85 protein-coding genes and 2 tRNA genes (1 of these 87 only partly in view) are annotated in these 84,404 nt (G+C 65.3%); 54 read left to right on the top strand and 33 right to left on the bottom strand.

Features of this window, described 5'->3' with window-relative positions; genetic code table 11:
• Positions 1-58: 58 nt before the first annotated feature.
• Together C8J47_RS16055 and C8J47_RS16050 are read right to left on the bottom strand one after the other, a co-directional pair.
• A complete protein-coding gene (locus tag C8J47_RS16055) occupies positions 59-571 on the bottom strand; it encodes a recombinase family protein (protein WP_121886506.1) in 513 nt (170 codons plus the stop codon).
• A complete protein-coding gene (locus tag C8J47_RS16050) occupies positions 568-1,248 on the bottom strand; it encodes a hypothetical protein (protein ID WP_121886505.1) in 681 nt (226 codons plus the stop codon). Before C8J47_RS16050 ends, C8J47_RS16055 begins: the two co-directional genes overlap by 4 nt.
• Before the next feature lie 344 nt (positions 1,249-1,592).
• Here C8J47_RS16050 and C8J47_RS16045 point away from each other — a divergent pair, with 344 nt between their 5' ends.
• The 3 genes from C8J47_RS16045 to C8J47_RS16035 all read left to right on the top strand — a co-directional run bounded on the left by C8J47_RS16045 (position 1,593) and on the right by C8J47_RS16035 (position 3,930).
• Entirely contained in the window at positions 1,593-2,390 is a 798-nt protein-coding gene (locus C8J47_RS16045) for an abortive infection family protein (protein ID WP_121886504.1), read from the top strand.
• A 152-nt stretch (positions 2,391-2,542) separates the two neighbouring features.
• On the top strand, positions 2,543-3,403 hold the full coding sequence (locus C8J47_RS16040) for a hypothetical protein (RefSeq protein ID WP_121886503.1): 861 nt from the start codon (positions 2,543-2,545) through the stop codon (positions 3,401-3,403).
• Positions 3,400-3,930, top strand: a complete 531-nt coding sequence (locus C8J47_RS16035; RefSeq protein WP_121886502.1) for a hypothetical protein — start codon at positions 3,400-3,402, stop codon at positions 3,928-3,930. The genes C8J47_RS16040 and C8J47_RS16035 overlap by 4 nt, the downstream gene beginning before the upstream one ends.
• 686 nt (positions 3,931-4,616) lie before the next feature.
• Here the strand turns inward: C8J47_RS16035 and C8J47_RS16030 are convergent.
• The gene (locus C8J47_RS16030) at positions 4,617-4,958 is read right to left on the bottom strand and encodes a GrlR family regulatory protein (RefSeq protein WP_147454350.1); all 342 of its coding nucleotides are present in this window, start codon (positions 4,956-4,958) and stop codon (positions 4,617-4,619) included.
• Positions 4,959-5,106: 148 nt separating this feature from the next.
• On the opposite strand from C8J47_RS16030, the gene C8J47_RS16025 reads away from it, so the two are divergent.
• From C8J47_RS16025 to C8J47_RS18995, 3 genes are all read left to right on the top strand, one after another.
• Complete coding sequence (locus tag C8J47_RS16025; RefSeq protein WP_121886500.1) at positions 5,107-6,360, top strand: hypothetical protein; 1,254 nt, start codon at positions 5,107-5,109, stop codon at positions 6,358-6,360.
• A 5-nt stretch (positions 6,361-6,365) separates the two neighbouring features.
• On the top strand, positions 6,366-7,034 hold the full coding sequence (locus C8J47_RS16020; protein WP_121886499.1) for a DUF6946 family protein: 669 nt from the start codon (positions 6,366-6,368) through the stop codon (positions 7,032-7,034).
• A 64-nt stretch (positions 7,035-7,098) separates the two neighbouring features.
• Positions 7,099-7,929 (top strand): hypothetical protein, encoded by an 831-nt coding sequence (locus C8J47_RS18995; RefSeq protein WP_147454349.1) that lies wholly within the window; start codon positions 7,099-7,101, stop codon positions 7,927-7,929.
• 433 nt (positions 7,930-8,362) lie between these two features.
• On the opposite strand, the gene C8J47_RS19840 is transcribed toward C8J47_RS18995, so the two are convergent.
• The 3 genes from C8J47_RS19840 to C8J47_RS16005 form a co-directional block, all read right to left on the bottom strand.
• A complete protein-coding gene (locus tag C8J47_RS19840) occupies positions 8,363-8,875 on the bottom strand; it encodes an HNH endonuclease (RefSeq protein ID WP_404969288.1) in 513 nt (170 codons plus the stop codon).
• 328 nt (positions 8,876-9,203) lie between these two features.
• Positions 9,204-9,278 (bottom strand) — tRNA-Gly (locus C8J47_RS16010).
• Between the two features lie 191 nt (positions 9,279-9,469).
• A complete protein-coding gene (locus C8J47_RS16005; RefSeq protein ID WP_121886497.1) occupies positions 9,470-12,493 on the bottom strand; it encodes a TonB-dependent siderophore receptor in 3,024 nt (1,007 codons plus the stop codon).
• A gap of 358 nt (positions 12,494-12,851) precedes the next feature.
• Here C8J47_RS16005 and C8J47_RS16000 point away from each other — a divergent pair, with 358 nt between their 5' ends.
• The 7 genes from C8J47_RS16000 to C8J47_RS15970 all read left to right on the top strand — a co-directional run bounded on the left by C8J47_RS16000 (position 12,852) and on the right by C8J47_RS15970 (position 21,383).
• On the top strand, positions 12,852-13,649 hold the full coding sequence (locus tag C8J47_RS16000) for an ImuA family protein (RefSeq protein ID WP_121886496.1): 798 nt from the start codon (positions 12,852-12,854) through the stop codon (positions 13,647-13,649).
• On the top strand, positions 13,618-15,087 hold the full coding sequence (locus C8J47_RS15995; RefSeq protein ID WP_259467604.1) for a DNA polymerase Y family protein: 1,470 nt from the start codon (positions 13,618-13,620) through the stop codon (positions 15,085-15,087). The genes C8J47_RS16000 and C8J47_RS15995 overlap by 32 nt, the downstream gene beginning before the upstream one ends.
• Positions 15,088-15,100: 13 nt before the next feature.
• A complete protein-coding gene (locus C8J47_RS15990) occupies positions 15,101-18,598 on the top strand; it encodes an error-prone DNA polymerase (RefSeq protein ID WP_121886495.1) in 3,498 nt (1,165 codons plus the stop codon).
• 436 nt (positions 18,599-19,034) lie between these two features.
• On the top strand, positions 19,035-19,931 hold the full coding sequence (locus C8J47_RS15985; RefSeq protein WP_121886494.1) for a tetratricopeptide repeat protein: 897 nt from the start codon (positions 19,035-19,037) through the stop codon (positions 19,929-19,931).
• Positions 19,928-20,584, top strand: coding sequence for an LON peptidase substrate-binding domain-containing protein (locus C8J47_RS15980; protein ID WP_121886493.1), 657 nt, complete (start codon positions 19,928-19,930; stop codon positions 20,582-20,584). Before C8J47_RS15985 ends, C8J47_RS15980 begins: the two co-directional genes overlap by 4 nt.
• Positions 20,581-20,772, top strand: coding sequence for a Trm112 family protein (locus C8J47_RS15975; RefSeq protein WP_259467603.1), 192 nt, complete (start codon positions 20,581-20,583; stop codon positions 20,770-20,772). Before C8J47_RS15980 ends, C8J47_RS15975 begins: the two co-directional genes overlap by 4 nt.
• Positions 20,773-20,867: 95 nt before the next feature.
• Complete coding sequence (locus C8J47_RS15970) at positions 20,868-21,383, top strand: DUF2238 domain-containing protein (RefSeq protein ID WP_259467602.1); 516 nt, start codon at positions 20,868-20,870, stop codon at positions 21,381-21,383.
• Here C8J47_RS15970 and C8J47_RS15965 read toward each other — a convergent pair.
• The gene (locus C8J47_RS15965; RefSeq protein ID WP_121886490.1) at positions 21,373-22,587 is read right to left on the bottom strand and encodes a UbiH/UbiF/VisC/COQ6 family ubiquinone biosynthesis hydroxylase; all 1,215 of its coding nucleotides are present in this window, start codon (positions 22,585-22,587) and stop codon (positions 21,373-21,375) included. The two genes, C8J47_RS15970 and C8J47_RS15965, sit on opposite strands and share 11 nt — an antisense overlap.
• 162 nt (positions 22,588-22,749) lie before the next feature.
• Between C8J47_RS15965 and C8J47_RS15960 the strand changes: the two genes are divergently transcribed.
• The 6 genes from C8J47_RS15960 (at position 22,750) to C8J47_RS15935 (ending at position 30,222) form a co-directional block, all read left to right on the top strand.
• A complete protein-coding gene (locus tag C8J47_RS15960) occupies positions 22,750-25,062 on the top strand; it encodes a DNA translocase FtsK (protein WP_121886489.1) in 2,313 nt (770 codons plus the stop codon).
• Positions 25,063-25,283: 221 nt separating this feature from the next.
• Positions 25,284-26,669, top strand: a complete 1,386-nt coding sequence (locus tag C8J47_RS15955; protein WP_121886488.1) for a carbohydrate porin — start codon at positions 25,284-25,286, stop codon at positions 26,667-26,669.
• Between the two features lie 208 nt (positions 26,670-26,877).
• Positions 26,878-27,507 carry an outer membrane lipoprotein carrier protein LolA gene (locus C8J47_RS15950; RefSeq protein ID WP_056053857.1) on the top strand — a complete coding sequence of 210 codons (630 nt, stop codon included), beginning with the start codon at positions 26,878-26,880 and terminating at the stop codon, positions 27,505-27,507.
• A 356-nt stretch (positions 27,508-27,863) separates the two neighbouring features.
• A complete protein-coding gene (locus C8J47_RS15945) occupies positions 27,864-28,646 on the top strand; it encodes an exodeoxyribonuclease III (protein ID WP_121886487.1) in 783 nt (260 codons plus the stop codon).
• Positions 28,643-29,689 carry a GTP cyclohydrolase II gene (ribA, locus tag C8J47_RS15940; protein ID WP_121886486.1) on the top strand — a complete coding sequence of 349 codons (1,047 nt, stop codon included), beginning with the start codon at positions 28,643-28,645 and terminating at the stop codon, positions 29,687-29,689. The genes C8J47_RS15945 and ribA overlap by 4 nt, the downstream gene beginning before the upstream one ends.
• A gap of 56 nt (positions 29,690-29,745) precedes the next feature.
• On the top strand, positions 29,746-30,222 hold the full coding sequence (locus C8J47_RS15935) for a YdcF family protein (RefSeq protein ID WP_259467601.1): 477 nt from the start codon (positions 29,746-29,748) through the stop codon (positions 30,220-30,222).
• 208 nt (positions 30,223-30,430) lie between these two features.
• Here C8J47_RS15935 and C8J47_RS15930 read toward each other — a convergent pair whose 3' ends face one another.
• A complete protein-coding gene (locus C8J47_RS15930; RefSeq protein ID WP_183129139.1) occupies positions 30,431-31,105 on the bottom strand; it encodes an HAD family phosphatase in 675 nt (224 codons plus the stop codon).
• Positions 31,102-31,776, bottom strand: coding sequence for a YggS family pyridoxal phosphate-dependent enzyme (locus tag C8J47_RS15925; RefSeq protein ID WP_121886484.1), 675 nt, complete (start codon positions 31,774-31,776; stop codon positions 31,102-31,104). Before C8J47_RS15925 ends, C8J47_RS15930 begins: the two co-directional genes overlap by 4 nt.
• Between C8J47_RS15925 and C8J47_RS15920 the strand changes: the two genes are divergently transcribed.
• On the top strand, positions 31,742-32,359 hold the full coding sequence (locus C8J47_RS15920) for a thiamine phosphate synthase (RefSeq protein WP_310886138.1): 618 nt from the start codon (positions 31,742-31,744) through the stop codon (positions 32,357-32,359). The two genes, C8J47_RS15925 and C8J47_RS15920, sit on opposite strands and share 35 nt — an antisense overlap.
• Before the next feature lie 128 nt (positions 32,360-32,487).
• Here C8J47_RS15920 and C8J47_RS15915 read toward each other — a convergent pair whose 3' ends face one another.
• Positions 32,488-33,195 (bottom strand): hypothetical protein, encoded by a 708-nt coding sequence (locus C8J47_RS15915; RefSeq protein ID WP_183129138.1) that lies wholly within the window; start codon positions 33,193-33,195, stop codon positions 32,488-32,490.
• Between the two features lie 313 nt (positions 33,196-33,508).
• Here C8J47_RS15915 and C8J47_RS15910 point away from each other — a divergent pair, with 313 nt between their 5' ends.
• The 4 genes from C8J47_RS15910 to holA are packed head-to-tail and all read left to right on the top strand — an operon-like array spanning position 33,509 to position 38,187.
• Positions 33,509-33,940, top strand: a complete 432-nt coding sequence (locus tag C8J47_RS15910; RefSeq protein WP_121886534.1) for a DUF3576 domain-containing protein — start codon at positions 33,509-33,511, stop codon at positions 33,938-33,940.
• A 10-nt stretch (positions 33,941-33,950) separates the two neighbouring features.
• Positions 33,951-36,644: a leucine--tRNA ligase gene (gene leuS / locus C8J47_RS15905; RefSeq protein WP_121886482.1), complete on the top strand. Its 2,694-nt coding sequence runs from the start codon at positions 33,951-33,953 to the stop codon at positions 36,642-36,644.
• The gene (lptE, locus tag C8J47_RS15900; RefSeq protein WP_121886481.1) at positions 36,641-37,171 is read left to right on the top strand and encodes an LPS assembly lipoprotein LptE; all 531 of its coding nucleotides are present in this window, start codon (positions 36,641-36,643) and stop codon (positions 37,169-37,171) included. The genes leuS and lptE overlap by 4 nt, the downstream gene beginning before the upstream one ends.
• Positions 37,168-38,187, top strand: a complete 1,020-nt coding sequence (holA, locus tag C8J47_RS15895; RefSeq protein ID WP_121886480.1) for a DNA polymerase III subunit delta — start codon at positions 37,168-37,170, stop codon at positions 38,185-38,187. The genes lptE and holA overlap by 4 nt, the downstream gene beginning before the upstream one ends.
• A 297-nt stretch (positions 38,188-38,484) precedes the next feature.
• Here the strand turns inward: holA and C8J47_RS15890 are convergent, their stop codons facing one another.
• From C8J47_RS15890 to C8J47_RS15865, 6 genes are read right to left on the bottom strand one after another with little or no spacing between them, the layout of a single operon-like run.
• On the bottom strand, positions 38,485-39,384 hold the full coding sequence (locus C8J47_RS15890; RefSeq protein ID WP_121886479.1) for a ParB/RepB/Spo0J family partition protein: 900 nt from the start codon (positions 39,382-39,384) through the stop codon (positions 38,485-38,487).
• Positions 39,381-40,163 carry a ParA family protein gene (locus C8J47_RS15885; protein ID WP_055874932.1) on the bottom strand — a complete coding sequence of 261 codons (783 nt, stop codon included), beginning with the start codon at positions 40,161-40,163 and terminating at the stop codon, positions 39,381-39,383. The genes C8J47_RS15890 and C8J47_RS15885 overlap by 4 nt, the downstream gene beginning before the upstream one ends.
• Positions 40,160-40,780, bottom strand: coding sequence for a 16S rRNA (guanine(527)-N(7))-methyltransferase RsmG (gene rsmG / locus C8J47_RS15880; protein WP_121886478.1), 621 nt, complete (start codon positions 40,778-40,780; stop codon positions 40,160-40,162). Before rsmG ends, C8J47_RS15885 begins: the two co-directional genes overlap by 4 nt.
• Positions 40,777-42,612: a tRNA uridine-5-carboxymethylaminomethyl(34) synthesis enzyme MnmG gene (gene mnmG / locus C8J47_RS15875; protein ID WP_121886477.1), complete on the bottom strand. Its 1,836-nt coding sequence runs from the start codon at positions 42,610-42,612 to the stop codon at positions 40,777-40,779. The genes rsmG and mnmG overlap by 4 nt, the downstream gene beginning before the upstream one ends.
• A gap of 54 nt (positions 42,613-42,666) precedes the next feature.
• The gene (gene mnmE / locus C8J47_RS15870) at positions 42,667-43,944 is read right to left on the bottom strand and encodes a tRNA uridine-5-carboxymethylaminomethyl(34) synthesis GTPase MnmE (protein ID WP_121886476.1); all 1,278 of its coding nucleotides are present in this window, start codon (positions 43,942-43,944) and stop codon (positions 42,667-42,669) included.
• A 7-nt stretch (positions 43,945-43,951) separates the two neighbouring features.
• Positions 43,952-44,185, bottom strand: coding sequence for a DUF6489 family protein (locus tag C8J47_RS15865; protein ID WP_056053820.1), 234 nt, complete (start codon positions 44,183-44,185; stop codon positions 43,952-43,954).
• 14 nt (positions 44,186-44,199) lie between these two features.
• Between C8J47_RS15865 and C8J47_RS15860 the strand changes: the two genes are divergently transcribed.
• Both C8J47_RS15860 and C8J47_RS15855 read left to right on the top strand, forming a co-directional pair.
• Positions 44,200-44,712, top strand: coding sequence for a methylated-DNA--[protein]-cysteine S-methyltransferase (locus C8J47_RS15860; protein WP_259467600.1), 513 nt, complete (start codon positions 44,200-44,202; stop codon positions 44,710-44,712).
• Positions 44,709-45,410: a dienelactone hydrolase family protein gene (locus tag C8J47_RS15855; RefSeq protein ID WP_121886475.1), complete on the top strand. Its 702-nt coding sequence runs from the start codon at positions 44,709-44,711 to the stop codon at positions 45,408-45,410. Before C8J47_RS15860 ends, C8J47_RS15855 begins: the two co-directional genes overlap by 4 nt.
• Positions 45,411-45,524: 114 nt before the next feature.
• Here the strand turns inward: C8J47_RS15855 and C8J47_RS15850 are convergent, their stop codons facing one another.
• The 4 genes from C8J47_RS15850 to hemE form a co-directional block, all read right to left on the bottom strand.
• On the bottom strand, positions 45,525-46,244 hold the full coding sequence (locus tag C8J47_RS15850; RefSeq protein ID WP_183129146.1) for a TerC family protein: 720 nt from the start codon (positions 46,242-46,244) through the stop codon (positions 45,525-45,527).
• Between the two features lie 236 nt (positions 46,245-46,480).
• Positions 46,481-47,737 carry a transcription termination factor Rho gene (gene rho, locus C8J47_RS15845; RefSeq protein ID WP_031395107.1) on the bottom strand — a complete coding sequence of 419 codons (1,257 nt, stop codon included), beginning with the start codon at positions 47,735-47,737 and terminating at the stop codon, positions 46,481-46,483.
• 266 nt (positions 47,738-48,003) lie between these two features.
• Positions 48,004-48,465, bottom strand: a complete 462-nt coding sequence (locus C8J47_RS15840; protein WP_121886474.1) for a CopD family protein — start codon at positions 48,463-48,465, stop codon at positions 48,004-48,006.
• A complete protein-coding gene (gene hemE / locus C8J47_RS15835; RefSeq protein WP_121886473.1) occupies positions 48,462-49,511 on the bottom strand; it encodes a uroporphyrinogen decarboxylase in 1,050 nt (349 codons plus the stop codon). The genes C8J47_RS15840 and hemE overlap by 4 nt, the downstream gene beginning before the upstream one ends.
• A gap of 328 nt (positions 49,512-49,839) precedes the next feature.
• On the opposite strand from hemE, the gene C8J47_RS15830 reads away from it, so the two are divergent.
• The 11 genes from C8J47_RS15830 (at position 49,840) to C8J47_RS15780 (ending at position 57,312) form a co-directional block, all read left to right on the top strand.
• Complete coding sequence (locus tag C8J47_RS15830; protein WP_121886472.1) at positions 49,840-50,673, top strand: pyruvate, water dikinase regulatory protein; 834 nt, start codon at positions 49,840-49,842, stop codon at positions 50,671-50,673.
• Positions 50,670-51,260, top strand: coding sequence for a nucleoside triphosphate pyrophosphatase (locus tag C8J47_RS15825; protein ID WP_121886471.1), 591 nt, complete (start codon positions 50,670-50,672; stop codon positions 51,258-51,260). Before C8J47_RS15830 ends, C8J47_RS15825 begins: the two co-directional genes overlap by 4 nt.
• A 245-nt stretch (positions 51,261-51,505) precedes the next feature.
• A complete protein-coding gene (locus C8J47_RS15820; protein ID WP_121886470.1) occupies positions 51,506-52,318 on the top strand; it encodes a shikimate dehydrogenase in 813 nt (270 codons plus the stop codon).
• Positions 52,315-52,890, top strand: a complete 576-nt coding sequence (coaE, locus tag C8J47_RS15815; RefSeq protein WP_121886469.1) for a dephospho-CoA kinase — start codon at positions 52,315-52,317, stop codon at positions 52,888-52,890. The genes C8J47_RS15820 and coaE overlap by 4 nt, the downstream gene beginning before the upstream one ends.
• A 15-nt stretch (positions 52,891-52,905) precedes the next feature.
• A complete protein-coding gene (gene dnaQ, locus C8J47_RS15810; protein WP_121886468.1) occupies positions 52,906-53,598 on the top strand; it encodes a DNA polymerase III subunit epsilon in 693 nt (230 codons plus the stop codon).
• Positions 53,599-53,658: 60 nt separating this feature from the next.
• Positions 53,659-54,258, top strand: a complete 600-nt coding sequence (hpf, locus tag C8J47_RS15805; protein WP_121886467.1) for a ribosome hibernation-promoting factor, HPF/YfiA family — start codon at positions 53,659-53,661, stop codon at positions 54,256-54,258.
• Positions 54,259-54,359: 101 nt separating this feature from the next.
• Positions 54,360-54,827: a PTS sugar transporter subunit IIA gene (locus C8J47_RS15800; RefSeq protein ID WP_121886466.1), complete on the top strand. Its 468-nt coding sequence runs from the start codon at positions 54,360-54,362 to the stop codon at positions 54,825-54,827.
• 137 nt (positions 54,828-54,964) lie between these two features.
• Positions 54,965-55,432 carry a PaaI family thioesterase gene (locus C8J47_RS15795; protein ID WP_120300964.1) on the top strand — a complete coding sequence of 156 codons (468 nt, stop codon included), beginning with the start codon at positions 54,965-54,967 and terminating at the stop codon, positions 55,430-55,432.
• The gene (locus tag C8J47_RS15790) at positions 55,429-55,755 is read left to right on the top strand and encodes a DUF1491 family protein (RefSeq protein WP_121886465.1); all 327 of its coding nucleotides are present in this window, start codon (positions 55,429-55,431) and stop codon (positions 55,753-55,755) included. Before C8J47_RS15795 ends, C8J47_RS15790 begins: the two co-directional genes overlap by 4 nt.
• Before the next feature lie 189 nt (positions 55,756-55,944).
• Positions 55,945-56,568: a cell wall hydrolase gene (locus tag C8J47_RS15785; protein WP_259467599.1), complete on the top strand. Its 624-nt coding sequence runs from the start codon at positions 55,945-55,947 to the stop codon at positions 56,566-56,568.
• 234 nt (positions 56,569-56,802) lie between these two features.
• Positions 56,803-57,312, top strand: a complete 510-nt coding sequence (locus tag C8J47_RS15780) for an MmcB family DNA repair protein (RefSeq protein WP_121886531.1) — start codon at positions 56,803-56,805, stop codon at positions 57,310-57,312.
• Positions 57,313-57,475: 163 nt separating this feature from the next.
• On the opposite strand, the gene C8J47_RS15775 is transcribed toward C8J47_RS15780, so the two are convergent.
• Positions 57,476-58,084, bottom strand: coding sequence for an ankyrin repeat domain-containing protein (locus C8J47_RS15775; RefSeq protein ID WP_121886463.1), 609 nt, complete (start codon positions 58,082-58,084; stop codon positions 57,476-57,478).
• Between the two features lie 79 nt (positions 58,085-58,163).
• Between C8J47_RS15775 and C8J47_RS15770 the strand changes: the two genes are divergently transcribed.
• The 3 genes from C8J47_RS15770 to C8J47_RS15760 are packed head-to-tail and all read left to right on the top strand — an operon-like array spanning position 58,164 to position 59,878.
• Positions 58,164-58,757 (top strand): SCO family protein, encoded by a 594-nt coding sequence (locus C8J47_RS15770; RefSeq protein ID WP_121886530.1) that lies wholly within the window; start codon positions 58,164-58,166, stop codon positions 58,755-58,757.
• Positions 58,754-59,188, top strand: a complete 435-nt coding sequence (locus C8J47_RS15765) for a YcgN family cysteine cluster protein (protein ID WP_055874881.1) — start codon at positions 58,754-58,756, stop codon at positions 59,186-59,188. Before C8J47_RS15770 ends, C8J47_RS15765 begins: the two co-directional genes overlap by 4 nt.
• 15 nt (positions 59,189-59,203) lie before the next feature.
• Positions 59,204-59,878 (top strand): M48 family metallopeptidase, encoded by a 675-nt coding sequence (locus tag C8J47_RS15760; RefSeq protein WP_121886462.1) that lies wholly within the window; start codon positions 59,204-59,206, stop codon positions 59,876-59,878.
• On the opposite strand, the gene C8J47_RS15755 is transcribed toward C8J47_RS15760, so the two are convergent.
• The 6 genes from C8J47_RS15755 to C8J47_RS19250 form a co-directional block, all read right to left on the bottom strand.
• The gene (locus tag C8J47_RS15755) at positions 59,854-62,019 is read right to left on the bottom strand and encodes a transglycosylase domain-containing protein (protein WP_121886461.1); all 2,166 of its coding nucleotides are present in this window, start codon (positions 62,017-62,019) and stop codon (positions 59,854-59,856) included. The genes C8J47_RS15760 and C8J47_RS15755 overlap by 25 nt on opposite strands.
• Before the next feature lie 45 nt (positions 62,020-62,064).
• Positions 62,065-62,475: a peptide-methionine (R)-S-oxide reductase MsrB gene (msrB, locus tag C8J47_RS15750; RefSeq protein WP_056053779.1), complete on the bottom strand. Its 411-nt coding sequence runs from the start codon at positions 62,473-62,475 to the stop codon at positions 62,065-62,067.
• A 54-nt stretch (positions 62,476-62,529) separates the two neighbouring features.
• The gene (locus C8J47_RS15745; RefSeq protein WP_121886460.1) at positions 62,530-63,618 is read right to left on the bottom strand and encodes an NAD(P)/FAD-dependent oxidoreductase; all 1,089 of its coding nucleotides are present in this window, start codon (positions 63,616-63,618) and stop codon (positions 62,530-62,532) included.
• Positions 63,597-64,289: a methyltransferase domain-containing protein gene (locus C8J47_RS15740; RefSeq protein WP_121886459.1), complete on the bottom strand. Its 693-nt coding sequence runs from the start codon at positions 64,287-64,289 to the stop codon at positions 63,597-63,599. Before C8J47_RS15740 ends, C8J47_RS15745 begins: the two co-directional genes overlap by 22 nt.
• The gene (locus tag C8J47_RS15735; protein WP_121886458.1) at positions 64,286-65,374 is read right to left on the bottom strand and encodes a type III polyketide synthase; all 1,089 of its coding nucleotides are present in this window, start codon (positions 65,372-65,374) and stop codon (positions 64,286-64,288) included. The genes C8J47_RS15740 and C8J47_RS15735 overlap by 4 nt, the downstream gene beginning before the upstream one ends.
• Before the next feature lie 191 nt (positions 65,375-65,565).
• Positions 65,566-65,739: a hypothetical protein gene (locus C8J47_RS19250; protein ID WP_183129137.1), complete on the bottom strand. Its 174-nt coding sequence runs from the start codon at positions 65,737-65,739 to the stop codon at positions 65,566-65,568.
• Positions 65,740-66,122: 383 nt separating this feature from the next.
• Between C8J47_RS19250 and C8J47_RS15730 the strand changes: the two genes are divergently transcribed.
• The 6 genes from C8J47_RS15730 (at position 66,123) to C8J47_RS15705 (ending at position 74,977) form a co-directional block, all read left to right on the top strand.
• Positions 66,123-66,584, top strand: coding sequence for a hypothetical protein (locus C8J47_RS15730; protein ID WP_056053772.1), 462 nt, complete (start codon positions 66,123-66,125; stop codon positions 66,582-66,584).
• 355 nt (positions 66,585-66,939) lie between these two features.
• Positions 66,940-67,944: a hypothetical protein gene (locus C8J47_RS15725; RefSeq protein WP_121886457.1), complete on the top strand. Its 1,005-nt coding sequence runs from the start codon at positions 66,940-66,942 to the stop codon at positions 67,942-67,944.
• Positions 67,945-67,955: 11 nt separating this feature from the next.
• Positions 67,956-68,429: a DUF11 domain-containing protein gene (locus tag C8J47_RS15720; RefSeq protein WP_121886456.1), complete on the top strand. Its 474-nt coding sequence runs from the start codon at positions 67,956-67,958 to the stop codon at positions 68,427-68,429.
• Positions 68,430-68,479: 50 nt separating this feature from the next.
• Positions 68,480-69,625, top strand: coding sequence for a DUF11 domain-containing protein (locus C8J47_RS15715; protein WP_121886455.1), 1,146 nt, complete (start codon positions 68,480-68,482; stop codon positions 69,623-69,625).
• 69 nt (positions 69,626-69,694) lie between these two features.
• Entirely contained in the window at positions 69,695-74,710 is a 5,016-nt protein-coding gene (locus C8J47_RS15710) for a DUF11 domain-containing protein (RefSeq protein ID WP_259467598.1), read from the top strand.
• An 18-nt stretch (positions 74,711-74,728) separates the two neighbouring features.
• Positions 74,729-74,977 carry a hypothetical protein gene (locus C8J47_RS15705; protein ID WP_056053760.1) on the top strand — a complete coding sequence of 83 codons (249 nt, stop codon included), beginning with the start codon at positions 74,729-74,731 and terminating at the stop codon, positions 74,975-74,977.
• A 178-nt stretch (positions 74,978-75,155) separates the two neighbouring features.
• On the opposite strand, the gene C8J47_RS19245 is transcribed toward C8J47_RS15705, so the two are convergent.
• The 4 genes from C8J47_RS19245 to C8J47_RS19240 all read right to left on the bottom strand — a co-directional run bounded on the left by C8J47_RS19245 (position 75,156) and on the right by C8J47_RS19240 (position 76,597).
• Positions 75,156-75,308 carry a hypothetical protein gene (locus C8J47_RS19245; protein WP_165886441.1) on the bottom strand — a complete coding sequence of 51 codons (153 nt, stop codon included), beginning with the start codon at positions 75,306-75,308 and terminating at the stop codon, positions 75,156-75,158.
• A gap of 94 nt (positions 75,309-75,402) precedes the next feature.
• Positions 75,403-75,489: transfer RNA gene (locus C8J47_RS15700), tRNA-Leu, on the bottom strand.
• Positions 75,490-75,650: 161 nt separating this feature from the next.
• Entirely contained in the window at positions 75,651-76,427 is a 777-nt protein-coding gene (locus C8J47_RS15695) for an MJ0042-type zinc finger domain-containing protein (RefSeq protein WP_121886454.1), read from the bottom strand.
• Positions 76,424-76,597, bottom strand: a complete 174-nt coding sequence (locus C8J47_RS19240) for a hypothetical protein (protein WP_183129136.1) — start codon at positions 76,595-76,597, stop codon at positions 76,424-76,426. The genes C8J47_RS15695 and C8J47_RS19240 overlap by 4 nt, the downstream gene beginning before the upstream one ends.
• Here C8J47_RS19240 and ftsE point away from each other — a divergent pair.
• From ftsE to C8J47_RS15675, 4 genes are read left to right on the top strand one after another with little or no spacing between them, the layout of a single operon-like run.
• Positions 76,580-77,308: a cell division ATP-binding protein FtsE gene (ftsE, locus tag C8J47_RS15690; protein WP_056054749.1), complete on the top strand. Its 729-nt coding sequence runs from the start codon at positions 76,580-76,582 to the stop codon at positions 77,306-77,308. The genes C8J47_RS19240 and ftsE overlap by 18 nt on opposite strands.
• Entirely contained in the window at positions 77,308-78,201 is an 894-nt protein-coding gene (locus C8J47_RS15685; RefSeq protein WP_121886528.1) for a permease, read from the top strand. Before ftsE ends, C8J47_RS15685 begins: the two co-directional genes overlap by 1 nt.
• Positions 78,198-78,734 carry a YdcF family protein gene (locus C8J47_RS15680; RefSeq protein WP_121886453.1) on the top strand — a complete coding sequence of 179 codons (537 nt, stop codon included), beginning with the start codon at positions 78,198-78,200 and terminating at the stop codon, positions 78,732-78,734. The genes C8J47_RS15685 and C8J47_RS15680 overlap by 4 nt, the downstream gene beginning before the upstream one ends.
• Positions 78,731-79,411 (top strand): 1-acyl-sn-glycerol-3-phosphate acyltransferase, encoded by a 681-nt coding sequence (locus C8J47_RS15675; RefSeq protein ID WP_121886452.1) that lies wholly within the window; start codon positions 78,731-78,733, stop codon positions 79,409-79,411. Before C8J47_RS15680 ends, C8J47_RS15675 begins: the two co-directional genes overlap by 4 nt.
• Positions 79,412-79,568: 157 nt before the next feature.
• On the opposite strand, the gene C8J47_RS15670 is transcribed toward C8J47_RS15675, so the two are convergent.
• Positions 79,569-80,477: a prephenate/arogenate dehydrogenase family protein gene (locus tag C8J47_RS15670; RefSeq protein WP_121886451.1), complete on the bottom strand. Its 909-nt coding sequence runs from the start codon at positions 80,475-80,477 to the stop codon at positions 79,569-79,571.
• Positions 80,477-81,574 (bottom strand): histidinol-phosphate transaminase, encoded by a 1,098-nt coding sequence (gene hisC / locus C8J47_RS15665; protein WP_121886450.1) that lies wholly within the window; start codon positions 81,572-81,574, stop codon positions 80,477-80,479. The genes C8J47_RS15670 and hisC overlap by 1 nt, the downstream gene beginning before the upstream one ends.
• A gap of 373 nt (positions 81,575-81,947) precedes the next feature.
• Between hisC and C8J47_RS15655 the strand changes: the two genes are divergently transcribed.
• From C8J47_RS15655 to C8J47_RS15640, 4 genes are all read left to right on the top strand, one after another.
• The gene (locus tag C8J47_RS15655) at positions 81,948-83,099 is read left to right on the top strand and encodes a homoserine O-acetyltransferase (protein WP_107963528.1); all 1,152 of its coding nucleotides are present in this window, start codon (positions 81,948-81,950) and stop codon (positions 83,097-83,099) included.
• The gene (locus tag C8J47_RS15650; RefSeq protein WP_121886448.1) at positions 83,096-83,530 is read left to right on the top strand and encodes a GNAT family N-acetyltransferase; all 435 of its coding nucleotides are present in this window, start codon (positions 83,096-83,098) and stop codon (positions 83,528-83,530) included. Before C8J47_RS15655 ends, C8J47_RS15650 begins: the two co-directional genes overlap by 4 nt.
• Positions 83,527-84,132: a methionine biosynthesis protein MetW gene (metW, locus tag C8J47_RS15645; protein ID WP_259467596.1), complete on the top strand. Its 606-nt coding sequence runs from the start codon at positions 83,527-83,529 to the stop codon at positions 84,130-84,132. The genes C8J47_RS15650 and metW overlap by 4 nt, the downstream gene beginning before the upstream one ends.
• Positions 84,133-84,219: 87 nt before the next feature.
• A protein-coding gene (locus C8J47_RS15640; protein ID WP_060526092.1) for a response regulator crosses the window boundary here: on the top strand, positions 84,220-84,404 show its start. It continues 202 nt past the right edge of the window; the window shows 185 of its 387 coding nt (coding positions 1-185); the start codon lies at positions 84,220-84,222; its stop codon lies beyond the right edge, outside the window.

Genomic DNA, 84,404 nt, shown 5'->3' with positions numbered 1-84,404 from the left:
TCTGCTCTTCCGAAAACTGCTTCCGCTTCATCTGTCCGTCCCTTTCCGGGGTCGGACTCTAACTCCAACTGGAGGAAAAAACGGGGGTCACGTCACAACCCGCTAGCAGATGCTTCGCGCCGTTTGGGTTTCCCAGCCTTACGCCCCTTACCTTGGCTGCTGCCAAAGCCGCCTTGGTTCGTTCCGATATGGCCGCGGCCTCGTGTTCGGCCATGGCAGCCATAAGGTGTAGAGTCAGGGGGTTCGCGTGGGGCATGTCTACTGCCACGAATTCGCATCTGCTTTCCATGAGCCCACTGATGAAGTGAACGTTGCGAGCTAACCGGTCGAGCTTGGCGATGACAAGTGTTGCCCTGTGCAGCATGCAGGCTGCTAGCGCCGCCGTAAGCTGTGGACGGTCCGCTCGTTTGCCTGACTCAACCTCTACAAACTCGGCGATGATGCTAAGGCCAACGCCAGACGCATAAGATTGAACGGCGGAGCGTTGCGCATCAAGGCCCAACCCGGAGGCTCCTTGTCGCGCAGTTGATACGCGAACGTATGTAACCGCGCGGCGCGATTGAACACTCACAGCGTCACCGCGGGTGAGGTTTCAACCGCATTCTGCTCAGCGACGACCTCTAAAAATCCATCGCGAACGGCTCCCGCTACATATCCGTTGGACCATGACTTATCCTGCGGCCGGGCTTTAGTGCTGCCAAACTCCGCAACCGCCATGGCGTCAAGCAACTCAGCGCGCGTAACAGTGCCTCGGTTGGCGACCAACGCTACGATGGTTGCCACGACCGTACCACTATTCGGGGCGACGCCGCCGGAGCGAAGGAGTTGGCCCCCAACGTTCTTCCCGCGACGCTGGAAGCCAGATGCTTTCCGTCTAGCAGCCATAGCTGCGAACACGCGCTCATCATCGTCGGACCATGCCGGCAGCTCGGCTTGCGTCTGCAACGGTTCGGCAGCGGCCTGCGGTGGTGACGTGCTCTCGGCGGCCGGCGCTGCGGCGAGGGCGGGCTCGCCCGTCGTATCGGTCGGCGCGGCGCCGTCCGCTAAGCCAGTAACGTTCGCCGACGATGACGACACCGCCGGCTCGTCGTCCGCAGTTTGTCGTGCAGCAGGAAACGCGTCCTCCAGCGCCTCGCCCGGCGCCGCCACAGCCTTGCCGCCCGGCTTACGGCTGAGCAGCTTACGGCTTGCGCCGCTGCGGTGGGGTTGCATGTGCTGCGGCTCGGGCACGGCATCGTTCTGCGTCATAGTATCGGTCGCTCCACAGTATAGGTGGTGATAGTTCTCAATAACTGAGAGCGACTCGATGCCATGATGTTCGTAGATTGAAAGTGACAATGATCAGCGTCTTGATAATTCCTATGTAGAATACGCAATGGTACCTGCCGACGGTATAGGGTGGCGGGTGGCGCCGCGGTTCAGTGAGCGCGGTCTGATCTTCTCGAATATTTTTTAAAACCCTGCCTTCCGGTTCGCCAATGCAATTATCTGGAGCTAAAAGCAGGATTTGTTGCTGCCTTCCTACGTAATGGCCCCATATACGCCCGCAGCCAGTGCGTTCCTTGAATTTCGATTATGCGCTATGTGGCGGCATGACTTTGCGTTTCGATGATGATGAACCTAGCAATCTGGTTGCTAATCTCCCCACGGATGTGTTCGAACGCGCGATGGTGTTGCGGGACGGACTGGTTTCGCACTGCGCGGACGGCGGCATCGACACGGACGTGTATCGGGTGCTGCGACGCGAGTTGATGAACGATCCCGTCACTTCTAAGTTACTTCCGCGGTTCATTCGAACGCACCAGACGGCTGACGGAGCCCTTTGGTCGTTTTTTAAAAGCGTAAGCCCTCATTGGGAACCCCGTCGCAAATTCGTGCGGGAGGAATTTGCGCCGCTTTTAGAGATGCTTGAGCGCGGTGCGGCATTCGCCGACACGGTTATTTCGGAAGGCATAGCGTCGTTCGATGCAGCGGGCGTGATGGGCGCTTGGAACAAGGCGCTTGCCCGCCGCGATACCGATCCGGCCGGCGCGATTACGGCGGCGCGAACGTTGCTCGAAACCGTTTGTAAGCACTTGCTCGAAGATGCGGACGGCAACTCTGAATATGGCCAAAACGACGATTTGCCGAAGCTGTATCGCATGACGTCCGAACGACTGAACATCGCACCGTCACAGCACTCCGAGGACGCCTTCAAGCGCATCTTAGGGAGTGCTGCGAGCGTCGTAGAAGGCTTGGGCACCTTGCGGAACAAGATCGGCGATGCCCACGCCTCAGGGGGCCGCAAACCGGTTAAGGTAGCTCCGCGTCACGCCGCGCTCGCCGTCAACCTAGCGGGCAGTATGGCCCTATTTTTGATCGAAACCGCCGTCGCAAAGGGCGTCGGCTAGATCAATTCATTCCCGCGCAATCGGCGACGTTGCGCAGTTCACCGATTTCGGTGAGAACGTTGCGGTAACAGCGGGATCGGAGTGGAATGCCTAGTGCGATCGGAATTCGAGGGTACTTGATAACAGTGCATCGCAAAGGCGATCCGGCTGCGATGGTTTCGTTTGGCGATGTCGGGCTGAACAACGGTCCGCGCGAGTTTATAACGAAGTTCGTGACCGAGAAGATAGCCGCCGTTCAGGACGATGAACGCGAGCGGAGTTGGTACTTCGAGGAACGTGAGGCAGACGGGCCGGGCAACAGTAAGGGCTATGTAAAATACGGCACATTCGGCTTCGAAAGCGACTTTGTGAACACAAAGACGAAGAAGCGTAATTATCGACGCCGAACTGATGACGTTGAAGAAATCCCCCTCTATTATGAATTCTGGTCTCCAGAGACGTCGGACCTAGCGTTTGCTGCTTTCCAGTCCTTCCAGGGCCGTTCATGCATCACGATGGTGATGGCGTATGTCAAGGATGCCTTCGAAGCCGCTAATCCGGGCTTCTATTTTCGGTATCGAAAATTGTTGCCTAATGACGCGGGTGGTTCGCTTTATAGCGGAGGGCCGGTCAAAAGGTTGCGACTGATCAAGCGTAATGCATCTGGCGACGTAACGGATCGCTACTTCAACGACGAAGCGCCTACGAACGTTGATTTTGAAGTTCGAATGACGGCCCGGCGCAACAAGACGCTCGGTGACCTTGCGAGCGTCGCAAAGTCGCTTACCCATGGCGCTGCCGGGGTGGTAATGCATGACGGTATCGAGTTCACCCAAGCTATCGCGGACGTGAAGATCGGCGGCAAATATCGCCCTGTGGGCATCTTTGGTGGTAACACCGATGCTGGTGTGATCGACATAACCGGCGACGTGGTGCGGGGCATGGACGGACATCCCACTTTTGAGTCATTAAAAAAACAGTGTGACGATATTTTAAAGGATTTCTACGAAGTATTAGCGAATAAGTCATCGTGAAAATAAACATTTCCTCCATAATACGAGATCATTGGAAAACACTGCGCCGCGCTGACTCGAAGTCTCTGTCGTATTATGATCTTTTGCTGTTTTACGGAGCTCCTACTCTGTTAGCCGGCTTTTTCTATTGGGAGGCGATGGCCTTAACAAGGGATGCCTATAATGTTTCGATTACATTCTTCGGTATCTTCATTGCACTAATGCTGAATATTCAAGTTGCAATCTTCGGGATATTCCAGCGGAGATGGGAAAGCCCGACGGATAAAAGACTCGCCGAGATACAGAGCCGTCAAGCTGCCGCCCGGCGGACGCTTTTGACAGAGTTGAATGCCAACGTCTCCTATGTCGTGCTCGTGTGCGTCATATCATTGTTCTCTGTCCTTCTGTTCTACGTTCAAGACTGGAAAAATGGTGTACCCCCCGCCGTAACGGTGTTTTTTTACGGGCACTTCCTCTTGACGCTGTTGATGGTCGTGAAGCGCGCCCACGCTCTGTTCCAGAAAGAATATCGGGATACCCCAGCGTAAGCTGGCAGATCAGCCTTCCGACTGTTGCGCTCCCGCATGGACAACCATTTCGCCGACTCGCAGCAAGTGTCATCAACTCGCTTCCGGCCAGACCAGCTTGGCTAGCGCCGCCCGTGCGGAACTCGACGTCCGTGAGGCTGCCGGCCCTGCGAACAATCCCATCGTTCTAGGCTGGGCCAAGCGGCTGGGCACCAAAGTGCTGGGTATGATCTACAACGCGGACAACGTGCCTCGGTTCGATGTATCCGTGGCATTGTCTTTGGACGAGGTCGGCATAGCGTCTGCACCGTTCGCGGTGCGCGCCAAGGCCCGGCAGACTGGAGAGCCAACCTGCGCTCCGAGCCTTTGGTATCCGGGGCCGTGCGGTGTTCGAGCGCCTTAGGGCGGTCATGTCGGGTTGTACGTGACAGAGGACGCCGATGCGTATCACGGGTTGGGCGGCAACCAGGGACAGTGTGTCTGTCGCCCGGCTATCTAAGGGACGTTGCATGGCACGGAGGTGGTCGCACGGCCGGCCCATAATCGGCAGACCTGTGCGTGTGGTCGGCGGCGCTGGAAAGCCGACGTCGTGCAACGAGGCTTAGCCTAACTAGCCTTGCTGGATGTCGGCCGGCGCCGCCCCGGGGTTAGTGGGGTGCGCCCTAAGGCCATCTGCGGGTCGCTGGATCAGAGCGACCGCTTCAATCTTAATCGGCAATCAACGACAGCCGTGCCGTAAACCGGACCAGGCTGGTTTCCGGCGAAGTGCCGCGAACCGTCACCACGCTGCTGTTGTCCACAAGCCCGTGGAGTTCCACTACCATGTCGTTGAAGCCTAGCGCGGACACCGCGCCCGGCACGTGGCGGTGCTGGGTAACGGACATTTCGGCGGAAAACAGCTTCCCTTCTTGCTTGTACGTACCGAGGTAAGCCATGCCGCTGTCGCCGCCACGCAGCTTGCCATCGTGCAGGTAGGCAACGCCGTAGTCCATGCCGGTCGGCGTCTCGAAGGCCATCTTGTAGAGCCCGTTTGGCATCGCAGTCAGCATACTTAAGTCCTTCACTTTTTCGCTGCCGCTCCCGGCCGCTGTGGTGTCCTGCCGCGCAAACAGTACTGCCGCGGCGAGGAGTGGACCAGGGACGGTGCAGTGGGAAATGCGGTGTTGCGCCACTGGATTGGGCCGCTACGCTAGCTCTATGCCGTTGCTTTCCATCTTTGAATCCGCGCCCGACAGTGTCGGCAAGTTCAGCATCGAACAGATCGTATCAGCGGCGGGTGATGGCGCTCTAAAAGACGATTCTACCTGTTCTTCCGAGTTGCGTGAATACTTGGGAAAAATCGGGACCGAAAAAATCTCACAGTACATTGATCATTGCCTCACGGTCCCCTTTCCGAAGAACGGCATGGTTCTGCAGGACTTGGTAAACGAGCTTGGACGACGGCTAGATTATGAGGCGATTAACGGTCGATACCAGGGTGTGCAGGGCAAGATAGGGTTCGACGGTCTTTGGCTTTCTCCGGAAGAGCATACTTTGGTCGTTGAGGTGAAAACGACCGACGCATACCGCCTTTCGCTAGACACCCTGGCGAAGTATCGCCGCAAGTTGGCAGACGCCGACAAGCTAGCAGCTAACTCGTCCATATTAATCGTTGTCGGTCGGCAAGACACCGGCGAACTGGAGGCGCAAATTAGGGGGTCAAGGCACGCCTGGGACATACGGGTCATTAGTGCCGAGGCTTTGATAAAGCTGGTTTTGCTTAAGGAAAACACTGAGGCGGTAGAGACCGGACTGAAGATGCGCAGCCTGCTTACGCCAATCGAGTATACTCGGTTAGATCGTATGGTCGACGTGATGTTTGCAACCGCGACCGACGTAGAGGAAGAACCTGAGCCAGACGAGCAGGTAGAGGTAACCGGGGGCGAGAATCCTGGCGCGGCGCCAGTCGCACCTTCGGCAGCAGCGCTGGTTAGTCACTTGGCTACCGGGAGCAAAGGGACGTGGCACTTCACTGACGCGCAGCTACTTCAAGCGAAGCGAGAAGACGTGGTGGCGGCACTCGGCCAACGTGAGGGGGCCAGTTTGGTGAAGAAAAGCCGGGCGCTCTACTGGAATGCCAAACGAGACGTCCGGGCCGCGTGCGCCATGTCAAAGCGGTATACGGGGAAGAATCAGGCGCCTTACTGGTACGCCTATCATCCCCAATGGGACACATTCCTGGAAGACGCAGATACGGCGTTATTCGTGCTTGGTTGCATGGACCTCGACGTCGCATTCGCGATCCCTCACGGCGTAATGAAGTCCTTACTCCCGTTGCTCCATACGACAACCACAAAGCCCGCCGGCGCATACTGGCACGTACATATAATCCAGCAGCCCAGCGGCTTCGCCATGTCCGTGCCGAAGGGGCAGCCGCTCGCCTTGCAACCCTTCCAGTTTGCGATTGGCTAACACCTGTGGCGCGCATTCTTGTGCCATCCGCCGGTCCAGACAGCTGGCGCCAGTTCCTCGCTAAGCCCGACCTGCACTGGGCCGTCGGCTACAGTGCCCGCACCGTCGCGCACGCATGGGAAGCCGCTGACGGACTTCCCCCAGAGGTCCAGGCTATCCTCTCCCATGTTCTGGGCCCGGTGGAGTTGCTGTTAGCCCTGCCGGAGCATAAAACTCCGCTGCCCGGCGGGCGGCGCGAAAGCCAGTCTGATGTGTTCGCGCTTGGCCGCCACCGCGGCGGGCTCGTCGCGTGCACGGTTGAAGGCAAGGTAGACGAACCGTTTGGCCCGACCGTTGGTGATTGGATGCGAGACGCCTCCCCAGGCAAGGTCGAGCGTCTAGCATACGTTTGCGGCCTGCTCGGCATCGCCGATTGCCCGCCCGACGTTCACTACCAGCTGCTGCACCGGACGGCGGCAGCGCTGATCGAGGCGGAGCGGTTCTGCGCGACTGACGCTGCCATGGTGGTGCATTCATTCTCGCCCGAGCGACGCTGGTTCGAAGCATACGAACGATTCGTGGAGCTGCTTAAGCCGGGTTGCCGCGCCGACGAGCCTGTCGTGACAACTACGCCCGCAGAACGGCGGTTGGTGCTCGGCTGGGCAAGTGGGGATCAGGCATTCCGTCAAGTCTGACCACGCCAGCCGCTTGATACACCGGCTGAAATGCAATCAGACCACGTGAAACAGGGGAAAGTAAATGACAGACGTAATTAAGATCGGAAGCGCTGCGAAGAAGCCTGGGCCATCCGGAGTCGAGCAAGCGCGAATATATGCGCAATCTCAAAGGGAGCGCTTTAAATTCGATGCAAGTAAAGTCGTACAAGCTAAAAACGTCTATGTGGCGTGGTTGGACTTGATGGGCGCCGGACATATAATGTCCGTTTCAATGGAGAAAAGCGCTAACTTCCTGGTCCGTTTGCACATGGCCGTCGATCAGGCGGTTAGTGATGCGAAGGGAGCTGTACTCGCGCTACCAATCAATGATGGAGTTTTCCTTACAAGCGAAGATCAAGCAACAATCAAGATTGCAGTACGAAAGATCATGATGGACCTATCATGCTTCTTCATATCGACGCCTGATGTCCAAAACCGCTTTCTACTACGCGGGGCGATTGCATACGGTCCTGTGTACCGTGGCTCCGATATGCTCGCAGGACTATCGCTTAAAAAGAAGGCACTACACGCAAACACTCTGGATCGAGTAGCGTTCGGCCCTGCGATCATACAGGCATACGGGGCCGAGACCCTTGCACCTCCCTACGGAATTGCTGTGCATGAATCCGCCCGATCGTTCGCTCCCGCCGGCTCCAAACCTTTTCGTCTAACGCATTGGTTGTGGTGGGCTACGGAGGAACGACTGCCTCAGCCCAGCGGCGCGGCACCTTTGAAGCAAATTAAAGAAGCTCTCAAAGTGGAGCTGCACTCATATTTTGCGTGGATGGATAGAACTTCGCTTCTGCAAGGCTTGAAACCTGAGAAGATCGCATCTTGGAAGCAGGCTGTAGATCAATACTTTGAATTAGGTTGAATTCTTATTGATTCACGATCTGGGATAACCCAACCATAACCGCACCATGCCGCTCTTGGACTGGTGCTCTGCACCCGCACCACGCTGCCGGCATCCACCAGCCCGTGAAGCTTCAGCGCAGGTAGCGCGCCCGGCACGTGCCGGTGCTGCGTGAGTGCTAACTCGGACGGGAATGCCTGCCCCTCCTGCTGGTAGGCGCCCGAGTAAGCTATGCCGCTGTGCCGCCGCAGAGCTTACCGTCATGCATGTAAGCGATGCCGTAATCGGCGCCGGCGGGATTTCAAACGCGATCCTGTGAGGGCGTTGGGAATTGGGGTCGGTTATCGTTCCCTGGTGCCGCGCCAGTGAACGGGCAGCAGGCTCAGTTTCGCGGGCGCGTGTAGAAGTCGAGATAGCGCTCACCAATTACGTGGACCAGACTGTAATTGCGCAACTAGGCATTATGAGCCTTCCTGAAGCTCTTCCAGTGAAAAGCAAAAGCGCTTGAAGGTGGCCCACCCTTAGGGATTCTTATTTCCCTGCCTTCGTATGCCGAGAAATGCCCAGTACATTCGATGGAGAAGTGTACAGTCATGCTACGAGGGTCTATTGCCATCTGAGGAGGCTCAGCATCGAACAAGCGGTGAAGATCTGCACGTAAGACAATACCATTTTCCGCTTTGTCTTCTCCATGTTGGCCGACACCAAGGACGTGTGCGGCGTCGATTGCGTCAAGAACCGTGCATCCGCTTACAGCGCATGTTGAGCTGTAAATATCAAGCACGTCAGCTCGATATCGAGGATTACGCTCCCATCTCTCAGAGCTCTTACGCTGTCTGTCGAGGCGCTTCTTCTCTGAGTTTTTAGTTATGTGCAGTATATCAAAGTCGGATCGCAATTCCCGAGCAGCTTTAGCTGATTGAGGTCCATCCCACTTTATATTCTCACGCCGATAAGCCAGCCGCATAATCGTTTTGAGCGGGAAGACTCTACCGTTGAACCTGACATAGTACGAGCGCGACAAACCGCTTCCAGCCGCCCTACGAAGGTCATCATCGCTACGGAATTGCGAGGCGGCTGATAAAGCACTGCCAAACTGCTCTGAATCGATTCGCATCCGCTGCCCCCGGCCTTCAAGCCTGATTGACCAACACGATAGTCAAACCTGCCCTGGCACTACGTCAAACGCAGCTAGCAATCCATTGAGAGTTACCCCAGCGCTACCCCAAAGCTATAACATGGTACCCTCGGCCTCGGCGGCCAGCCTCTAAGTGGTTGTGTTCACTGTAGAAAACTGGAGCGGGCGAAGGGATTCGAACCCTCGACCCCAACCTTGGCAAGGTTGTGCTCTACCCCTGAGCTACGCCCGCTCTGGCGCCGTAGTCTCCGGTCTGAAGCGACACGGTGACTGGGTGAGGCGCGCTGTTAGCCCGGTGTTTGCGGAACGGCAAGCGCCTTTCGCACTATCGTCGTGATATTTCGTCGAACCGCTGTGTGCAGCGCACAAAAAAGGGGCGGACGTTGCCGTCCGCCCCTTCTTGGCCATGCGTCGGGAAAGCGATCAGAACTGGAAGTTCGCCCCCACGCGCATCGTCCGGCCGACCGCACCGATCTGCGTGTAGGTCGGGTTGTAGTTGGTCGCGGCATAGTTGCCGGCGTTCAGCGGTGCCTTCTGGTCGAGCAGGTTGACCACGTTGAAGTACAGCTTGAACTTGTCGTTCACCGCCACGCTGCCGGTCAGGTCGACATCGACGAAGTGCTTCACGTGGCAGTTGAACTCTGGATCGGTGCCGCCGTACGTGCTGCCGCCGTTGCAGTCGGTGGTGCCGAACTGGTCGTACGCGACCGCCTTGTAGCCCGACGTGTAATAGGCCGTCGCGGTCAGCGTGTACGCCTTGTAGTCGACGCTGTTCTGCCAGTTGCCGCGCCATGCCGGCGTGCCTGCGCCTGACGAGGTGACGTAGGGCGCCTGCGTGCCCACATAGTCTACGAACGGATCGGCATCGCTCGACTTGAAGTCGTAATGGAGGATGTAGGTCGCCTCCGCGCGGCTCGAGAAGTGGAAGTCGTCGCTCGGCTTGAGCTGGACCAGCGCCGAGAAATCGAGCCCGGAGGTCTTGAGCGCCGCCGCATTGGCAAAGGGCGAGTTGACGAACAGTGCGCGCGGTTGTGCGTTCGGGAACGACGGATCGATCGCGTCGGGCGTCACGCTGTAGCCGGTCGGCAGCGCGGTGCCCGCGTAATAGGCGGCGAGCGCCTGGTTCGAGAGCGGGCCGCCCGTAATCACGCGGGTCTTCTTGATGTTGTAGTAATCCGCGGTGAAGCTCAGCCACGTGGTCGGCTGGACGACCACGCCGCCGGTGAAGCTGCGCGACAGTTCGGGCTTGATGTCCGGGTTGCCGGCGGTGTTGAAGCCGATCGAATAGGACTGGTTATACGCACTGCCACCCGAGCAGGTCGTGCCGGTGAGCGTGGCGCCATGCTGCGCCTGCAGCGAGCAGGGCGGCACGGCGGCGGTGAAGCCGACCACCGAACCCGACGTCTCGGCGAAGCTCGGGGCCCGGAAGCCCTTCGAGAAGGTGCCGCGCAGCGCGACCTGACGGATCGGCGTGAACTTCACCCCGATCTTCGGCGAGAAGTGGCTGAACCCTTCCGAATAATGATCGAAGCGGCCCGACCCGTCGATCTCGAGGCTTGTCAGGATCGGCGCATTGACCTCGAAATAGGCCGATTCGACGGTGCGATTGCCGACTGCCGAGAACTGGTTGAGATTGATCGTCGTGAAATCCGGGTTCTGGCTCGGATCGTTCTGCGCCTCGTAGCGGACCGAGCCGCCGACGCCGACCTGGAGCGGACCGCCGGGAAGCTGGAACAGGTCCTTGGTGATGACGCCCTGGACCATATCGAGGTCGCTGGTGGCCTGCGAACGGACCGTCGGCGAGATCGCGCCGCGGACGGCTGCGGTGTTCAGATCGGGATTGGCGAAGTTGTAGCTGCCGGTGGTGATCGCGGTCTGCAGTCCGGCGAGGTTGAGATAGCCGTTCTGCGTGATGTCGAGCCACGCATGCGCTGCGGTGATCGAGGCCGAATAGCCCCAGCCCTCGCCAAACTGGCCGTCGATGCCCGCCGCCGCGCGGATCACGTGGTTCTTGTACTCGGACGAAGCGGGGATGTCGCCGAACCGATAGCGGATCGCCGCCGCCAGCCCCTGGGTCGCGAACGGATTGTTGGTGGTGTTGAGCGTGCCGTTCGCCAGCACCGCCGGCAGGACGATGTTCTGCGTGTTGACCGGATTGGCCGAGCGGATCAGCGCAGGACTGCCCTCCGACTTTACGTCGTTCTGGAAATACGACGCGATCAGATAGGCCTGCGTCTTGTCGTTGATCTGCGCGGTACCGTGGGCGGTGACGCCAAAACGAGTCTGCTCGGGCTGGATCTGGCCGTAGTCGGAGACGAGGTTCTGTTCGCAACCCTGGTCGATGAAGGTCGAGCCCGACCGCGGCGTGGTGACGAGCGTCTGCCCCGCGGCGCACCCATTGGGGTTGAGCACCTGGAAGGCGCCGGTCGCGAGGCCGGTACCCGACAGGATGTTCCCGGGTGTGGTCTGCGTGGTGGGCGCGACGACCGCGCTGGTGGTCTGGCTTGGCGCGACCGAGCCGGGGTTGTTGTTGTCGCCGCCGATCGAGGTCAGATCCTGCGTGTTGTACGGGAAGCCGCGGTTGCGATTGTAGATCGGGTCGTCATGCTGGTATTCGCCGCTGACGTAGAAGTTGAAGCCCTTCTCCTTCAGACGACCCGTGCCGAGCGTCAGCGTCGCGCGCTGTTCGCCGCCGTCGCCGCGCTGGGACACGCCGCCTTCGACCGTGCCGTACGCACCGACGATCTCCTTCTTCATGATGATGTTGACCACGCCGCCGATCGCGTCCGCGCCATAGCTCGACGAGGCGCCGTCCTTGAGCACTTCGACGCGGTCGACGATCGCGTTCGGGATGGTGTTGAGGTCGACGAACGAGCGCTGGCCGTCATCCGAAAGCGGATAGTTGGCGGTGCGGACACCGTCGATCAGCGTCAGCGTCGAGCTCACGGTCAGGCCGCGCAACGACACGCCCGACGAGCCGGCGCCGAAGCCGTTGGTGAACGAGGTCGGGACCGAGCCGCTGCTGTCCGCGGAGATCGAGCGCACCGCGTCGGACACGGTGGTGATGCCGGCCTTCGCGAGTGAATCCGAGGTCAGCACGGTGACCGGCGACGGCGTCTCGGTATCGGTGCGGCGGAACAGCGTGCCGGTGACGACGATGTCCTGCGGCTGGCCGGCATCGGTACCGGGCTGGGCGGTGCCGGGCTGGGCGGTGCCAGGCTGGGCGGTGCCAGGCTGGGCGGCGGTGGTCTGGGCGGCAGGGGCGGCAGTGGCCTGCGCTGCCGGTGCGGGCGAGACGTCACCCTGCGGCGGGGTCGATACCGACGTGCCCGGCTGGACCTGCGCATCCTGCGCGAACGCCGGCGCGGTGCCGATCAGCCCGACCAGGGCGAGCGCCGAAAGCGCAGAGCTCCGCAGCAAAGTTGGCCGGAAAGCGATTTTGGTCATGATGAAGCGATCTCTTGCAAGGCTCCTCCCTCCCCCTTGGGAAGACAGCGAGCGCGTTCCGGAACGGCCGCGTCATCCGGGGAGGAATACGGCACGGCGGAAGGCTGCAACGCTGTCGTAAAACTGTAAATAACCGCGAAGATCGGGGGAATCTTCGGTACGGAGCTGTCACGGAATAGACACTGTTCCTGACGCATTTTTCATGTGGGAGCGTGGCCGAGCGACGAAGCGTGCCCGCGCCGCGAGCAAATGCATGATCGTGTCATTAAGACTGAAAGACGCAATTTCCGGCACTTGGACGCGCTCGAAAAAAGATTCCGCTTGGCGACTCACCCGTCGGAACATTACAAGAACAGTTGTGAACGAGTCGTCCGCCCTGATTGCCCGCCTGAAGCGGATCGCCACGACCGGGATGCCGACCCAGGGGGATGGCCGTGCCGATGATGCGTGGCTGACGCAGGGCATGGCCAGGGCGCAGCTGCACGAGATTTTTACCGCCATCGACGATTCGGCGAGCGGCGCGGGGTTTGCGGTCGCCTCGGTTCTGGCAGCGCGTGCGGCCCCGGTGATGTGGTTGCGCACCGAGGCGAGCGAGCGCCAGGGCGGGCGACTGCATGCGACCGGGCTGGTCGAGATGGGGCTCGACGTGACGTCGCTGGTGCTGGGGCTGGTCGAGGACGAGGCGGACTTGTTGCGCGCCGCCGCCGATGCCGCGCGCTGCCATGGGCTCGGCACGTTGGTGATGGAATCCTGGGGCAGGACGCCAGGACTCGACCTTACCGCGACGCGGCGACTGATGCTGGCGGCCGAAGCCTCGGGCGTCACCATTCTCAGCCTGCGCATCGGCGCCGAACCGGTGCCGAGTGCGGCTGCATCGCGCTGGCAGGTCGCGGCGTGTCGGTCGCGGCCGCTGGAGGCCGACGCACCGGGCAAACCTGCCTTCGACATCGAATTGCTGCGTCGACGCGGAGGCCAGGCCGGGCTTCGCTGGCGTGTGGAGTGGGACCGTGACGCGTACATCTTCGACAATACCGCCTTCGACCAGATCGCCTTCGCCTCTGGTGATTCCCCGACGCTACCTGGCGCTGGTGTTTCCGTGGCTGCCGATCGAGCGACTGCAGACGATGCGGCCGCATCTGTTCGTCGGACGGGCTGAGACGCCGATCGCGTTCGTCGAGACGGTCTCGGGCGGGATCCGGCTCAAGGCGCTCGACCGTGAAGCCATGCGAGCAGGTCTCCGGCCCGGCCTGACGCTGGCGGATGCGCGGGCGCAGGTACCGGAACTCGAGGTCTACGAGCATGACGCGCATGCCGATCACGAATGGCTCGAGCGGCTCGCGGACGGGTGCCAGCGTTATACGCCGTCGGTCGCGCTCGACGAACCCGATGGCCTGATCCTCGATATCGCCGGATGCGTGCACGAGTTCGAGGGCGAACGGCGTCTGGCTGCCGATCTGGAGGAGCGGCTTGCGCGCCGGGGTGTGCTGGTACGCCACGCGTTCGGCGACACGCCCGACACCGCGCGCGCGCTGGCGCGGTATGCGGGGGCGCCGGCGCCGGATGAAAAGCGTGCGGTCAAGCGATTGCCGGTGGCCGCGCTCGGTCTGGACGAGGATGCGACGACGGCACTGTCACGCGCGGGGCTGAAGACGGTCGGCGACGTGATGGCACGACCGCTCGCGACGATCGCGGCACGGTTCGGCGAGCAGGCGGCGATGATGATCCGCCGGCTCGACGGCTCGGTGAAGGGGCCGATCGTCGCGCGCCGCACGGTGCCGAAGATCGGCGTCGAACGCCGCTTCGCCGAACCCATCGCACGCACCGAATACGCACTGGAGATGCTGGCCGAACTCGCCACCGAAGCCGCGATTCAGCTTGCCGACCGTCACGAGGGCGGCCGCCGCTGGGAAGCGCGCCTGTTCCGCGCCGACGGCCTCGTCCAGCGGCTGCGAATAGAGACCGGTCAGCCGACACGTGACGTAGCGTTATTGATGCGATTGTTCCGCGAGCGGATCGACAGCCTTGCCGATCCGCTCGATCCGGGGTTCGGCTATGATCTGGTCCGGCTCGACGTGGCATTGGCCGAGAAGCTCGACGCGTCGCAGCTGAAGCTGGAGGGCGGCGAGGCGCAGAAGGGGGAGGTCGCGCAGCTCGTCGACCAGCTCGGTACGCGACTGGGTCGGACGCGCGTCCGCCGGTTCTCCGCGCGCGACAATCATATTCCCGAACAGGCCGAGCTGATGCTGCCCGCCGCCGAAGCGCCTGCCCCAACGCCGTGGATCGCGCCCGAAACCGACGAACCGCCGCTGCGGCCGATCTACCTGTTCGATCCGCCGCAGCCGATCGAATCGATGATGGCCGAGGTCCCCGACGGCCCGCCACACCGCTTTCGCTGGCGCCGTACCGTTCACGACGTGGCGCATAGCGAGGGCCCCGAGCGGATCGCCGGCGAATGGTGGCGACGCCAGGACATCCCGACGCGCGATTACTACCGCATCGAAGACCGCCGCGGCCGCCGCTTCTGGATCTTCCGCCACGGCCTGTATTCCGAGATGGAGGCACCCCGCTGGTACCTCCACGGCGTCTTCGCGTGAGCGGCGCGGCGCCATGACCAGGTTCGCCGAGCTTGTTACCGCGACCAATTATTCTTTTCTCGATGGCGCCAGCCACCCCAGTGACATCGTCGGTCGCGCGATCGAATTGAAACTGGCGGGTATCGGCATCGCCGATCGCAATACGGTTGCCGGCGTGGTCCGGGCTTATGATGCACTGGAACGCGCAAAACGAGGCCAGCTCGGTGCGAAGCTGCCGCCGTTCGATTTCAAGCTGGTGGTCGGCGCGCGTCTCGTATTCGCCGACGGTACGCCGGATATCGTCGCTTATCCCGCGACCCGGGCCGGATGGGGACGGCTGACGCGGTTGCTGACGCTGGGCAACCGGCGGGCCGAGAAAGGCGGCTGCATCCTCGGCTTCGACGATCTGATCGAGCATCTCGGCGAAATCCTGTTGATCGTCATGCCCGAGTGCACCGCGCGGCCGGTGGTCGCGCACAAGGACTTCGTGCTTCCAGTCCGCAACGATGCCAGTCTCGAGGCTACGCTTGCCGCGCTCCGTCCGCTTGCGCGGCGATCGGTGTGGCTTGGGGTTACGATGCCGCATGGCGGTCGCGATCGGCGACGTCAGACCCGGCTTGCCCGGATTGCCGCCAAGGCGCGCGTGCCGATCCTGGCGACCAACGACGTGCGTTATGCGGTCGCCGACGATCGCTCGCTTCACGACATCGTCACCTGCATCCGTGAGGGCACGACGATCCAGCGCGCCGGCAAACGGCTCGGTGCCAATGGCGAACGCCATTTGAAGGATGCGGACGAGATCGCACACCTTTACCGCGACCGGCCGCACGCGATCGACGAGACGGCAAAGCTGCTCGCGCGGATCGACTTCACGCTCGACGAACTCAAATACGAATATCCGCATGAGCCCGTCCCCGCAGGCTGGGATCCGCAGGACTGGCTGGAGCATCTCGCCTGGCAATCGGCGATCGACCATTATGAAGGCTATGTGCCGGACAAGCTGGTGGCGTCGTTACGCGACGAGTTTGCGCTGATCCGGCAACAGAACTATGCCTATTACTTCCTGACCGTCCACGACGTCGTCCGGTTCGCGCGCAGCGCCGATCCGCCAATTCTATGCCAGGGACGCGGATCGGCCGCCAACTCGGTGGTCTGCTATGTGCTCGGCGTTACTTCGGTAGACCCTATGAAGCACGACCTACTGTTTTCGCGATTCGTATCTGCGGAAAGGAGCGAGCCGCCCGATATCGACGTCGATTTCGAGCATGAGCGGCGCGAAGAGGTGATGCAGTATATCTACGGGCGCTACGGTCGGGAGCGCGCGGCGATCGCCGCGACCGTCATCCATTTCCGATCGCGCAGCACCGTGCGCGAGGTCGGCAAAGCACTCGGCTTTACCGAAGACGTCACGCAACGCCTGACCAGCACGGTTTGGGGCAGCTTTTCGAACCGTTTCCCGGAACGTCGCTTTGCCGAAACGGGGTTCGATGTCGCCAATCCCGAGATCGCTCGACTGCAGGACATGGTGCAGCGCCTGCTCGAATTTCCACGTCATCTGTCGCAGCATGTTGGCGGCTTCGTACTCACGCAGGGCCGGCTCGACGAGATCGTGCCGATCCATAACGGTGCGATGGAAGACCGGACCTTCATCGAATGGGACAAGGACGATATCGATTGCCTCGGCCTGATGAAAGTCGACATCCTCGCGCTCGGCATGCTGACCTGCATCCGCAAGAGCTTCGACCTGATGCGACAGCACGGGCTCGGCGATCATGAACTGAAGACGATCGCAAACGACGAGAATCCGGACGTCTATAATATGCTGTGCAAGGGTGACAGCATCGGCGTTTTCCAAGTCGAGAGTCGTGCGCAGATCAACATGCTGCCCCGTCTGAGACCGCGGAAACTGTACGATCTTGTGGTTCAGGTGGCGATCGTTCGGCCCGGGCCGATCGAAGGCGACATGGTGCATCCGTATTTGCGGCGGCGGGCGAAGAAGGAGGTGGTGGTCTATCCCTCGCCGTCGCCCGAGCATGGCCGAAGCGACGAACTCGAAGTGCTGCTTGGCGAGACATACGGCGTGCCGTTGTTCCAGGAACAGGCGATGAAGCTGGCGATCGTCGCGGCGAAGTTCACACCCGATGAGGCCAACGAACTTCGGAAATCGATGGCGACGTTTCGCAAGGTCGGAGGAATGAACAATTTCCAGGCCAAGCTGATCGGTGGGATGGTCGCGCGGGGGTATGAGGCAGAGTTCGCGGAGCGCTGTTTCAAGCAGATCGAGGGGTTTGGATCGTACGGATTTCCAGAGAGCCATGCGCTGTCGTTTGCGCGATTGGTGTATGTATCGTCCTGGATCAAATGCTTTCACCCAGCGGTGTTCTGCTGCGCGCTGCTCAATTCGCAGCCGATGGGGTTTTATGCGCCGGCGCAACTGGTGCGCGATGCCGTGGAGCACGGGGTTACCGTGCTGCCGGTCGATGCGAATGCTAGTGGGTGGGATAACTCGCTCGAGTCCTCCCCGGTACGGGGAGGGGGACCGCGCGAAGCGGGGTGGAGGGGGGCTTCCGCCAACGTATCGCTTGCGGATGTTCCTGTTACGGGCGGCGCGGATGAGGCTGCCATCCCTCCACGCGGGACGTTCGCGGCGGCCCCCCTCCACCATCCTGCGGATGGTCCCCCTCCCCGTTCCGGGGAGGATGTGCGGCTCGGATTCCGGCAGGTCGATGGGTTTCGGAAGGATTGGGCCGACGAGATCGTTCGCGTTCGGACCACGCCGTTCGCTAGCATCGAGGACCTCGCGCGGCGCGCGAACCTGCCGCAGCGGGCGATGAACCTGCTGGCCGATGCGGATGCGTTTCGATCGGTGGCGAAGGAACGGCGCGAGGCGTTGTGGGATGTGCGCCGGACGCCGCCCAAGCAGCTTGCTCTGTTCGCCGCGGCAGAGGTGCCCGAGCTTGGCGCGGAGCCCGATGCGCAGCTGCCGGCGATGCCGCTGTCCGAACAGGTCGCAGCGGATTACCAGACGACGCGGCTGTCGTTGAAGGCGCATCCGATGCAGTTCCTCCGCGAACGCTTTGCCGCCGAGGGAATCCTGTCGAGCGCGCAGGCCAACGCGACCAAGGACGGGCGCCGCGCGAAGGTGGCGGGTGTCGTCCTGGTCCGCCAGCGCCCCGGCAAGGGCAATGCGATCTTCGTGACGATCGAGGACGAGACCGGGATCACCAACGCACTGATGTGGGCGCGCGACTTCGAGGCGAACCGCCGCGCGGTGATGGCGTCGCGGCTGATGGTGCTGGAGGGCGTGATCCAGCGTAGCGAGGAGGGCGTGACGCACCTGATGACGTCGCGCGTGCAGGACCGCACCGAGATGCTGCGGCTGTTGTCGGAGGATCACGCGCTGGAACCGCCGCTCGCGCGCGTCGACGAAGTGATCCGGCCGGTCCTCCCCCGTGGCCCTGACGGACGGACACCCCGTGCCCAGCATCCGCGCGACGTCCGCGTCCTGCCCAAATCGCGCGACTTTCATTAATATGGCCGGCGCTCGATCGTGTCGTCCGCAAGATCGCCGAACGCTCTTTTATCCAGACCGGGTGGCGCCTCCGAACAGATGCACCTCCCCGGCGGAGGCCGGGGTCCAGTTGGGTAACGCTGCTAATGAAGACTGCGCTCCGTAACTACGACCTCTCCAACTGGACCCCGGCCTCCGCCGGGGAGGCGGCTTGTCCGAAGGCGGAGATGAAATGCCAACCAGTTCCGGAGGCCACCGCTTCGCAACCCTGTCTCTCTTGATTACGCGGTCCCTTGGATGCTGGAACCCGTATGCATGACAAGGATCAACGGCTCGCGCCGAATGCCAAGGCACGTTTGTCGTGCATGCCTATCCATCCTAGAGGTGGCATTCGTCGTCAGCGCCCCCCAGATAGCGCGCTAGAATTACACGGGAGTTGAACTTGGCCACGCTTGGAATGTCCCCCGCGGAGAAGGACGCCGTCGAGGCGTTCCGTCGCGACGTCGTCGAACCGTCGATGACCAGCCTCGTGATCATCGATTTCTGGGCCGAATGGTGCGGGCCGTGCAAGGCGCTGACGCCGACGCTGGAGAAGGTCGCCGCGGATTATGCCGACAAGGGCGTCGTGCTGGCGAAGGTCGATACCGACAAGAACCAGTTCATCGCCGCGCAATTCCAGATCAAGTCGATCCCGACCGTCTATGCGATGTTCCAGGGCCAGCTGGTCGCCGACATGACCAGCGCACGCACCGAATCGCAGCTGCGCGTGATCCTCGACCAGTTGCTCAAGCAGTTGCCGATCGAGGCCGGGCCGGCCGACGCGGCGCCCGATATCGAGCCGCTGATCGCGGTGGGCGAAGAGGCGCTTGCGGCGGGTGACGGCGAGCGTGCGCTCGGGGTTTTCCGCGAGATCGCCGAGATCGCGCCCGAGCATCCGCAGGTCCATGCCGGCTTCGTCCGTGCGCTGGTCGCGACCGGGCAGCTCGACGAGGCGACCGACTGGCTGGCGAACCTCGATCCCGCGATCGCCAAGGACCCGGCGATTACCCGCGCGCAGGCTGCACTCGCGCTCGCGCAGTCGGCCCCGCCGGTCGAGGATTTGTCGCCATTGCTCGCAGCAGTCGAAGCGAATCCCGACGACCTGCACGCCCGGTTCGCGCTCGCCAACGGCCAGATGGCAGCGAACGATCGTGATGCGGCGGCCGACACGTTCCTCGGCATCATCGCCACCGAGCGCGACTGGAACGAGGGCGCGGCGCGGACGCAGTTGCTCAAATTGTTCGAAGTCGTCGGGCTCGAAGACCCGTGGGTGTCTGGACAGCGACGTCGCCTGTCTGCGATCCTGTTCGGATGACCACCGAGTCCGCCCCCCCGCGCGCCACCCCCCCGCGCACGACCACGCGACTGTCGATCTTCCCGTTGCCGGGGGCGCTCCTTTTCCCCGGCATGCACCTGCCGCTGCACATGTTCGAGCCGCGCTATCGGGCGATGATCAGCGATGCGATGGCGCGCGACCGGCGGATCGGGATGATCCAGCCGCGGGGTGGACCGCATGACGACGCGGATGCGCTGTACGACATCGGCTGCGTCGGCAAGATCGCCGAAGTCGAGGCGCTCGACGACGGGCGCTACAACGTCGTGCTGGAGGGCATCGCGCTGTTCCGGATCGTCCGCGAGTTGGACGTCACGACCGCATTCCGCCAGGTCGAGGCGGAGTTGCTGCCGTTGATCGAGGACGATGCACTGTCGCTCGGGCGGCGCTCGTCGCTGGAACTGGAGTCACGCCGGTTCGCCGACATGCAGGGCTATGCGGTCGACTGGGATGCGGTCGGCCGGCTCGACGACGAGAGCTTGGTCAACGGCATCGCCCAGATCGCACCGTTCGATGCCGCCGCAAAGCAGGCGCTGCTAGAGGCGCCGGATGTTGAGCAGCGTGCCGAACTGATCATCCAGTTGATGCAGTTTTTCGGGCGGCACGATGGCGACGAATCGGTGACGCTGCAGTGAGCGGGCTTGATCCCTGGCTGCTCGAACGCCTGGTCTGCCCGATGACGCGCACGCCGCTCCGCTATGATGAAGCAGCGGGAGAATTGATCTCCGATGCGGCCGGCCTGGCGTATCCGATCCGCGATGGCGTGCCGGTCATGCTGGTCGAGGAGGCCCGACGGATCGACGCAACCGCGCCCAACGTATGACGTCGACCGACCGCCGCCTTCCAATACTGGGCGCGGTCTGGGCGATAGGGCTCCTGGCCTCGGGATGGTCGCCGACGGACCGCGCAACATGGTGGATGGAAGTCGCGCCTGTCCTGATTGCATTTCCCGTACTGGTCGCCCTGCGCCACCGGTTTCGCTTCTCACATCTCGCGCTGGCGTTGATCACGCTGCACGGCTTGGTGCTGATGCTCGGCGGTGCCTTTACCTATGCGCGCGTACCGATAGGTTTCGCGGTGCAGGATTGGCTGCATCTCGCGCGCAATCCCTATGATCGGTTCGGCCATCTGATGCAGGGGTTCGTGCCCGCGATCGTCCTGCGCGAGATCCTTATCCGGACCGGCAGCATCGCGTCGCGCCGACTGCTGACGATCACCGTCCTCGCCTACTGCCTGTCCGTCAGCGCCTTGTACGAACTGATCGAGTTCGGCGCTGCCGTCGCAGTCGGCCAAGGTGCGGACGCGTTTCTCGGAACGCAGGGCGATCCGTGGGATACGCAGTGGGACATGCTGATGTGCCTGGTTGGCGCCATACTCGCGTTGCTTCTGCTATCCCGCGTTCACGACAGGCAGATCGCCCGGCTCAGATCTTAAGACCCTGCAACAGCTTGGGCAGGTCACCCGATTCACCGCGTGCTTCCGCCATGAAGCGGTCCTTGAGCGGGGGGATCGCGTTGACCGCGCTGATGCCGAACCGACGCACGGCGCTGGCGGTCTTGCCGGGGAGGCCGAACAGGCGGGTGAGCGTGTCGGTGGCGGCGGCGGTCATGAACGTGTCGAGCCCGCGCCAGCGCTGGTAGCGTGCGAGCAGCGCCGCGTCGCCGAGATCGAGCCCGAGACGCTTGCCCTCGACCAGCACTTCGGCGAGCGTCGCGACGTCGCGAAAACCCAGGTTGAGCCCCTGCCCGGCGATCGGATGGATGCCGTGGCCGGCGTCGCCGACCAGTGCGAGCCGCGTGTCGGTGATCCGTGCGGCGTGGTGGAAGCCGAGCGGATAGGACGAGCGCGGCGTTGCCATCGACAGCGTGCCGAGGAAGCCGCCCATGCTCTTTTCCGCTTCCGCCAGGAACGCTCGGTCGCCGAGCTTCAGCATGCCGGGCGCGTTTTTCGCGTCGACGGTCCAGACGATCGCCGAGCGGTGACCGTCCGCATCATCCGGCAGCGGGAGCAGCGCGAACGGGCCGCTCGCGTAGAAGATCTCGTACGCGACGTCCTCGTGCGAGCGTTCGTGGTGGAACGCGGCGATGATCGCGGTGTGCTCGTATGACCAGCGTGCGATCGTGATCCCGGCGGCCTCGCGCGCCGGAGAGTTGCGACCCTCCGCGGCGATCAACAGCGGCGCGCGAATGACGCCGCCCGAGTCCAGCGTGGCGGTGACGCCCGATTCGGCGCGGTCGACCGTCGTCGCACGTGTCTGCATGCGGAGATCGACATGCGGCGCGGCGGTCGCAGCGTCGAACAGCGTGCGGCGGAGCAGCTTGTTTTCGTACATCGTGCCGAGCGCGCCGTCGTCCGCGGCGGGGACGAAATCGAGCGCGCCGGGTTCGAGGCCATCGCTGACGCGAATCTGGCGGATCGCACAGCCCTGCCCCGCCAGCGTCGCGCCGATGCCGATCGCGTCGAGCATCCGGTGGCTCGCGCTCGCCACCGCCGACGCACGGCCATCGAAGCGGGGCGCCAGCGTCACCGCGGGGTCGGCGGGGTCGATCACGATCGTCGAGATACCGTGCACGTCGAGCGCCACGGCGAGCGTCGCGCCGACCAGCCCGCCACCGAGGATGATTACATCTGTGTCCATGGCGCCGCTTTATCCCGGTAGCCGGTCGCTGCCAACGACGATCCGGGCGCAGCTTAACCCGTGTTGTCGCGTGGTTACCTTGACGTTGAGGCCGCCTGGCGCGATGCATTCTCTATTGTAGAGAATCTCTACATATCATGTTGAATCTGGAGAATACGGGTCATGGCCAGCCGCGCGCAGCCAGCCTTGTGGCGTGAGACGGTGAAGGCGGGCGCCGTCCGCAGCGGTGCGCTGATCGCGGCGATCGCGTTGTTCGTCGGCACGCTGCTGATGGCGCTGGCGCTGGCGAGCTATCACCCGAGCGACGCGGCGCTCAACACCGCGTCGGGTGCCTATCCGGACAATCTGGTCGGCCCGCCGGGCGCGTGGTTCGCCGACATCGCGCTCACGCTGTTCGGGCCGGCGGTGGCGCTGTTGCTGCCGATCGGACCGATCCTCGGCATGCGGCTGTGGCGCGATCTGCCGCTCGGCCACTGGCTGCGGATGGTGCGCGGCGCGGCGATCGGCGTCGCGCTGATGGCGAGCGCGCTGGCGTTCGTCTCGGGCACCTCGGTATTGGCATTGCCTGCCGGATGGGGTGGGATCATTGGCTTGTCCGTTGCGAGCGCCGTGCATTGGGGGCTGAGCTTCATCGGCCAGCCGGTCGCCGAGCTCTGGTCCGCCCGCGCGATTGGGCTGGTCGCGGCGATCTCCGGCGCGATCGTCTGGGGCAAGAGCATCGAGATCGATCTCGGCGAGCGCAAATGGCGCCTTCCCCGCCGCAATCGCACCGAAGCGCTCGGCTATGACGGCTTTGCGGAGATCGACGAGGACGACGACGAACCGCTGACGTTGACGCGCAAGCCGGTCGAGCCGCGTGCCGTCGCAGAGCCGGACCCGCGCCCTGCCCCGGTGATCGCGGATCGCCAGAACGCGCCGTCGCAGGCGAAACCCAAGGAGCGCCAGTCGTCGCTCGATCTGCGCGACAATTTCACGCTGCCGAGCCTCGACCTGCTGACCCCCTCCCCGCCGAGCCAGGGCAACGTGATCGACAAGGCCGGGCTGGAGCGCAACGCACGGCTGCTCGAGAATGTGCTCGACGATTTCCACGTCAAGGGGTCGATCATCGAGGTGCGGCCGGGCCCGGTCGTGACGATGTACGAGTTGGAGCCCGCGCCCGGCATCAAGGCGAGCCGCGTGATCGCGCTGGCGGACGATATCGCGCGCAACATGTCCGCGATCTCGGCGCGCGTCGCGGTGATCCCGGGGCGCAACGTGATCGGGATCGAGCTGCCGAATGCGCGGCGCGAGGCGGTCAGCTTGCACGAACTCGTCGGCAGCCAGACGTTCGAGGACCAGTCGGCGCAGCTGCCGATCATCCTGGGTAAGAACATCGCGGGCGATTCGGTGATCGCCGATCTCGCGCCGATGCCGCATCTGCTGGTCGCAGGCACCACCGGCTCGGGCAAGTCGGTCGGCCTGAACAGCATGATCCTGTCGCTGCTGTACAAGCTGACGCCGAACCAGTGCCGGATGATCATGATCGATCCGAAGATGCTCGAACTGAGCATGTACGACGACATTCCGCATCTGTTGTCGCCGGTCGTGACCGATCCCGCCAAGGCGGTGCGCGCGCTGAAATGGGCGGTCGAGACGATGGAGGATCGCTATCGCCAGATGTCCTCCGTCGGCGTGCGCAGCCTCGCCGGCTTCAACGACAAGGTGCGCGGTGCGAAGGCCAAGGGGCAGCCGCTCGGGCGGAAGGTGCAGACGGGGTATCATCCGGATACCGGCGCGCCGATGTACGAGGAGGAGAAGCTCGAATACGACGTCCTGCCGCAGATCGTGGTGATCGTCGACGAGCTCGCCGACCTGATGATGACCGCGGGCAAGGAGGTCGAGTTCCTCATCCAGCGGCTTGCGCAGAAGGCACGCGCCGCGGGTATCCACCTGATCATGGCAACGCAGCGGCCATCGGTCGACGTCATCACCGGCGTCATCAAGGCCAATCTGCCGACCCGGATCAGCTTCCACGTCACGTCGAAGATCGATTCGCGGACCATCCTCGGCGAACAGGGCGCGGAGCAGCTGCTGGGCAAGGGCGACATGCTCTACATGCCGGGCGGCAAGGGCATCGTGCGTGTGCATGGGCCGTTCGTGACCGACGACGAAGTGCGGCTGGTGGCGGATCACTGGCGCTCGCAGGGGCTGCCGGATTACATCTCGTCCGTGACCGAGGAGCCCGAGGAGAGCTTCGCGCTCGAGGGCTCGCCGACCGGGGAGGACTCCGCCGAAGACCAGCAATACCGCCAGGCGATCCAGCTGGTCTGCGAGTCGCAGAAGGCGTCGACCTCGTGGCTGCAGCGGCAGTTGCGGATCGGCTACAATTCGGCTGCGCGGTTGATCGAGCGGATGGAGAAGGACGGCATCGTCGGTCGCCCGGATCATGTCGGCCGCCGCGAAGTGCTCCGCGATACCGAGGGGCATGCGATCTAGCGTCGCGGTGCTGCGCCGCTCCGTCCTTTTGCCTCGCTGTTCCCTCGCGAACGCGGGGGTCCAGGAACCAAGAACGATGTCGTCTGGAACCCTAAGCTCCTGCCTTCGCGGGAGAACTGGGAGGGGCGCTCGTCACCAAGTGACGCACGCAGACCGGGGTTTCGATCAGCCGAGACCCGGTATACGGGGTTGATACAAGTTACGAAAAACAGGTGGGCGTAATGCAGTATCGGCGGTTGTTTGCGGCGGCGTTTGCGCTCGCCCTACCCAGTCAGGTCTCCGCGCAGGACACCGCCAAGCAGACCCCCGGCAGCACCGCCACCGACACGCAGCATCGCCCGCGCGCCGGCGTGCGTCGCGACAGCGATCTCTCCCCGTCGGCGCTGACTGCCGATACGCGGCGCACCCCGCCCCCCGGACTGTTCGCCGACTGGTTCGACATCCGCAAGCGCCTCGCGGATCGCGGTATTGGTGTCAGCGCCCGCTATGCCTCGGAAAGCGGCTATAATTTCTCGGGCGGCGACCGGAAGCTGTTGCGCGAGACAGGTCAGTTCGACGTCGGCGTACTGCTCGATCTCGACAAGGTGGTTGGGCTGAAGGGCGGCGCGTTCCAGGCGACCGTCACCTATCGCCGCGGCCGCGATCTCGGCGCGGACGCCAATCTCGGCGTGCTGCAACAGGTCCAGGAAGTATACGGCCGCGGCCAGACCGTCCGCCTCACGCAATTCTGGTACGAGCAGAAGATCGGTGAGAAATTCGAGATCAAGGCAGGCCGGACCAATCCCGGCGAGGATTTCGCGGTCTTCTCCTGCTATTTCCAGAACCTCAGCTTCTGCGGCGCGCAGCCGGGCAATCTGGTCGGCGATTACTGGCAGAACTGGCCGGTCGGCCAATGGGGCGCACGGCTGCGCTACGACGTCAACGACCATCTGACACTAAAGACCGCCGCCTACGAGGTGAACCCGCGCAATCTCGAAAAGGCCTTCGTGATCGGCCGGTTCCACGGCGCGACCGGCGCGCTGATCCCGGTCGAGGCGGAATGGCGTCGCGGCGATAACGATGGCCGGGTCGGCGCATACAAGCTCGGCGGCTGGGTCAACACCTCGAACGGCGACGACGTGTTCTACGATGTGAACCGCCAGCCGATCGCGATCACCGGGCTCGAACCCCTCCGCCGCAGCGCACGCTACGGGGTGTATTTAAATCTCCAGCAACAGGTCACCGGCACGTCGAAGGACGGCAAGTCGGTCACCGGACTCAGCGTGTTCCTCAACGCGACTCAGGCCGACCGCGCGACCTCGACCACCGACAATCAGGTTGCAGCCGGGCTGTTCTACAAGGGACTGGTGCCGTGGCGGCCGGGCGACATCCTCGGCTTCGGCGTCGCGCGAACCAACGTGAACGGGCGCGTCGCGAAGGGCGAGGCGCTCGATCCGACGCGGCCCGCCGTGCAGGACGCCGAATACGCGTCGGAGATTTATTACAGCGTCCATCCGACCCGGTGGCTCGAATTGCGGCCGAATGTGCAGTTCATCCACAACCCCGGAGGTGTGCATGACGCGAACGACGTCGGCGTACTGGGTATGAAGGCTGCGATCACGCTGTAGCGGGGGTATCGACTTTACACGTTGCCGACGTCCGCCTCCCCCGTCATCCTGACGAAAGTCAGGATCCAGAGTAACACTCGCTGACCTGCTTGATCCTGGGTCCTGACTTTCGTCAGGATGACGGATGCGGGTTGTGCGGTGGCCGCACATCGAATTCAGTGGCGGTTCAAGCGCGGGCGGGCAACGGTCGCCCCTTGAGGAGAATTCGATGTTCAATACCCGCCCCGCGGTGATCGCGACGATCGCCGCTTTGTCCGTCGCCGCCGTGCCCTCGCCAATCGCCGCGCAGGCGACCGGTGATCTGGCCGCCGTGCAGAAATCCCTCCAGGCAATGGAGACGATGACTGCCGATTTTTCGCAGGCGGATCGCAACGGCAAGGTGCTGACCGGCGTGCTGACGCTGAAGAAGCCCGGCAAGATCCGTTTTCAGTACCAGAAAGGCGTGCCGATCCTGATCGTCGCGGAGGGCGGCGCGCTGACCTTCATCGATTATTCGGTGAAGCAGGTGCAACGCTGGCCGATCAAAAACTCGCCACTGGTCGTATTCCTCGATCCGTCGCGCGATATCACGCGTTATGCCAAGCTCGTACCCGGCTATGATCCACGGATCATATCGGTCGAGGTGAATGATCCAAAACATCCTGAAACTGGCAAGATCACCCTGGTATTCGTGCGGAGCGCGAGCGCACCCGGTGGACTGATGCTGCAAGGTTGGGTTGCGCTCGACAGCCAGAACAACCGCACGACCGTCCGGCTGACCAACCAGAAATTCGGCGTTCCGGTCAGCGACAATACCTTCCGCTGGAACGATCCGCGCCGCACGGGTGTAAGAAAGTAACGTAAAATCGGTGTCATTCATGCAAGCGACAGGTTCGGCCCCCTAGAGAGTGGCCTGCGGATGTGGGGCATTCGGGATTTTTCCCCCTGTTGCCCGGATGGTTTCCCCATTTCTTGCCTGCGTGACGAACGCTGAGTTGGCCCTCGCTCCATGCCCCCGGAGCGAGGGTCTTTCGCGTAGAGCGGCAAGAAGACTGCGTCTTCATGACTCGCTCAAGCGCGGCCGGCGGGCCCCTGTCTTCCCAGGGCCCGTCCGACGACAACGGCTTTGCCGATGGCGCCTTCTGACTTCTCCCTTCTTCCGCACCCCCAGCAGCGTTCCTTGTCCCCACCCCCACGCGACGCTACATCGCGCTCGTGAAGATCGTCTCCTGGAACATCAACTCGGTCCGCTTTCGGATCGCCATCGTCGAACAGTTTCTGCGCGACGAGCAGCCCGACATCCTGTGCCTGCAGGAGACCAAGGTGATCGACGGCGACTTCCCGCTGGAGGCGTTCCGGGCGCTCGGCTACGAGCACATCGTCCTGCACGGCCAGCGCATGCACCACGGCGTCGCGATCCTGAGCCGAGTGCCGATCGTCGAGGACGACCGCTTCGACTGGCAGGCAAACAGCGAGGCGCGCCACATCGGCGTCCGCCTGGAGAACGGCGTACGGCTCGAGAACGTCTACGTCCCCGCCGGCGGCGACGTCCCCGACCGCGAGGTGAACCCCAAGTTCGGTCAGAAGCTCGATTTCATCGAGCGCATGACGACATGGTCGGAAACGTTGCCAGGCCCCACCATCCTGGTCGGCGACTTCAACATCGCCCCGCTCGAATCGGACGTCTGGAGCCACAAGCAGTTGCTCGACGTCGTCAGCCACACCCCGGTTGAGGTCGAGGCACTCGGCAAGTTGCAGGCGGCCGGCGACTGGGTCGATCTCGGCCGCCGCTTCCACCCTGCCCCCGCCCGCCTGTTCACATGGTGGAGCTACCGCGCCAAGGACTGGGCCGCCTCGGACCGCGGGCGTCGGCTCGATCACATGTGGGCGACCGGTGCCGCCGCCGAAGCCGCGGTGTCGCACCACGTCTACGAACGCTGCCGAAGCTGGCTCAAGCCATCCGACCACGTCCCGATCATGACCGAGTTCGCGTTTTGAGTAATCCTCGCGCAGCGGCACGCGCGGTGGACGCTTTACGACGTGGCTGGCCGATCGCGATCGAAGGACTGGTGCTGCTCGCGGTCGAGACGGCGGATGCGGAGCGGTTGGCGGCGTTCGATCCCGACGCGAATGGCGGCGTCCTGATCTCGTCGGGTCGCGCGGCGACGTTGAAGCTCGCGAACCAGCTCGCGGCGGCGGATCCGACCGAGCCCGTGCTCGTCGATCGCGCCCCCTGGATCGACTTCGCCGCCGCGACCGCGCTGGCCGATCCGCAATTCGACTTGGCCACCCCCCTCAAGGGTCCGTTCCAGACGCTCCCGCTCGCCGATCCGGACGCGGCGGCAGCTGCCTTGCGCCTTGCCCGGATCGCGGGATTGCTGCCGGCGTTCTTCCTCGGCACGGGCGAACCCGAGGTCCACATCGCCCGCGCGGACATCGACGCACATGAGGACGCGAACCGACTGACACTCGCGGCACGCGCACGGCTTCCGGTCGAAGGCGCGGAGGATGCGGAAATCGTCGCTTTCCGCAGCCCCGAAAGCGCGGACGAGCACATCGCGCTGCTGATCGGCCAGCCCAACGGCCAGCCGCCGCTCGTCCGTCTCCACAGCGAGTGCCTGACGGGCGACGTGCTCGGCAGCCTCAAATGCGATTGCGGGCCGCAGTTGCACGCCGCGATCCACGCGATCCAGCATGGCGGCTGGGGTATCCTGCTGTATCTGCGGCAGGAAGGTCGCGGGATCGGGCTGGTCAACAAACTGCGGGCGTATGCGTTGCAGGACCAGGGCTTCGATACGGTCGACGCGAACACGCGGCTCGGCTTTGCGGTCGATGCGCGCGATTTCGGCGTGGCGGCTCGGATGCTCACTCTGCTTGGCCAGCGTGAGGTACGGTTGCTGACCAACAACCCCGCCAAGGTCGCCGGGCTCGAAGCGGCAGGCGTGACGGTGATCGAACGCGTGCCGCATTTCCTGCCGTCGAACCCGCACAACGCGCAGTATCTCGCGACCAAGCGCGACCGCACGGGGCACCAGTTCTGAGCGAGAGCCCGCCTTCCCCGCCGCCGCCGCCGCCGCCCTCACGCCGCCTGATCGTCGTGTTCGGTGCAGCGGTGCGTCCTGACGGGAGCCCGAGTCCAACGCTCGCGCGGCGGATCGCGTTCGCGGCGGCTGCGGCGGCGCGCTATGTCGATGCGGACCTGTTCTGCTCGGGGGCGAAGGGTGCGCATGGGCCGTCCGAGGCGTCGGTGATGGCGGATGTACTGGCAGAGACGGTCGATCGGTCGCGAATCCAACTCGACGAGGCGAGCGTCGATACGTTGCAGAGCGTCGTGGCTGCGACCGCGTTCGCGCGCGCGGGGCATTATGCGCAGTGCATGATCTGCACCGACGGGTATCATCAGCCGCGTATCCGGATGCTGTTCGCGATGCTCGGCATGCCCGCAAGCGCGATCCACGTGCCGCATGGCGGGAGCCGGCGGTACCAGCTCAAGATGCGGTCGCGGGAAGCGGCGGCTATCCCGTATGATCTGGTCGCGGGGATCGGCGCGATCTGGCGACGTAAGCGGGGCTAGCGGTCGCCGCGGACGCGTTGAGTTTGCGCATTCCTCGAACGTCCCCCCCGGCGAAGGCCGGGGTCCAGTCGGGAAAGCCGATGTAACGAAGGTCCGTCAGCCGTCATCGCCGTTTCCCAACTGGACCCCGGCCTTCGCCGGGGAGGATGTGGCTATCGGGGCGGAATACTGGCTGGCTTGTCCCTGACTTTCAGGACCGGGGTCTAGGTTACCCGATCAACCGCGCCACATCGTCGAAACTCTCCGCCAGCGCGTCAACACCGATCGCCTTCAACCGCGCGCCATGCTCGGCGTTGCAATGCGACCCCGCCGACAAGCCGATGACGTAGCCCCCCGAAGCCACAGCCCCAGTCGCCCCCACCGGCGAGTCTTCAAGGATCACCGTCCGCGCGATATCGACCCCGAGTTGCCGCGCACCGAACAGATACAGATCCGGCGCCGGCTTGCCGTTCCTCACGTGTTCGCGCCCGCTATAAAGATGGTCACCAAACGCATCGCGCAGGCCGATATGCTCCAGATGACGCGCGATCCATGAGACCGGGCTAGACGATACGATCGCCTTGGGCAGGTCGGCAGGGAGCGAGCGGACGAACGCCACCGCGCCCTCGATCGCGTCGACGCCTGCGGCCATCACGCGCTCGTCCTCGGCCTCCCGCGCGGCGTAGAAATCATCGGTGAGCGGCCTCCCGATCCAGCGCTCGATCGCATCGATGAACTGCGGCCCGGCGAGCCCCATGAAGTTCGCCATCGACTCATCTGCCGTGGTCGGATGCCCCGCGGCGGTCAACCATTCCGCGATATGGCGATTGCCGACGGCTTCGCTGTCGATCAGCACGCCGTCGAAGTCGAACAGCAGCGCGTCGAATCGGACCGCAATGCTCAAGCGCCCGTCCCCCGCGCGCCGAACAACCCGCTGCCGATCCGGACATGAGTCGCGCCGATCGTCACCGCGGTCTCGAAGTCGTCGGACATGCCCATGCTGAGGCCGGTCAACCCATGATCGCGCGCCAGCTTTGCCAGCAGCGCGAAATACGGCGCCGGCTCGATGTCCGCGGGTGGCAGACACATCAGGCCCGCGATCGACAGGCCGGCAGCGCGCGCCTGGTCCACCAGCGCGGGCAGGTCGGCGATCGCGCAGCCACCCTTTTGCGGTTCGCCGCCGATGTTGACCTGGAGGAAACAGTTCGGCCGACGATCGCTCGCCTCCATCGCCTTCCCCAGCGCGGTGACCAGCGACGGGCGATCGACCGCATGGATGCAGTCGAACAGCGCCACTGCCTCGGCCGCCTTGTTCGACTGGAGCTGGCCGATCAGGTGCAGTTCGACGTCGGGATACGCCACACGCAACCCCGGCCATTTTTCCGACGCTTCCTGCACACGATTCTCGCCGAACACGCGCTGGCCCTCGGCGAGCAGCGGTTCGATCGCCTCGACGGGGTGCGTCTTGGAGACCGCGATCAGCGTCACATCGTCCGCGCGGCGATCGGCGATCTCTGCGGCCTTGGCGATCCGGCTGCGGATGGCCTGCAATTTGGTGGTGTCGTCAGCAATCATGCCGCGCGCTATAGGCAGCGGCGTGGCCCGTCGTAACCCCATTCCCACACGCTGGTTGATGACGGACGAGCGTATGGGCGATGCACTGTGGCGCGCGCTCACGCGATTGCCGCCGGGATCCGGCGTGGTGTTTCGGCATTATGCCACGCCCGAGCGAGAACGGCGGGCATTGCTGCGGCGAGTTATCCGCGTCGCACGGCTGCGCAGGTTGGTCGTAGTGGTGGCTGGAAACTCTGCGATCTCGGCCGACGGTGTGCATGGTCGGGCACAGACCCGCGGGATCAGAACCTGGCCTGCCCATTCACGCATCGAGGCGTTGGCCGGAATACGCGCTGGGGCTCATGCCCTGTTCGCGTCGCCAATCCATCCCACCCGGTCGCACGACGACGCGGCGGGGATCGGTCCGGCGCGGGCCATACGAATCGGACGAGGGCTTGGGATACCGGTGATCGCGCTGGGCGGGATGACCGAGTCGCGCTGGCGGCGCATCCAGCGTTTCGGGTTCCACGGCTGGGCCGCGATAGATGCCTGGATGCCTATAATACACCGTTGTCCTGACGAGAGTCAGGATCCAGCGCCATGAGACCCAGCGATCAGTAACCCTGGGTCCTGAGTTTCGTCAGGATGACGGGAAGGTAGAGTTGCGCACCACCCAGATCCAGCTAGCCACGATCAGTCTCGATTTCCGACGAGCATCGCTCCACGGGACGACTAGAAGCGGAAGGCGGTGCCCAGATACACGGCCTGGCTGTCGCGACGGTCGTCGTCGACCTTCACGAAGCGCTCGCGGTCCGAGCGATACCGGACGCCCGCCGTCACAGCGAGGCTGCGCGTCAGGGCGTAGGAGCCACCGACGTCGACCGAATAGCTCGGCGCTTCCTCGACGAGGTGCGGTGCGTTGGCGAGCGGACGGTCCGCCACGGCCTTCACGGTGCCGCTGAACTTCTTCGCGCTATAGCTTACCGCCAGATCAGCCGCTTCACGCCCACCCGGCATCGCGCCGAGATCAAGCTTGTTCACGTCGCCCGAGATCGCGAATCGCTTCCAACCCACCGACATGCCGAGGTTATACGCGATCGGCGCAATACCGACGGTCGGCGTGGTCGAAGCAAGGCTGGCCGTGTTCGCGATGCCGCGGTTGGTCTGCGCACGGACCGCGACGGTCACCGCGCGGTTGTCCTGGCGCGTTTCGGCCGGCGTAAAGCGGAAGCTGCCGGCGTCGAAGCCACCGCGCGCGAACATCGCGGCAAGGCGGGGGTCTGCAGCGGCGGGCGTAAACGATCCGATACCGCGAACCGCGGCGACGTTATGCTTGGCGATCCGGGCGGGCTGTTCGCTGGCGCCGAAGGCAGGCGCGACGATTGCGGCGGTGGCGACAAGCGCCCCGGCAACCACCCCGAATATTCCCCCACGCGTCATCACAACGAATCTGTCCTTCGAATCCCGTAATCGGATCCTCGTGAAACTGCGTCTATCACGAATTGATCCACCGCAAAGGCCGCAGACCCGGCGGATTGCCCTCTTCGTCGCTGATTTGTCGGACAGTGTTGCAATCAGCACACAGATCGCTGCGTTAGCGCTACCGGATCGGTCCTAACCGACTCGTTTTGCCGCGCGAATATCGTCCCGTCCGGCGCTCGCTCAGCCCTATGGCTGTGATACCCGCGTCTGCTTGCGGGCACGCGGGCTCGCCTGTAGAGCAAGGGCTGATTTTCTTGCCAGGATGATGCCCATGTTTCGCCGCTCGCGTATCGCAGTCGTGCTGTTTGCCCTGCCTCTCGTCGCTTGCGGCGGCGGATCGGCGCGTCCCAAGGCGGATCTCGCCGCGTCGAAGATCACGACGATCGGCGTCAACAGCTATCTGTGGCGCGCGAGCCTCGACACGCTCGGATTCATGCCGCTGCTCCAGACCGACTCCAATGGCGGCGTGATCGTCACCGACTGGTACATCAATCCGCAGACGCCGACCGAGCGCATGAAGGTGACCGTCTCGATTCTCGACCAGGATCTGCGCGCCGATGCACTCCGTGTCGCCGCGCTTCGCGAAGTCAATCGCGGCGGCCAGTGGGTCTCGTCGCCTGTCCAGGCCGCGACCACGCAGAAGCTCGAGGATATCATCCTGACCAAGGCCCGCGACCTGCGCCGCGCCTCGATCGCGGGCTGAGGACGACATAATGGCGTCGCGTTTCAATGCGTTGAAGGCGGACGCGGCGTGGCAGAAGGTCTGGGACGAGCGCAAGACGTTCGCCGCGGACGACCTGTCGACCAAGCCGCGCTCGTACGTGCTCGAGATGTTCCCCTATCCGTCGGGGCGCATCCACATGGGGCATGTCCGGAACTACACGATGGGCGACGTGCTCGCGCGGTTCCGTCGGATGAAGGGCATGGAAGTGCTCCATCCGATGGGCTGGGACGCGTTCGGCATGCCCGCCGAGAACGCGGCGATGGAAAAGGGCGTGCATCCGGGCAATTGGACGCGCGCCAACATCGCGACGATGAAGGCGCAGCTGAAGCGCCTGGGTTTCGCGCTCGACTGGACGCGCGAACTGGCGACCTGCGAGCCTGAGTATTACGGGCATGAGCAGGCGCTGTTCCTCGACCTGTTCGCGGCCGGCCTCGTGTACCGCAAGGAATCGGCGGTAAACTGGGACCCGGTCGACATGACCGTGCTCGCCAACGAGCAGGTGATCGACGGTCGTGGCTGGCGTTCGGGCGCCCTGGTCGAGCGGCGCAAGCTGTCGCAGTGGTTCCTGAAGATCACCGACTTCGCCGACGAGCTGGTCGACGGGTTGGGCGCGCTCGAGCACTGGCCCGACAAGGTCAAGCTGATGCAGGAAAACTGGATCGGCCGCAGCCAGGGCCTGCAATTCAAGTTCGCAATCCTCCCCGGCACGGGGAGGGGGACTGCCGACGAAGCCGGGGGTGGAGGGGGCGCGCCACATACGGCAGCGCCCGCCGACAGCCCCCTCCCCCATCCTGCGGATGGTCCCCCTCCCCGTTCCGGGGAGGAATTCGTCGAGGTCTTCACCACCCGCCCGGACACGATGTTCGGCTCCAGCTTCGTCGCGGTCGCCGCCGATCACCTGATCGCGCGCGCCATCGCCGAGACGAACCCCGACGCCGCGGCCTTCATCGAACTCTGCAAGCGTGGCGGCACCACCGCGGCGGAACTCGACACGCAGGAAAAGCTCGGCTTCGACACCGGCCTCCGCGCGGTGCATCCGCTCGACAAGACGTGGCACTTGCCCGTCTACATCGCGAACTTCGTGCTGATGGAATACGGCACCGGCGCTGTGTTCGGCGTGCCCGCGCACGACCAGCGCGATCTCGATTTCGCGCGCAAATACGACCTGCCCGTCAAACGCGTCGTCAGCGAAGGCGATGACGAGGCGCCCGTGTTTGTCGGCGACACCGCCTGGACCGGCGCCGGCACCATCGTGAACTCGCACTTCCTCGATGGCATGGACATCGAGGACGCCAAGCGCGTCGTGATCGAGCGCGCCGAGGGCGAAGGCTGGGGCAAGGGCACGACCGTGTTCCGCCTGCGCGACTGGGGCGTCAGCCGCCAGCGTTACTGGGGCACCCCGATCCCGATCATCCACTGCGACGCGTGCGGCGCGGTGCCGGTGCCGAAGGACCAGCTGCCGATCGTGCTGCCCGAGGACGTCAGCTTCGACATCCCCGGCAACCCGCTCGATCGCCACCGGACCTGGAAGCACGTCCCCTGCCCGTTGTGCGGTGCGAACGCGCGACGCGAGACCGATACGCTCGACACGTTCGTCGATTCGTCGTGGTATTTCATCCGCTTCGCAAGCCAGCCGGACGCGAAACCGTTCGACCGGACGGGCGCGGAGAAGTGGCTGCCGGTCAACCAGTATATCGGCGGCGTCGAGCACGCGATCCTGCACCTGCTTTACGCCCGCTTCTGGACGCGCGCGCTGAAGCATATCGGCATGCTCGACATCGCCGAGCCGTTCGCCGGGCTGTTTACGCAAGGCATGGTCACGCACGAGACGTATAGCCGGGGCGACGCCGGCGACGCGCAGCCGGAGGCCGACACGGACGACGACGATTCGAGCGACGCGCCGGTGAAGACGAAGTGGCTGTCTCCCGACGAGGTCCGCAAGACCGATGCGGGGTATATCGAGATCGCGACCGGCGGCCCCGTGACGGTCGGTCGCGTGACGAAGATGTCGAAGTCGAAGAAGAACACTGTCGATCCCGAGCCGATCGTCGACCAGTATGGCGCCGACGCGGTGCGCTGGTTCGTGCTCTCCGACTCGCCCCCCGAGCGCGATCTCCCGTGGAGCGAATCCGGCATCGAAGGCGCGTGGCGGTTCGTCCAGCGTCTCTGGCGCCTGATCGAGTCCGACGATGCAGCCAAGGCCGAGGGCGACGACATCGCCTTGCGCAAACTCTGCCACCGCACGACCGTCGGTATCGAGAGCGATATCAATGCCTTGCAGTTCAACAAGGCGGTCGCACGGCTCTATTCCCTGTGCAGCGCGATCGAAAAGGCAGCGCCCTCCGCGGACCGCGAACAGGCGATCCGCACGTTGCTGCTGCTCGTCAGCCCGATGGTCCCGCACGTCGCCGAGGAAGCCTGGGCGACCGCCGGAAACGACGGCCTGATCGCCGACGCCGCCTGGCCGATCGTCGATCCGGCGATGCTGGTCGACGACGAGGTCACGATCGCGGTGCAGGTCAACGGCAAGCTCCGCGACACGCTCGTCTTCCCCAAGGGCGCACCGAAGGACGAGGTCGAAGCCGCCGCGCTCGCCTCCGAGAAGATCGTCCGCCTGCTCGAGGGCAAGCCGCCCCGGAAAGTGATCGTCGTGCCCGACCGTCTCGTGAACATCGTCGCATGAAGCGTCTAGCGATCCTCGGCGCGCTCGCGCTGGCCCCCGCACTGTCCGGCTGCGGCCTGCATCCACTCTATGCAGGCGGCAGCAGCGGTCCGGTCGCGGCGGCGCTCGGCCAGGTCGAGATCGCACCGATCGCGGGCAAGAACGGCTGGCTGATGGCCACCGCGCTGCGCGATCGCCTGCCCTCGAACGGCGCACCGGCGCTGTACCGGATCGACATCCGCCTCGACGACCAGATCAGCGGCCTGGGCGTCCGGACCGACGACAGCGTCTCGCGCGAACGTCGGACGCTGCGCGCGCGCTATCAGCTCGTTCGGATCGGCGACAATTCGGTGCTGCTCGACGCGACTGCCGGCTCCGACGCCGGCATCGACGTCGTCCGCTCCGAATATGCGACGATCGCCGCCGAGAACACTGCGCTCGAACGCCTGTCGCAGATCGTCGCCGACCAGATCGTCGCGCGTGTTGCGCTGTATGCGCGCAACACGCCCGCGGTCGCCGCGGCGCAGGCCACTCCGCCCGCCAAGTGAAGGCCAGCGCCGGCCAGATCCGCGGTGCGCTGGCCAAACCGGGTGGCGACATCCGCCTTTACCTGCTCCACGGCCCCGACGAGGCCGGCGCGAGCGACCTCGCCCGCGTGCTGGCCAAGGCGATGGGCGCGGATGCCGAGCGCGTCGATCTCGACGGCTCGACGCTCAAGAGCGACCCCGGCCGGCTGACCGACGAAGCCGCCTCGCTGTCGCTGTTTGCGGGCGCAAGGTTCGTCCGCGTCGCGTCGGCCGGCGAGGAAAGCCTCGAAGCCTTCACCAACCTCCTGACGGCCGAACGCGTCGGCAACCCCGTCGTCGCGATCGCCCCGACGGTCAAATCCACCGCCAAGATCGTCAAGCTCGCGATCGACTCCCCGCGCGCGATGGCGTTCGCCTGCTACGCCCCAACCGCGCAGGACGCCGAACGCCTCGCGACGACGATCGCGGGCGAGAACGGCCTCCGCCCCGCCCCCGGCGTCGCCCGCCGCCTCGTCGATACGACCGGCGGCGACCGCGCCGTCATTTCGCGCGAGATCGAGAAGCTCGCACTATACCTAGACGCCGCGCCCGATCGGCCTGCGGACCTCGATCACCACGCGCTCGATGCGGTCGGCGCAGACCTCGGCGATGCGGAAATGAGCCGCGCGATCGACGCCGTGATCGAAGGCCGGGTCGACGATCTCGGCGCCGAACTCGCCGTACTCGAAGAGGCCGGCACTTCGCCGATCCCCTGGCTCCGCCAACTCGTCCGCCGCCTGATCGCGCTCGCCGACATGCGCGGCGAAATCGACCGCGGCGAAGCGGTCGACGCGGTGATGAAACGCCACCGCGTGTTCTTCAAGGAAGAGGCCAGCACGGCTAGGTCGTTGCGCCGCTGGTCGCCGGTAATGCTCGCCACCGCGATCCAGCGCGTCCGAACCGCCGAGCGCGCGATCATGGCATCGGGGAATGCTGGCGGGGTGGTGGCGGAAGCGGCCGTGGTGGCGCTCTCCCAGGCGATCGCACGGCGAAACTAACGCGCATCCGCAACCGCATTCGCGTCTGCCTCGCTTCCCTATTCCCGCCCCCCACCTTCCGTCATCCCGGCGCACGCCGGGACCCATGGATAGGGTGCGATCACTAACGAAGCGGACCGCAACCGTGGGTCCCGGCTTCCGCCGGGATGACGGAAATTATTGGTTCACCCTCCACCCTTCACGCCCTCCTATCCCCGTTCGTCCTGAGCGAAGTCGAAGGAGGGTCCGGAACGCAGGTGCTTCGACTTCGCTCAGCACGAACGGGCCGGGGGTAATTGGCTCAGGTTGGCCCGCGTTCTAGATCGCTCCACCCGTAAGCCGCTGACAAACCATATCAAGCTGGTCGAGCGTCGAGTAATTCAACGTCAGCGTTCCCCCAGTCTCGGTATGCGCCACCTTCACCTGCAACCCGAGCAAATCTGCCAACTGCCGCTCCAACGCAGCGATATCCGCATCCGGCACCCGAGGCTCGGACGATACACCACCACCACGACTCCGCCCAGGCTTCGCATCGCGTGCCAGCTTCTCGGTCTCGCGTACCGACAGCCCCCGCGACACGACCTGGTCCGCGAGCGACTCCACGTCCGGCGACCCCAGCAACGCCCGAGCATGCCCCATCGACAGCGACCCATCGACCACCTGCGACTGCACCTGCGCCGGCAGCTCCAACAGCCGCAGCAGGTTCGCGACATGACTGCGCGACTTGTGGACGATCTTGGCGAGCACCTCCTGCGTATGCCCATACTCGCCCGCCAGCCGCTGATACGCTTGAGCCTCTTCGATCGCGTTGAGATCCTCGCGCTGGATGTTCTCGATCAGCGCGATCTCGAGCGTCTCGGCATCGTCGAAGTCGCGAACGACGACCGGCACCTCGTGCAGCCGTGCGCGCTGCGCCGCCCGCCAGCGCCGCTCGCCCGCGACGATCTGGAAATCATGCCCATGCGGCCGAACCACGATCGGCTGGATCAGCCCGCGCGACGCGATCGACGCCGCCAGCTCGTCGAGCATCGCCTCGTCGAAATGCCGCCGCGGCTGATCGGGATGCGGCGACAGCGAACTGACCGGCAGCATCCGCACGCCCGAAGACTGCGGAGCAGACGCCCCATCGGCGGACACCGGCGTCTCGCGCGCCATCTCGCCGAGCAGCGCGTTGAGGCCCCTGCCCAGTCCCGGCCGCCCCCGCTTGTTCTCGCTCATGCCGCGGCCTGCGCGGTAGCGGGAAGCCGGCCGATCAGCTCACGCGCCAGCGCGATATACGCCTGCGAGCCCGAACACCGGTGATCGTAGATCAACGCGGGCAACCCGTGGCTCGGCGCCTCCGACAGCCGCACGTTGCGCGGGATCACCGTCTCGAACACGACCTTGCCCAACACGGCACGAACATCCGCCGAGACCTGGTCGGTCAACCGGTTGCGCCGATCGAACATCGTCAGCGCCACCCCCAGGATCGAGAGACCCGGATTGAACCGCTGGCGGATCCGCTCGACCGTACTCAACAACTGCGACAACCCCTCGAGCGCGAAAAACTCGCATTGCAGCGGCACCAGCAGCGAGTCCGCCGCGACCATCGCGTTGATCGTCAGCAGCCCCAGCGACGGCGGGCAATCGATCAGCGCGATATCCCACGGCCCCTGCGCCGCCTTCACCGCGCGATCGAGCCGGTGCGTACGCGCGTCGAAATCGACCAGCTCGATCTCCGCGCCCGACAGGTCGACCGTCGCCGGGACGATATCGAGCCGCGGCACGCGCGTATGCACCACCGCTTCCTCGATCGACGTCTCGCCGACCAGCACGTCGTAGCTCGACCGCTCGCGCTGCGAATGGCCGATGCCCAGCCCGGTCGACGCGTTGCCCTGCGGATCGAGATCGACCAGCAGCACGCGCATGCCCGTGGCGGCCAGCGCGGTCGCGAGGTTGATGGCGCTGGTGGTCTTGCCCACCCCACCCTTTTGATTGGCGACCGCGATGGTAATCATCGCGCGCTTACCCGATCCAGAACCACGATCGACGACTCCGGGTTCGTGACGCTTTGTTCCACGTGGAACATAAACCGCCAATGCTGCTTGAGCGCGGCAAGCTCCTCCTCGTCGAAACGCCCCCGAGGAAGCAACCACCGCGTCTCCGTTGTGGCGCAGTGCACCGCGCCACGCAAAAGGTTTTGCAACGAGGCCACCGCGCGAGCGGAAATGATCGAAGCGTCGGCCGTGGCATTCTCGACCTTGGACGCGTGGACGCGGACCTGCTCTCCGAGCCCAAGCCGAGCGACACACAGCTGGAGGAAGTCCGCACGCCGCCGACGGGGCTCGACCAGATCGACCGGCCCCTCGCGAACCAGTGCTACGACCATGCCGGGAAAACCCCCGCCAGTGCCAATATCGAGCCACCGCTTCGCCGACGTATCCGCCCCGGCGAGAGCGACGAGCTGGAGCGAGTCCACCACATGCCGATCCCAGATCGTCGGGATCGTCGACGGCGCAATCAGATTCTGGTGCGGCGCTTCCTCGACGACCATCGCCACGAACGCGTTCAAGCGCTCGGCTGCCTCCGCCCCGAACCGCTCGGTCGTCCAGCTCTGCGCGTCGTCTTCGGTCATGCTGGCACTCGTTTCGTATGCAATAATACGGCCGACAGAGCCGCAGGTGTGATCCCCCGCACCCGCGCGGCCGCGGCCAGCGAGGTTGGCCGCGCAGCACTCAGGCGATCGATCATCTCGTTCGAAAGGCCAGGCACGCGGTCATAGGCAAGGTCCTCCGGCAAACGGATCGCCTCGTCGGCCCGCAACCGCGCGACCTCCTGCGCCTGCCGCTCGATATATGGAGCGTAGCGCGCGTCCTCTAACACTTCGTCAACGACTGCCGTCGGGATCCCCGCCGCAGCGTCAGGCGCGACATGTGCGAGCTTGACCCCTTCGAACCGAAGCCAGTCGAACGCCGTCCGCCGCGCACCGTCTCGACCAATCGCCACACCCTGATCGGCAACTTCGGTAGCAGTCCGCTCACAATCGAGCGCCGACCGGAAGCGAGCACGATCCTCGGCCAGCGCATGCTGATGCGCCAGACGCTCGGATCCAAGACACCCCGCCGCCTCCGCAATCCCACCCAGCCGCGTCTCGGCATTGTCTGCGCGCAACGACAACCGGAACTCCGCCCGTGCCGTCAGCATCCGATACGGCTCGGTCACACCCTGCAGCGTCAGGTCGTCGATCATCACCCCAAGATAGCTTGAAGCGCGATCAAGTATTACCGGCGCCAGATCGCACGCATACGCCGCCGCGTTGAGCCCGGCGACGAGCCCCTGCCCCGCCGCTTCCTCATACCCCGTCGTGCCGTTGATCTGCCCCGCGCAGAACACCCCCTCGATCGCACCCAGCGCAAGCCGCGTATCGAGCGCTCGCGGGTCGATGTAATCATACTCGACCGCATAACCCGGCATCGTCATCGTCATGCGCTCGAGCCCCGGAATACTGACCAGCATCGCCGCCTGAACCTCGACTGGCAGCGAGGTCGACAACCCGTTCGGATAAACCGTCGCATCGTCGAGGCCCTCGGGTTCGAGGAAAACCTGGTGCCCGTCGCGGTCGCCAAACCGATGCACCTTGTCCTCGATCGACGGACAGTAACGCGGCCCCGCCGCCTCGATCGCGCCGGTGAACAGCGGAGACCGGTGGAACGCCTCGCGAATGATCGCATGCGTCCGATCGGTCGTCCGCGTGATGGCACAGGCGATCTGGGGCAATGGACGCGCACGGGTCATCGGCGACATCCTCCAGGGATCGAGGTCAGACGGCTGCTCGGCAAGCGCGCCCCAATCGATTGTCCGCCCATCGAGCCGCGGTGGCGTCCCCGTCTTCAGCCGCGCCATCGGCAGGTTCCGCACGCGCAACTGGTCCGCAAGTGGCTTGGCCGCACGCTCGCCGATCCGGCCCCCTTCCTCGCGGTCATCCCCCCGGAAGATACGTCCGCCCAGGAACGTGCCCGTCGCCAGCACGACCGCTCGTGCCGCCACGATCGAGCCGTCTGCCAGCACGACACCCGCCACGCGATCGCCATCGAAATGCAATGCCGTCGCCTCGCCCTCGACGATCGAAAGCCCCTCGGTGGCCGCGAGCATCGCCTGGATCGCACCGGAATAGAGACGCCGATCGGCCTGGATCCGAGGCCCCTGCACCGCCGAACCCTTGCTCCGATTGAGCATGCGATAGTGGATCGCGGCAGCGTCTGCAGCACGACCGATCAGCCCGTCGAACGCATCGACCTCGCGAACCATGTGCCCCTTACCGAGCCCACCGATCGCCGGATTGCACGACATCGCGCCAATATGCGCAGCGTCGAACGACACGAGCGCGGTACGCGCGCCCCTCCGCGCCGCCGCGGCTGCGGCTTCGGTTCCGGCATGGCCACCGCCAACCACCACTACATCGAACATGTCACGGCCGTAGAACGCCGCGACCGACGCGTCAAAGATGTTCCACGTGGAACATCACTTCCCGATGCAGAAACGTCCGAACAGCGCGTCGAGCATTTCCCCGGTCGCATCGAGCCCGAGCACCCCGGCAAGAATCGCGCGAGCCTGTCGAAGGTGTTCCGCGACGATAAGCGCATCGGAGTTTCGATACCGAAGAGCCTCGACCGCCGCAGCGCACTGCCGGCGCTGGTGCTGCTTCAATGCCATCTCATCGCCACGCGGCAGCATCGCAATCGCTCGCCGATGCAGTTCATCCCAAAGGGCATCGAGCGATTCCCGGTCGTTCTGCGAGACCGCCAATGTCCGGTCAGCGGGCAGTTCCCCCCGCCCCGGCAGATCGGCGCGCGCATGAATCCAGATCGCATCGGTGCGGGGCGGCGCGGTATCGGCCAGCCACATCACGATGTCCGCCGCGGCGAGCGCACCTTCCGCGCGCGTGACGCCGATCGCCTCGATCGGGTCGAGCGTATCGATCAAACCCGCGGTGTCGGTCAGCACATAGGCAACCCCGTTCTGCGTAACCGGCACGTCGATGCGGTCACGCGTCGTTCCCGAAATCGGCGAAACGATCGCCGCATCGCGTTCGCCAAGCAGGTTGAGCAGCGTCGACTTGCCGCTGTTGGGAGGACCGCCGATGACGACCCGCAGCCCGTCCTTCAGCCGCTCGACCGGCGGGGCATCGACCACCGCCTCGATCTCCGCAGCGAGCGCGTCGATCTCCGAGACGATCGCATCGAACGCGGCGGTATCGCTCGCGACGTCGTCCTCGTCGGCGAAATCAAGCATCGCCTCGACCCGCGCGGACAGCATCGCGACCGAGTCCATCCAACCGCGAACAGCCTGACTCACCCGCCCCTCCGCCGCCGTCATCGCCGCTACACGCTGGCTCTCCGTCTCCGCTTCGAGAAGGTCGGCGAGCCCCTCGGCCTCGGTCAGGTCGATGCGGCCATTGGTCAACGCACGGCGGGTGAACTCACCGGGTTCGGCATGACGCAAGCCAGGCATCCCCGACAACGCACGCTCGACCGCCGCGATCACCGCACGACCACCGTGGCAATGAAGCTCGACCAGGTCTTCGCCAGTCGCTGTAGTCGGTCCTGGAAACACGATCACCAACGCGCGATCGAGAAGCGCGTCATCTGCGTCCCGCAGTCCCCGGAGGCTAGCATGGCGCGGCACCGGCAATGGTCCCGCCAGCGCCTCGGCCGCAGCAAACGCCTGAGGCCCGCTCACGCGAACCACGGCGATCGCCGCTGGCGGTCGTCCGCTCGATACCGCGAAAATCGTCTTCACGGGAAACTCAGCCGCTTTTCGTCGCGCTGTCGAACAGGCGTTTCCACATCGCCATCCCCGCCTCGCCCATCGGCTGCCACCCACGCATCATCGATTCGAGCATCTCAGGTTTCATCTGACCGTCCGGAATGGCTTCCATCATCATCGCGATATAGCGGTCGTGGATCGGCGTCAGGTCGGGCAGCCCGACCGCGCGCCGTGCTTCCTCGGGCGTGCATTCGATCTCGATATTCATCTTCATGTGACGCACCCTCGATGACGCTTGAGCGGTCCATCGCGGCGCTGCATAGCGGGGGAATGTATGCGCGCGATGCCGCCTCGATCGCAACGCCTATCGGTCTGGTCCGCGTGACCGGCACCGGGGACCGGATCGACGCGATCGATATCGGCGTGGAGGATGGTTCCACCAGCGATGCCCCCGCGATCCTGGAAGCACTCCGCAAACTGGAAGCGTATTTCGCCGGACGGCTGACCGAGTTCGACCTGCCCCTCGCGCTCTCCCCTACCCCGCGCGGTGCCGACCTTCGCCAGGCGATCGTCGACATCGCCTACGGGGAGACCGCCAGTTACGGCGCGCTCGCCAAGGCGATCGGCTCGAGCCCGCGCGCGATCGGCCAGGCGTGCGCACGCAATCCTTTTCCGATCATCGTCCCCTGCCACCGAATCCTTGGAGCCGGCGGAGCGCTTGGTGCGTACTCCGCGGGGGAAGGCCCGATCACCAAATCCCGGCTGCTCGACCATGAGCGGCCGCCAGGAGGACTGTTATGACGAACACTACCAAGATCGCCACGCTCGCGGGCGATGGCGAATTCACCGCGTATCGCGCGACTCCCGCAGGCACGCCAAAGGTCGCGATCGTCGTGATCCAGGAGATCTTCGGCGTGAACGCAGGGATCCGCCGCAAGTGCGATACGCTCGCCGAGGCCGGCTATCTCGCAATCGCCCCCGACCTGTTCTGGCGGCTGGAGCCGGGCATCGAGCTCGATCCGGACATCAAGCCCGAGTTCGACCGTGCGCTCGAACTTATGGGCAAGTTCGACCAGGACAAGGGTATCGCCGATATCGAAGCGAGCATCCGCGCGGTCCGGTCGGAACTCGGTGACAACGCCAAGGTGGGCGTGGTCGGCTACTGCCTTGGCGGGCGCCTCGCCTTCATGACCGCGGCACGCACCGACGTCGATGCGAGCGTCGGCTATTACGGCGTCGGGATCGACGGACTGCTCGGCGAAAAGCACGCGATCGCGCATCCGGTGCTGCTGCACGTGCCGGAGGAGGATCACTTCGTCGACAAGGACGCGCAGGCTGCGATGCACGCCGGGCTCGACGATCACCCCAAGGTGACGATCTACGATTACGCGGGCGAGGACCACGGCTTCGCGACCGAGTTCGGCGAGCGCCGCTCGGATGCGTCGGCCAAGCTGGCGGACGAGCGAACGGCAAAGTTCTTCGCGGAGAACCTCGCCTAAAACCCCTCCGTCACCCCGAACTAGTCCGGGGTGACTGGGTGCTGACGACAGACATGAAAAAGGCCTCGCCGGACGATCCCGGCGAGGCCTTTTTCTTATCCCACTGCACCGCGATCAGCGCAGCAGCGAGATGATCCCGAGCGTCTCGCCGGTGCCGACCCAGCCCTCGTAGATCATCTTCAGCGCGACCACGAGGATCACTGCAAGGCCGATATACGCGATCCAGCGATACTTGTTGATGACGCGCGCGATGTAGTTCGCCGCCAGACCCATCATCGCGACCGACAGCAGTAGGCCGATGACGAGGATGCCGGGATGCTCACGCGCCGCGCCAGCGACCGCCAGAACGTTGTCGAGGCTCATCGAGACGTCGGCGACGGCCACGGCCCAGGCCGCGCTCGCGAAGCCCTTCGAGGAACGGATACCCGATCGCTCGTCGCCCTCGATCTCTTCGGAGCCCGCATTCTGCGCGCCCTCGCGGATTTCGCGCCAGAACTTCCAGCTTACCCAGAGCAGCAACAGGCCACCCGCGAAGATCAGCCCGACGATGCCCATCAGCCACGTGACGATCAACGCGAAGAAGATGCGCAGCACGAGCGCGGCGCCAATGCCGATCAGAATGACCTTCTTGCGCTGGTCGGCAGGAAGGCCAGCGGCCAGTGCGCCGACGACGATCGCGTTGTCGCCCGCGAGGACGAGGTCGATCATCAGGACCGATCCGAACGCCGCTAGCGCCTTCGGGTCGCCGAGGTTGGAGAAGTCGGCGACGATATGCTGCCAGATTTCCAGCGGCGAGCCGGGGCCCGCGGTGCTCGATGCGGCGGCGGCCAGCATGGCGATGATACTCAAGATGTCAGCTCCCGGTGACGTGGGTCACCAGCGGCGAGCGATGGTGACGGATTATAGGGCGTTTAATAGCGAAACGGCACGCGAAAGCCATTGCTCTCGCGTGCCGCTTTGGTCTGCTTGGCCGGACATGGGCAAAGCCCATGTCGTCGGTCGGGAGGCTCGCGCCCCCGCCGGCCGGATCGATGCGAGTCCCGCTGCAGCGTGCAGCGGGCCGCATTCGATCACTGATTCATGCTGTCGAAGAAATTCTCGTTGGTCTTCGAATCCTTCATCTTGTCGAGCAGGAATTCCATCGCGTCGATCGTGCCCATCTGCATCAGGATGCGGCGCAGGACCCACATCTTGCTGAGCTTGGCCTTGTCGACCAACAGCTCTTCCTTGCGGGTACCCGACTTGCCGACGTCGAGCGCCGGGAAGATGCGCTTGTCCGCAACCTTGCGATCGAGCACGATTTCCGAGTTGCCGGTGCCCTTGAACTCCTCGAAGATCACCTCGTCCATGCGGCTGCCCGTATCGATCAGCGCGGTGGCGATGATCGAGAGCGAACCGCCCTCCTCGATGTTGCGCGCGGCACCGAAGAAGCGCTTCGGACGCTGCAGCGCGTTCGCGTCGACACCACCGGTCAGGACCTTGCCCGACGATGGCACCACGGTGTTGTAGGCGCGGCCGAGTCGGGTGATCGAGTCTAGGAGGATCACGACGTCCTTCTTGTGCTCGACCAGGCGCTTGGCCTTTTCGATCACCATTTCAGCGACTTGCACGTGGCGCTGCGCGGGTTCGTCGAAGGTCGAGCTGACCACCTCGCCCTTCACGCTGCGCTGCATGTCGGTGACTTCCTCGGGGCGCTCGTCGATCAGCAGGACGATCAGGAAGACCTCGGGGTGATTGTCGGTGATCGCCTTGGCCATATTCTGCAACATGACCGTCTTGCCGACGCGCGGCGGTGCGACGATCAGCGTGCGCTGGCCCTTGCCCTGCGGCGAGACGATGTCGATCACGCGCGCCGACTTGTCCTTGACGGTAGGATCGGCGGGATCGAGCGTCAGCTTGCTCTCGGGATATAGCGGCGTGAGGTTGTCGAAATTGACGCGGTGGCGGACGACGTCGGGGTCATCGAAATTGACGGCCGTGAGCTTCACCAGCGAGAAATAGCGTTCGCCATCCTTCGGCCCGCGAATCTCGCCCTCGACCGTGTCACCGGTGCGCAGGCCGAACTTCCGCACCTGGTTCGGCGAGATATAGATGTCGTCCGGCCCCGCCAGATAGTTCGACTCCGGGCTGCGCAGGAAGCCGAAGCCGTCGGGCAGCACTTCGATCGTGCCGAGCCCCATGATCTGGTCGCCATTGTCCGCCTGCACCTTCAGGATCGCGAACAGCAGGTCCTGCTTGCGCAGCGTCGAGGCGCTCTCGACCCCCAGTTCCTCGGCCAGCTGAACCAGCTCGGCGGGTTTCTTTTTCTTCAGGTCTTTGAGATGCATGGGGATTTCCGGATAGCAATCAACGGGAGAACGCTCGGTCGGCGGTGCGCTTGGGAAGCGGAACTGGGCGAGACGAGTCTGGCAAGATACGACCGGGCAGGACGCCAGGAGGCCGTGTTGGGAGAAGGGGTTAGAATTGGGGGGGCGGTTAGTCAAGCGGGGACGGGTGCCCCGCTCTCGCCGTTCCCCTGCGAACGCAGGGGCCCAGGATCACGAACGCGATCGCCTGTAACCCTGGGCTCCTGCGTTCGCAGGAGAACACGCGGTCAGAACGGCTTAACGATCACCAGCACGACGATCAGCGTCACCGCCAGCGCAGGCACCTCGTTGAGCATCCGCAACTGCTTCCCCGCCAGCGTCGGCTTCCCCGCGGCGAGCTTCTTCGCATAGCCGACCGCCCAGCCGTGATACCCCGACAACAGCAGCACCAGCACCAGCTTCAGGTGCAGCCACCCCAGCCCCGGCGCGCCGTCCGCCAGCCCCAGGTTCAACGCCAGCGCGATCCCCAGCACCCAGACGACGATCATCGCCGGTGTCAGGATGATGTGGCGGATCTTGCTCTCCCGCTCGACCCAGTTCGCCGCCTCGGTCGTGTTGCCCGCCGCCAGCGCCTCCTGATGATAGACGAGGTAGCGCGGCAGCATGAACAGCCCCGCCATCCAGAAGATCACGAAGATCAGATGCGCCGCCTTCACCCAGTCGTACGCAGCGCCGAGAAATCCGCTCATGTCGTGCTCCTTACGCGGGCGATCAGTTGCCCGACATGCGCGATGGGCGTGTCGGGCAGGATGCCGTGGCCGAGGTTGAAGACGTGCGGACGCTCGACGAACGCCGCCAAGATCCGGTCGATCGCCGCATCGAGATCCGCGCCGCCCGCGATCAACGCCAGCGGATCGAGGTTGCCCTGCACCGGCATGTCCGCAGGCAACGACGCATGCGCCCAGACCGGATCGACCGTCTCGTCCAGCCCGATCGCATCGACGCCAGTCTCGCGCGCATAGGCCGGCAGCTTGCCCCCTGCCCCCTTCGGAAAGCCGATGATCGGCACGCCGGGGCAACGCGCGTGGAGCCGCTCGACGATCGACGCAGTCGGCGCGATCACCCAGCGCTCGAACTGCGCAGGCGAGAGCGAGCCCGACCAGCTGTCGAACAGCTGCACCACGTCGACGCCCGCCTCGACCTGCCGCGCGAGATACTCGACGGTGTTGTCCGCGATCGCATCGATGATCGCACCGAACGCCTCGGGATCACGATACGCGAAACGCCGCGTCTCGGACTGATCCTTCGAGCCCTTCCCCGCCACCATATAGGTCGCGACGGTCCAGGGAGACCCCGCAAAGCCCAGGAACGTCGTCTCGGGAGGCAGTGCAGCCGCGACCTTCGCGACGGTGCCGTAGACCGGCTCCAGCCGCCCCATCACCGGCTGCAACCGATCGAGCGCATGGTCGACCAGCGCCGGCTCGAGCCGAGGCCCCTCGCCGACCCCGAAGCTCAAATCCTGCCCGAGCGCCCACGGGATCATCAGGATGTCCGAGAACAGGATCGATCCGTCGAACCCGAACCGGCGGATCGGCTGGAGCGTGACTTCGGCTGCGGCGTCGGGATCGGTCGCGAGCGCGAGGAACCCGCCCTTCTCCGCGCGGAGTTCGCGATACTCGGGGAGATACCGCCCCGCCTGCCGCATGAGCCATAGCGGCGGCACGGCCTGACGCTCTCCGCGAAGAGTCGCCAGGAGCGGCTTGAAGGCAGGCGTATTGGGGGTCGGATCGGTCAGCGGAGCACCCTTCTTCTACTATAAGAAGATTCAAGAAATAGGTTGTTGCAGTGGTTGGGCGGTTGAACCCGGGACTTATGCGGTGATCCCGGAATTGCCAACAGCTTGACCCTCGCGCACCGCCACAAACGCGCTGATTCGATTCAAGGCTCCCCGTTACCCACAGCCTGTGGATAAAATCCGGCCCTGTGCGCGGCGGTGTGGATAGAATCGGTGTTATCCACGGCGAACCCGTCGCTTGGCGAGCTGGACGAGTTACGCTAGCCGTTCTCCCCATGTTATCCACAGATTCACGCCCACAGGCCCACCCGCTGGGGATAAAACGCCGATGATGCGGCTCCACCTTCATTTGTTGTCGGATTCGACTGGCGAGACGCTGGAGAACATCGCGAAGGCGGCGCTGGCGCAATATGACGACGTCGAGACGGTCCGCCATTTCTGGCCGATGGTCCGCACCGAGGCGCATCTCGAGCGCATCCTCCAGGAGATCGCGCAGAACCCGGGGTTGGTGGTGTTCACGCTGGTGAACCCCGCGACGCGGCGCATCCTGGAGCAAAGGTGCCTCGCGCTCGGGCTGCCCGCGGTGGCCCCGCTCGACCCGGTCAACGACGCGCTTTCCGGCTTGCTCGGGCAGCAGGCGAAGGCACGCCCGGGACGCCAGCACGTCCTCGACGCCGCCTATTTCGCGCGCGTCGATGCGATCCAGTGGACGATCGCGCATGACGACGGGATCGCCTCGGAAGAATGGGAGGAGGCCGATATCGTCCTGGCGGGCGTATCGCGTTCGTCGAAGACGCCGACCTCGATCTACCTCGCCAACCGCGGCTACAAGACCGCGAACATCCCGATCGTCGTGGAAAGCCCGCCGCCGCTGAATCTCTACAAGCTCGCCAGCCCGCTGATCGTCGGGCTTACGACCAGCGCAGACCGGCTGATCCAAGTGCGCCGCAACCGCCTGCTGTCGCTCAACCAGCAGCCCGACACTTCCTATGTCGAGGAGGAAGCGGTGATGCGCGAACTCGCCTTCGCGCGCCGCATGTTTGCCGACAATGGCTGGCCGGTGATCGACGTTACGCGCCGCTCGATCGAGGAAACCGCGGCGGCGATCATCGCGCTGTGCAACCAGCGGCGGAGCGACGACGTCGCCAAGGTCGAAGAATGAGCCTAATCCTCGCTTCGCAAAGCGCCTCGCGTCGCGCGATGCTGACCGCTGCTGGCGTCCCGTTCGAGGCGACGTTCGCCGGTGTCGACGAGGATGCGGCGAAGGCGGCGCTACGCGACCTGTCCCCCCGCGATCTCGCCGATGCGCTGGCCGAACTGAAGGCGCTCAAGGTTTCCGCAAGGATGCCCGGCTATCTCGTCCTCGGCAGTGACTCGCTGGTCGCACTGGAAGACGGCACCATCCTCGACAAGCCCGTCGACCGCGCCGACGCGGCGGCGCATTTGCGACTGATGTCCGGCAAGCGCCATGACTTGTGGAGCGCCGCGGTCATCGCCGAGAACGGCCAGGCGATCTGGCGTCATGTCGAGCGCGCGAAGATGCACGTCCGTCCGCTGTCCGACGCGTTCATCGAAACCTATCTCGATGCGGAATGGCCGGCGATCTCGGGCTGCGTCGGCTGCTACCGCATCGAAGGCCCCGGCGCGCAGCTGCTCGCCAAGATCGAAGGAAGCCAGTTCACGGTACTCGGCATGCCGCTGCTCAACGTCCTCGATTTCCTCCGCGTACGCGGCGAGCTGCCGGCCTGATCTAAAACAATCCTCCCCCGCCAGGGGAGGTGGCTGGCTCTTGCCAGACGGAGGGGGCGGCATGCGAAACGTAGGTTCCGTGTCCTCCCCCTCCGTCACCTTCGGCGCCACCTCCCCCTGGCGGGAGAGGATTGAATGGACCGTCGCGCATGGCAATCCGCCCGCGCTAGACTAAACAATGTTCACCCGCGAAGGCGGGTGCCCAGACTGGATCCCCGCCTCCGCGGGGAAACACGGAGCCTCGAATGACCTGTCCCTATGCAGAAGTGATCGGCGATCCGATCGCACAGTCGAAATCACCCTTGATCCACGGCTTCTGGCTCGACGCGCTCGGGATCGATGCGGAGTACCGCCACAAGCTCGTCACCGCCGACACCCTTCCCGCCTATTTCGCCGAACGCAAAGCCGACCCCGCCTGGCGCGGGTGCAACATCACGATGCCGCACAAGCTCGCCGCGCTCGACCACGTCTCCGATCCCGGCAACGTCCGCGGGACGATCGGCGCGATCAACACCGTGTTCCGCAACCAGGCGGGCGACTGCATCGGTACCAACACGGATGCCGCCGGATTCTGGGCGCCGATCGACGACCTCGACATCGCCGGCCAACCCGTCACGGTGATCGGCGCCGGCGGTGCCGCCCGCGCGATCCTGTTCGCGCTGTCGCGGATGGGTGTCGGCCCCATCACGATCCTAAACCGCAATCCGCTGAAGGGCGCGGCGCTGCTGTCGACCTTCGGCCTCAAGGGCCAGGCGCTCCCGATCGGACCCGCCGCCCCGCCCTCGCGATTGCTCGTCAATGCCAGCGTGCTTGGCATGGCCGGCCAGCCACCGCTCGATATCGATCTCGGCGCGCTCGAACCGGACTCGCTGGTCTACGACATCGTCTACTCCCCGCTCGAAACCGGTCTCCTGAAAGCAGCGCGCGCGCGCGATCTCGAAACCGTCGATGGCCTGGAGATGCTGATCGGCCAGGCGGCGGTCGCATTCGAGATATTGTTCCACGTGGAACCACCGCGCGATCGCGACGACGAACTCCGGGCGTTGCTGATCAAATGATCATCGCCCTCACCGGCTCGATCGGCATGGGCAAATCGGCCGTCGCCGCGATGTTCGCCGACGAGGCCGTCCCGGTGTTCGACGCCGACGCCACCGTCCACCGACTGCAAGGCATCGGCGGGCGACTGGTCCCCGCGATCGAAACCGCCTTCCCCGGCACGACCTCCGATGGCGCAGTCGATCGCGCGAAACTCGGCGCGGCGGTGTTCGGCGACGACGCCGCGATCAAGCGGCTCGAAGCGATCGTCCACCCCGCCGTCGGCGAAGAGCGCGCCGCCTTCCTCGCCCAGCACGCCGGCCAGCGCGTCGTCTTCGACGTCCCCCTGCTGTTCGAGACCGGCGGCGATCGCAACGTCGACCTGATCGTCGTCGTCTCCGCCGCCCCCGACGTCCAGCGCGCCCGCGTTCTTGCCCGCCCCGGCATGACCGCGGAGAAGTTCGCCGCGATCCTTGCCCGCCAGACCCCGGACGCGGAAAAACGCGCCCGCGCAAATCACGTCATCCACACCGACACGAGCTTTGACGCAACCCGCGCGCAAGTCCGGGCGGTGCTTGCATCCTTGGAAATCTGAGCCGATACCATCGGGATGCGTGAGATCGTCTTCGATACTGAAACCACCGGCCTCAGTTTTTCCGGCGGCGACCGCATGGTCGAAATCGGCTGCGTCGAAATGCTCAACCGGGTCGAGACCGGCCGCACCTTCCACGCTTACTACCACCCCGAGCGCGACATGCCGGTCGAGGCGTTCAACGTCCACGGACTGAGCGCGCAGTTCCTCTCCGACAAGCCCAAGTTCGCCGAGGCGGTCGAGGACCTGCTGGAATTCGTCGGCGACGCGCCGATGATCGCGCACAATGCCGGCTTCGACTTCTCGTTCCTCAACGGCGAGCTAACCAAGTGCGGGCGCCAGATCGTCCACATGAAGCGGATGGTCGACACGCTGCAGATCGCGCGCAGCCGTCACCCCGGCGCCAAGCATTCGCTCGACGCGCTCTGCTCGCGCTTCGGAATCGATCGCAGCCATCGCGTCCTGCACGGCGCGCTGCTCGACGCGCAGTTGTTGGCGCAAGTTTACGTCGAGCTGATGGGCGGTCGTCAGATCGGCCTCGGCCTACTCGGCGATAGCGGCAGCACCGCCGCGACTCCGATCGTCGCACGGGCGCCTCGGGTCGTTCGCCCTGCCCGCGTTTTCGCGGTGAGCGAGGGAGACCTTGCGGCCCATGCTGCGTTTATGAAGGGGATCAAGGATCCGATTTGGGGGGCCGTGGCGTCCGGATGACGCTGGCAGGGTGGAGCCAATAGGACCGCCCGAGACTGTAACGCCGACAAGGAGACGATAATGGATATCCGGATTTCTGGTCATCAGGTTGACACTGGCGAAGCACTCAACAGCCACGTGGAAGACCGACTCCAGGGTATCGCCGACAAGTATTTCTCGCGCGCCATCTCGGCTGAGGTCACGTTCGGCAAGGGCCCGCACGATGCCGGCTTCAAATGCGACATCGTCGCGCATGTGATGAAGGGCCTCGTGATCAAGGGCCACGGCGACGCCTATGACGCCCGCGCCGCCTTTGATGGTGCCGCCGCCAAGATCGAGACTCAGCTCCGCCGCTACATGCGCCGGCTGAAGGATCGCCACGCCGGCGAAGCGGTCGCGATCGCCGAGAGCAACGGCTACGACAATGCCGGCTACACGCTGTTCCAGGAGAGCATCGAGGAAGACGATGTCGCGGACGCACCGCTGATCATCGCCGAAACGCGCGTCGACATCCCAGAGGCCAGCGTGTCCGATGCGGTGATGATGCTCGATCTGCGCAACACCGCCGCGTTGCTGTTCATGAACGCGGGCACCGGCGCGCACAACATGGTGTATAAGCGCGGCGACGGCACGATCGGCTGGGTCGAGCCACAGCGCGTGGCGGCCTCCCCTCCCCAGTAAAGAAGGGTCCATAAAGGCGCGGGTCTCAAGGCCGCGCCTTTACGCCTCCGCGCAACCCGCTAAGGCGGACGCGCGCGGGGGCGCTTGAGACATTGAACACCATGACCGATTTCAGCGATTTGCTGCGTCCCGACGCAGTGCAGACGGGCGTCATCGCCACCAACAAGAAGGCAGTGTTCCAGCATCTCGCCACGACCGCATCGGAGATACTCGACGCCGACCCCAAGATGATCGCCGACCGGCTGGCGGCGCGCGAGAAGCTCGGCTCGACCGGGTTCGGCGGCGGCGTCGCGATCCCGCATGCCAAGCTCGAAGGCCTTGCGCAGGTCACCGGTGTCTTCGCACGGCTCGCGCAGCCGGTCGATTTCCAGGCGGTCGACGATCTCCCCGTCGATCTGATGTTCATGCTGCTCTCCCCCACCGACGCCGGCGCGGTCCACCTGAAGGCCCTCGCCCGCGTCTCGCGCCGGTTGCGCGACAAGGCGTTCTTGGAGAAACTGCGCGGCGGCGGTTCGCCCGACGCGATCTACGCGCTGTTCACCGCCGACGAGGTCCGCGATGCCGCGTGATCCCCGCCCCGCGTCCGTGCCCGCCCCGGTCATCCTGACGAAAGTCAGGATCCAGAGCCACGAAGGGCTTCCATCGGTTACTCTGGATCCTGACTTTCGTCAGGATGACGGAGCGGGCTTGGTCTGGCGGCGTTTGCATGTCTGATACCCCGAACACAGCAGGCGCAGACGCGCATTTTCGCGCGCTCGAATCGCTCTACGCCCAAGCGCCGATCAACCGCTTCTTCGACTCCTCGCTCGAAATCCCCGAAGCCGGCGTCGCGCGCATCCATTTCACGATCGACGAGCGCCATTATCACGCAGGCGGCGCGGCGCACGGCACCAGCTATTTCAAGATGCTCGACGACGCCGCGTTCTACGCGTGCAACAGTCTGGTCACCGACCGTTTCCTGCTCACCACTGCGTTCAACCTACTGCTCACGCGCCCGCTCAAGATCGGCCCCGTGATCGCCGAGGGACGCTGGATCAGCGGCAAGCGACGTGTCTTCGTTGCGGATGCGCGCCTGATCGATGCCGACGGCGAAGAGGCGGCAAGAGGCACCGGCACCTTCATGCGCTCGCGGATCGCGCTCGCCGGCCTCCCCGGATACCGCAGCGCAGCATGAGTGGCCGTCTCCCCAGCGGAATCCTCGTCAGCGCGCTGCTGCGGCGCGTCAACGATGCCGGCGGCTTCGGCGCGGTGATGGCGAAAGGCGACCCGCAAGGCGGCGCGATCCTCGTCATCGCGATCGACAAGGGCGCCCCGCCTCGTCTGTTGGAACGCGGCATCGGACCCGACGGGCGGACGGCGCTGATCGACTCGACCCCGGCCGAAAACCTTGACGGCTATTGGCAACGCAGGCGTGCAAGCGACCCGGATCTTTGGGTAATCGAGGTGGACATCGCAGCGGCGGAACGCTTCGCCGCTGAAACGATCCTCGACGATTGACTCGAAAGCCCCCCCAATAGAGGGGAATTGCAACATTGATTGGCGTTGTGCTGGGACGGGTGCGATCCGGATCAGTTACGCAGTCGGGGGGATGCCCGGACGATCGGCTCGTACGATTGGTTCCGTGGTCCAACCGCATCTGAACAAGTTTGAATGACGATTCTTCAGCGGGCTGCAACGATCGCAGTCATGACATTTTCTCTTGCGGGCCTGCTTGGCAACAGCGCACCGGGTCATGCTACAGGCATCGACCGTCCAGCGGTCAACCTCACCGCTCTCGCAAATCTAAACGTCCTCTCCCCGCAGAATGTTCCGCAGACCGCTCCAGTCGCAACCTCGGTTGCCCCAGTTGAGCAGAATAGCGTCGAGCCTGCCGTCGACACGGCGAAGTCCGAAGCCGAAGAATTCGATACGCTCGCCCAGGCCGTTGCCGCGCAGGATAGCGCCGCCGCCAGCGACGCGCTCCAGTGCCTCGCCGGTGCGATCTATTTCGAATCGAAGGGCGAGCCGCTGACCGGCCAGCTCGCGGTCGCCGAAGTCATCATCAATCGCGCCAAGTCGGGTCGTTTCCCCGCCGACGTCTGCGGCGTCGTCAAGCAGCGCGGCCAGTTCAGCTTCGTTCGTGGCGGCGAAATCCCGTCGATCAACGCCGGCACCGCTTATCGCACCGCGATCGCGGTCGCCAAGGTCGCGCTCGCCAGCGCGTGGAACAGCCCCGCCGACAAGGCGCTGTATTTCAACACGCCCGATCGTCGTCCGTCGGTCCGCGCGGTCAAGGTCGCCTCGATCGGCAACCACGTCTTCTACCGCTGAGATCCAGCGGGCGTTTCGGGTCAGCGTCTACCCTGACCCCTTCTCTCCGTCTTAGCCCTCCCCTTTCGTTCGCCCTGAGCGAAGTCGAAGGGTGTGTTCCAGGCTAGGTGTTTCGACTTAGCGCGGGACGAACGGGAAAGGTGGACGGCGATTTGGCTAGTCGCTTCCCCCCAGACCACGATCACAATCCGTGAATGAGCTTGCCTCGTTCGCGGATTGTTCTATTTCCGGCGCATGCTCGATATGCCGCCGGACTCCTGCATCGACAAACCCGGATCCCCCCAGGATTCAACGCTGTGCGCCGCCGATGTAGCGCGCGGCGTGATCCGGATGTTGCTGCGCCACGACCTCACCGCAATGACCGAAGTTCCGCTCGACGGCGGTCGCCGCGCCGACCTGATGGCGGTCGACGCGCGTGGGCAGATCGTGATCGTCGAGATAAAGGTGTCGCGTGCTGACCTGCTCGGCGACGGCAAATGGCCGGATTATCTGGGGCATTGCGACCGGTATTTCTGGGCAGTGCCAGCGGGGTTCGATGTCGGGCCGCTGCACGGGCCTGCGTTCCTGCCCGAGCGCACCGGGATCATCGTCGCGGACCGCTACGACGCGGCGATCGTCCGCGAGGCGCACACCACCCCCCTGCCCGCGCATATCCGCAAGCGGGGCACACTCGCGTTTGCACGGCGCGCCGCGCGGCGGTTGATCGCGCAGATGGATCCGGACGCGGACGGGTTGGCGTTTTAGTAGCTCGGCGGCTCCCCTCCCTGGAAGGGAGGGGCTGGGGGTGGGTCGGTTTCCGCATCGTGTAGCGGTTGCGTCACAAGCTGGCCGACCCACCCCCGACCCCTCCCTTCCAGGGAGGGGCGCGCGTCGTGGTTTTGGCGGCGTTGGCCGCCACCATTCAGGTTTAGAATTTCGGCCCCGACACGGCCTTGCGCACCTTTTTCGGCGCGTCTTCCAACAGCTTGCTTACGATCGGGTTGCGTCCATCCTGCTTGGCATAGGCGCGCGCGGACATGCCGGCGATGATATCCGCCTGGTCCGGATCGGCGCCCTCGGTCAGCAAAACCCGGATCATCGCCACGTCACGTCGCTGCACCGCACGGATCAGCGGAGTCTCGCCAGCCGAATTGGCAAGGTTCGGATTCGCCCCCGCCGCGGTCAGGATCGGGATCATCCCCGTCTGCCCCAGCGTCACCGCGAGCAGCAGCGGCGTATTGCCCTTGCCATCGCGCAGGTTGGCGTCGGCGCCCTTCTGCAGCAGGAAACGCAGATACACCTCGTCGCCGCGCTTGATGACGATGTGGAGTGCGCCCTCCCCGCTCGTCACGTCGCGCGTGTTGATGATGTTGCTGCCGGGCTTGCCGAGCATCTCCAGTACATCGTTATTCTTCGCATCGCGCACGGCGGACAGGAACTTGTACCCCTCCGACTGCCCTTGCGCGAACGCGGGCGTTGCAGCGCACACCAGCGCGGGCGTCAGGAGGGTGGCAGCGAGCATCAGGCGAATACGCATCGAGAGACTTCCTTGGTTCGTCCTGGATATGGGGCAACGCTTGCGCCGCAGTAGCGAACAGATCAAGGCTGGCGGCATCATGACCCGACGTTTCATCCTTTGCGCGCTCGCCCTGCCCGGCTTTGCCCTGTCAGCGTGCACCGCCTCCGCTCCTCCGGCCAAGCCCCCGCTCGAAGGCGCCCGGATCGGCGGCGGCTTCACGCTGACCGACCAGAACGGGCAGACCGTCACCGAGCGCAACTTTGCCGGCAAATACCGGATCATGTATTTCGGCTACACCTTCTGTCCCGATGTGTGTCCGACGGATGTCCAGGCGATCGGCACCGCGGTGAAAAAGCTCGAATCGAGCGACCCCGCGATCGCCGCCAAGATCGTACCTGTGTTCGTGACCGTAGACCCGGCGCGCGATACGCCCGCGGTACTCAAACAGTTCGTCTCGGCGTTCCACCCGCGCATGGTCGGCCTCACCGGCACCGACGCGCAGATCGCGCAGATCAAGACCGAATACGCGGTGTATTCGAGCAAGGGCGACGCATCGCCGGGCGGCGGCTACCTCGTAAACCACTCGCGCCAGGCCTATCTGATGGACCCGGACGGCAAGCCCCTCGCTTTGCTGCCACAGGAACAAGGGCCCGACGCAGTGGTGACGGAAATCAAGCGCTGGGTCCGGTGAGCGCGCGCTTCTGGGAAGATACGCCGATCGACCAGCTCGACCGCGGCCAGTGGGAAGCGTTGTGCGACGGTTGCGGCAAATGCTGCATCCACAAGCTCGAGGACGAGGATACGGGCGAGCTGGTGCCGACCAACGTCTCGTGCCGGCTGCTCGACCGGCGCAGCGGGCAGTGCTCGGACTACCGCCATCGCCATGCCTATGTCCCGGAATGCGTGCGGCTGACGACGGGCAATGTCCGCGGGATCGACTGGCTGCCCTCGACCTGCGCCTACCGCCTCCGCGCGGCTGGCGAGCAATTGCCCGAATGGCACTACCTCGTCTGCGGCGACCGCGAAGCCGTCCACCGTGCCAAGCAGTCGGTGCGCGGCTGGACGATCAGCGAGGACGAGGCCGGCGAGCTCGAATACCATGTGATCGAGCGGGAACTCTGACGCGGTGATCGCCCGATGATCGAGGGCCTGGAGATCGTCCGTCACCCCCGCGCCCGTCGCGCGCGTCTGTCGATCGATCCCGCGAGTGGCCGGGCAAGGCTGGTTCTACCCAAGCGGGCTGCGTTGAAGCAGGCGCTGGCCTGGGCCGAGGACAAGGCCGGCTGGATCGCCGAACAGCGCGCCTTGCTCCCGTCGCCCCGCCCGTTCGTGCCCGGTGCGGTCCTCACCGTTGCAGACGAGCCACTGACGATCGAATGGACTCCGGGCAGCCGTCGAACCGTAATTCGCGAAGGCTCGGTCCTGTCGCTGTCCGGCCCATCAGAAACGATCGCACGCCGCGTCGAGGCTTGGCTCAAGCGCACCGCGCTTGCCGTGCTGGAAACCGAAACCGCCGAATACGCCGCCAAGGCGAAGGTAACCGTCGCGCAGGTCGCGGTCGGCGATGCCAAGGGCCGCTGGGGCAGCTGCGCGTCGAGCGGCATTATCCGCTACAGCTGGCGGCTGATCCTCGCGCCGAGCTGGGTCCGCCGCGCCACCGTCGCGCACGAAGTCGCGCACCGCGTCCACATGAACCACGCGCCCGTCTTCCACGCGCTGGTCGAGCAGCTGTACGGCGAAGATCCGACGCCCGCGCGCGTCTGGCTACGCACGCACGGCGCCGAACTTCACTGGTTCGGACGGTCTTCCTGAGCGCGATCCTGACGCGTCCCGTCACGCGTTAGCGGCTGGCGTCCCGCCGGCTGCTCCTGACGCGGCTGGTCCCGCCCGGTGACCCGGTTGATCCAGTCCTGGTTGAGCTGTTGCGGCGGTGCGGCGGGGGCCGCGGGCGCCGGCTCGGGCTGATCCGCATCGGGCCGCGGGATCGTGTCGCCGGTCTGCGCATCGGTCGGCACCGGCGGCTGGCCCTGCTCGATCGGATTGCCGTCCGCGTCGACCGCCATCTGGCCATTGTCGGGCTGGCCGAAATAGCTCTGTTCGTCGGGTTCCAGCTGCCATTCGGGCAACGTCACCTGCGTATCGAACTGCTCGATCGGCCGGTTTGCGGTCGCCGGCTTCATGAACGCCGCCCACGCCTTGGCCGGCGCGGTGCCGCCGTGGAGGCCGGCGATCGGCTTGGCATCGTCGCGGCCCATCCACACGCCGGTGGTGATGCCGCTGGAGAAGCCCAGGAACCAGCCGTCCTTCGACGCGGTGGTCGTGCCGGTCTTGCCCGCGACCGGGCGGCCGATCTGCGCGGCACGACCGGTACCGGTGTTGACCGCGGTCTGCAGCAGGTCGGTCATCTCGGCGGCGACATAGGGCGCGACCAGCACGTGGCTGCGATCGACCTCGTGCGTGTAGATCGTCTGGCCGTTGGCCGTGACTCGCGTGATCCCGTACGGTGTCACCGCGACACCCTTGTTGGCGACGCTCGCGAACGCGCGCGTCATGTCGATCACGCGGACTTCGGACGTGCCCAGCACCATCGACGGATGCACGTTGACCGGCGTGGTGATGCCGAACCGCCGCGCCATGTCGGCGACCGTGTTGAAGCCTACCTCCTGGCCGAGCTTCGCGGCGACGGTGTTGAGCGAATAGGCGAATGCGGTGCGCAACGACACGGCACCGGAATTGTGCCGCGAATCGTTGCGCGGGCTCCAGCCCTGGATCGTCACGGGTTCGTCGACGATCGAATCATCGGGCTTGTGGCCGGCTTCCAGCGCGGCGAGATACACGAACAGCTTGAACGCCGAGCCCGGCTGGCGGACCGCCTGCGTCGCGCGGTTGTAGATCGACGACACGTAATCCTTGCCGCCGACCATCGCGCGAACCTCGCCGCCACGATCGAGCGCGACCAGAGCGCCCTGCGCGCCGGGTGGTGCATTCGCGCGGATCGCATCGTCGGCCTGGCGCTGCATCGTCAGGTCGAGCGTCGTCCAGACTTCGAGCGGTTCGGTGGTCTCGTCGATCAGCGTATCGAGCTGCGGCAACGCCCAGTCGGTGAAATACCGCACGCTGTTCTGCTTGGGCTCAGGCGCCAGTTTCAGCCCGCTGACATTGGCATCGGCGGCCTGCTCGGCGGTGATCGCGCCGGTTTCGCGCATCGTCTCCAACACCACGCCGGCACGACCGACCGCGGCCTCCGCGTCGGCGGTCGGCGAGTAGTTCGACGGCGCCTTCACCAAGCCAGCGATCACCGCCGCCTCGGCGAGGCTCAGATGATCTGCGCCATGCCCGAAGAATTTCCGCGACGCCGCGTCGATCCCATAGGCGCCGCCGCCATAATAGACCTTGTTCAGATAGAGTTCGAGGATCTGGTCCTTGCTGAACTTCCATTCGAGCGCGAACGCGAGGATGCCCTCGCGGAATTTGCGCCCGAACTTCTTCTGGTTGTTGAGGAAAACAGTGCGCGCCAGCTGCTGCGTGATCGTCGAGCCGCCTTGCGTCCAGTGGCCGCGGTCGAACCGCACCTTTACCGATCGCGCGACGCCGACCGGATCGATCCCGATATGCGACCGAAAGCGCCGATCCTCGACCGAGACGGTCGCGTCGCGCATCACCTGCGGGATTTGCGAATAGGGCAGCCATTCGCCGAAGCTCGGCCCCATCGACACGATCACCGTGCCGTCGGCGGCATGGACGCGGATCATCTGCCCGTTGGGCGACGACTTCAGGCTGTCGAAGCTCGGCAGTTGCGACATCGCGACATAGACAGCGATCGCCAACGCACCGAGCGCGAGCAGACCGAGTCCGATGCAGACCTTCAGGAAGACGACCAGCCGCCGACGCCAGCGAGACGCCGGGGTAGACGGGGGCCGACGGGACGGTGAAGCAGAACGCGTACTGGCCATGTGACCGCGAGAATTACGCGTTCCGCCCGCGCCCTACAAGCGCGATCAGGCCGCGACGTTCGCTTTGCGCGGCCGGAATTCCAGCGACAGCGAGTTCATGCAATAGCGCTGGCCGGTCGGCGGCGGGCCGTCGGGGAAAACATGCCCCATATGGCTGTCGCAGCGCGCGCACCGCGTCTCGACCCGGGTCATGCCGTGGCTGCGATCGGTGTGGTCGGTGACCGCGTCAGGACCGATCGGCTGGGTGAAGCTCGGCCAGCCCGATCCGGAGTCATATTTGTCCGCGCTGTCGAACAACTCGTTGCTGCACGCTGCGCACCGATAGATGCCATCGGCCTTGTTGTCGTTGAGCGCACCGGCGAACGCACGCTCGGTGCCCGCTTCGCGCAGCACGTGATATTGCTCGGGGGTGAGGCGCTGGCGCCACTCGGATTCGGAAAGGTTCAGCTGGTCCATGGGTTTGAATCTCGTGCTGGCGGGACGGATTTCAAGGTGGCCTGACACCGAACGCTAAGTGTGCCCTATTCTGGTTGCATTCGCGATCACCTGGATCAAGGCGGGGCGCAGCAACGGCAGCAGCCATGCCGCGCGGCTACTCTCGGCGACTTGGCGGACGATGCTGGCGATGCCGATCGGACAGGCGAGGCGGCGGGCGAAATCCTCCTGCCAGTGCGCGGCAGTGTCTGGGCCACCTCGAACATAGGCGTTGGCCGCGGCGACGCCGCTGGCGAGCGCGATGCCCATGCCCTCGCCTGCCAGCGACGGGATGACGCCGGCCTGATCGCCGAGTCGGAACATTGCGTCCACCCCCTGACGTTGCCGCCAGCCATAGGGGACGTTGGCGATCGCATCGATCGTCGCGGTGCCATCGACCAGCGCGACCCATTCGCCGAGCGCCGGCATCTCACGGCCGAGCGCGTCCAGCAGTTGCGCGGGCGATCCTGCCGCCTGGAGGCGCGAGCGATGGACCGCGAGGCACAGGTTCGCGGTACCGTCCTCCTGCATCGCCAGCCCGGCATAGCCGCGATCGAACAGATGCAGTTCGATTCCCCCCTCGAGCGACCGGCGCAGCGCGGGAGACGGGGTGATCCGGACGCGCAGCCCGAGCGTCGGATCGTCGCCGCGCGCCTCCTCGGGCCGTGCCATCCCGCGAACGTCGTGCTTGCCGCTGGCGAGGAACAGCGCGTCGGGGGCGAAGGTCGCGCCATCCGCGGTGCGGACCGTCGTGCCGTCGATCTCGCGCACGCTGACGCCGCGTTCGACCGGCGTGCCGAGCCGGACGGCTTCGGCGAGCAGCACGGTATCGAGCCGCCGGCGCGTCACCGAAACCGCGGGATGCGGCAGTGAGGCCTCCGCGCGCCGCGCGCCGGCGTAGATCCGCGCCCGCGTCACCCGCGCCGGGTTGAGCGCATCGGGATCGATCCCTAGCCCGGCGAGTGTCTCCAGCGTCCGCCAGCTCAGGAACCCGCCGCAGATCGCATCACCCGTCTCGCGCGATCGCTCGACGAGCAGATGCGGCAAGCCCGCGCGCGCGAGCTGAATCGCGGTCGCGGCGCCGGCGAGCCCGCCGCCGACGATCAGCGCAGGCGTTCGACGCATAACCGGAACGGAAAGACGCGACGGACCTTCGCCTGGGATATCTCCGCCTCGGCCAGGATCGGTGGCCATTCGTCGGGGCGATAGCTGCGCGCGATCGACAGCGTGCCGTCATGCCGGACGATCCGGTGCCAGCGCGCGAGCGTGGCGAGGATCGGGAACCCCCAATGCGCGAACCCGTGGCGGTGGAGATCGTTGACGAACCACCCCGCGCTCGCATGCGCTTCCATGAAGCGCAGGAACGCGACCAGCTGGTCGTGCGTCATGTGATGCGCGACGAGACTGCTGACGATCACGTCCCAGGGTTCGTCGGCGAGATCCGCATAGTCCCCGGTGACATAGCGGATATCGCCGCCGATGGCGGTGCCATGCGCGCGCGCCGCCTGTTCGCTGCGCGGGTTGAGATCGACCCCGACGAGGTCCGCCTCGATCCCTTTCGCCTTGGCCCAGCGCGCGATCCGGCGCAGCATGTCGCCGTCGCCAAACCCGACATCGAGCAACCGGACGCGCTTGCGCCCTTTGGTCGCGCGGTCGAGAAAATCGAGCGTCGGTCGCCGCGCCATCGTCACGGTGTTCACGGTCGCGAGATCGCCGACCACGTCCGCATAGGTCGCCGCGTCGAGACCGTCCGCGTCCATCAGCTCTTCGGCGTGGCTGCGCGTCGCGAGGCTCATACCGCGCTCCGGAATCCGAAGCCCTCCGCAGCAAGACCCGGACCGAACGCCAGCGCGACCCCGTGCGCGATCGGCGGTCCGGCCAGCAGGCGTTCGAACACGAACATCAGTGTCGCCGACGACATGTTGCCGTTATCCGCCAGCACCCGGCGCGATGCGTCGAGCGCGTCGGGCTTCAGGTGCATCGCATGCTCGACCGCGTCGAGGATCGAGCGTCCGCCGGCGTGGACCGCCCAGCCGTCGATCGACTCGGGCGGGTGGCCGTCGCTGACGATCGTCCGGAACGCGGTATCCGCCAGCGCCGTGGCGATTCGCGCGGGCACCTCGCCCGACAGATGCATCGCGAATCCTGCGTCAGTGACGTCCCAGCGGATCAGCGTCTCGGTATCGGGCAGTGCGGCGGCGAACGGCGTGCCGAGTTCGATCCCGGTCGCGTCCGCGGTAACCAGCGCGGCCGCAGCGCCGTCGCCGAACTGCAGCATCGCCAGCAACGGCTCGATATCGGTGGCGGGTTGAAGATGCAGCGTCGAGAGCTCGACCGTCACGACCAGCACGCGCGCGTGGGGCTCCGAGCGGACGATGTGGCGCGCGTTGCGCAATGCGACGACCGCCGCGTAGCACCCCATGAAGCCGATCAGCAGCCGTTCGACACTCGGCGACAGCCCGAGTCGGCGCGCGATGATCTGGTCGATGCCGGGCGCGACGAAGCCGGTGCAGCTCGCCACCACCAGATGCGTTATCCCCTCGACCGCGATTTTCGCGCGCAACGCGTCGATCGCGCGGATCGCCAGATCGGGCGCGTGCTCGGCGTACAACGTCATCCGCGCCGCAGTCCCGGGATGCGGTTCGGTCGCATAGAAGCCCGCAGCGTCGACCGGCGAGCCACCGTCGGCGGTCGGCGGCAGTACCGACCAACGATGCGCGATCCCCGACCGCGACGCCATCCGATCGAACACCCGCGTCGCGCGCGCATCGGTCCGCGCGCGCGCCCAGGCGATGAAGGCGTCATGGATATCGTGATCGGGCACCGCGGTGCCGACGGCGTTCAGGAAGGCAGCGTGGCAGGCGGGGGAAGAAGCAGGCATGTCAGCGGGCACGACGTCCTTTGGTCCGTGCGGGATGGCACGCGATTCGATCACTATACGCACAGCGAGCGATTATAGACGTCGCCGTCGCGGATAATCCGCATGGTCCCACACGGTTATCGCTGAATGATATCGTGAAATGATGTCGCCAACCGCGTCCTTCGACGTCGCACAAGCGGCGGTGTTGCGCCTCAGCGCGGGCGATCGGTCTCGGCGGGGGCATCGATCGCGTCGGGGGTCAGGCCGTATTTCTCGGCCATCAGCGTCATCGCCCATTCGACATAGGCGGCGATCGCATGATCCTCCGCGGCGTCCAGCGCCCGGCAGGCATCCTGTAACTGCGCATATACGCTGAACGCGTTCATGATCGAACTTCCACTATCAGGGCGCCATGCCATGACGAATGCCAAGGCACGCCCCGATAGCCGAAAACCGGCAAGTCCGCCAGAACCGTATAATATCCCCGATTCGCAGCGTAGTTTCGAAATGGTACGATTAAAACCAAAACAAAACCAATTTGGATATAGTGCCGCAACACTACAGATTGATCCGAAATGAAGTTCAAACAGAGCTATTTTCGTATGTATTTCTCACATGGTTACCTATTTTCAAAGGATTAGGTTGAAAAACCGCGAAGGAAGGAGACAATGTCGTCAATTCGATCTGTCATGCCGCGGTGGTTCCGCAACGCGAACAGGGCGGGTTGGCCGATGATGTCTCATCCTTGGTGAACGACGGGAGTCTTTGAGTGAAGAACGAGTCGGTGGTCGAGCTAATCAAGGATCTCACGGCCAAGCTGTCCGCCGTGGCGGAGGAATTCAACGGGCGTGTCGCGCATGCTGCCGAAGAGGCGCCCGTGGGCGAGGAAAACGACGAAGCCGCGCTCGTCGATTATGCCGAGACGGTGCTGGAGCAACGGCGCATGCGGCGTCAGTTCCTGCCGGGCGAACTGTTTCACGAACCGGCCTGGGATATGCTGCTCGCGCTATTCGTCTCGCGTGATGCCCGCCTGCCGATGAACATCAAGGCGCTGGTCAGCATGTCGGACGCGCCGGTGACGACATCGCAGCGCTGGATCGAACATCTTCACAAGCTCAAGCTGATCGATCGCGTCATCGATCCGACCGATCGCCGCCGGGTCGAGATTTCGCTCAGCCATACCGGCGACCAGGCGATGAAAGCCTATCTGCGGGCGCTCAAGCACCAGTGAACCGCCAGAAGCCGGGCTTCGTAAAGGCACCGGACTTTCGCGCGTGCGTTTATCGATGACCAGAGCAGGCACGCCCGTCAGGCGCGATCAAAAGCTGCGTCCGACGCCCGAATCATGATCGTATACTTGCTACGATCGCTATCTCGGAGCAACGATACAACCAGAAGACAGTTAACGGTCCATTTTAGTGTAAATTTGCGACGAACAAGTCACCGTTTTCGTTGGAAACATACGAAAAACATCGCCGCTGTTTGTCGTTTTGATTTAGTAGGTTTTAGTTAAGCGATACGACGCAATTTTGTTCCCTAACAAAGGTCAGGGGGACAAATTGGTTCGGCAAAATCAAGCATTTGCAATGAGGGCAGGGTACCGATCGGTCTCCGTCACTGCGTTGCGTGCGTTGATCGCCGGAGCAGCGGGCCTGCTCGCGCCAGCGCCCGCCTGGAGCCAGGCCGCTGGTCCGACGCCTGCCGGTACGCCGATCGTCAACACCGCGGCGCTGGGGTTCGACCTGAACGGCGCGACCCAGTCGACCGTCTCCAACACCGTGACGATCATCGTCGCCGAACGGCTCGACGTGAGCCTGGTCCGCACCGGTCAGGGTGCCGTCGTCGTCACGCCGCAGCCCAAGGCGGTGCCGTTCACGCTGACCAATCGCGATAATGGCAATGAATCCTTCGCGATCGCCGCCAGCGTGTCGGCCGGCGTCTTCGGCGTCCAGGCGTTGGTGATCGATGCGGACGGCGACGGGCTCTACGATCCGGTCAAGGATCTGCCCCCTGCCGATGGCAGGACTCCGGTCCTGTCGCCCGGCCAGTCGATCAAATTGCTGGCGATCCTGGTTCGGACCGATTCCTCGGGTGGCGCCGCGACCGCGACGCTGACCGTCACCGCGCAGTCGACCACCGGATCGGGCCAGCCGGGCAGCTCCTATGCCGGGCTGGGCGACGGCGGTGGCGATGCGGTCGTCGGCCCGACCGGGGCGATCGCCAGCGTCGTCGTGCCGATCACCACGGGCATCGCCGGCCCGTCGCTGTTCAAGAGCCAGTCCGTGCTGGCCGCCGACGGATCGCAGAACGCGGTGCGCGATGCGGTCATCACCTACACGCTCGAGGCGCGGTTCACCGATGCGGTCACCGGCGCGCGGATCGTCGATCCGATCCCCCAGGGCACGGTGTTCGTTCCCGGCAGCCTCACGCTCGACGGCACGCCGTTGACCGATGCCGGCGACGGCGATGCGGGTGCCTTCGATCGCAACGCGTCGGCTCCCGGCGCGGCTGGCGGCGGCATCGCCGTCGCACTCGGTCAGGTCGCCGCCGCCGCCGTCCACACCGTTCAATTCAAAACCAAGATCCAATGAGGAGTCCAAGCATGATCACGCGTCCCATGATTGCCGCCGTCCTGATGGCGACCACCGCTTCCGTTTCCGCCGCCGCGGGCCCGCTGCAGGTGACGAGCAGCATCCTCGTCGAAAGCCGCAGCGCGGCCGCCGATGGCACCACGCGGATCACCCTGGTCAAGCCGGGCAAGGTGACGCCGGGCGACAAGGTCATCTTCGTCCTCGCCTATCGCAACACCGGCAAACAGCCGCTGGCCAACGTCGTGCTGGCCAACCCGTTGCCGGCGGCGATCTCCTATCGATCGGCCAATCCCGGTTCGCCTGCACCCGATGTGTCGGTCGACGGCACGACGTACGGCGCGCTCGACGCGCTCCGCGTCCGCAGCCTCGACGGCAGCACGCGCGCGGCGAGCCCCAACGATGTCACCAGCGTCCGGTGGCGCATTGCGAACCCGATACCGGCCGGTTCGCAAGGCCAATTCGCGTTCCAGGCCGTCCTGAAATGATCTCCCCCCACCACCAAGCCTGACTAATCACACATAAGGAAAATCAAGACATGTTCGCAAAAGGGGTACTACGCACGCTGTTGGCCGGTACGGCCGCCATCGTGTCCGCCGGCACGATGGCCGGCACCGCCAACGCACAGGCGCCGGGGCCCGCCGGCACCGCCGCCGGTACGACCGTCACCAACACCGCGCAGGCGAGCTACACGGTCAACGGCGTCCAGCAGAACGCGACGTCGAACGCGGTGAGCTTCGTGGTCGATCGCAAGGTCAACCTGACCGTGATCGCCAACCAGCCGAACAACACGCAGGTCGCGATCGGCCAGACCGCTGCGGTGACGACGTTCAAGGTCACCAACAACACCAACGGCATTCAGGACTTCCTGCTGTCGTCGAGCCAGACGCCGATCCAGGGGCTGTTCAACGGCGACAATTTCGATGTGACCAACATCCACATCTACGTCGATTCGAACGGCAACGGCACCTATGACGCCGGTACCGATACCGCGACCTACATCAACGAACTCGGCGCCGATCAGTCGGCGGTCGTCTTCATCGTCGCCGACATCCCCAACAACCAGGCCAACGTCCTCGCCGGCATCACGCTGATCGCCCAGGTCGCGGCTGGTGGTGATACGGCTGCGCAGGGCCTGCCGTTGGCGCCGAGCGTCGCCCCGAACGACGACAACGTCGTCGACGTGGTCTTCGCCGACAACGACTCGGACGGCCTTGGTCCCGATATCATCTATAACGGGCAGGGCCGCGCGGCGCTCGGCTACGAGATCACCACGCGCAACGTCGCCTTGAGCGTCGCCAAGTCGCAGCTGGTGCTGACCGATCCGATCAACCTCGCCGTCGCACCAAAGGCGATCCCGGGCGCGGTCGTGCAATATTGCCTGGTCGTCAACAATGGCACGGTAGGGACGCCGGCGTCGAACGTCACGCTGACCGACGTCGTCCCGCCCAACACCACCTATGTCGCCAACTCGATGTCGATCGGCGCGATCGCGCTCGGCGGCACGTGCCTGCTGACGGGTATCGTCGACGGCGTCTCGCTGGCCGACGACGGAACGGTGACCGTGCCGCTGGTCAACTACACCGGCTCGTTCAACGCCACCACGAAGACGGTGAACGCGCGGATCCCGGTCTTGCTGGGCGGGACCTCGGTCGCGGCGACCTTCCGCGTGACGATCAACTAAACCCACCTCGTATCCGAAAGGACCGACCGATCCCGGCGCGTGGCGACGCGTGCCGGGAAAGGATCCCTTATGTCCAGCTCCCGTCGCCTCTCGCGCCTTGGCGCCCTCATTCCGATGCTGTTGCTCGGGCCCGCCATCGGCGCGGCACCGGCGATGGCGCAGACGATCCGTGTCCAGAATACCGCAACGCTGTCGTTCGACGACGCGGGTAGCGACTCCGGCACACGGGCCGTTCCGTCCAACACGGTCGCGCTCGACGTGAACCGTGCCAAGCGTCCGACGACGCTCTCATTCCGTCTGGCCCCGCCCAATTATGCCTTCACTGGCGCGACGTGTCAGACCGTCCCGACCTATCTGTTCACGCCTGCGCCGATCGATGCACCGGCCTTTGCCGCGGCGCCCAACGTCGCGGCGCTCGACGTCAAGGAAGACATGATCCTTGTGCTCGACAACCAGGCGGGCAATCACGATCCGGCGGTCCGTGAGACGGCGGTGATCACCGCGGATGTCGGCCAAACCAAGGTTCCGTTGACGCTGGTCGAAACCGCCGCCAACAGCGGCATCTTCGCCGGCGGCGTTCCTTCGACCGATACGGGTCGATATGCCGATCTCGAACCGTGCGAAGTGCGTACGCGCGGCGCACCGATCACGCTCAGCTTCGCCGAAGACGAGTTCAGCTACGCCTCGACCGCGTCGATCCTGATCGATCCGGCCGGCTACACCTTCGACTCGCGCACCGGCGCACTGGTCGATGGCACCACCGTGTCGCTGGTCGACGAGACCGGCCAGCCAGCCACCGTCTTCGGCGACGACGGTGTCAGCCGCTACCCCTCGACGATGATGACTGGTGCGACCGTCACCGACGCCAGCGGGCGCGTCTATCCCGGCGAAACCGGCCGCTATCGGTTCCCGCTGACGACGCCGGGCCGCTATGCTTTGAAGGTGGTCCCGCCGGGTGATTATGTCGCCCCGTCGACCGCCGACCGTACTGCGCTGGCCGCGCTCAAGGATCCGGACGGCGCACCGTTCATCCTCAAGGAGGCAAGCTTCGGGGACGTGTTCACGCTGACCAGGCCTGAGCCGTTCACGGCGGATATCCCGCTCGATGGCCCCGGCCCCGGCAAGCTGCTGCTGACCAAGATCGCGTCGGTCCGCGAGGCGTCGCCGGGTGATTTCGTCCAGTATCTGCTGCGCATCACCAATCGCGATTCGGTCCCTGCGCGCGGACTCCACGTCGCCGATACGTTGCCGAGAGGGCTGCGCTACGAACGCAATTCCGCGCGCGGCGGTGACGAGCCGACCGTGTCGAGCGATGGCCGCAACCTCGACTTCGCGATCCCGCTGCTGGCTGCCGGCGCCTCGACCGAACTGAAATACGTCGTCAGCATCGCGCCAGGCGCACCCGTCGGCGAGGCGCTCAACCGCGCGCGCGTCGCCGGGCAGGGCGACGTCTCCAGCAACGAGGCTGCCGCATCGGTGCGGCTGCGTCCGCTGCTGTTCACCGACGCGATGACGATCATCGGCCGCGTGACCGAGGGGAATTGCGGCGATCCGGTCGACCAGCGCAAGGGCGTGCCCGGAATCCGCCTGCTGATGGAGGACGGCACGTTCGTCTCCACCGATCGCGACGGGCTCTACCATTTCGAGGGCGTCCGCGCCGGTCGCCACGTCGTCCAGATCGACACGTCGAGCATCCCCGTCACGCACGCACCGGTTGCCTGCGACATCGACACGCGCCAGGCCAACAGCCCGATCTCGCGCTTCGTCGAGGGCGACGGCGGCCTGCTCAAGCGCGTCGATTTCCAGCTGAAGCCGACCGGCAAGGCCGCCGCTGTCGACGCCGCGCTCCCCATAACCATCCTCGACGACGCCACCGCCGCCGGCAGCCGCGACTGGCTGGCCGGTGGACAGACGGCGGGCATCGACTGGCTGTTCCCGCTCGCCGACCACAATCCGCGCGCGCCGATCGTCCGTGCGGTCGTCAAGCACATGCCCGGCCAGCGGGTGGCGCTGACGATCAACGGCAAGCAGGTCGAAGCGCTCGCGTTCGACGGCACCGATCAGCGCGACGGCACCGACATCGCGGTCTCGCGCTGGACGGGTATCCCGTTGATCGACGGCGACAATCGCCTCCAGGCTCACGTGCTGGCTGCTGACGGCAGCGTCGTGAAGACGCTCGACCGCTTGGTGCATTATTCGGGCGCAGGCGTGCGTGCGGTGTTCGACGCCGCCAGCAGCCGGCTCGTCGCCGATGGCCTGACCCGTCCGCTCATCGCAGTCCGCGTCACCGACAAGACCGGCCGTCCGGTTCGCGCCGGAACGCTGGTGCCGTTCACCGTCGACCAGCCCTACACCGCCGCGGTCGAGGCCGAGCTCGAACAGGGTCGTCAGCTTGCCGGCCGCGAGCGGTCCGCCACCACCGCGCTGGTGGTCGGCGACGACGGGCTCGCCTTCATCACGCTCCAGCCGACCACGCAGGCGGGTGCCGTCCACGTCGTCGTCTCGCTGACCCAGGACAAGGTCGTCCATGCCAACGAGGTTCGCGCCTGGCTCGCCGCCTCCGCCAAGCAATGGGTCGTGGTCGGCTTCGGTGCGGGCTCGCTCGGCTACGACATGCTCAGCAAGCGCCAGTCCGGCCTCCCGCGGTCGCAGCGCGGCAGCGTGGTCACCGACGGCCAGCTCGCTTTCTACGCCAAGGGTCGCGTCAAGGGCTCGTGGCTGGCGACGATCGCCTATGACAGCGACCGCAAATACGATCCCGATCGCGGCCTGCTCGGCACGATCGACCCTGATCGCTATTACACCGTGTACGGGGACGGCTCGCGCCAGGGCTATGACGCCGCTACCAAGCGCAAGCTGTACCTGCGGCTCGAGCGTCGCGAATTCTACGCGCTGTTCGGCGATTTCGAGACCGGCTTCACCGACACGCAGCTGACCCGCTACAACCGCACGCTCAACGGCGTGAAGGCCGCCTATGAGGGCAAGCGGATCCGCGCGACCGGGTTCGCCGCCAACACCGACACGCTGTATTCGCGCGACGAGATCCAGGGCAACGGCCTGAGCGGTCCGTACCGGCTGTCGGGGCGCGATATCGTGCCGAACAGCGACAAGCTGCGTATCGAGACGCGCGACCGGTTCCGCTCCGAGCTGATCATCGCGACCACCCAGCTGACGCGCCACATCGATTACGACATCGACACCTCGATGGGCACGGTGCGCTTCCGCCAGCCTATCCTCAGCCGTGACAGCAACCTCAACCCGGTCTTCATCGTCGCGGATTACGAGGTCGAGGGCGGCAAATCGTCCAAGCTCGCCGCCGCCGCGCGCGTCGCGACCAAGCTGGCGAACGGCCGGGTCGAGATCGGTGCCGCGGTCATCCGCGACGAGACCGTCGGCAAGGCCACCGTGCTCGGCGCCGATATCAAGGCACACGTCACCGCCAATACCGAACTGCGCGGCGAGATCGCCAAGGGCGGTCGCGGCGGGCTGGGCCAGGGCCTCGCCTATCTGGCCGAGGTCGATCACCACGGCACCAAGCTCGATCTGCTCGCCTATGCCCGCCAGCAGGATACCGCGTTCGGCGTCGGCCAGCAGAACCTCGTCGAGGCGGGGACGCGCAAGTTCGGGCTCGACGGCCGGCTGCGGCTGACCGATCGGCTGAGCGTGACCGGGGTCGCCTGGTACCAGCAGCAGCTGAGCACCCCCGGTACGCGTGCCGCCGGCGAGGCCCGGATCGAATATCGCCGCGACACCGGCACGATCTTCGTCGGCGGCCAGTTCGCGTCGGACCGCGGCAGGGACGGCAAGGACCGCGACAGCCGTCTGCTGACGGTCGGCGGCACGCAGGCACTGTTCGGCGACAAGCTGACGGTCACCGGCCAGACGCAGTTCGCGCCTGGCGGCGACAGCGACAGCGTCGACTTCCCGGTCCGCCACCAGATCCAGCTGGCCTACCGGATCAAGCCCGGCATCCGCCTGATCGGTGGCTACGAGATCGCCAACGGCGACGGCTATGTCGCGCATACCAAGCAGTTCGGCGTCGACGTCGCGCCCTGGACCGGTGCCAAGCTGATGAGCACGCTCAACCAGCAGGCGATCGGCGAGAACGGCGCGCGGACCTATGCGCAATACGGCCTCAGCCAGTCGGTGCCGCTCGGCAAGCACTGGACCATCGACGGGACGCTCGACGCCAGCAACACGCTCAAGGGCAAGATCCCCGAAGGCGCGGTCGTCAACGCGTTCCAGCCGGTCACCTCGGGCGGCTATGTCGGCCAGGACCAGACCAACGGCGACTATGCGGCGGCGACGTTCGGGGCGACCTACCGTCAGGCCCGCTGGTCGGTGAACGGGCGACTCGAATATCGCAACGCCGACAGCGGCGATCGCTGGGGGATCACCACCAACTTCCTTCGCACGCTGGGGCAGGGCAAGACGCTCGCGTCGAGCATCAAGGCCTACACGATCAAGGATCGGACCGGGGCGGTCGCGACCTATGCCACCGCCGATCTGGCGCTCGCGCTGCGGCCGCTCGACAGCCGCTGGTCGGTGCTCGAACGGCTCGAACTGCGGCACGAGAGCGCAGATGCCGGGTTCAGCGACTCGAATGCGCTCGGCGTCCCCGCCTATGGCGCAGGCGATCAGGTGACGTCGCGGATCATCAACAACCTCGCGGTCAACTATCGTACCGGTCCGGAAGGGCTCGGCCACGGCACCGAGGCGACGGTGTATTACGGCGCGAAATACGTCGCGGGGCGGTTCGCCGACGATACCTATGACGGGTATATCGACGTCACCGGGTTCGAGCTGCGCCAGGATATCGGCACCCGGTTCGATATCGGCGTCAGCGGATCGGTGCAGCATGCGTGGTCGCGCGGCGCATGGTCGTGGAGTGGTGGGCCATCGGTCGGCGTATCCCCCGCACGCAACACGTGGATCAGCGCCGGTTACAACGTGTCGGGCTACCGCGACCGCGATTTCGAGGACGACCGCTACACGCGGCAGGGGCCGTACGTGACGATGCGGCTGAAGTTCGACCAGGCGACGATCGGCGGCGCGACGCGCGCGCTGTTCGGTGGTCGCCGATAATCACAGGGAGAGAAATCTATGCCGATGTCGATGCCGATGCCGAGTCCGACGATAATGCCCCCGCGCGACTTCACCGATCACGGTCCCTGCGTGGAAGAGCTGGCGCGCGAGTTCGCAAAGCAGGACGCGGCGACCAGCGAGGCGCTGATCGAGACGCTGGCGACGCAGGCGATCCGGCAATGGCGGCTCGACGACGCGACCTTCTGGCAGCGCGTGAAATTCCAGGCGCGGATGATCCGGGCAAGGCAGGGGGCGGGGAGACACTGAGCGGCAACCGATGTGATGCCCGCTGCTTTCCCCTCCCTGGAAGGGGGGGCAGGGGTGGGTCGGCTTCCGCGTAATCCGGACTGGGGTGCCATGAGCAGGCCAACCCACCCCCAACCCCTCCCTTCCAGGGAGGGGAACGTATCTGCCTATCGGCGCCGCGTTCGAGATTTAGCCACCGCTATTTCTCGTCGGTGGTCAGCTTCACCTTGTTGGGCAGCTTCTTCCCCTTGGTCCGCCGCGAGGGCAGCTGGACCGGGTTCTTCTTCTTCCACTGCGCAAACGTCATCGGCCCCTCGGGCGTGTCGATGATCGTGTCGTCGATCGAACTCATGCAAATTCCTCCACGCGGCCCAACGCATGAACGCGGCGGGAGTGGCAATCGAAGGGGTAGCCCTCGAAGGGGATGTTCATTTCATCGGGAAAAATGGTGCGGCCAAGAAGACTCGAACTTCCACGGGCTTTCGCCCACAACGACCTCAACGTTGCGCGTCTACCAGTTCCGCCATGGCCGCCCATGAAACATCACCGGGCGGACCCGGCATCTGGTAGGCGAGCGCCACTAGCAAGGGTTTGAACGCGACGCAACGGCCTTTGCGAGAAAGTCGTAGGCGAAGACCGCAAACGCCGATTCTGCTACGGTCGGCCGCCGCCGCCGGATCGTCGCGTGTCGCCGTTAGCGGGTCGACTCGCCAGCGAAGCTCAGCTCGAGCCGCTTCGAGTTCGCCGGCACGTTGAGCGTCGCCGAATTGAAATCGATCGTCCCGCCAGGGGCCAGCGTGCGCTGCTGCGGGGTGATCGTCCAGCTGTACACCAGCCGCCCCTGCGCATCGCGGAGTTCGGCGCGGATGTCGGGCACGCGTTGGCGCTGGTCCGACGGGTTGCTCACCTGGCCACTGACCGCGAACAGCTCGGAGCCGTTGTCGAGTTCGCGCCGCTCGATCGGATTGTCGCGCAGCCGCAGCGGGCTGTCGTCGGTCGCGACGCCGATGCCGAGCTTGGCGGCGACACCCGGCGCGCCGAGATAGACGATCGCGCCTGCCGCGAGCAGCATCAGCAGCCCGGCGATGACCGCGACGATCGTCCAGCGCCGCGTCGTGTTGCGGCGCGGACGGAACGGCGGCTGCTCGGCGACGGCTTGGTAGGTCGGCGCGACGAACGCGGGTTCGGGCTCGGCCTGGGCAGGCGGCGGGGTCGGTGTCGGCGCTGGAGCGACCGCCGCGAACCGCTCGGATACGTCGGCGATCGGCGCGCGGGGCAGCGGGGCAAGCGGGGCGGGCGCTGGCGGGAGCGGGGTCGATTCCGGCATGTCGACCACGGTATCGGGGGCCGCGGCGGGTCCCTGGAACCAGCTGTGCTTGCAATTGGCGCAGCGCACGGTGCGCCCCTCGGTCCCGATCGCGCTGTCGGGAACCAGATAGCGCGTGCTGCACTCGGGACATTGGAGGATCATGGATGCGCTTCACCAGCGGCCGCTGGAGCGCGACCGGTCTTGTGCCGAATAAGCACGCTGCCCGCATAGGTGGCAAGCTTGAAGCGGCGCGCGCTTTCATGCGAAAGCGCCGATACGGGCATCAAGCGGGCGAAAGCGGGCGCAACCACGTCATGGCGAATATCGTCCAATTCGAGAATGTCGGGCTTCGTTACGGCACGGAGTCAGATTCGGGACCGGACGCCGGGCCGGAGACGCTGTCGGACCTCAGCTTCACGCTGCGCAGCGGTGCGTTCTATTTCCTGACCGGCGCGAGCGGCGCGGGCAAGACCTCGCTGCTCAAGCTGCTGTATCTCGCACAGCGTCCGACGCGCGGCGTGATCCGGCTGTTCGGCGAGGATGCGGTGGTGCTGTCGCGCGATCGGTTGCCCGGTTTTCGGCGGCGGATAGGCGTGGTGTTCCAGGATTTCCGGCTCGTCCCGCATCTGTCGACCTGGGACAATATCGCGCTGCCGTTGCGCGTCGCCGGCATGCCCGAGGCGGATATTGAGCAACCGGTGCGCGAGATGCTCGCCTGGGTCGGGCTCGGCGACCGCGCCGATGCGCGCCCGGCGACGCTGTCGGGTGGCGAGCAACAGCGCGTGGCGATCGCCCGCGCCGTCATCGCCCGCCCCGAGATCCTCGTCGCGGACGAGCCGACCGGCAATGTCGATCCCGACATGGCCGAGCGGCTGCTCCATCTGTTCGAATCGCTCAACAAGCTGGGCACGACCGTGGTGGTCGCGACGCACGACTTCCACTTGCTCGGGCGGATACCCGGCGCGCAGATGATGCGGCTCGATCGCGGGCGATTGCTCGATCCGACCGGCTCGCTCCGCTATCCACCGACGCGGCCCGAATGATGCGGGTGTCGAAGGCGCGATCATCGGCCGAACGCCGCGTGCTTGACGAAGCCGGCGGCCTGCGCGCGATGACGTGGGTGATGGCGATCATGCTGTTCCTGACGATGCTCGCCGCCGCCCTTGGGCTGGCGACCGCAGGTGCGGCGCGGTTGCTCGATCGACAGTTGGCGGGGCGGTTGACGGTACAGGTCGTCGATGGCGATCCGGTGCGCCGCGACGCTGTCGCGGCGCGCGTGCTGGCGGCGCTGCGGACGATGCCGGCGGTCGCGACGGCGACGCCGGTCGATCGCGCCGAACTCACGAGATTGCTGCAACCCTGGCTCGGATCCGATGGCGCCGACCCGCAATTGCCGGTGCCGGCGATGATCGACGTCGATCTCGCCGATCACGACGAAGCGGCGGCCGTGCGGGTCGCAGCCACAGTGCGGCGCCTGAGTCCGATCGTCCGCGTCGATCGCCACGAGAGCTGGATGTCACCGGTCAACGACGTGATGCGCTCGCTGACGTTCCTCGCGCTGGCGCTGGTCCTGCTGATGGCGAGCGCGACCGCCGCGGTCGTCGTGCTCGCAGCGCGCGCGGGGCTCAAGACGCATCACGCGACGATCGCGGTGATGCACATGCTCGGCTCGACCGATCTGCAGGTCGCGCGGCTGTTCCAGCGGCGGATCGCGCTCGACGCGACGATCGGTGGTGTCGGCGGCGGCGTCACGGCGTTGCTGGTGATCGCGTTCATCGGCATCCGGTTGCACGGGCTGGGCTCCGAACTGCTCGGCGGAGTGACTCTCGGCGGAGTCGACTGGGTGGTGCTGGCGCTGCTCCCGGTCGCGTTCGTCGTTTTGGCCACGCTCGCTGCCCGCGTGACGATAGTCCGCGCGCTGAGGCATGTCCTGTGATCGTGCGGTTCCTCGGCATCCTGGGCCTCGCCTGGGCGTTCGGATTCGCAGTGTTCATGCTGCTGTTGCCCAAGCCGCTCGACGGCTTCACCTCGGATGCGATCGTCGTGCCGACGGGTGGGGCAGGGCGGATCGACCGCGGCATCGCGCTGCTCCGCGATCGTCAGGCGAAGCGGATGCTCGTGACCGGCGTCGCGCCGGGGGTGCGGCCGATCGATCTCGCATTGGAGTATCGCACCTCGCCCGCGTTGTTCGCGTGCTGCATCGATCTGGGTGCGGACGCTGTCGATACGCGGTCGAATGCCGAGGAAACGGCGCAATGGGTGCGCGTGCACAAATACCGCTCGGTGCGGCTGGTGACGTCGGACTGGCACGTCGCGCGTGCGCGGATGGAACTGGCCGCGGCGCTCGACAAGAATGTCGTGATCCTCGGCGACGGCGTGCCGGGGACGCCGCGGCTCGGGACCTTGGTCAACGAATATAACAAGTTGATCCTTCGCCGGATCGCATTGTGGATTGGATATGGCGGATGATCTGGCTGCGTAACTGGGCGTTCATGTTCGTTTTCTACACGATCTCGGTGCCGATCGTGGTGACCGTGCCGATCTCGGCGCTGTTCGGCTCGCGCGCGGTGATCGTGCATTCGACGATCTGGACGCGCTTCCACCGCTGGTGCGCGCGCGCGATCCTCGGCGTGCATATCCGCGTGGAGGGGACGCGGCCGACCGAGCCGGCATTCTACGCGTGCAAGCATCAGGCGATGTTCGAGACGCTCGAATTGCAGGCGTTGCTCGACGGCCCGGCGATCGTGCTGAAGCGCGAGCTTGCGGATATCCCGGCCTGGGGCTGGGCGGCGCGGCGCTATGGCGCGATCGTCGTCGACCGCGAGGCATCGGCGACGGCGATGCGCAGCATGATGCGCGAGGCGACCGCGGCGAAGGCTACGGGGCGCTCGATCCTGATTTTTCCGGAAGGGACGCGGGTGTCGCCGGGCGAGCATCCGCCGTTGAAGCCAGGGTTCGCCGGGCTGTATCGTGCGCTGAAGATGCCGACGGTGCCGATCGCCTGCGACAGCGGGCTGGTATGGCCGAAAAAGGGGCCGAAGCTGCCGGGGGTGATCACCTTCCGGTTCGGCGAGGTCGTGCCGCCGGGCTTGCCGCGTGAGGAGGCCGAGCAGCGAGTCCATGCGGCGATGAACGCGCTGGATTAGGTTCGAAAGGATACCCCAACCAATCCACCACCCCGGCGAAGGCCGGGGCCCAATTGGGGGACGTTTCTAATCTGCGTTGCGCGTCGTTACTCCAGCCTACCCAATTGGGCCCCGGCCTTCGCCGGGGTGGTACCGTTTAAGTAGAACGGAGGGGGTCTCAGCCGTGCGTACGCCCGAAATCCTGGACGTCGTCGTCCTGGCCCTGCTCGACGATGCTCCGCCGGATCGCCCGAGTCCGCGTGAACAGGTCGAACAGCGCATCGCCATCGCCCCAGCGGATCGCGCGCTGGAGATGGCTCAGATCTTCCGAGAATCGCTGCAACATCTCCAGCACCGCCTCGCGGTTGTTGAGGAAGATATCGCGCCACATCGTCGGGTCCGACGCCGCGATCCGCGTGAAATCGCGGAACCCGCCGGCCGAGTATTTGATGACCTCCGACTGCGTCACTTCCTCCAGATCGCCCGCGGTGCCGACGATCGTGTAGGCGATCAGATGCGGCAGATGGCTGGTGACGGCGAGCACGCGGTCGTGATGCTCGGGGGCCATCGTCTCGACCTGCGCGCCGAGCCTGCGCCAGAATTCGGAGACTCGCTCGACCGCGACCGGGTCGGCGCCCTCGGGGGGCGTGACGATGCACCAGCGATGGCGGAACAGCGTCGCGAAGCCAGCCTCCGGGCCGCTTCGCTCGGTGCCCGCGACCGGGTGCGCGGGGACGACCGTCGCGTTTGGCAATGCCTCGGTCAGCGCGCGGACGATCTCGGCCTTGCAGCTGCCGACGTCGCTGACGATCGCATCCGCCGGCAGTTCGGTCGCGAACTCGGCGGCGACCTCACCCATGATCCCGACGGGCACGCACAGGATCACGAGGTCGGCATCGATCACCGCCGCCCCCGCCGAGCCCGCAACGTCGTCGCAGAATTGCAGCCGGTCCGCGGCTTCGCGCACGGTCGCGTCTGCATCATAGCCGGTGACGCGGACGGTCGGCATCGTCGCCTGCACCGCGCGCGCTATCGACGAGCCGATCAGTCCCAGCCCGATGATCGTGACGCGCGCGAACGGGAGCATCAGGCGGCTTCGACCAGGTTGCGCAGCGCCGCGGTGACGCCGCGCGTTTCCGCCTCGGTGCCGATCGTGATGCGCAGTGCGTTGGGCAAGCCTTGGCCCGGCAGCCAGCGGACGATGTAGCCCGCGTCCATGAGCCCGTGATACGCGGCGTCGGCGGTCAGCGTGCCCTCGAACAATACTAGCACGAAGTTCGCCTTCGACGGCACCGTACGCAAACCGGCATTGCCCATCTGCCCGATCTGCTCGACGAACCAGCCGCGCCACGTGTCGTTATGCGCGCGCGTCGCGTCGACGAAACCGGTGTCGCCGATCGCGGCGACTGCCGCCGCTTGGCCTGCGGTGGTGACGTTGAACGGCGCACGGATGCGGTGCATCGCGTCGATGATCGGCGCGCAGGCATAGCCCCAGCCGATCCGCTCGGCGGCGAGGCCGTGGATCTTCGAGAAGGTCCGCGTGACGAGCACGTTCGCCTCGGTCATCGCCAGCGCGAGGCCGGCATCGTCCTCCTCGGGCGACAGATATTCGGCATAGGCCTGGTCGAGCACGAGCAGCACCGACTTCGGCAGCCCGGCATGCAACCGCGCGATTTCCGCGCGCGGCGTGAACGTGCCAGTCGGGTTGTTCGGGTTGGCGACGAACACGACGCGGGTGCGTTCGGTGACGGCGGCGAGGATCGCGTCGACGTCGGTCGCATAGTCGCGGTCGTCGACGATCACCGGCTCGGCACCGACGCGGCGCGTGGCGATTTCGTAGACCGCGAAACCGTAGCGGACGTGAATGATCTCGTCGCCGGGGCCCGCATAGGCGCCCGCGACCAGATGCAGGATCTCATCGGAGCCGGTGCCGTAGATCACGCGTGCCGGATCGAGGTCGTAATGCGCCGCCAGCGCCTCGCGCAGTTCCGCCGCGCCCGCGTCGGGATAGCGTTCCAACGTCCGGTCCGCGGCATCGAATGCGGCCTTCGCGGCGGGGCTGGTGCCGAGCGGGTTCTCGTTCGACGACAGCTTGATCACCGTGCGGCCATCGTCGGTCGTCGAGCGACCGGGCGTGTACGGCGCGATCCCCAGGATCCAGGGCTTCGGCGCGGGTGCGGGCATGATGTTTGTCATGGCGCGGGACATAGCGGGCGCGGTGGCGCGGTGGCAATCTTTGTGCGTGGGGGTGTGGGGCCGCTTGCAAGGATCGGTATCCCGCCCGTCCAGCGTCATCCTGACGAAAGTCAGGACCCAGAGCCACGGATGTCACCGCTCGTTACCCTGGGTCCTGACTTTCGTCAGGATGACGGTGTGGTTCGGACTGTCCGCGCCCGACAGTCGGGCGTCGCAGACGTAGGCGTCGGAGGGGGGGGAGGAACCTATGTGGTCGCTTACCTCCCCCTCCGTCTGGCAAGGGCCAGCCACCTCCCCCTGGCGGGGGAGGATCGAGGATGCGGCGCTGGCATTACGGCGGTAGCCTATGGTAGCGCGCGGCATGCTCGACACGCCTGCCATCGACCCCGGGACCGGCCACGACACCGACCAGCGCTTCGGCCTTGCGCGGCGCGTCACGTTGCCGGGGCCGCTGCGGCTTGACGGTGGCGTGCTGCTGTCGCCGGTCGACATCGCCTACGAGACCTACGGGACGCTCAACGCCGATGCGTCGAACGCCATCCTCATTTGCCACGCGCTGACCGGCGACCAGCACGTCGCCTCGCACCATCCGCGCACCGGCAAGCCCGGCTGGTGGACGCGGATGGTCGGCGAGGGGAAGCCGATCGATCCCGCGCGGCACTTCGTCGTCTGCGCGAATGTGCTCGGCAGTTGCATGGGGACGTCGGGGCCGGCGACAATCAATCCCGCAACCGGACGGCCGTGGGCGATGAGTTTTCCGGTCATCACGATCCGCGACATGGTGCGTGCGCAGGCGATGCTGCTCGATCATCTCGGCGTCGGCGTGCTCCACGCGGTGGTCGGCGGATCGATGGGCGGGATGCAGGCGCTGAGCTGGCCCGCGACCTTCCCCGACCGCGTGAAGGCGTGCGTCGTGATCGCGTCGACCGCGCGGCATACGGCGCAGAACATCGCGTTCCACGAGGTCGGGCGGCAGGCGGTGATGGCCGATCCGAACTGGCGTGGCGGCGAGTATCACGACGACGCCGCGCCGACCGCGGGTCTCGCGGTCGCGCGGATGGCGGCGCACATCACGTATCTGTCGGAAGCGGGGCTGACCGAGAAGTTCGGGCGGCGGCTCCAGGCGCGCGACGCGAAATCGTTCGGGTTCGACGCCGATTTTCAGGTCGAGAGCTATCTGCGCCACCAGGGGCTCGCCTTCACCGACCGGTTCGACGCGAACTCGTACCTCTACATCACGCGCGCGATGGATTATTTCGATCTCGCGGAGGAGCATGGCGGGCTGCTCGCCAACGCCTTCCGCGCGACCAAATCGCGGTTCTGCCTCGTCAGCTTCGACACCGACTGGCTCTACCCCACCGCCGAATCACGCGCGATCGTCCAGGCGCTGAACGCTGCCGGCGCGCCGGTCAGCTTCGTCGAACTGTCGAGCCCGTATGGCCATGACGCGTTCCTGCTCGAAGCGCCCGATCTAAACCGGGTCGTCGACGGCTTCCTGAGGGCCGGCCGATGACGATCATCCTGTCCGACGACGTAGGCAAGTTGCAGGTCGACCGCATCCACGGCTGGCTGGTGAGCAGTTACTGGTCGCCCGGGATCGAGCGCACGCTGGTCGAACGCGCGATCGCCGGGTCGCATTGTCTCGGCGCGTACGAGAACGAGCAGCAGGTCGGGTTCGCGCGGATGATCACCGATCACGCGACCTTCGCGTGGCTCGCCGACGTCTGGGTCGACGAGGCCGTGCGGGGACAGGGGCTCGGGCGTCGGATGGTGCGCTGGTTCCTCGATCACCCCTCGTTCGCCGGGCTGCGGCGGATCGGCCTCGTCACCGCCGATGCGCACGGCGTCTATGCGGGGCTCGGCTTCCATCCGCTGGTCCGCGCCGATCGCTACATGGAACGCCTCGCGCCGGGCCTCGCCGAGCAATTGCGGAGCGCGCCATGACGCCCCCTGTGACATTGCGTACCGACCTCGCGGTCATCGCCGAAAACGTCGCGCAAGGCAGCCGCGTGCTCGATATCGGCTGCGGCGACGGCGCGTTGATGGCGGCGTTGCGCGACACCCGCGACGTCGATGTGCGTGGCTTGGAGATCGACGCGCGCAACGTCGCCTCCGCGGTCGCGCGCGGTCTGTCGGTGATCCAGGGCGATGCGGATATCGACCTCGCCGGCTATCCCGACGCGAGCTTCGATTACGCGATCCTCAGTCAGACGTTGCAGACCGCGCGTGCGCCCGATCTGGTGCTGGATCATCTGCTGCGGATCGGTCGGCAGGCGTTCGTCAGCTTCCCCAATTTCGCGCACTGGCGCGTGAGGGGGTCGCTTCTGTGGGGCGGCCGCATGCCAGTGACGCGGCAATTGCCCGAACGCTGGTACGACACTCCGAACATCCACCACGTCACGATCGATGATTTTCGCGCCTTCGTGAAAGCGCGCGGGATCGTTGTCGAGGATGCGTGGTTCCTGTCGGGCGACAAGCGTACCGGCGCGGCGGCGGCCAACCTGTTCGCGGAACACGCCGTCTTCCTGCTGCGACGCGGAAGATAGTAAGAAAAATATACAATTTGTGTCTGAATGCTGATTCAGATCAGTATCGCAGCGGAACCGATCGTCGGGCGGCTGGTTACTCCGCCGATGACCAAGACCGCCCTCATTGTCGAAGACGAGATATTCGTCGCGCTCGACCTTGAGAGAATCCTCGTCGATGCCGGATACGATGTGGCGGGAATTGCGGCCGATCGCGACAGCGCGATCGCGGCGGCCCCAGGATGCAGCTTCGCGTTCGTCGACATCAATCTGCGCGACGGACCGACCGGGCC

It is taken from the genome of Sphingomonas sp. PP-F2F-G114-C0414 (assembly GCF_003688595.1).
Taxonomy (GTDB): domain Bacteria; phylum Pseudomonadota; class Alphaproteobacteria; order Sphingomonadales; family Sphingomonadaceae; genus Sphingomonas.
The sequence above is the reverse complement of the archived record's forward strand: the minus strand, read 5'-3'. Positions and strand labels throughout refer to the sequence as shown.

Bases quoted from the DNA above. Each gene is read 5' to 3' on its own strand.
- C8J47_RS19245 (WP_165886441.1), bottom strand. From the start codon at position 75,308: ATGAGTTCGATCGACGACACGATCATCGACACGCCCGAGGGGCCGATG.
- C8J47_RS15950 (WP_056053857.1), top strand. From the start codon at position 26,878: ATGTTCAATACCCGCCCCGCGGTGATCGCGACGATCGCCGCTTTGTCC.
- C8J47_RS15965 (WP_121886490.1), bottom strand. From the start codon at position 22,587: ATGGACACAGATGTAATCATCCTCGGTGGCGGGCTGGTCGGCGCGACG.
- C8J47_RS15685 (WP_121886528.1), top strand. From the start codon at position 77,308: ATGCGGGTGTCGAAGGCGCGATCATCGGCCGAACGCCGCGTGCTTGAC.
- rho (WP_031395107.1), bottom strand. From the start codon at position 47,737: ATGCATCTCAAAGACCTGAAGAAAAAGAAACCCGCCGAGCTGGTTCAG.
- C8J47_RS15850 (WP_183129146.1), bottom strand. From the start codon at position 46,244: ATGCTGGCCGCCGCCGCATCGAGCACCGCGGGCCCCGGCTCGCCGCTG.
- C8J47_RS15885 (WP_055874932.1), bottom strand. From the start codon at position 40,163: ATGATTACCATCGCGGTCGCCAATCAAAAGGGTGGGGTGGGCAAGACC.
- C8J47_RS15670 (WP_121886451.1), bottom strand. From the start codon at position 80,477: ATGCTCCCGTTCGCGCGCGTCACGATCATCGGGCTGGGACTGATCGGC.
- C8J47_RS15785 (WP_259467599.1), top strand. From the start codon at position 55,945: ATGACATTTTCTCTTGCGGGCCTGCTTGGCAACAGCGCACCGGGTCAT.
- C8J47_RS15955 (WP_121886488.1), top strand. From the start codon at position 25,284: ATGCAGTATCGGCGGTTGTTTGCGGCGGCGTTTGCGCTCGCCCTACCC.
- C8J47_RS16030 (WP_147454350.1), bottom strand. From the start codon at position 4,958: ATGCTGACTGCGATGCCAAACGGGCTCTACAAGATGGCCTTCGAGACG.
- C8J47_RS15760 (WP_121886462.1), top strand. From the start codon at position 59,204: ATGATCGAGGGCCTGGAGATCGTCCGTCACCCCCGCGCCCGTCGCGCG.
- C8J47_RS15825 (WP_121886471.1), top strand. From the start codon at position 50,670: ATGAGCCTAATCCTCGCTTCGCAAAGCGCCTCGCGTCGCGCGATGCTG.
- C8J47_RS15695 (WP_121886454.1), bottom strand. From the start codon at position 76,427: ATGATCCTCCAATGTCCCGAGTGCAGCACGCGCTATCTGGTTCCCGAC.
- C8J47_RS15720 (WP_121886456.1), top strand. From the start codon at position 67,956: ATGATCACGCGTCCCATGATTGCCGCCGTCCTGATGGCGACCACCGCT.
- metW (WP_259467596.1), top strand. From the start codon at position 83,527: ATGACGCCCCCTGTGACATTGCGTACCGACCTCGCGGTCATCGCCGAA.
- C8J47_RS15745 (WP_121886460.1), bottom strand. From the start codon at position 63,618: ATGCGTCGAACGCCTGCGCTGATCGTCGGCGGCGGGCTCGCCGGCGCC.
- hpf (WP_121886467.1), top strand. From the start codon at position 53,659: ATGGATATCCGGATTTCTGGTCATCAGGTTGACACTGGCGAAGCACTC.
- C8J47_RS15920 (WP_310886138.1), top strand. From the start codon at position 31,742: ATGGCCTGCAATTTGGTGGTGTCGTCAGCAATCATGCCGCGCGCTATA.
- C8J47_RS15990 (WP_121886495.1), top strand. From the start codon at position 15,101: ATGACCAGGTTCGCCGAGCTTGTTACCGCGACCAATTATTCTTTTCTC.
- C8J47_RS15775 (WP_121886463.1), bottom strand. From the start codon at position 58,084: ATGCGTATTCGCCTGATGCTCGCTGCCACCCTCCTGACGCCCGCGCTG.
- C8J47_RS15705 (WP_056053760.1), top strand. From the start codon at position 74,729: ATGCCGATGTCGATGCCGATGCCGAGTCCGACGATAATGCCCCCGCGC.
- rsmG (WP_121886478.1), bottom strand. From the start codon at position 40,780: ATGACCGAAGACGACGCGCAGAGCTGGACGACCGAGCGGTTCGGGGCG.
- leuS (WP_121886482.1), top strand. From the start codon at position 33,951: ATGGCGTCGCGTTTCAATGCGTTGAAGGCGGACGCGGCGTGGCAGAAG.
- C8J47_RS15890 (WP_121886479.1), bottom strand. From the start codon at position 39,384: ATGAGCGAGAACAAGCGGGGGCGGCCGGGACTGGGCAGGGGCCTCAAC.
- C8J47_RS15915 (WP_183129138.1), bottom strand. From the start codon at position 33,195: ATGACGCGTGGGGGAATATTCGGGGTGGTTGCCGGGGCGCTTGTCGCC.
- mnmG (WP_121886477.1), bottom strand. From the start codon at position 42,612: ATGTTCGATGTAGTGGTGGTTGGCGGTGGCCATGCCGGAACCGAAGCC.
- C8J47_RS15860 (WP_259467600.1), top strand. From the start codon at position 44,200: ATGACGCTTGAGCGGTCCATCGCGGCGCTGCATAGCGGGGGAATGTAT.
- C8J47_RS15735 (WP_121886458.1), bottom strand. From the start codon at position 65,374: ATGCCTGCTTCTTCCCCCGCCTGCCACGCTGCCTTCCTGAACGCCGTC.
- C8J47_RS15995 (WP_259467604.1), top strand. From the start codon at position 13,618: ATGCGGCCGCATCTGTTCGTCGGACGGGCTGAGACGCCGATCGCGTTC.
- C8J47_RS15650 (WP_121886448.1), top strand. From the start codon at position 83,096: ATGACGATCATCCTGTCCGACGACGTAGGCAAGTTGCAGGTCGACCGC.
- C8J47_RS15980 (WP_121886493.1), top strand. From the start codon at position 19,928: ATGACCACCGAGTCCGCCCCCCCGCGCGCCACCCCCCCGCGCACGACC.
- C8J47_RS15740 (WP_121886459.1), bottom strand. From the start codon at position 64,289: ATGAGCCTCGCGACGCGCAGCCACGCCGAAGAGCTGATGGACGCGGAC.
- C8J47_RS15780 (WP_121886531.1), top strand. From the start codon at position 56,803: ATGCTCGATATGCCGCCGGACTCCTGCATCGACAAACCCGGATCCCCC.
- C8J47_RS15970 (WP_259467602.1), top strand. From the start codon at position 20,868: ATGGAAGTCGCGCCTGTCCTGATTGCATTTCCCGTACTGGTCGCCCTG.
- C8J47_RS15770 (WP_121886530.1), top strand. From the start codon at position 58,164: ATGACCCGACGTTTCATCCTTTGCGCGCTCGCCCTGCCCGGCTTTGCC.
- C8J47_RS15865 (WP_056053820.1), bottom strand. From the start codon at position 44,185: ATGAAGATGAATATCGAGATCGAATGCACGCCCGAGGAAGCACGGCGC.
- C8J47_RS15925 (WP_121886484.1), bottom strand. From the start codon at position 31,776: ATGATTGCTGACGACACCACCAAATTGCAGGCCATCCGCAGCCGGATC.
- hisC (WP_121886450.1), bottom strand. From the start codon at position 81,574: ATGCCCGCACCCGCGCCGAAGCCCTGGATCCTGGGGATCGCGCCGTAC.
- C8J47_RS15715 (WP_121886455.1), top strand. From the start codon at position 68,480: ATGTTCGCAAAAGGGGTACTACGCACGCTGTTGGCCGGTACGGCCGCC.
- C8J47_RS16025 (WP_121886500.1), top strand. From the start codon at position 5,107: ATGCCGTTGCTTTCCATCTTTGAATCCGCGCCCGACAGTGTCGGCAAG.
- C8J47_RS19250 (WP_183129137.1), bottom strand. From the start codon at position 65,739: ATGAACGCGTTCAGCGTATATGCGCAGTTACAGGATGCCTGCCGGGCG.
- C8J47_RS15830 (WP_121886472.1), top strand. From the start codon at position 49,840: ATGATGCGGCTCCACCTTCATTTGTTGTCGGATTCGACTGGCGAGACG.
- C8J47_RS16050 (WP_121886505.1), bottom strand. From the start codon at position 1,248: ATGACGCAGAACGATGCCGTGCCCGAGCCGCAGCACATGCAACCCCAC.
- C8J47_RS15855 (WP_121886475.1), top strand. From the start codon at position 44,709: ATGACGAACACTACCAAGATCGCCACGCTCGCGGGCGATGGCGAATTC.
- C8J47_RS15820 (WP_121886470.1), top strand. From the start codon at position 51,506: ATGACCTGTCCCTATGCAGAAGTGATCGGCGATCCGATCGCACAGTCG.
- C8J47_RS15725 (WP_121886457.1), top strand. From the start codon at position 66,940: ATGAGGGCAGGGTACCGATCGGTCTCCGTCACTGCGTTGCGTGCGTTG.
- C8J47_RS15675 (WP_121886452.1), top strand. From the start codon at position 78,731: ATGATCTGGCTGCGTAACTGGGCGTTCATGTTCGTTTTCTACACGATC.
- C8J47_RS18995 (WP_147454349.1), top strand. From the start codon at position 7,099: ATGACAGACGTAATTAAGATCGGAAGCGCTGCGAAGAAGCCTGGGCCA.
- C8J47_RS15655 (WP_107963528.1), top strand. From the start codon at position 81,948: ATGCTCGACACGCCTGCCATCGACCCCGGGACCGGCCACGACACCGAC.
- msrB (WP_056053779.1), bottom strand. From the start codon at position 62,475: ATGGACCAGCTGAACCTTTCCGAATCCGAGTGGCGCCAGCGCCTCACC.
- C8J47_RS15960 (WP_121886489.1), top strand. From the start codon at position 22,750: ATGGCCAGCCGCGCGCAGCCAGCCTTGTGGCGTGAGACGGTGAAGGCG.
- C8J47_RS16040 (WP_121886503.1), top strand. From the start codon at position 2,543: ATGGTTTCGTTTGGCGATGTCGGGCTGAACAACGGTCCGCGCGAGTTT.
- C8J47_RS15910 (WP_121886534.1), top strand. From the start codon at position 33,509: ATGTTTCGCCGCTCGCGTATCGCAGTCGTGCTGTTTGCCCTGCCTCTC.
- C8J47_RS15790 (WP_121886465.1), top strand. From the start codon at position 55,429: ATGAGTGGCCGTCTCCCCAGCGGAATCCTCGTCAGCGCGCTGCTGCGG.
- C8J47_RS15800 (WP_121886466.1), top strand. From the start codon at position 54,360: ATGACCGATTTCAGCGATTTGCTGCGTCCCGACGCAGTGCAGACGGGC.
- dnaQ (WP_121886468.1), top strand. From the start codon at position 52,906: ATGCGTGAGATCGTCTTCGATACTGAAACCACCGGCCTCAGTTTTTCC.
- C8J47_RS15795 (WP_120300964.1), top strand. From the start codon at position 54,965: ATGTCTGATACCCCGAACACAGCAGGCGCAGACGCGCATTTTCGCGCG.
- C8J47_RS16045 (WP_121886504.1), top strand. From the start codon at position 1,593: ATGACTTTGCGTTTCGATGATGATGAACCTAGCAATCTGGTTGCTAAT.
- coaE (WP_121886469.1), top strand. From the start codon at position 52,315: ATGATCATCGCCCTCACCGGCTCGATCGGCATGGGCAAATCGGCCGTC.
- C8J47_RS19840 (WP_404969288.1), bottom strand. From the start codon at position 8,875: ATGCGGCTGGCTTATCGGCGTGAGAATATAAAGTGGGATGGACCTCAA.
- C8J47_RS15755 (WP_121886461.1), bottom strand. From the start codon at position 62,019: ATGGCCAGTACGCGTTCTGCTTCACCGTCCCGTCGGCCCCCGTCTACC.
- ftsE (WP_056054749.1), top strand. From the start codon at position 76,580: ATGGCGAATATCGTCCAATTCGAGAATGTCGGGCTTCGTTACGGCACG.
- lptE (WP_121886481.1), top strand. From the start codon at position 36,641: ATGAAGCGTCTAGCGATCCTCGGCGCGCTCGCGCTGGCCCCCGCACTG.
- C8J47_RS15840 (WP_121886474.1), bottom strand. From the start codon at position 48,465: ATGAGCGGATTTCTCGGCGCTGCGTACGACTGGGTGAAGGCGGCGCAT.
- C8J47_RS16005 (WP_121886497.1), bottom strand. From the start codon at position 12,493: ATGACCAAAATCGCTTTCCGGCCAACTTTGCTGCGGAGCTCTGCGCTT.
- C8J47_RS15985 (WP_121886494.1), top strand. From the start codon at position 19,035: ATGTCCCCCGCGGAGAAGGACGCCGTCGAGGCGTTCCGTCGCGACGTC.
- C8J47_RS15710 (WP_259467598.1), top strand. From the start codon at position 69,695: ATGTCCAGCTCCCGTCGCCTCTCGCGCCTTGGCGCCCTCATTCCGATG.